We start from the raw sequence: 115,343 nt of genomic DNA, 5'->3' as shown, positions 1-115,343 counted from the left end.
CGCCGGGGGCGTAGTCGGCGAGCCGGTCGGCCAGCTCGATGGCCGCCGGGTGCGCATACGACCAGATCGGGAAGAAGGCCAGCTGCTCGGCCTGCTTCGCGGCGACCTCGGCGAGTCGCCGGCGCCCGTGGCCGGCGGCGACCACGAAGAGCCCTGCCAGCCCGTCGATGTACTGCTTGCCCTGCGAGTCCCAGATGTGGTGGCCCTCGCCCTTGACGATGATCGGCACGCCGGGCCCCTCGGTCATGACGGACTGGCGGGCGAAGTGCATCCACAGGTGGTCTGTGGCCATCTGCTGCAGGTCGGCGTCGCTGCGGGTCGGGCGTCGGGTCACGGATTGGGCGGTGGTGGACATGAGGAGCCTTCCGTCGTGCGTCCTCCCCACGCTACTCGCGTGCCCCATGCGCGCGGAGGGGACGTTCCGTCCGGTTCGGATGCCGCGCCCACCGGACCGTCCGGACGCCCGGGGGCCCGGCATCCGTCGCCCGTCCACTTGACCGGATCCGCGTGCGGCCCGCGGATCAGGTGGAGCCGCGCTCGATGAGCCGGGTGGGCAGGACGATCGGCGACGACGGCAGCTCCGCGCCGGCGGCGGCGTCGGTGAGGGCGGTGACGGCGGCCGCCGCCATCTCGCGGATCGGCTGGTGCAGCGTGGTCATCGGGGGAGTGAGCCAGCGCGCGCCGCGGAGGTCGTCGAAGCCGACGACGAGCACCTCGTCGGGGATGCGTCTGCCGGTCGCCGCCGCGGCGGCGTAGACCCCCGCGGCCATCTCGTCGGAGCACGCGAACACGCCGAGGCGCTCACCGGGCTTCAGGCCGCGCAGCACCGGGGTCGCGGCCTCCCGTGCGGCCGCCGCGCCCCAGTCCGCCTGCACCGCGACGAGGTCGGCACCGGGGCGGACGAGCCGCAGGCCGTCACGGAATCCGGCGTTGCGCGCCCGCCCGTATCGGTACGGGGGCGAGCCCAGCACGAGGGCGAACCGCGTCGCCCCACGCTCGGCCAGGTGGCGAGCCGCCGCCGCGCCGCCCTCACGGTCGGTGGTGCGGACGCTCGTCAGGCCACGGGACGACTCGGCCTGCGGGTCCATCAGGACCACGGGGATCCCGGCATCCGTCAGGGCGCCCAGCTGAGAGGCGGTCGGTGAGATGAGTCCCAGCACGACGCCCGCCGATCCGCGCCGGCGGATGCGCATCGGCCAGTCGTCGTCGGGGATGTCGCGCTCCTCGGTGAGCACGAGGTCGTAGCCGGCCGCTGCGGCGGCGCTGCGGGCGCCGGCGGTCACCTCGTCGGAGTACGCGTTGTGATACCAGCCGAGCACGAGGTCGACCAGGCGGGCGGACCCCGGCGGGCGACCGCCGCCGGCCGGATCTTTGGCGTACCCGAGCGACCGGGCGGCCGCGAGCACGCGACGCCGCGTGGCGGGGGCGAGGTCGCCACGGCCCGAGAGAGCTCGCGAGACGGTGCCGACGCTCACGCCCGCCGCCGCGGCGACGGCGGCGAGGGTCACGCGATCGGGCACGCGACCAGTTTTGCGCAAGATCCTCGACGGGCGCGACCGGCGATGGCATCGTCGGTGGCTGGAAAGGGCACACCCCGATGACGACGACGACATCGCCGCTGCGGATCGCGCTGATCGGCACCGGCTTCATGGGCCGCATGCACACGCAGGCGTGGCGCACGGCTCCCCGCTTCTTCGACCTGCCGCGGACGCCAGAGCCCGTGCTGCTGGTCGGCCGCCGGCCCGACGCCACTGCCGAAGCGGCCGCCCGGTGGGACTGGCCGGAGCACTCCATCGACTGGCGCGACGCCGTCGACCGCGACGACATCGACGTCGTCGACATCTGCACGCCGGGCGACACGCACGCCGAGATCGCGATCGCGGCGCTGGCGGCGGGCAAGCACGTGCTGTGCGAGAAGCCGCTCGCGAACTCGGTGGCCGAGGCGCAGGAGATGACGGATGCCGCGGCCCGCGCCACCGGGATCGCGATGTGCGGATTCAGCTACCGCCGCACGCCGGCGCTCGCCCTCGCCCGCGAGCTCATCGCCGAGGGCCGCATCGGCGAGATCCGCCACGTGCGTGCGCAGTACCTGCAGGACTGGCTGAGCGACCCCGACTCCCCGCACACCTGGCGGCTCGACCGCGACCGCGCGGGCTCCGGCGCCCTCGGCGACATCGGCGCGCACAGCATCGACGCCGCGCAGTGGCTGGCGGGTCAGGACGTCACGGCGGTGTCGGCGACCGTCCGCACGTTCGTCACGTCGCGTCCGCGCCGATCGGCCGTGGAGGGCCTGGGCGGTGTCGCCGCCGACACGTCCGACCGCCTGCCGGTCACCGTCGACGACGCCGCCGCGTTCACGGCCCGCTTCGACGGCGGAGCTCTGGGCGTGTTCGAGGCGACCCGCATGGCGACGGGGCGTCGCAACGCCAACCGCATCGAGATCAACGGCGACCGCGGCTCGATCGCGTTCGACTTCGAGCGCATGAACGAGCTCGAGGTGTACGCCGCCGCCGACGACGCCGCACAGGGCTTCCGGCGCGTGCAGGTCACCGAGGCGCGGCATCCGTATGCCGGAGCGTGGTGGCCCGCCGGCCACGGACTCGGCTACGAGCACCTCTTCACCCACCAGGCCGTCGACTTCGTGCGTGCGGTGGCCGGGGAGGTCGCGGTGTCGCCGAGCTTCGCCGACGCCACCCAGGTGCAGCGCGTGCTCGCCGCCGTCGAGCAGAGCGCCGCCCACGACAGCATCCTCACGCCGGTGGCGCCCGCCGCCGCGCCCATCGAAGGGACCCCCGCATGACCCGCACCGCCCTCGTCGTCCGTGGCGGATGGGACGGCCACCATCCGATCGAGGCGACCGACCTGTTCATCCCCTTCCTCCGCGAGAGCGGCTTCGACGTCGCCGTCGAGGACGACCCCGAGGTCTACGCCGACGCCGACCGGATGGCCGCCACCGACCTGGTGCTGCAGTCGGTCACGATGTCGCAGGCGTCGCACGAGGCCGTGAAGGGGCTGCGCGCGGCGGTGGCCGCGGGTACGGGCCTCGCCGGCTGGCACGGCGGCATCGCCGACTCGTTCCGCGCCAGCTCGGACTACCTCCAGCTGGTGGGCGGGCAGTTCGCGACGCATCCGTCGAAGCATCCCGACGAGGTGCACGGCGACCAGAGCGACAACTACCTCGACTACACGGTCGAGATCACCGAGCTCGGCCGCACGCACGACATCACCGCCGGCATCGAGGACTTCCCTCTGCGGACCGAGCAGTACTGGGTGCTGCACGACGACCTCATCGACGTGCTCGCCACGACGACCCACCCGGTGCAGCCGTACCACCCGTGGCATCGGCCGATCGTCTCACCCGCGGTGTGGACCCGCGACTGGGGTCAGGGTCGCGTGTTCGTCGCGACGCCCGGGCACAGCCTCGACGTGCTGCAGGACGACAACGTCCGCACGATCATCGAACGCGGGCTGCTGTGGGCAGCACGATGACGGGCGGCACGGTGATCGACATCGGGATCGTCGGGCTCGGCGTCATCTCGCGCCAGTACCTCGAGACCCTCGCCGGGGCAGCGAGCGTGCGGGTCGCGGCGGTGGCCGACCTCGACACCGCCCGCGCCGAGGAGACTGCCGCGCAGCTGCCCGGCTGCCGCGCCCTCACCACCGGCGAGCTGGTCGCCGACCCGCAGATCCGCGCGGTGCTCAACCTCACGATTCCGGCGGCGCACGCCGAGGTCGCCCTTTCCGCCATCGCGCACGGCAAGGACGTCTACGGCGAGAAGCCGCTGGCGGCGACCTTCGCCGACGCTGCGCGGGTGACGGATGCCGCGGCCGCGGCGGGCGTCCGCGTCGGCGGCGCGCCCGACACGGTGCTCGGCACCGGCGTGCAGACCGCCCGGGCGGCGATCGACGACGGGCTCATCGGGCGGCCGGTGTCGGCGTCGGCGATGTGGATCTCGGCGGGCCACGAGTCGTGGCATCCGCAACCCGACTTCTACTACCGCGAGGGCGGCGGGCCGCTCCTGGACATGGGGCCGTACTACGTGACGTCCCTCGTGCAGCTGCTCGGACCGGTCGCCGCGGTATCGGGTGCCGCATCGCGCTCGCGCGACGAGCGCGTGATCGGGTCGGGGCCGCGCGCGGGGGAGCGGATCGGCGTCGAGGTCGACACCCACCTCACCGGCATCCTGCACCACGCCTCCGGCGCGCTGTCGACCGTCACGATGAGCTTCGACGGCGTGCGCTCGACCGCCGCGCCGATCGAGGTGCACGGCGTCGAGGGCTCGCTGCTCGTGCCCGACCCCAACAACTTCGCGGGCGATGTGCAGCTGCACCCGCGGGGCGGTCAGTGGCGCACGCTCGAGCCGTCGGCGGGCTACGCCGACTCCGGTCGAGGCATCGGCCTGATCGACTTCGTCGCGGGCGACGCGCGCGCGAGCGGGGCGGTGGCCCTGCACGTGCTGGAGATCATGACCGCCCTGGCGGCCTCGGCGGCGTCCGGCGTGCGCGAGTCGCTGACGACGACGGTCGAGCGGCCCTCGCTGGTACCGCTGACGCCCGCCGAGGTGTGGCGCAGCCTCTGAGGCGACGTGGATCGGAGGCCGGGTGCCCCTCGGCCCCCGGTCGTTGAGCGAGCGAGGAACGAGCGAGACGAAACGCGGGCCCTGAGTCCTCCCCGGTCGTCGAGCGAGCGAGGAACGACTCACGCGAAACGCGCCCGGCGTTGAGCGAGCCCGGGCTCAGGCGGTGGGGCCGCGCAGCAGCTCGGCGAAGGCGGCCTCCGCGGCGCCGATGAGGAGCCGGTCCTCGGCGAGCGAGGCGACGCGGATCTCGAGCTCCTCGGCGTTGGCCGACATGGCCTGCGCGCGGACGAGGTCGTTCAAGCCGGCCACGTCGGCCGCGGCGATGGTCGCGAGGAACCCGCCGAGCACGACGACGGCGGGGTTGAGCGCGTTCACTGCGTTGGCGAGTGCGGTGGCGAGGATCCGGCGCTGGCGGGCCACCTCGTCGGCTGCCTCGGAGTCGGCCCCTGCGGCCGCGAGCGCCGCCGCGAGTGCGGGCTCGTCCGCGGCATGCAGGCCGACCGCGGCCAGCAGCCGGGCGCGGCTGACCTCGTCCTCGAGCACGCCGTCGACGGCGCGACGGTCGGCCTCGGCCGCGATGCCCGGCCGGTTCTGCCCGAACTCGCCCGTGTAGCCGCCCGCGCCGAGGAGCGGCATCCCGTGCACGATCAGCCCGCCGCCGATGCCGCTCGCGCCGCCGTTGAGGTACACGACGTCGTCGAAGCCGGCCGCTGCGCCGAACAGGTGCTCGGCGATCGCGCCGAGGGTCGCGTCGTTGCCGACGACTGTGGGAAGGCCTGTCGCCGCCTCGACGAGGTCGCGCAGGGGCACGTCGGTCCAGCGCAGGTGCGGTGCGTTGCGCACGAGCCCGTCGGCGGCGCGTACGAGCCCCGGGACCGCCAGCCCCACCGCCACCACGCGCGCGTCGGCGAGCTCGCCCGACCGCCACTGATCGAGCCGGTCGACGATGAGCCGTGCGGTCTCGTCGGGCGTCAGCAGGTGATCGAGCTCGATCCGCTCGCGAAGCGGGATGCCGCGGTCCAGGCCCACCGCGGCGAGCGTCAGCGCGTCGACCTCGGGGTTGACGGCGATCGCGACGACGCGGGCGTCGGCGGCGACGACCGGGGACGGCCGCCCGACGCGGCGCGACGGGTCGGGGGCGCGCTCGACGACGAGTCCCTCGCGCGCGAGTTCGCCGACGAGGTCCGCGATGGTCGAGCGGTTGAGCCCGGTGGCGCCCGTGAGCCGCGCCCGCGAGAGGGGCCCCTCGAGGTGGACGAGGCGGAGGAGTCGCGCGAGGTTGCGCTGGCGCACGCCTTCGGCCGCTGGGGAATCGCTCATCGCTCTCACTGTACGGGCCGGGTCGCGGCATCCGCCGAATTTGTTGGCCTTGACCTCAAATACGTTTCCTCGTACTCTTGCCTCGTCCACATCACTTTCGACGTAGGAGTCGAAACTTTCGAGAGGTTCGAAGATGAACACACGCAGCAGCATGCGCGTCTTCGCCGGGCTCGCCGTCGCGGGGCTCGCCGCCGGCGTGCTGGCCGGCTGTGCCGGCGGCGGTGACGAAGGCGACAGCGGCGACGGCGTCACCATCACGTGGTGGCACAACGCCACCTCCGGCCCGCTCCCCGCGGTCTGGGAAGAGGTCGCCGCCGAGTTCGAGGAGGCCCATCCGGGCGTCAACGTCGAGCAGACGGGCTACCAGAACGAAGAGCTCCAGCGCACGCTGATTCCGAACGCGCTGGCCGCGGGCGACCCGCCGGACCTGTTCCAGGTGTGGCCGGGCGGCGAGCTGCGCGACCAGGTCGAGAACGGCTACCTCCAGCCGCTCGACGACGCGATCCCCGACACGATCTCGAGCGTCGGCGCGACGATCAACCCGTGGCAGGTCGACGGCGAGACGTACGGCATCCCGTTCACCTTCGGCATCGAGGGCTTCTGGTACAATACCGACCTGTTCGAGCAGGCAGGCGCCGAAGTCCCGACGACTTTCGACGAGCTGGTCGAGACGGTCGGCACGCTGCGGGACGCCGGCATCACGCCCATCGCCGTCGGCGCCGGAGACAATTGGCCGGCGGCTCACTGGTGGTACCAGTTCGCGCTCAAGTCGTGCTCGCCCGAGACGCTTGCGGCCGCCGAGACCGAGTTCGACTTCAGCGACGAGTGCTTCGTCGACGCCGGCACGCAGCTGCAGGAGTTCCTGGGCATCGAGCCGTTCCAGGACGGCTTCCTCGGCACGCCCGCCCAGCAGGGCGCGGGCAGCTCGGCGGGCATGGTCGCCAACGGTCAGGCCGCGATGGAGCTCATGGGCCACTGGAACGCCGGAACGATCGGCGGACTGACTCCCGACGAGCAGGTGCCGCCGTTCCTCGGCTGGTTCCCGGTGCCCGGAATCGACGGCGCCGACGGCGACCCGACCGCCGCCCTCGGCGGCGGCGACGGCTTCGGCTGCTCGGCGGATGCTCCGCCGGAGTGCGCCGAGCTGCTCGAGTACATCATGAGCGAAGAGGTCCAGAAGAAGTTCGCGGCCAGCGGCTCGGGCATCCCGACCGTCCCCGCAGCTCAGGCCTCGCTCGAGGACGAGAACCTCAAGGCGGTCGCGGAGGGCCTGGCGCAGGCATCCTTCGTCCAGCTCTGGCTCGACACCGCGTTCGGCACCACGGTCGGCAACGCGATGAACGAGGGCATCGTCAACCTCTTCGCCGGCACCGGCACCCCCGAAGAGATCGTCCAGAAGATGCAGGACGCGGCGGCGACTCTGTAGATCATGGCAACACTCACCACTCCCGGGCCCGCGGTCTCCGCGGGCCCGGGCCCCACCCCCGCGCGCCCGAAGCGGCGCGGCTCGCGGCGCAAGCGCCTCGAGATCCTCCTGTTCGTCTCGCCCGCGCTCATCCTCTTCGTGGGCTTCGTGATCCTGCCGGTCATGCTGGCGGCGGTCTACAGCTTCTTCAACCTCCCGCCCGCGTTCCAGTGGGAGAACCTCGCCGATTCCGGTCGCTTCGTGGGCTTCGACAACTACGTCCGCGCGCTCACCAACCCCGAGTTCCAGAGGGCCATCGGCAACACCTTCTTCATCCTCGTGATGTCGCTCCTCGTGCAGGGGCCGATCGCGATCGCCGTCGCGCTGCTGCTGAACCGGCCGCTGCGCGGTCGCGCCGTCTTCCGGCTCCTGATCTTCGTCCCCTACGTGCTCGCCGAGGTCATCGCGGGTCTCGCGTTCAAGCTGATCCTGCAGCCGAACGGCGCGGTCAACGCCACCCTCGAGGCGATCGGCCTCGGTGCGTTCGCCCAGAACTGGCTGGCCGACCCGGCGGTCGCGCTGTGGACGGTCTTCTTCGTCCTGACGTGGAAGTACATCGGCTTCGCGATCCTGCTGTTCCTCGCCGGTCTTCAGGGCATCCCCGACGAGCTCGCCGAGGCGGCGCAGATCGACGGCGCGAGCTGGTGGCAGGTGCAGCGCCACATCACCATCCCGCTGCTGGGCCCGACCATCCGCATCTGGGCGTTCCTGTCGATCATCGGATCGCTCCAGGTGTTCGACATGGTCTGGGTCACCGTCGCGCCCGCGGTCCGTCGCATCGCGACCGAGACGATGGCGACCTACATGGTGCAGCAGGGCCAGTTCGCCGGCCAGCCCGGCTACGGCAGTGCGATCGCCGTCATCCTCTTCGTCATCTCGCTCGTCATCGCCCTGATCTACCAGCGCTTCGCGCTGCGGCGCGACCTCAAGGGCGCCCTCACGAACGGAGCCCGCTGACATGTCGGCCACCACCACCACCACCACCATCGTCACCGGTTCGCCGCGTGACGCCGAGCCCGCCGGGCGCCGGTTCGACTGGGGTCAGCCGTTCGTCTACCTCGTCGCCCTCGTCGTCGCGGCCGTCGCCGTGGGTCCCGTGATCTACGTCTTCCTCGGCGGCTTCCGCACGACCGCCGACCTCAACGCCAACCCCGCGGGCCTGCCCGACCCGTTCACCCTGGAGAACTGGGCGGCCGTCCTCGGCTCGCCGCGCTTCTGGGGCAACGTGTTCGCGAGCACGTTCCTCGCCGTCGCCACGACGGCGGGTGTCGTGATCGCCGGCATCATGGCGGCGTTCGTGCTGGCGCGCTACGACTTCAAGGGACGCGAAGGGCTGTACACGCTGTTCGCAGCCGGCCTGATGTTCCCGCTGACGGTCGCGGCTCTGCCGCTGACCCTCCTGCTGCGCACGCTCGGCCTGCACGGCACGTACCTCGGCGTGATCATCCCGGGCATCGCCTTCGCGCTGCCGACGACGATCATCATCCTGGTGCCGTTCCTCAAGGCGATCCCCGACGAGCTCGAGGAGGCGGCGATGATCGACGGCGCGACGCGCATCGGGTTCTTCTGGCGCATCCTGCTGCCGCTGGCGAAGCCGGGCCTCGTCACCGTCGGCATCCTCGCGTTCGTCGCGAGCTGGAACGGCTACCTGCTGCCGCTCCTCGTGATCTCGACCGGCACGCTCCCGCAGGAGCTGTGGCCGCTGCCCCTCGGGGTCACGCAGTTCTCCACGCAGTACTCGCAGAACACGGGCGCCGTGCTGGCGTACACGTCACTGGCGATGATCCCCGCCCTGGTGTTCTTCCTCCTCGCCGAGAAGCGCATCGTCGGCGGGCTCACCGGGGCGGTGAAGGGATGACCATGGAAGAGCAGACGATGGATGCCGCGGCGCTGCGCCTGTGGAACGACCCGGCGATGCCGGTCGACGAGCGCGTCGAGGCCCTCATCGCCGAGATGACGGTGGCCGAGAAGGTCGCGCAGCTGTACGGGGTCTGGGTCGGGGCGTCCGCCGACGGCGAGGACGTCGCGCCGCACCAGCACGACATGAGCGACGACATCGACCTCGACGAGCTGCTGCCGTCGGGCCTCGGCCAGCTCACCCGGCCGTTCGGCACCGCGCCGGTCGACCCCGCGACCGGGGCGCTCTCGCTGCAGCGCGCACAGCAGCGCATCGCGGCCGCGAACCGCTTCGGCATCCCCGCGCTCGCGCACGAGGAGTGCCTGGCCGGCTTCGCGACGTGGGGCGCGACTGCCTACCCGGTGCCGCTCAGCTGGGGTGCGACCTTCGACCCGGCGCTCGTGCGCGAGATGGGCGAGCGGATCGGCGCCGACATGCGCGCCGTCGGCGTGCACCAGGGTCTGGCGCCCGTGCTCGACGTCGTGCGCGACGCCCGCTGGGGCCGCGTCGAGGAGACGATCGGCGAGGACCCGTACCTCGTCGGCACCGTCGCCACGGCCTACATCCAGGGCGTCGAGAGCACCGGCGTCGTCGCGACGCTCAAGCACTTCGTCGGCTACTCGGCCTCGAAGGGCGGCCGCAACCTCGCCCCGGTGTCGGTCGGTGCGCGCGAGCTCGCCGACGTGCTGCTGCCGCCGTTCGAGATGGCGCTGCGCGAGAGCGGCGTGCGCTCGGTGATGAACTCGTACACCGACCTCGACGGCGTCCCCACGGCCGCCGACGAGAGCCTGCTCACCGGACTGCTGCGCGACGAGTGGGGCTTCGAGGGCACGGTGGTCGCGGACTACTTCTCGATCGCCTTCCTGAAGGACCTGCACGGCGTCGCCGACGGATGGACGGATGCCGCGGCCCGCGCGCTCGCCGCCGGGATCGATGTCGAACTGCCCACGGTGAAGACCTTCGGCGCCGACTTCGCGCGGGCGGTCGAGGACGGCGTCGTGGACGAGGCGCTCGTGGATCGTGCGCTGCGCCGGGTGCTCCGCCAGAAGGCGGAGCTCGGCCTCCTCGACGCGGAGTGGTCGCCGGTGCCCCCCGCGCTCGCCGCGGCGGGCACGGACTCCATCGAGGCCGTGCGCGGCACGGTCGACCTCGACCCGCCCCGCAACCGCGCGCTCGCCCGCCGCATCGCCGAGGAGGCGATCGTGCTGCTGAGCAACGACGGCGTGCTGCCGCTGTCGGGCGGTCGCGCACCGCGCCGGATCGCGGTGATCGGCCCGGTGGCCGACGACCCCTACGCCGTGCTCGGGTGCTATTCGTTCCCGTCGCACGTCGGCGTGCGGCATCCGGAATTCCCCCTCGGGATCGCCCTGCCGACGCTGCGCGAGTCGCTGGCGGCGGAGTTCCCGCGGGCCGAGATCGTGCACGCGGCCGGCACGACGATCGACGGCGGCGAGACCGCCGGCTTCGACGAGGCCCTCGCCGCGGTCGCGGGCGCCGACGTCGTCATGCTGGCAGTCGGCGACCGGGCGGGCCTGTTCGGACGCGGGACCAGTGGTGAAGGCTGCGACGCGGCCGACCTCACGCTCCCCGGCGCGCAGCAGGCGCTGGTCGACGCGGTGCTCGGCACCGGCGTGCCCACGATCGTGACGCTGCTGGCCGGGCGCCCCTACGCGCTCGGTGCGGCGCCCGACAAGGCGGCCGCGATCGTGCAGAGCTTCTTCGCGGGCGAGGAGGGCACCGGCGCGATCGCCGGCGTGCTCAGCGGCCGCGTCAACCCCAGCGGGCGCCTGCCGGTGAGCATTCCGCGCGACCCCGGCGCTCAGCCGTCGACGTATCTCGCGTCCACGCTCGCCCGTCGCAACGACGTCTCCAACATCGATCCCACCCCGGCCTACCCGTTCGGGCACGGTCTCGGCTACGCGCCGGCCGTCTGGTCGGACGCCGAGTCCTCCGCCTCGGAGATGACAGCCGACGGTGCCGTCAGGGTGTCGATCCACGTCGGGAACGCCGGCGACCGCGACGGCGTGGAGATCGTGCAGCTGTACCTGCACGATCCGGCCGCGTCGGTGGTGCGGCCGGTACAGCGGCTCATCGCCTACGCGCGGGTGGCGCTTGCGGCAGGGGAGCGGGCGCGTGTCTCGTTCGACGTGCCCGCCGACCTCGCGTGCTTCACCGGTCGCGACGGACGCCGGGTCGTCGAGCCGGGCGAGATCGTGCTCGGCTTCGGCCGCTCCAGCGGCGAGATCGTCGCGACACGGTCGGTGCAGATCGTCGGCGAGCCCCGTCACGTCGACCACACCCGTCGGCTGCACGCATCGGTGACCGTCGCTCCCGACGACTGAACGGTGCGGCCGGGGGCGCTCCCCCGCCGGTCCCCGGCCGCACACTCACGTGGTCGAGCTCCCATCGACCTCGGCGCCAGGACCGCGACGTCGGAGCCGGTCGAGGTCCCTGCCAAGCGCTGACGGGGAGGCGGGCGCGCACGGCGCGCCCGCCTCTCCCGGGCAGTGCATGCACAGGCGAGCCGGCGCACAGTCGCCCCGCGGGATCAGCGGGGACCCGCTCCGTCAGCGAGCCTCTGCCGCCGGTGGACAGATCGAGTCCACAGCGGCGGCGAAATCCAGGGTCTGCAGCACCTCGACGGCACGGTCGTATCGCGAGCCTGCGAGCACGACGAAGACGGCGCCGACGACGTCGATGAAGCCCACGGTGGCGCCACAGGCGCGCACTTCGTAGCGATCGATGTCCACGAGCTCCCAGCGCACGGCCGCGTCCGCGGGAGCGGGCGGCTCGGGGCGCCGGAGCGGCAGCTCCTTCAGCGCCGGCATGACGCGCGCACGCAGACCGTTGCGCCGTGCGGGCGAGGTCGGACTCTCGAGAACCATCCCTGAGCCTCCCCTCGTCGTGCAACGATCCTGGTCCGACCGCGTTTCCGGTGCACGGGGGTTGACGAGCCGCGCTGCTCGGACTAGGGGCCCACACGGCCCCGCGGTGCGGCGCGTGCGTCGATGACACCCTTTCTACGCGCCCCGCGTGAATCGCCTGCCACGCGTCGCTGAACGTCCGGTGGCGTCGCGTGGTCCCCCTGCGCGCAAGGCGCACCCGCCCCGCGACGAGCGGGCGCGCGGTGTCCAGCGAGCAGCGGACGCGGCATCCGCTCCCGTCATCAGTCGTGCGGGGACGCCGTGCTGCCGCGCACCACGAGATGGGTCGCGAGATCCATCCGGAGGGTGTCGGGCTGCGCTCCGTCGGCGAGGCGCAGCGCGAGCCGCGTCGCCTCCTCGCCCATGCGGCGGAGGGGCTGATGCACCGTCGTGAGCTGGGGGCTCATCCACCGCGACAGGGCGATGTCGTCGTAGCCCACCACGGAGAGGTCCTCCGGGACGCGGAGTCCGGCGGCGGATCCGGCCGCGATGACACCGAGCGCCTGCAGGTCGCTCCCCGCGAAGATGGCGGTGGGTGGGTCCTCCAGCGCCAGCAGCTCGCGGCCGGCGGCCTCGCCGCCGCCCGGGTGGAAGTCGCCGAACCGGATGAGGGCGGGGTCGATCGGCAGGCCGGCGGCGTTCATCGCGGAGCGGTACCCGTCGACGCGCGCCAGAGAGCACATCATGTCCTCGGGGCCGGTGATCGCCGCGATGCGGTGGTGACCCAGTTCGATGAGATGGCGCGTGGCCATGAGCCCGCCCGACCAGTTGGCCGATCCCACCGACGGCACGTCGGGGGAGGGGTCGCCGGCCGGATCCACGATGACGAACGGGATGCCCTGGGCGCGCAGCTTGTCGCGCAGTCGCGGCGCGATGTCGGAGAACACCAGGACGACACCCACCGGCCGGCGACGCAGGACGCCGTCGATCCAGTCCGCACCGGGGGTGTGGCGGTCGCCGCTGACCGTGAGAACGACCGAGAGGCCCGCGGCGTGCGCGACGTCCTCGACGCCCTCGATGACCTCCATCGACCAGCTCGGCTCGAGCTCGTGGAACACGAGCTCGACGAACTCGCTGCGCTGCTTGGCCGATCGGCGGGTGTAGCCGTGGCGCGCCAGCTCGGTCTCCAGACGCGCCCGCGTCGCCGGGGCGACATCGGTGCGGCCGTTGAGCACCTTCGACACGGTCGCGAGCGAGACGCCGGCTTCCGCGGCGATCGCGGCGAGGGTCACGCGGGTGGTGTCGCTCATGGTGTGATCGTATTCCGAAAGTTTTGCGATCCGCGCGAAACAGTCACCAGTCGTGCACCGTCCCGTCTCCGAGGCGGTTGAACGGCAGGTAGGCCTGCACGTAGGGATAGCGGCCCGCTTCATCCACGTCGAGGTCCACGCCGATGCCCGGCACGTCGCCGGGGTGCAGCATCCCGTCCTCCCACGTGAAGGACTGTCGGAACACCGCATCCGTCCGCGTTCCGTGCTTCATGTACTCCTGGATGCCGAAGTTGTGGATCGCGAGACCGAGGTGCAGAGCGGCGGCCATGCCGACGGGCGAGATGTCGGTCGGTCCGTGCATGCCCGACTTGATCTGATACTGCGATGCGTAGTCGAGCACCTTCTTGAGGTGGGTGATTCCGCCGGTGTGGGTGACGGCCGAGCGCACGTAGTCGATCAGCTGCTCGCGGATGATCTGCTGGTAGTCCCACACCGTGTTGAAGATCTCGCCGATGGCGAGCGGCGTGGTGGTGTGCTGCCGGACGAGCCGCAGCGCCTCCTGATTCTCGGCCGGCGTGCAGTCCTCGAGCCAGAACAGGTCGTAGGGCTCCAGCGACTTGCCCAGCTGCGCCGCCTGCACCGGCGTCATGCGGTGATGGCCGTCGTGCAGAAGCGGCAGCTCGGGGCCGAACTCTGCGCGGACCGCCTCGAAGACGGTGGGCACGTGGCGCAGGTACGAGCGGGTGTCCCAGTCCTCCTCGTTCGGCAGGGCACCGCGCTGCGCAGGCTCGTGGTCGTAGCGGACGCCGGTGTTGGCCTCATACGTCGCGTTCGAGGCGATGCCGTAGATCGACTTCAGGCCAGGCACCCCGGTCTGGACGCGGATCGCGCGGTACCCCTGTGCGAGGTGGCTGCGGATCGAGTCGAAGAGTTCGGGCAGATCCTTGCCCGAGGCGTGACCATAGGCCAGGAGCCCCGTGCGCGACGCGCCGCCGAGGAGCTGGTAGAGCGGCATCCCCGCCGCCTTCGCCTTCAGGTCCCACAGCGCCACGTCGACGGCGGCGATGGCGGCCATCGTGACGGGCCCACGTCGCCAATACGCCGAGCGGTACAGGAACTGCCACGTGTCCTCGATGCGGTGCGCGTCGCGGCCCAGCAGCAGCGGCACGACGTGCTCGCGCAGATACGCGACGACGGCGAGCTCGCGCCCGTTGAGGGTCGCGTCGCCGAGGCCGACCAGGCCGTCGTCGGTGGTCAGCTTCAGCGTGACGAAGTTGCGGTCGGGACTGGTGACGATGACTTCGGCCCGGTCGATGATCATGTGCTCTCCTCAGCGAGTGCGGCGGGGTGGAGGGTGGGCTCGGTGGCCGTGACGATGGTGGCGGCGAGTCCCGCATCGAGGCCGGCGATGAGATCGGTGCGCAGCTCTTCCGGCGTACGACCCTTCTCTATCAGTCCGGCGCGCCGGCACGCCGCCCACTCGCTCAGCACGTCCAGCGCCGCGCGCGGATCACGGCCGCCGGCGAGGGAGGCGTGCAGCACCGGCACGATGCGCAGCCGGAGCTTGGTGGCGGTGTCGACAGCGATCTGGGAGAGGTGATGGGCGATGCGGGCGTTCTCGAAGCGCTCCGTCAGCGCGCGGCGGTACTCGTCGGTTTCGATGTCGCCACCCACGGCCACGACGGCCTCGGCCCAGAACCGCTCCAAGGCGTCCCGGCAGGCCGGGTCGCCCATCGCGTCGGCGACGGTGGCGTGTCCGCGGAGCAGACCGCCGAAGGCGAGCACGAGGTGGCCGCCGTTGAGGACGAGCAGCTTGCGGCGCTCGTACGGCTCGATGTCGGCCACGAAGCGGGCGCCGGCGGACTCCCATCGCGGCCGTCCCGCCGGGAACACTCCGCTCATCGTCCAGTCGGCGAACGGCTCGGTCACGACGACGCCCGCATCGCGCCACCCGGTCTCCTGTTCGACCTCACGGGTGTCTGCCGCGGTCGTGCGGGGGGTGATGCGGTCCACGCTCGACGCGACGAACGAGACGGGCCACCGCGTGGCGTCCCACCCGCAGGCGGCGGCGAACCGCGCTACCGCACCCTGGACCGCGCGGTCGTTGCGGGGGAGGTTGTCGCAGGAGACGACGGCGACGGGTCCGGCGCCGCTCTCGTGACGCAGGTGCAGGGCGTGTGTCAGGCGTGCGATCGGCGTGCGCGCGGTCGTGCCTCCGCGACGAATGGCGTCCACGTCGTGCGCGATGTCGGGGTCGGTCATGTCGAGCGCTCCGGCGGCGTCCAGGTGGTAGCCGGCCTCGGTGATCGTGAGCGTGATGACGGCGGTGTCGGGCGCGGTGACGAGCTCGGCGAATCGCGGCGACGAGGCCTCGTGCACCTCGGCGATGCTGCCCACCACCTCGAACTCGTCCCCGGTCGCGCCGCGCTGCACCAGCGTGAACAAGCCGTCCTGCGGAGCCAGTCGCTCCGCGACGTCGGCGCTGCGCCCGGTGAAGGCGGCGATGCCCCACTGCTCGCCGCCGGCAGCGCGGGCGGTGAACCACGCCTGGTGGGCGCGATGGAACCCGCCGACGCCGAGGTGGACGATGCGAACGGGCGGCACGGGCAGGCTGGTGCCCGCACGGAGCATGGCGGCGCGGGTGAGGCGGGGCGCGGCATCCGTCATGACACCACCGTGCTCTTCCGCAGCGCGGTGCTGCCGGTCTCGGCCGACACGTGTGCGCGCAGCCACTCGAGCTGGCGCACGTGGTGGGCGCCCTCGCCGCCTTCGTGCCCGTTCCACGGGTAGGCGACGATCTCGGCGCCCCCGAGCCAGTGATTGGCCGCCGCGTACACGCCCGACGGCGGTGCGATCGTGTCCATGAGGCCCGCCCCGAACAGCGCCGGGGCATCGGCCCGCTGCGCGAAGCTCACGCCGTCGAAGTAGGACAGCGTGCGGAAGACGCGGTCCTGCGCGTCGCGGTGGACCGACAGGTAGCGCGCGATCTCGGCGTGCGGGTCGGCATCGGTGAAGCCGACCACGCGTCGCAGGTGCGACAGGATCGGCGCCGTCGGCAGGGCGCCGATGAGTCCCGACGACAGACCGGCGGCAGCGATGGCGATGGCGCCGCCCTGGCTGTTGCCGGTGACGGCGACGCGGCCGGGGTCGACCTCGTCGAACCCACGCACCGCATCCACCGCGCGCACGGCGTCGGTGAAGACGCGGCGGTAGTAGTAGGTCGCCGGATCCTCGATGCCGCGGGTGAGGAACCCCGTCGCGGCCGGGCCCGACCCGTGCGGATCGGGCGTGCTCCCGCCCGTGCCCCAGGTCGACCCCTGCCCCCGGGTGTCGACGATCAGCTGCGCGAATCCGGCGTTCGGCCAGTGCAGCCTCTCGAGGGGCAGTCCGCGTCCGCGACCGTAGCCGACGAACTCCACCACCGCGGGCAGCGGTCCGCTCGCTTCCCGGGGACGCACGAACCACGCCCGGACGGGATCGCCCGCGAACCCGGGGAACACCACGTCGTCGACGTCTACCAGCTCGAGCGGCCCGTCCAGCCGCACGCGGCTGACCGAGCCGCCGGCAGCGCGCGACTCGGCCAGCGTCGCCTGCCAGAACACGTCGAAATCGGTCGGCGCATCGACCTGCGGACGGTAGCGCGCCAGTTCGGGTTCGGCCATGTCGAAGCGTGCCATCGTCCTGCAGTTCTCCCCTCGACGCCCGTGACGGGCCGATCGGTCCGGTTGTCGTCGATCCAATGAAAACGTTGACATCGGCTCGCGTCAAGGCTAGCGTCACATGTATCGAAGCGGAAGACGAAACTTTCGCGCCATCATCACACACTCGGTGACACGGTCTCCGGACAGCCGCAAGGGAGCGTATGTCGGTCAACAGCAACCTCGTGATCGCGGATGCGATCGAGCTGCGTGCGGAGGAAGACGAGGCTCGGCAAGCGGGCAGATCGTCCGGAGGCGGGCGGCGCGACCGCAAGCCCCCGCGCGCACCCCGCCGGACCTGGCGCAAGGCGCTGAAGAAGGACTGGCGCCTCTACACGCTGCTCATCCTGCCCGTGGTGTTCCTGCTGATCTTCCGGTACATCCCGATGGCCGGAAACGTCATCGCGTTCCGGAGGTTCCGGCCCGGCGGCAGCATGTTCGGCGACGAATGGGTGGGGCTGCGCTACGTCGAGCTCTTCATCAACGACCCGACGTTCTGGCGCGCTTTCGGGAACACGCTGATCCTCGGCGGACTGACCCTCCTCATCGTCTTCCCGCTGCCGATCATCCTGGCGCTGATGTTCAACGAGCTGCGCTCGGGCGCGTTCAAGCGCATCGCCCAGTCGATCTCGTACCTGCCGCATTTCATGTCGGTCGTGATCGTGGCCGGCATGGTGCTGCAGCTCACCGCGCTGCGCGGCTCGATCAATCAGGGGATCGAGTTCTTCGGCGGCGAGGCGATCCCCTTCATGCAGCTTCCGCAGTGGTTCCCGCCGATCTACGTCGGCTCCGAGATCTGGCAGACGGTCGGGTGGGGCACCATCCTCTACCTCGCCGCGCTGACCACCATCGACCCGCAGCTCTACGAGGCCGCGCGCATCGACGGCGCGAACCGGTGGCGGCAGATCTGGCATGTGACGCTTCCGGGTATCCGCCCGACCATGATCGTGCTGCTCATCCTCAACATCGGAACCTTCATGGCGGTGGGCTTCGAGAAGATCCTGCTCCTGTACAACCCGCTGCTGTATCCGACGGCCGACGTCATCTCGACCTACCTGTACCGGGTCGGCATCATCTCGAGCAACTTCTCGTACGCGACCGCCATCGGCCTGTTCGAGGCGCTCATCGGCCTGACCCTGATCCTGACCGCCAACGCGATCTCGCGCCGAGCCGTGGGGACGAGCCTGTGGTGACCGAAAGCCTCCGGACCATGCCGCGCCGCATGTCCAACCGAATCTTCCGTCCGTCCACGCAGGGCGGCATCCGGGACTCGCGCAGCTACACCGCGTTCCGCGTGGTGAACGCGGTGCTGATCCTCGTCATCTGCTTCGTCACGCTCTACCCGTTCCTGAACGTGGTGGCGCAGGCGTTCAGCTCCGAGGCCTACATCAACTCAGGACAGGTCAACCTGATCCCCAAGGGCTTCAACGTGACGACGTTCGGGTACGTCATGGGCGACCCGCTCTTCTGGCGCAACTACGGCAACACCGTGGTGTACACCGTCGTGGCGACGGTGATCGCGATGGCGCTGACGACGACGTTCGCCTACGCGCTGTCGAAGAAGGACCTCAAGGGCCGCGCGATCTTCATCGGTCTCGCCGTCTTCACGATGTTCTTCAACGGCGGCCTCATCCCGAACTACATCCTGATCAACACGCTCGGGTTCAAGAACACGATCTGGGCGATCGTCATCCCCAACGCGATCAGCGTGTTCAACCTGCTCGTCATGAAGTCCTTCTTCGAGAGCTTCCCCGAAGACCTCGAAGAGGCCGCGGCCATCGACGGCCTCACCACCTACGGCATCCTCTGGAAGATCGTGCTGCCGCTGAGCAAGGCCGTCATCGCGACCATGGTGCTCTTCTACGCGGTCTCGTTCTGGAACTCATGGTTCGCCGCCTTCCTCTACATGGACAAGGCCGAGCTGTATCCGGTCACCGTCTACCTCCGGAATCTGCTCGCCGCGGCGACGGGGACGGAGGCCCTCGGTGCCGGCAGCAGCGGCGGCGAAGCGACCCAGGTGGCCTCCAACGTGAAGGCCGTCACCATGCTCCTGACGGTGCTGCCGATCGTCTGCCTCTACCCCTTCATCCAGAAGTACTTCGTCTCCGGCGTCATGCTCGGCTCCGTCAAGCAGTGACGCCGCCCTCACCCCCAGAAAGGAAAACCCCATGACACAGCAAGTGACGCGGAGGGCGCGCCGAAGCGCCCTCATGGCGGTCGCCGTGCTCGCGGCCGGTGGCCTCGTGCTCAGCGGCTGCGGCTCCTCCGGCGACGGCGGCGGCGAGACCGAGACGGGCGAGTTCGACTTCACCGGCAAGGATGTCGGCGCGATGGAGGACTACGGCGTCGGCGACACCTTCACGGCCACCGAAGCGGTCGAGTTCGGCCTGTTCTATCGCGACCACCCCAACTACCCGATCGACGAGAACTGGCTGATCCTCAGCGAGCTGGAGAAGAACCAGAACGTCACGTTCGACATCGTGAGCGCGCCGCTGAGCGAGTGGGACCAGCGCAAGTCGCTCGTCATCGGCGCCGGCGACGCACCCGACATCGTCTCGGTGACGTATCCCGGTCAGGAAGTGGCGTTCGTCGCGGGCGGCGCGATCCTTCCCGCGAGCGATTTCGTGCAGTACATGCCGAACTACATGGACAAAGTCGAGAAGTGGGGCCTCGAGGCCGACCTCGACCAGCTGCGCCAGGAGGACGGCAAGTACTACCTGTTCCCCGGCTTCCGCGAGGAGCCGCGACCCGAGTACACCTTCGCGGTCCGCTCCGACGTCTGGGAGGAGCTGGGCCTGAGCCTCGAGCCCGAGACGTTCGACGAGTTCCGCGACCAGCTCGAGACCGTCAAGGAGGCCTACCCCGACCTCTACCCGATGACCGACCGCTGGTCGGCCAACGGTCCCATCGAGGGCACGCTGCAGTTCGTCTCCCCGAACTTCGGCACAGCCGCCGGCTGGGGCTTCGGCCAGGGCCTCACGTGGGACGGCGGGGAGTTCGTGTACACCGGCGCGACCGACGAGTACAAGGAGCTCGTCGAGTTCTACGCGTCGCTCGTGGAGGACGGACTGCTCGACCCCGAGGCGCTGACGCAGGACGACGACCAGGCCAAGCAGAAGGTCGCTTCGGGTCAGGCGCTCTCCGTCGGCACGAACAACCAGGAGATCATCGGCTACCGGCAGACGCTCCAGGAGCTCGGCACCGCCGGTGACCTCGCGCTCATCCGCGTGCCGGCCGGCCCCGCGGGCGACAACTTCCAGTACGGCCAGCGCCTGGTGAGCGGCTTCATGCTGTCGTCGGAGGTGCAGGAGTCCGAGAACTTCCTCGCGCTGCTGCAGTTCCTGGACTGGCTCTACTACTCCGACGAGGGCCTCGAGTTCGCCAAGTGGGGAGTCGAGGGCGAGACGTACACCAAGGAGGCCGACGGCAAGCGGGTGCTCGACCCGGGCATCACCGCGATGGGCATCAACCCGGGCGCGCCCGAGAACCTCCAGGCCGACTACGGCTTCTCCAACGGCGTGTGGATGCTCGTGCACGGCTCGTCGGTCGACCTCGACCGCTCGATGCTGCCGGAGGAGGCACTCGCCTTCGTCGAGGACATGTCGACGAAGAAGATCCTCGAGCTGCCGCCGCCCGCCCCGCTGAGCGAGGTGGAGCGCGAGCAGGTGTCGCTGTACCAGTCGGCGCTGAAGGACCACGTGTACCAGAACACCGCCGCCTTCATCCTCGGTCAGCGCTCGCTCGACGAGTGGGACGCCTACGTGGCCGAGCTCGACGGCATGAACATGACGCAGTACCTCGACATCGTCAACAGCGCCCAGCAGCGCTACGCCGAGAACAACGGCTGACGACGGATGCCACGGCCCCGCGCCCTCGACGGCGCGGGGCCGCGGCATCCCATCGGGAATCCTCCCCGCCCGACCTCGACCCTGACCTCGACCCCTGACCCCGACCTCGAGACCCCTGGAGATGCGCACGTGACCCTGCCGGACATGGACAAGATCCCGTACGGCGGCGATTACAACCCCGAGCAGTGGGGCGACGCCGTGTGGGACGAGGACTACCGGGCCTTCGACCTCGCGCGCATCGACCTGCTCACCGTCGGCGTGTTCACGTGGTCGCTGACTCAGCCCGACGAGGAAACCTACGACCTGTCGACGCTCGAGCGCATCCTCGACCGCGCGCACGCGGAGGGCCGGAAGGTGTGCCTGGCGACGGGCACAGCCGCCGTTCCGCCGTGGCTCGCGCATCGCTACCCCGAGGTCTGCCGCACGGACTTCGAGGGGCGCCGGCACGTCTTCGGGGTGCGCCACAACGCGTGCGCCTCGTCGCCCGCCTACCGGCGGCTCTCGGTGGCCGTGGCCTCTCGCATCGCCGAACGCTTCGCCGGGCATCCCGCCGTCGTCGCCTGGCACGTCAACAACGAGTACGGCGGCCAGTGCTACTGCGACCTGTGCGCCGCGGAGTTCCGCACCTGGCTGCGCGAGCGGCACGGGTCGCTCGACCGGCTCAACGAGGCGTGGAACACGGACTTCTGGTCGCACCGCTTCACCGACTGGGAGCAGATCGTTCCGCCGAACATGCTGTCGGAGCACTGGCGCGGGCCGAACCACACCGCCTTCCAGGGCATCACCCTGGACTACCTGAGGTTCAACACCGACAACATCCTGCGGTCCTTCCGCGAGGAGAAGGATGCGATCCGCGCGTTTTCCGATCTGCCGGTGACCACCAACATGATGGCGATCTACCGCCACCTCGACTACCACCGGTGGGCGCCGCACCTCGACTTCGCGTCGTGGGACAACTACCCGACCGACGGCTCGCCCGTCTCGCGCATGGCGCTCTCGCACGCGCTGATGCGCGGGCTGAAGGACGGCCAGCCCTTCTGGCTCATGGAGCAGACGCCGACGATGACCGCGACCCGTGACTACAACCCGGTCAAGCGTCCGGGGCAGATGCGGCTGTGGTCGTGGCAGGCCGTCGCGCACGGGTCCGATTCGGTGCTCTTCTTCCAGATGCGGCACAGCAGGGGAGCCTCCGAGAAGTACCACGGCGCCGTGCTCAACCATGCCGGGCGCACCGACACCCGCGCCTTCGGCGAGGTCGCAGCGCTGGGCGCCGAGCTCGAGAAGGTCGGTGATCGCCTCCTCGGCGGGCGGACGCCTGCCCGCGTGGCGGTGCTCTTCGACTGGGACTCGTGGTGGGCGCTGGAGATGTCCGACGGCTACAGCCGGGCGGTCGGCTACGAGCGGCAGCTGGTGTCGTACTACGAGGCGCTGTGGCAGGCCGGAGCGCTCGTGGACGTCGTCGCGGCGACGGCCGACCTGTCGGGCTACGACGTCGTCTTCGCACCGTTCCTGCACATGCTGAAGGGGGATGCCGCGACCCGGCTGTCGGATGTCGCCCGCCGGGGCGGCACCGTCGTGACGACCGTCGTGTCGGGCCGCGTCGACGAGGACGACAACGCCTTCTTGATGGATGTGCCCGGTCCGCTGGGCGAGCTGTGCGGCGTGCGGGTCGACGAGACCGACTCGCTGCCGCCGGATCAGCCGAACGAGGTGGCGCTGCTGCTGCCGGGCGAGCCCGAGCTGCGCGTCCGCGCGCACCACGTCTTCGACCTCGTGATCCCGCAGGGCGCGGAGCCCGTCGGCTACTACACCACCGACTTCTACGACGGCACGCCGGCGGTCACGCGGCACGCGTTCGGCGAGGGCAGCGCCTGGTACGTCGGCACCGTCCTCGACCAGGAGGGCGTCGACTGGGTGGTGCGGCACGCGCTCGCCGAGCGCGATTGCCTCGGCGCATTCGCCGACGTGCGCGATCTCGAGCACACGAGCCGCGTGGTCGACGGCCGCCGGTACGAATTCCTTCTGAACCACCGCGCCGAGGCGGTAGAGGTGCGTGCACCGTGGGACGGCGTGGACCTCTTGACCGGACGCACCGTCGCGGCGGGGCAGTCGCTCCCGGTGCCCGCCACCGGTGTCGTCGTCGTCGAGACCGCCGGCGGCGCGGGGTCGTGAGCGACACTCGGCCCGGCCCGGGCAGGATGGATCACATGACGCGAGAGGCAGGCGCCCCGGATCCGCGCCGGGGAATCCTCGGCCGGGCGACCGGCGTCGTGTATTGGTACCTCCTCGTGGAGGCGTGCTTCCTGCTCGCGGCGGCGCCGGCGTTCATCGGGATGCTGCTGCTCGAGCGCGACGCAAGCAACGTGCCGCTCTACGCGCTGTGCCTCATCCCCGTCGGTCCGGCGTTCTCGGCCGCGATGTCGACGATCGCCGCGCGGTCGGACGAACTGACCGTGTGGCCGCAGTTCTGGAAGGCGTACGCCCGCAACGTCGTGGACGTGCTGTGGGTCTGGGTGCCGGCTCTCGCGCTGGCCGCAGTGCTGGGCATCACCGTCGCCTACGGCGACACCGCAGGCGTCGACGGCTTCTTCGTCGTGGCGGCGGTCGTCTTCCTCGTGATCCTCGCGCTCTGGGCCGCGAACGCCCTCGTCATCGCCTCGTTCTTCTCGTTCCGCGCGCGCGACATCGCGCGTCTCGCGCTCTACTACCTCGCCGCCCGCCCGCTGGTCACCCTGGGCGCGTTCTCGTACCTGCTGATCGCGGCGGTGATCGTCACGTTCACGTCGGACTGGGTTCTGGCGCTCCTCGGCGTGTTCTTCGCCGCGTTCGCGGTGGTCAACTCGAGGTCGATGACCACCGACATCCGCGCGCGCTTCGTGGCGCCTGAGGCCTGACGGCTCCACCCGGCCCTCACCGGTCGCACGGGATCGTGCGGCCGGAGAGGGGCCGGGCGGCCGGAGAGGGCGGGCTAGTAGATCGTGCGGCCGCGCTCGTCGGGCACACCCGACTTGCGCCAGAAGTACGTGTTGATCTGGTCGCGCCACTCCGTCGCCGACCGCAGCTGCTCGGCGAACCGCTCGCGCCCGCGCTCCCACACGTCGCCCGGCATCCGTCCGTTCAGGGCCTCCCACGCGCCTGCCATCTCGGCTACGCGCTCGACGCCGGCGAAGTGGGTGTCGTAGATGTGCTGGATCACCGTCTTCCCGCTGTGGAGGCGGTGCGTGTACGGGACGTGGTGGAAGAACAGGATCAGCTCGTCCGGCACGGTATCCAGCGACTCGTACGTCGATCGCCACGGCTCCGGGTACTGCCCCGAGTAGCCCGTGCCGGTCGCCTCCGTGCGGTCCACGCCGATCCCGTCGCGATCGGCGAAGTGGTACGTGCCCCACTGCGAGTACTCGTAGCCGTCGACGTCGGGCCCGTAGTGCCGGTTGAGGGGGCTCACCATGAAGCACACCCCGAGCGGCGCGGTGTAGGACTCGTAGGTCAGCCACGAGTCGTCGAGGATCGAGCGGATGCCGCGACCCACGGCGGCGTCGGAGCCGAAGGTGAGCGCGATCCACTCCTCGAGGATCTCGCCCGGGTCCAGCGCCGAGTCCCATGCCAGGCGACCGTAGGCGTACAGGTTCGCCTGGGCCAGAGGATGGCCTGTCCAGAACGGGTCGTCGCCGACGTTCGCGACCGCGGCCACGCCGCCTCGCACCACCTCCGAGAGCGACGGGCCCTCGTCGCCGCGAGGACGCCACGACAGGATGTCGCTCCACTGCGCGCCCAGATACACCGCATGCTGCTGCTGGCCGGTGTACTCCTGGGTGACCTGCAGCTCCAGCGCGACGCGCGTGCGCGTCATGCCGGGGATCGTGGGCGAGACCGGCTCGCGCGCCTGGAAGTCGAGGGGACCGTACTTCACCTGGAGGATCACGTTGTCGTCGAACCGGCCGTCCAGCGGCGCGAACGTGTCGTGGGCCGCGCGCGCCCGGTCGGTCTTGCGATCGCGCCAGTCCTGCCGGTGGTTGTAGACGAAAGCGCGCCAGTGCACCAGGCCGCCGAACGGCGCGAGGGCGCGGGCGAGCATGTTCGCCCCGTCGGCGTGGTCCCGGCCGTACGCGTAGGGCCCCGGCTGCCCCTCCGAGTCGGCTTTCACGAGGAAGCCGCCGAAGTCCGGGATCCGGTCGTACACCCGTGCCGCCGCACGCCGCCACCATTCCTGCACATCGGCGTCCAGCGGGTCCGAGGTCTCCAGGTCGCCCAGGGTCAGGGGCGATGCGAAGTTCACGGAGAGGTGCGTTCGGATGCCCCACGGACGGAAGATCGCGGCGAGGACCTCGACCCACGCGAGGTCGTCGGTCAGCAGGCGCGCCTCGCGGCGGCCGACATTGACGTTGTTGATCGTGACGCGGTTGACGCCGATCGAAGCCAGCAGGCGTGCGTACCGCCCGACGCGCTCGAGATCGGCGCGCAGCTCGCCGTCGTCGTAGAAGATCGACCCTCCGGCGTAGCCGCGCTCGATCTGGCCCATCTGCGGATGGACCGCGACGTTGTCCCAGTGGTCGAGCATGCGCAGCGCGTGCTGCGGCTCGTGCCGGTTCACTCCATCCGCTGCGCCGCGCGCGAGCGCGCGTACGAGGGCGAACCAGCCGTACAGCGCTCCGTGGGGTCCGCCGTAGGCCACGACGGCCCTCGTGCCGCGCATGGCGAGGACGAATCCCTCATCGCCGAGGTCGTCCAGCGGAAGAGGGTCGTCCCAGAGAGCGGATGCCTCGCCCGCCGGCACGATCACGACGTCGGCGTCGTCGGCGGTCGCAGCTCCGGCCGCCGCCGCCTCACGGCGCACCGTGTCGAGCAGCACGCCTTCGCCCGCGACCCGGACGGTGCGGCCCCGCAGGCCGGCGGTTGCGGCGGCGGGCAGCCACATGGGGTGTTCATCGGTCATCGTCGGAGACTCCTCACCAGTCGTGGACGGTTCCGTCGACCAGCCGTGCCGTCGGCAGGTACGCGGGCTCGTAGGGGAACCGGGCCGCCGCGTCGTCGTCGTACTCGACGCCGAGGCCCGGGGCATCGCCCGGGTGCATCGCTCCGTCGTGCCAGCTGAAGCCGGTGCGGAACACCTCGTCGGTGAGGCGGTCGTGCGCCATGTGCTCCTGGATGCCGAAGTTGTGGATGGCGAGATCCAGTTGGAGCGCCGCCGCCATCCCGACGGGCGAGATGTCGGTGGGGCCGTGGCTGCCGGAGCGAATCTGGTACTGCCCCGCGAACTCGAAGATGCGCTTGAGGTGGGTGATCCCGCCCGAGTGCGTCACCGATGCGCGGACGTAGTCGATGAGCTGCTCCTGGACGAGCGTGCGGAAGTCCCACACCGAGTTGAGCACCTCGCCGATCGCAAGAGGCGTCGTGCTGTGCTGCCGCACGAGGCGCAGCGACTCCTGGTTCTCGACCGGGGTGATGTCCTCGAGCCAGAACAGGTCGTAGGGTTCGAGGTCCTTGGCCAGCCGCGCAGCCTGGACGGGCGTCAGGCGGTGGTGCGCGTCGTGCAGCAGCATCACCTCGGGACCGAACTCGGCACGAGCCCACTCGAACATCGTGGGCAGATAGCGCAGATAGCGGCTGGAGTCCCAGCCCTCCTCGACGTGCAGGCCCGCCCGTTTGGCGGGCTCGTAGGTGTAGCGGCCGCCACTGGCGCGCCCGGACGAGATCCCGTAGCCCCCGCCCATGCCGGGGATCGCCACCTGCAGGCGGATCGCCTTGTACCCCTCTTCGATGCGGGCGTGCACGGAGTCGGCTAGGTCGTCGAGATCGGCGCCGGAGGCGTGCGCGTAGACGAGCGCGCCGGTGCGCGAGGCGCCGCCGAGCAGCTGGTACACCGGCAGCCCCGTGAGCTTGCCCTTGATGTCCCACAGCGCCATGTCGACCGCGGCGATGGCGCTCATCGTCACCGGACCGCGCCGCCAGTACGCCGATCGGTAGAGGAACTGCCACGTGTCTTCGATGCGGTGGGCGTCGCGGCCGATCAGCAGCGGGGCGACGTGGTCGCGAAGATAAGAGGCGACCGCGAGCTCCCGCCCGTTGAGCGTGGCGTCCCCGAGGCCGACGATGCCGTCCTCGGTCGTGAGCCGCAGCGTCACGAAATTGCGGGAGGGGCTCGCGACGAGCACTTCGGCGGAGCGGATGCGCGCGCCGGTCATGCGTCGCCCCGCGGTGACGGATAGCTCTCGCGGGGGAGCCGGTAGGCGAGGTCTATCGCCGACTCCATGGCCTCGTCGAGGTCCAGCCGGTGCTCGGCGACCAGGCGCGCGAGGTATCCGGCGTCGATGCGTCGCGCCAGGTCGTGCCGGGCAGGGATCGAGCAGAACGCACGCGTGTCGTCGACGAAGCCGCTCGTGTTCCGCAGCCCGGCGGTGTCGACCACCGCCTCGCGGAACCGGCGCATGGCGTCGGGGGAGTCGAGGAACCACCACGGCGCCCCGAGTCGCACGGCGGGGTAGACGCCGGCGAGTGGCGCGAGCTCGCGCGAGTACGTGGTCTCGTCGACCGTGAACACGATGAGGTGGAAGTGCGGGTGATGGCCGAACGCCTCCAGGAGCGGCCGCAGCGCGCGCGTGAACTCCGCGCGGACGGGGATGTCATAGCCGAGATCGTGGCCGTGGCGGGCGGCGACGCCGCGGTCGTGGTCGCGGAGGACGCCCGGATGAAGCTGCATCACCAGACCGTCGTCCGCCGACATCTCACCCATGCGGAACAGCATGTTCGCGGTGAAGGCCGCCGCCTCGGGTGCGCCGAGCTCGCCCGCGCGTGCCCGGTCGAACAGCCGTCGTGCGTCGGCGGGGTCCAGCGGGGTGGTGTCGGCGCTGAGATGCCCGTGATCGGTCGCGCGCGCACCCGCCGCGACGAACGCGCGGCGCCGCTCCCGCAGCGCGTCGAGGAAGCCGTCGTAGTCGTGGGCATCGATGCCCGTCGTCTCGCTCAGGGCGGCCAGCTGCCGGCTCCAATCCGGTCGGCCGGGCTCGAGCAGCGGGTCCGGTCGGAAGGTCGGGATGACCCGGTCGCCCCAGCCGTCGGCTGCCAGCTGCGCGTGGGAAGAGAGCGGCGAGGTCGCGGCATCCGTCGTCGCCATGACCTCGAGACCGAACCGCTCGAACAGCGCACGCGGACGGTAGTCGGGGCGCGCCAGGCGTTCGGCGACGTGGTCGTAGAGCGCGTCGGCCGTCTCGGGGGAGGGCGGGCACGGCGCCTCGAACACGTCGGCGAGGACGTGCTCCAGCCAGTACCTGGTGGGCGTGCCGCGGAACGCCGGCCAGCCCGCGCAGAAGCGCCGCCAGATGACGCGAGGATCCTGCTCGACGTCCCCGTGGCCGGCACCGAGGTCCGCCGCCGATCGCACTCCCGCGTCGCGGACCGCTCCCGGCGAGGTCGCCTGCGACACCAGCATGCGCACCAGATAGTGGTCGGGCGTGATCAGCAGCGCCGACGGATCGGTGAAGGGCGTGTCGTCGGCGAGCATGTCGACGTCGACGTGGCCGTGCATCGAGACGATCGGAAGCCGCTGCGTCGCATCGAGGATCCGACGGGCGAGCGGGCGCATGGCCGGATCGGCCGGAAGGGCGCGATCCGGATGCAGCGACCAGCCGTCGGAGACCCCGGATACGGCGTGTGTCATCGATGCACTCCTTTGTGTGTAAACGTTATTACTCTAGTGTTCATCACGATTTCCCGGCGCCGCTCGGCGAGAATGGGTCCGGTTCCTACATGGGGGGCGCGCTATGGTGACCGTCCACGACGTCGCGGCACGCTCCGGCGTGTCCATCGCGACCGTCTCGCGCACGCTGCGCGAACCGCACAGGGTGTCCGAGGACACCCGAGACCGCGTCCTCGCCGCCGTCGACGCCCTGGGCTACCGGCCCAACCGCGCCGCCAGCAGCCTGCGGCGCGGGCGTACCGGCGTCGTCGCGCTCGTCGTCCCCGACATCGAGAACCCCTACTTCGCCTCGATGACAAAGGGCGCCCAGGTCGTGTGCCGCGAGCGCGGGTACGGGCTGGTCGTGGTCGACACCACCGAACGGGCCGACGTCGAGGACGAGGAGGTCCGGGCGCTGCGGTCGCAGATCGACGGCCTGATCCTCGCATCGTCCCGACTGACGGACGACCGGCTGGCCGAGGTCGCCGAGTCGACCACCTGCGTGCTCATCAACCGCGACCTCGGCGATCGGGCGCCCACGACGCCGACCGTGACGATCGATGAGGACGCCGCTGCGAGCCAGGCGGTCGAGCACCTCTTTGGACTGGGCCATCGGCGCGTGACCTACGTCGGCGGCCCCGCCCGCTCGTGGTCGCAGGCGCGGCGTGCGCACGGCATCGCGGCGGCTGCCGCGCGGTGCGAGGGCCTCGAGCTCATCGAGCTCGCCGACTGCGCTCCCACCTCCGACGGCGGCCGCGCGGTCGCCGCCGAAGTCCTGGCGACGGGGTCGACCGGCGTCATCGCCTACAACGACTTCGTAGCGCTCGGCCTGCTGGCGCAGTGGACCGAGGCCGGCGTCCGGGTTCCCGACGACGTGAGCCTCGTCGGCTTCGACGACACCTATGTCACCGGCCTCGTGACGCCGCCGCTCACGAGCGTCGGCGCAGACCTGCGCGAGCTGGGCGACGCGGCCGTCGGGCTGCTCATCGACCGAATCGACGGGGCTGAGTCGTCGCCGCAGTCCCTCCATCGGTCCGTTCACCCGACGCTCGCGGTGCGGTCCTCGACCGCCGCTCCGCGCGGCTGAGAGCCCGGCGAACCGGCATCCGCGTCGACTTCAGCGTCGCGCGCACTGGTCGGTGTCGCGGCGGCTGCTGCGCCCTCCTCGCGCGCCTTCGCCACGGCTTCGTCGATGCGGGCCTGGAGAGCGGCGCGCGACCGACGCCGGAGCGCGATGACCAGGACGACCGCACCCGTGACGATGAGCAGCAGCAGGAGCTGCGACCAGGGAACGGTCCAGACGGTGAACGAGGAGGCTGATACGCCTGGCGCGTCGACCTCATCCTCACCCACGACCAGCGGGTCGACCGTGACCGCCCCGAAGGTGAGGAAGAGGGGCCAGACCTCGAGGCGTACCGACGAGGGGCTCGACTGCCCCGGCAGTACCTCGCGCGTCTGCTCCGAGGAGTCGGCGGGAGAGAGGCCGAAGGGACCCGTCACGCTCGTGCGCGTCTGAGCGCCGAGTCGCACGTTGCCGGAGTTCTCGAGCCGGTGCTCGATGCGCAGCACTCCCGGAGCGAACGGGTTCCACGAGGGCTCGTAGCTCGCCGACACGGCGACGGGCGCGATGGCGGCGACGACGTCGCCGTCCACGCGCAGATGTGCCCGCACGCCCACGCGGTTCGCCGTCTGCACCGGGCCGTCCCCTTCCGGGACGAACTGCGCCACGATGCCGGCGGGATGGTCGCCGGGTGTGGCGCCGGCGGGCACGGTGATGGTCAGCGGGATCGTGATCGAGGTCTCGGGCTGCACCTCGACGGTGAGCGCGCCCGCCTCGGTCGTCCCACCGGCTACGGCGCCGACGCTGATCCAGGCGCCGCCGTCGACCGGCGCCTCTCCGGGCGGCAGCAGATCGAAGTCGCCACTCGCGGTGACGACGCCGTCGCTCGCGTAGACGTCGAACGTGGCCGGGTGCGGGCTGAAGTTGGTGAGCGTCACGAAGTCGTCGATGCTCTGACCCGCCTCGACGACGTGTCGCAGGGAGATGCGCGAATCGGGCCCGTCAGCTGTGGCGGGCGCGAGCGACCAGGTGGTCTCGGGGGCGGCCTCGTCCGCGCGCGCGGCGGGGGCCGAAACCGCGAGCAGCGCCGCGACGGCGATGGCGACGACGGCGCGGGGAAGCGGATGGTGGACGTTCATCGCGGGTTCCTCTGTCGGTGCGGTGCGGTGCGGTGCGGTGTGCGGCCGGCCGGGTGCTCCGGCCGGCCGCACGGTGTCGGGCGTCCGATCAGTCCTCGGGGAAGAGGGTGATCGCGAGGGTGCCCTTGTAGGTGCCGGGTGCGGTGTCCACCGGCACCTCGAGCGCGAGGTCGGCGCCGAGCTCCGTGGAGCCGAACCGTCCCTCCGCGGTCGCCTCACCGAGGAGGTGCGGCGCGGCCAGGCCCTCGCCGCCCCCGAGCAGAGTCGCGACCGCAGCCCCAGCCATGACGCCGGTGCGCGGCGTGACGAGCTTGGGGTTCCAGCCGAGGTGCCCCGCATCCACCACGGCTGCGCCGGCCGTGAAGTCCGACGACTGGCCGGAGACCGACCACCCGCCGCTGCGGGCCTGCTCGGCGTTGCGCGAGTCGGTGACCGTGACGGCAGGAAGCGTGCCCGTGAACCGCAGGCGGTCGCCGGCGTTCCCGGCCTCCGACAGCACCGCACCGTCGCCGTAGTCCGCTACGGTCAGCGACAGCGAGCCGGGCTCGCTGGGCTCGGGCACGGTCGCCTCGATCGGAATGCCCGTGCCCTCGTCGCCCGCCTCGACGACCAGCGTCACGAGGGAGCGCGCGGGGAGGACGAGGTCGGTCTTCCCCTCTGCGGTGGTCGCGATGCCATCGACCGCGACCAGCTGGTGGGTCTGGTCGTTGAGGTAGGCGGTCGGCTGTGCGTCCAGATCGATGTCGGTGGTGACGGGTGCGGCGCCGCTGTTGAGCAGCTGCACCACCCGCGAGCCGTCGGCGTTGTCGAACGCCGCCACCTTGAGTCCCGGAATGGCGTGCACGGCGTCGAACCGCACGGCGTCCGGCCGCACGAAGCGGCTGAAGGCGGCCATGCCGTACAGGCGTGACGACACCTGGTAGGTGTCGTTGTCGACGTCGACCACCATGAGCGAGACCGAACCGCCCTGGCTCACGCCGAGCCACCAGAGGTAACCGGTGACGTTGGCCTTCGTGAGCGCGTCCATCATGTGGTCGGCCATCTGGAGGCCGTCCGTCTGCAGCGGGCTCGCGCTGTCCCAGTTCGCGTTGAACGTTCCGCTGGACGACGAGGCCCATTCCGACATCCACAGCGACCCGTCCGTCTCGTACGGCGAGTCCGAACGGCTCGCGTACGAGTGCGCGGTGAGGGTGTCGACCCACTTGCTGGCTTCCGAGTCGCCCCGGATCGCCGCGTGGTAGTTCTTGCCCTGGTTCCAGCCGAACGACTCGCAGCAGAGCACGTCGTACCCGGCGGCATCCGCGATGGGACCGAACTTCTTGGTGAACTCGACGGCTTGCGTCGGCGTGAACCGCATCGACTCGTAGCTCGACGTGTAGTCCGGCTCGTTCGTGAAGGCCAGGCCGTCGATCTCGACGCCTTCCTGCTTGTAGAAGTCCGCCCAGGCCACAAGGTAGTCGGCGTACGCCGTGGTCCAGTCGCCGCTGGCGCAGCTGGTGCCCGACAGGCCGCACAGCACGCCACCGGAAGCCGCGTTGCCGTTGGTCTTCATGTACCCGGGCGCCGTCCACGCGTTGCCGTAGATGTACTCCACGCCGGCCGCCTCAGCGGCCTGCGCGAACCACACCTGCCCGTTGTCGTAGCCGTCCCACTGGTAGTTCGGCGCCGCCGTCGGGCCGCCCGGGTCGGTCGGCTGGATGGAGAGCATCCAGTCGTACGGGGGCGTCGACTGCCCGCCAATGCCGAGGCGCAGGATGGACGGGTCCACCCCTGAGTCGCCGAGGAGCAGCTCGACGGCCTCCGCCTTCTTCTCGTCGGAGAGGAGGTTGAGTCGGTGTGTCCGCTGGAAGGCGGCCGAGTAGCCGAAGCCGTCGATCGTCTGCTGGACGCTCTCCGGCTGCAGGTCGATCCCGGTGGTGACGACGGCCGAGGCAGCGGGGGCGGCGGCGAAGCCGGCGCCCACCAGGCCTGCGGCCGCGAGTAACGACAGTGTCTTTCTCACAGTTCTCCCTTGAATCTGTTCGGTCGATGTAAACGTTATCGCGCCGATGTAAACGTTAACGTAGGGCGCCGGGCGAGGGTGGTCAAGGGCTGACCACGGTGAAGAACCGATGCCGGAGCATCGCGTCGCGCGCTGGACGAGGCATCCGTTCTGGTATAGGTTGTCGTCAGCAACATTTCTCGCAAAGGAGCGTCATGCCCACGCAGTCCTCAGGACCGACCCCGACCCGCGCCGACAAGTTCTCGTTCGGTCTGTGGACCATCGGCTACAACGGCACCGACCCGTTCGGCGGCCCGACCCGCAACCACCTCGACGTGGTGCACGCGGTCGAGAAGCTCGCCGAGCTCGGGGCGTACGGCCTGACCTTCCACGACGACGACCTGTTCGCCTTCGGTTCGACCGACGCCGAGCGCCAGACCCAGATCGACCGCCTCAAGGGCGCGCTCGACGACACCGGCCTCATCATCCCGATGGTGACCACCAACCTCTTCTCGGCCCCGGTCTTCAAGGACGGCGGCTTCACGTCGAACGACCGCCAGGTGCGGCGCTTCGCGCTGCGCAAGGTGTTCCGCCAGCTCGACCTCGGCGCCGAGCTCGGCGCCAAGACCTTCGTCATGTGGGGCGGCCGCGAGGGCGCCGAGTACGACTCGGCGAAAGACATCCGCGCCGCCCTCGAGCGCTACCGCGAGGCCGTGAACCTCCTCGGCGACTACGTCACCGACAAGGGCTACGACATCCGCTTCGCCATCGAGCCGAAGCCCAACGAGCCCCGCGGCGACATCCTGCTCCCGACGCTCGGCCACGCGATCGCCTTCATCGACTCGCTCGAGCGTCCCGAGCTCGTCGGCCTCAACCCCGAGGTGGGTCACGAGCAGATGGCGGGCCTGAACTTCGCCGCCGGCATCGCGCAGGCGCTGTACCACGGCAAGCTCTTCCACATCGACCTCAACGGCCAGCGCGGCATCAAGTACGACCAGGACCTCGTCTTCGGCCACGGCGACCTGCACAACGCGTTCGCGCTCGTCGACCTGCTCGAGAACGGCGGCCCGGGAGGCGTGCCCGCATACGACGGACCGCGCCACTTCGACTACAAGCCCTCGCGCACCGAGGACGAGACCGGCGTGTGGGACTCGGCTGCTGCGAACATGCGCACCTACCTGCTGCTCAAGGAGCGCGCCGCGGCGTTCCGCGCCGACCCCGAGGTGCAGGAGGCGCTCGCCGCCGCGAAGGTCGACGAGCTCTCGGTGCCGACGCTCAACGAGGGCGAGTCGTACGACGACTTCCTCGCCGACCGCTCCGCCTACGAGGACTTCGACGCGAACGCGTACCTCGGCGGCAAGGGCTTCGGCTTCGTCCGCCTCCAGCAGCTGGCCACCGAGCACCTGCTCGGCGCCCGCGGCTGACCCGACCCGGCCCACCTCCGCGCTCCGACCACGCTCGACCGTGAGACGACAGCCGGTGGACGAGACCCAGGGTGAACCCCGGTGTCTCGTCCCGCCGCTGTCGTCTCACGGTCTGCGGGGCGGGCGCGACCGAGCCCGACAGACAGCACAGGAGAAGCGATGACGCTCGTGATGGGAGTCGACTCGTCGACGCAGTCGTGCAAGGTCGTGATCACGGATGCCGCGACCGGCGCCGTCGTCCGGCAGGGCCGCGCGTCGCACCCTGACGGCACGTCGGTCGACCCCGAGGCGTGGTGGACCGCGCTGCAGGAGGCGATCGCCGACGCGGGCGGACTGGACGACGTGGAGGCGTGGGCGGTCGGCGGGCAGCAGCACGGCATGGTCGCGCTCGACGCCGACGGCCGCGTGATCCGCGACGCGCTGCTGTGGAACGACACGCGCTCGGCGCAGGCCGCCGCCGACCTCACGGCCGAGTTCGGCGCCGACGAGCTCGCGCGGCGGACCGGCCTCGTGCCCGTGGCATCCTTCACCATCACCAAGCTCCGCTGGCTCCGCGACCACGAGCCCGAGAACGCCGCGCGCGTCGCCGCTGTCGCCCTTCCTCACGACTGGCTCACGTGGCGGCTGCGCGGCTTCGGGCCCGAGGGCGAGTCGTCCCGCGGACCCGTGCTCGACGAGCTCGTCACCGACAGGTCCGACGCGTCGGGCACCGGCTACTGGAACCCCGCCACCGGCGGCTACGATCGCGAGCTCCTGGCCGCCGCGCTCGGTCATGACGCCGTGCTCCCGCGCGTGCTCGGACCGCAGGAATGGGTGACGGATGCCGCGGACCGCCGTGTCGGCGGAGGCGCCGGCGACAACGCGGGCGCTGCTCTGGGGCTCGGCGCCAGCCCCGGCGACGTCGTGGTGTCGATCGGCACCAGCGGTACGGTCTTCGCCGTGAGCGAGGAGCGCACCATCGACCCGACCGGCGCGGTCGCCGGCTTCGCCGACTGCACCGGACGGTTCCTGCCGCTGGTGGCGACGCTCAACGCCGCGCGCGTGCTCGACGCGATCGGGCGCGTGCTCGGCGTCGACCACGCCGAGCTGTCGCGTCTCGCCCTGGCAGCGGGGCCCGGTGCTGCGGGGCTCACCCTGGTGCCGTACTTCGAAGGCGAGCGCACTCCCAACCTTCCCGATGCGACGGCGTCACTCAGCGGCATGACCCTCGCCTCGACGACGCGCGAGAACCTCGCTCGTGCGGCGGTGGAGGGCATGCTCTCGGGGCTCGCCGCCGGGCTCGAGGCGCTGCGAGGTCTCGGCGTGCCGCTCGAGCGGGCTCTGCTCGTCGGCGGCGGCGCCCAGTCCCAGGCGGTGCGCGAGATCGCGCCGCTCGTGCTCGGCCTGCCGGTCGAGGTGCCCGAGCCGGGCGAGTACGTCGCGCTCGGCGCCGCACGGCAGGCGGCATCCGTCCTCGCCGTCTGAGACGGTCGGCGTCGACGATTCAGGGGAACCGTCCGATCCGGGGCCGGGCAGCGGGTGGCGGCCGGCGCGTCTCCTGAGCCTTCGACGCCCACCGGGCGAATGATGCAGATCGGCCCCGGACGGGGATGCATCGAACGGCCGATGTATCGCGGTGAGCGGCATCCGTATCTTCCCTGTATGGATGCTGCGACGCTCGCCGGGACGGTCTCGACCGTGCTGTTCGCCGCGGCCAATCTGCCGATGGTGGTCAAGGCCGTGCGTTCCGGCGACCTGCGTTCGTACAGCCTCAGCGCGCTGGTGATGGGCAACGTCGGCAACGCCGTCTACACGGTGTACGTGCTGAGTCTTCCGTTCGGGCCGATCTGGGTGCTCCACGGCTTCTACCTCACGACCATGGCGATCATGCTCGCGCTGTACGCGCTGTCGGCCCGCTCGAAGAATTCCCGCCCCGGTCGCGGGCAGCGAGGTCACGGGGGATCGCCCGGACAGCGTGCGTCGATGGCGGTACCATTCCCGCATGGCGGACACCACCGCCGCCCTCGAGCGAGCGCGGACGGCATATAGGTCCGGTGACTGGAAGGCCGCCCGGGAGGGATTCGCGACGGCCCGGGGCGGTGCGCCGGCCACGGGTGAGGATCTGCGCGCGCTCGCGTCGTGCGAGTGGTGGCTCGGCCGTCAGGAGGCCGGCCTCCTCCACCTCGAAGCTGCGTTCCGCGTGCTGACCGACGAGGGCGCCGACATGGCGGCCGCCGAGGCCGCGCTGGTCGTCGCGCTGGTGCGCCTGACCCGCGGCGAACTCACCGTGGGGAAGGCGTGGGTGCGCAGGGCGCGGAGGATCCTCGCCGACCTGCCCGACGGGCGCGGCCACGCGTACGAGGTGTATCTCACGGAGAGCATGGACCTCGACGACACCGGCGAGATGTGGCGCCCAGAGAGCGTCGCGCGCATGCGCCAGCTCGCCGAAGAGCTGCGCGTGCCCGCCGTGTCGGCGTTGAGCTCCGTCGTGGCAGGCATGCACGCCATCCGCGCCGGGCGGACCGCCGAGGGGTTCGCCCACCTCGACGAGGCGATGCTGTGCGTCGTATCGGACGAGCTCGAAGCCGAGTGGGCGGGCGACGTGCTGTGCACCACGATCCACGTGTGCCACGAGCTGGCCGACTTCCGTCGCATGGCCGACTGGACTCGGGCGGCCGAGGCCTGGTGCGCAGCGCGCGGCGCGGACGTCGTGTACGCCGGCGTCTGCCGTGTGCACCGGCTGGAGCTGCAGTCGGCGGGCGGGGAATGGGATGCCGCGGAAGCGGCCCTGCAGCGCGTGTGCGACGACCTCGCATCCGACCACCCGTGGGTCGCGGGGGAGGGCTGGCATCAGGTGGGTGAGATCCGCCGACTGCGTGGCGACGCCACCGGCGCGAGGGGCGCCTATGCCCGGGCGCGCGCGCTCGGCGTCGACCCGGCTCCCGGCGAGGCGCTGCTCGTGCTCGCGGAGGGAGACGCGGAACGCGCCGCAGCGATGATCACCGCGTCGCTGTCGCAGCGCGACCGGATGGGCCGGGTGCGGCTGCTGCGCCCCGCGATCGAGATCGCGCTCGCGAACGGACGGCGCGAGGACGCCGAGCGCCTGCTCGACGAGCTCCGAACGGATGCCGATGCCTTCGCCAGCGACGGATTCCAGGCGTGGGCGGCCCACGCGCAGGGCATGGTGCTGGTCCGCTCCGGCGACATGGATGCCGCGATCGCTCGGCTGCAGGTCGCGCTCGAGCTCTTCCGGGCAGTGCGCCAGCCGTGGGAGCAGGCGAACGTGCTGTGCTGGCTCGCGTCGGCCCATGAGGGACGGGGCGAGGTCGTCCTCGCCGCGTCGCTGCGGGATCAGGCTGCGGCCACCTTCGAGCGCCTCGGCGCGCCCCCTGTCGTCGTGACCACAGGGTCGGCCGCGGTGGCGGACGGCGGTCCGCTGACCGCGCGGGAGCGCGAGATCGTCGCGCTGGTGGCGCGCGGCAGGTCGAACCGCCAGATCGCCACTGAGCTGTACATCAGCGAGAAGACGGTGAGCCGGCACCTCGCCAACGTCTACCTGAAGCTCGACGTCGGCTCGCGCACGGCGGCGGCCGCCTGGTGGCATGAGCACGGCGCACGGCGCGGGGGCTGACTCCGGACGCGCTGCCGGCCCCGGCGCGGACTCTGCATCGAATGATGCAGAGCCGCGGCCGAACTTGCGCGGTTCTCCCGACGCGAGGGGACCTGCTCGCTCCGTAGCTTCGTGATCATCACTCCTGCACGCCCGCACGAAGGAGACCACGATGTCCACCACATTGCTCACCGGCACCGACACCGACACCGACCCCGACACCGCCGCCGCCACCGGCGCCGCCACCGGCGCGGGCCCCGAGGTGGAGGCGACCGCCGCGTTCGCCGACCGGCTCACGCACGCCACGCTCGGCTGGTTCGACCTGATGGCCGTCCACCTCGGCTCGCAGCTCGGCTGGTACGCCGAACTGGCGAAGGCTGACGGCCTCACCGCCGACGAGCTCGCCCGCCGCACCGACGCGGACGCGCGCTACGCCCGGGAGTGGCTCGAGCAGCAGGCCGCGAGCGGCATCCTCGACGTCGACGACGCGGAAGCGGCCGCGGGGGCGCGGCGCTTCCGCCTCGCCGCGGGGGTCGCCGAGGTGCTGCTCGACCGCGGCAGTCTTTCCTATCTCGAGCCGCTCGCCCGCATGGCGGCCGCCGCCTCCGGCCAGCTCGACGCCCTGCTCGATGCCTACCGATCCGGCGGCGGCGTGAGCTGGGAGCAGCTCGGCGTACACGCCCGCGAGGCCCAGGCCGACATGAACCGCCCGTGGTTCGATCAGCTGCCGTCGGTCTTCGCCGAGATCGATCGCGTCGAGCAGATCCTGCGGCGCCCCGGTGCCCGCATCGCGGACCTCGGCGCCGGCGGGGGATGGTCGTCGATCGCCCTCGCGCAGGCGCACCCTCAGCTGCGGGTCGTCGGCTTCGATGTCGACGAGGCGTCCGTAGAGATGGCGCGGCGCAACGCCCAGGAGGCAGGCGTCGCCGATCGCGTCCAGTTCCTGCTGTGCGACGCCGCCCTCGTCGCCGAGCACGGGCCGTTCGATGCCGTCTTCGCCTTCGAGTGCCTCCACGACATGCCCCATCCCGTCGCGGTGCTCGCAGCCGCCCGCGCCGCCGTGGCCCCGGACGGCGTCGTCGTGATCATGGACGAGGCGACCGAGGAGCGCTTCGCTCCCGATGCCTCGGAGCTGGAGCGCCTGCTCTACGGGTTCAGCCTGTTCGTCTGCCTCCCCGACGGGCGGTCGCACCGGCCGAGCGCCGCCACCGGCACGGTGATGCGCCCGTCGACGCTGCGCGGCTACGCGAGGGAGGCCGGCTGGAGCGACATCCGCGTCCTCGTCCCCGAGTTCGGCCTCTGGCGCTTCTACGAGATCGTGTGAGCGCGGCCCGCATCCCTTCCCCTGCCCTCCGCCCACGCCGAACCCACACACCCTTGGCGAGCCCACATCTTGCCGCACCCGCGGAGATGTGGGTTCGCGGCGGGGGTGTGGGTTCGGCGGGGTGTGCGGGGATCTATGCCTCTGCGCCTCCCGACGGCAAGAATGGACGGATGCCGCAGGCCGACGCAGACGAGGACCTCGACGCGATCGCGTCCGAGCTGTATGCCCTGCCGCCGGCGGAGTTCACGGCGGCGCGCAACGCACGGGCCGGACTCGCCGCACCCGCGGTGGGCAAGCGGGTCAAGACCCTGCGCAAGCCCGCGGTGTCGGCCTGGGCGGTCAACCTGCTCGCGCGGGACGGACAGCTCGCCGACGCCGTCGAGCTGTCGGCGGCTCTGCGCGAGGCGCAGGACGACCTCGACGCGGCCGAGCTGTCGCGCTTGAGCCGCCAGCGCCGCCAGCTCGTGGCGGCTCTCGCCAAGCAGGCGGTCGGGCTCGCGGAGCAAGCGGGCGGCAGCCTCAGCGCCGCCGCGCGCGACGACGTCGAGAAGACCATCAATGCCGCGGTGATGGATGCCGCTGCCGCCGCGGCCGTCCTCACCGGCCGCCTGGTCACGCCGCTGGAGGCCGGCGACATCGATCCGGCCGCGCTGGCCGATGCGGTGGGCGGATCGCTGCCGGGCATCGTCGCGCCGCCGCCGCGGGACGACTTGGCCGATCGCCGCGCCCGCAAGGCCGCCGAGAAGGCCGCGCGCGAGGCGGAGCGACTCGCGAACGAGGCCGAGCGCGAGCTCGCGCGCGTGGACGCGCGCCGGGCGAAGGCCCAGGAGCGGGTCGACCACGTGCGGGAGCGGATCGACGACCTCCGCCGCGACCTCGCCGCCCTGGAGTCGGACGAGGAGACCGCCGTCGGCAAGCTCGAGGCGGTCGAGCGCGAGCGCGCCGACGCCGCCGCGAAGGCTCGGGATGCGGCGAAGGAGTCGGAGCGCGCGCAGCGCGCGCTCGATGACCTCTGACCCCGGCCGCTGCGTCGAGAGGCCGCGGTCTCGTCGAGCGACCTCGTCGCCGGCGCCGACGGCGTGGTCGCTCGGCGAGCAACCGCGTTGTCGACGGGGCGGGAAACGCCGCGCGCCGGGCTGCGGCATCCGCTTCTCTCAGGAGTCTCGTAGGCCGGGCCCATAGCGTGAAGTGCATGGCGACTCCTGCACCGCTGGTGCCATCGACGGCGACCGACGAAGGGGAGATCACCGTCTCGCCGACCGAGCTGCGGGAGCTTCGCGACGAGCTGCAGCGGTTCATGATGGAGTACCGCTTCGGCCTGCAGGAGGTCGAGACCAAGATCGGCATCCTGCGCGACGAGTTCCTGCTGACCCACGACTACAACCCGATCGAGCACGTGTCGAGCCGTGTGAAGTCGCCTGACAGCCTGGTCGAGAAGGTGCAGCGCAAGGGCATCGAGGGCGACTTCGCCTCGATCCGCCAGAGCATCACCGACATCGCCGGCATCCGCATCACGTGCAGTTTCACCGCCGACGTCTACCGCCTGTTCGACCTGCTGACCGCGCAGGACGACGTGCGCCTGCTTCAGGTCAAGGACTACATCGCCGCGCCCAAGCCCAACGGGTACAAGAGCCTGCACGCGATCCTTGAAGTGCCCGTGTTCCTCTCCACCGGCCGCATCGAGGTGCCCGTGGAGGTGCAGTTCCGCACGATCGCGATGGACTTCTGGGCCAGCCTCGAGCACAAGATCTACTACAAGTACGCCACCCAGGTGCCCGACGAGCTGCTCGAGAGCCTCAAGGACGCCGCCGACACCGCCGCCGAGCTCGACGCGCGCATGGAGCGCCTGCACAGTGAGATCCGTGCCGGCGGGGGCAAGGCCGGCGGGGCAGCGCGGAACGTGGTCCGCAGCGCCGAGCGCCGGACAGCACCCGCACCCGTCCGCGAGATCACGGCGGCGCCGGAGACGGATGTCGCAGCGCACCGACGCGACGATCCCGAGGTGCGCGCGGTCTAGCCTCGGCGACCGCCCCCGCGGACCGTCGGCGCGGCGTCTCTCGCTCGTTCCTCACTCGCTCGCCGACCGTGCGATCCCGGACGACCCTCAGCTCGAGAGCACCGCGCCTGCGCTCGCGAGGTACTCCTCGATGGAGCGGGGACCGAAGACGGCGGTGTTCGCGATGTAGCCCTGGGCCAGGGCCGCGATCGACCGGGCTGTGTCGGTCGCCAGCGCCGCGGCATCCGTCCCATCGGCCGCCCGCGTGCGAGCCCACGGTGTGATCGCATGTGACAGCGCCTCACGCAGCCGGCCCGCGGTGCGGAGCATCTCATCGTGAAGCCCGGGCTCGACCATGGCCTCGCCCCAGAACTGGAGGACGAGCGACGGCGAGAGCCCGGCGTCGCCGAAGGCGGACAGCATGCCGAACAGCGCCTGGCGTGGAGTCAGGACCTCCCCTCGCCGACCGACGGCCTCGAGGGCGTCGATGCGGGGGAAGAGGAACCGCCCCACGATGTAGCGGGCGAGCTCGGCCTTGTTCGAGAAGTGCGAGTAGATCGCGCCGGTGGACAGGCCCGACTCCTCGACGATGTCGGCGATGGAGGTGTCGCGTACGCCGTTTCGCTGGAGGCAGCGCAGGGCGGCGCGGGCGATCTCGTCGCGCCTCGCCTCGCGATACTCCTTCGACACCTTGGGCATGGAAACAGAATACCCATTCTGTTACCCTCGCAAACAGAATCGGCATTCTCTTTAAGGAGGTTGCGATGTCCCTTCATCGCGCTACGCCGGACGCCTCGGTGCGTCCGACCCGCTGGACCGTCGCTGCGGGTTTCGGCCTCATCGGGTCGCTGATCGTCGCCGTCATCGTGATGGCGTTCGTGTGGCCCGCCGCCACCTCACAGCCCCAGAACCTGCCCGTCGGCATCTCAGGACCCGAAGACGCCGTGACCCTCGTCGAAGACAAGCTCGCCGAGCAGGACCCCGCACCGTTCGACCTGCGCGAGATCGACTCCGCCGGCGATGCCGTGTCGCAGATCGAGTCGCGCGAGCTGTACGGCGCGATCCTCCTCGGCGATGAGCCGGAGGTGCTCATCGCCTCGGCCGCGAGCCCCGCTGCCGCCCAGGCGCTGCGCGGCGTCGCGACGCAGCTCCAGACGCAGATCGACACCGCCGCCAAGACGGCGCTCACCGAGCAGCTGACGGCCATCTTCGGCGCGCTGCAGGCCGGCCAGCGTCCGCAGCTCCCGGAAGGAGCGGCCGGCGCGCCTGGCGAGATCCCGACCGTGACCGTCACCGATGTCGTGCCGCTGACCGACGGCGACAGCACGGGCGCGGGGCTCGCGGCATCCGTCTTCCCGATGGTTCTCGGCGGGATGCTCGGGGGCATCCTGCTGACCCTGCTCGTGCAGGGCGTCGTGCGTCGCCTCGTCGGCCTGCTCGTGTTCGGCGTCGCGGCGGGCGCGCTCATCGCCCTGGTGATGCAGACCTGGTTCGGCATCCTCTCGGGCGACTGGCTCCTCAACGCGGCGGTGCTGGGCCTCGGCGTCATGGCGACGTCCGCACTCATCGTCGGACTCGCGGCGCTGATGGGCCCTCCCGGCATCGCGCTCGGCGCCGTCATCACCATGTTCATCGCCAACCCGATCGCCGGCGCGGCCCTGCCGCCGCAGTTCCTTCCCGAGCCGTGGGGCGCGATCGGCCAGTTCTTCGTGCCGGGTGCGTCGGCGAATCTGCTGCGGTCGGTGATGTACTTCCCGGATGCCTCCACCTGGGTGCAGTGGACCATCCTCGGCGCGTGGCTCGTCGGCGGCGTGATCCTGGCGCTGATCGGCCACCACCGCACGCGCGCGGAGCTCACGCCTCCAGCGCGTCAGCTGGAGCCCGACCCCGCCGCCGCATCCGAGCGCGAGCCCGCGCTGGCCTGACCAGGCCCCTTCACCCGTGGGAGGGTGGGTCTGCGCAGGCGTTGCCGGCGGAGACCCGCCCTGTCGCGGTTCCGTGCGCCGCGCGCCGCGCGCCGCGCGCCGCGCGCCGGACCTGTCCGACACGGTACGGTCGCACCGATGGGGTCTTCGACGCGCCGCGCGCGCCGCCACCGCTTCGTCATCGCCTTCGTGGCGGCGACGCTCGCCGTCGTGGGCGGCGTGGTCGCGGCCGAAGAGGCCAGGATCGTCGGCGACGCGCTCGAGCGCCCGGGCATCGACGCGTTCTACGCGCAGCCCGACGACGCGGCGGACGGCGACCACGGCTCACTCGTGAAGGCCGATTCCCTCCTCGGTGCGCCCCTGGCCGCCCGAGCATGGCGGATCATGTACCGCACCACCGACGTGCACGGCGATCCCGCCGTGGCGACGGGTGTGCTCGTGGTGCCGCTGACGCCGGCGCCCTCGCGTGGCCGCACGGTCGTGTCGTGGGGGCATCCCACGACGGGCGCCGCCCGGCACTGCGCCCCCTCCCACGGGTTCGACCCCTTCGTCGGCATCGAGGGCCTCCGGTTCCTGCTCGACCGCGGCTACGCCGTCGTGGCGACGGACTACGTCGGGATGGGGACCGACGGCGTGGATTCGTACCTCGTCGGCGCGACCGGGGGCAACGCCGTGCTCGACGCCGTGCGCGCCGCCCGCGCGGTCCCCGATGCCCGCGCGAGCGAGCGCGTCGTGCTGTGGGGGCACTCCCAGGGCGGGCAGGCGGTGCTCTTCGCCGCCCAGCAGGCCGCCGACTACACCCCCGAGCTCGAACTCCAGGCCGTCGCCGCGGCGGCACCCGCGGCCGACCTCCCGGGCCTCATGAGCGCGCATCTCGACGACATCTCGGGTGTCACAATCGGCGCCTACGCCTTCACGTCGTACGGGGAGGTGTACCCCGAGGCATCCCTCGAGGGCATCCTCACCCCCGCCGCACGCGAGATCGAGCCGCGCATGAACGAGCTGTGCCTGCTGTCGAACCTCTCGACGCTCCACGAGATTGGCCAGCCGCTCGTCGGCGATTTCACGACGAGCGATCCGACGACCACCGAGCCCTGGGCGACGCTGTTCGCCCAGAACTCCGCGGGCGCCACCGCCTTCGACGCGCCCCTCTTCCTCGCCCAGGGGCTCGACGACGAACTCGTCGTGCCGCACGACACCGCCGAGTTCGCACAGCACGAGGCGACGCTCGGCATCGACGTCACGTACCACGAGATCCCGTTCGCCGACCACGGCACCGTGGCCTACCTGGCACTGCCGGCGATGCTGCGCTGGCTCGACGGAGTCTCGGCGGGCTGACGTCGCCTGGCTAGTCTGTTCGCGTGGAAGGTCTCACGCCGGCGACGCTCGTCCTGATCCCGCTGATGGCGGTGCTCGCGCCGCTGCTGGCGCGGGGGCTCGGGCACTGGGTGCGCGTGCCGGTGGTCGTGTTCGAGCTCGTGCTCGGCATTCTGATCGGCCCGGCGGTCCTCGGCTGGGTGACGCCGGACGCGTTCCTCGACACATTGTCGAACTTCGGCCTCGCGATGCTGTTCTTCGTCGCAGGCACCGAGATCGAGTTCGGGTCGTTCCGCGGTCGGCTCGGGCGCCGGGCCTCCTTGGGCTGGATCATCAGCCTCGCCGCCGGCATCCTGGCCGGCTGGCTGCTCGCGCCGGGCGAGGCCGCGATCGTCATCGGGGTCGCGCTGTGCTCCACGGCGCTCGGCACGCTCCTACCGATCCTGCGGGACGCGGGCGAACTGCCGACACCGTTCGGCAAGGCCGTCGCGGCGATCGGCGCCATCGGGGAGTTCGGACCGCTCATCGCCATCTCGATCTTCCTCGGCGGCCGCGAGCCGGGCCTGTCCACCATCGTGCTCGGGCTCTTCGCCGCCTTCGCGGGGGTGGCGCTCTGGCTCGCCTTCCGCATGCCCCGCGGCGCCATGCACTCCTTCGTCAACTCGACGCTGCACACGTCGGGGCAGTTCGCCATCCGCGTCGTGTTCGTCATCCTCGCCGCGCTCGTCGCGCTGAGCGTCCTGCTCGACCTCGACATGCTGCTCGGCGCCTTCACCGCCGGCATCATCTGGCGCCTGCTCATGCGCGATGCGACCGAGCACGACCGTCACGCCGTCGAGAGCAAGATCGAGGGCGTCGCCTTCGGCTTCCTCGTGCCGATCTTCTTCATCTACACCGGGATCACCTTCGACCTGCAGGCGCTGCTGGACGATCCGGTGCTCTTCTGGCTCGTGCCGGTCGTCCTCGTCGCGCTGTTCGTCGTGCGCGGGCTCCCGTCGACGCTCGCCGCGCCCGAGGGGTCCTCGCGCCGCGAGCGTCTGTCGATCGCCCTCCTCGGCGCGACCGGGCTGCCGATCATCGTGGCCGTCACGCAGATCGGCGTGGACGAGAAGATCCTCGACACGACGCAGCAGAGCGTGCTCGTCGCGGGCGGCATGCTGTCGGTGCTGGTCTTCCCGCTCGTAGGCATGGCGCTGCGCGGCGAGCGGCTCCGCGCGAACCCCTCCCTGCAGGACGACATGGCGTGAGCGCCCGCCAGCTCTTCGACGCCGCGCGTTCGCGCCTCGCCGATGCGCCCCGCGAGGCGCTCGGCGAACTCGTCGTCCCCAAGCGCTTCCTCGGTCTGGCGCGGGCTCCTCGGATCGACCGCCGCGGCTCGGCGTGGCACCTCGGGGTGCTGCTGCTCACCGAGGACGCGGTCTTCGCCACCGGCGACATCCTGCGCGCCCGTCAGGAAGTGCGCCGCGGCTACCCGGCCGAGTCGCAGCGACAGCGCGCGGAGCTCGCCGCGGCAGCGCACCGCGGCGGCTTCGCCGAGGGCGAGATCGTGCACATCGGATGGCGGATGCTGCAGCCCGGCGCGGTCGACCGGGGCAAGGCATCCGCCCCGCTCTTCGCCGCCGACGGCGTGCCGAGCGTGCGCTGGAGCGCGGCGGGAGGACTCATCCCGCTCGACGCGTATCTGTCGGAACGGGTCGCGCTGCTGCTGGACCCGCCGGGCGGAGCGTGACGAGGGGCTATCGGCAGGCGGACATCCTGTCAATGCGCTCGCCGCGAGAAGGCGTGGGGCCTAGCGTGTGAGCATGGCCGCCAGAGACCTCGCCCGGCAGATCATCGTCATCAGCGCGTTCTGCTTCATGATCGTCGCCGCGATGGTCGGCACCGGGCTGCTCGGCGGAACACCGGTGCAGGACCTGCAGGACGGCGCACTCGACGAGGACGGCTCGTACCTCGCCCCCGCGAGCCCGGCGTTCTCGATCTGGACGGCGATCTACGTCGGCCTGTTCGCGTACACGGTGTGGCAGGCCCTACCCCGGCAGCGCGGGAGCGAGCGCCAGCGGGCTCTGGGCTGGCTCATCGCGGGAACGATGGCACTCAATGGGCTGTGGCTCGTGACGGCCCAGTTCGGATCGCTCGCGCTCACGGTGCTCGCGATCATCGTGCTCCTGCTGCTGCTCGGGGTCACCTTCCACCGCACCGTGATCGAGCCGGCCGACGGCTGGGCGGATCGGCTCCTCGTCGACGGCGTCACGGGTCTGCACCTCGGGTGGGTGACCCTGGCGACCGTCGCCAACATCACGGCGTGGCTGACCGCGGTCGGGCCCCACGAGTGGGCGGACGCGGCCGACCTGTGGGGAGTGATCGTGCTCGTCCTCGTCGGGATCGTGGGGCTCGGAATCGAGGCAGCGAGCCGGTGGCGGCTCGCTCCGGCGCTCGCGCTGGCGTGGGGGCTCTGCTGGCTCGCGGTCGCGCGTCTCACCGGCGAGCCGCCCAGCGCGGCGATCGCGATCACAGCGCTGGTGGTGGCCGCGATCATCCTCGCCGCGGGAGTGATCGGCACGATCGTGCGGGAGCTCTCCGCGATGCGCAACGCCGAGGTCTGACCCGCCGACGGCGCGCGGCTCCGGCCCGCGCGGCCCCGGCCGACCTGGGTCCCGCGGCTCAGGCCGCGAAGCGGGCGGCGAACGCGCGCAGCAGACGCGCCGGTTCGGTGACGGATGCCGCGAGCACGCGCCCGGCGATCGCGTCGTAGTCCGCCGAATCGAAGTACCCGTCGTCGCGGTACACGGCCATGCGCTCGGTGAACGCAGTCGTCGTCGGCTCGGGATGGAACTGGGTCGCGTAGAGCCGGTCGCCGACGCGGTACGCCTGGACGGGGCATCCGTCGTTCTTCGCCAGCAGGACCGCGCCAGCCGGCAGCTCGCCCGTGCCCTCCTTGTGGGCCGTGAGCGCCGTGAACCGGGTGGCGAGCCCGCCGAAGAGCGGGTCGGCGCGAGCCTCGGGCGTCAGCTCGACGGCCACCGGGCCGGTGTCTTCGGGAAAGGCCCGGCTGACCGTGCCGCCGAGCGTGCGCGTGGCGATGCCGATCCCGTAGCACGTGAACAGGGCGGCCGGTCCGTCGCCTGCTGCGGCGCGCTCTGCGATGCGAGCGAGGTCGGCTTCGAGGCGGCGCTGCGCGTCGGTCTTGGTCGACTCCGGATCGGTGACGTTGAAGGGGCTGCCGCCCACCAGGAACCCGGCGTAGCGCTCGAAAGCGTCGGCCGGCAGCGGCTCGCGCACGAGGTCGAGGTGCGCCACTGCGGCCTCGTCGAGGCGCATGGCGGTGCGGAAAGACTCGTACTCCGCGGCGGCCGCACCCTGCTGCGGGCGCACGCAGACATAGAGCAACGGCGCGGTCGTCATGCACGCAGTCTAGGTCCCCGCCCGGCGAACCCTGCGAGACGGCTGAAATCATCGATGTCGGTCCGAGATCCGTGTATCAAACGGGTACTACCGCGCTCGGGCATGGTGTGGACAGAATGGGCGCTATGACGCACGCGGGCGCCGAGGCATCCGTCGACTCCGTGGAGCCGGCGCGATGGGAGCGCGCCGCCGCACTCTTCATGCGGTGGCGCGAAGGTGACAGTCGTGCGATGGATGAGCTCGTCCGCCTGATGACGCCGCCGCTGTGGCACGTCGTCCGGGCGTACGGCCTCGACCACGCGCTCGCGCAGGACGTCGTGCAGACGACGTGGCTGACGCTGGTGCGCCGTCACGAGAGCATCAACGACCCCCTGGCGGTGTCGGGATGGCTCACGATGTGCGCACGCCGTGAGGCGTGGCGGGTCGGCAAACAGCATCGGCGTGCCGATGCGACGGAGGCCGAGTCGCTCGAACCGCACCTTCCGGTCCACGAATCCGCCGAGCAGACCGCCGCGCACGACGACGAGAACCGTCGCCTGTGGACCGCGGTGGCCACGCTCAACGACCGATGCCAGCGCCTGCTGCGGATCGTCGCGTTCGAGGACCGCCCCGATTATGCCCGCATCGCCGAAGATCTGGCGATGCCGATCGGATCGATCGGACCGACCCGCCAGCGCTGCCTCGCAAAACTGCGCGCCGTTCTCGAGGGAGACGGGTGGAGAGGTGACGACGATGGCAACTGAGGACTTCGCGGCCGACGCCGCGCTTTTCGCACGCATGCGCCGCATGTGGGAGGACGTGGATCCCGTGCCGGCCGATCTGGTCGACCGCATGGTCGCCGCGGTCGCCGTCGAGGACCTGTCGCGCGAGTACGCGCTGCTGACGCTCGTGGAAGGCACGCTCGCCGCAGTGCGCGGCGAGGCCGACACGGCGACCCTGCAGTTCAGCGACGGCACGACCACCGTTCTGCTGCACGTCACCGCCACTGAGGACGGCGGCCGGCGCGTGGACGGATGGGTGGATGGCGAGGCTCTGGCCATCCGATTGCTTCAGGGCGACCGCGAGTGGTCGGCCGAACCGGGCGAGCACGGACGCTTCGCCTTCGAGGAGGTCACGCCAGGGGTGGCGCGCCTCCGCCTGGTGGTGCGCGACGCCGACGGCGCGCTGCGCGACTTCCAGACCCCGCAGTTCGAAGTCTGACGCAGTTTCGAAGCAGTACCGATCGGGATGCCGCGGCCTGGGGGCCGCGGATTCCGCATGTGAAGAGGGAGAAGACATGTCCAATGGAGCGGATCGTCGCTGGCGGGATCGCGCGAAGGCTGGAGCCCCGCGCGGCGTCGGGCTCGACCCCCGATGGCACACCGCCCCCGGCGTCGAGGCGTTCCCATCGGCCTATGCGCCCGGACATCTCCTGATCTTCGGCGATGACCGCAACGACGCCCTCACCGCGCTGAAGGCCGCGGGCAAGGAGCTCGGCTGGGAGATCGAAGTCGATCCGCCCGTCGTCGACAAGGCCTCCGACTTCGGCCAGATCACCACCGCGAACATCATCCAGGTGCCCAGCGAGACCCGCGACGACGAGCCCGTGCCCGTGGTCGACGCGTGGCGGCTGCTGCAGCACGCGCGGCGGCTGATCGTCATCGATGCGGTCGCGGAACGACTCGAGAAGTACGAGGGAGCGAGCACGTCGCGGGGCCTCGGCGAGGAGGAAGAGGACGCGGACCCGGCCCGCTCACGTCGCCGGCGTGCCCGTCGCCTGGTGGCACGAGCCGCCGACCGCTCCGCGGCCGGTGAGCCACTGGAATCCACCCGCCGGCAGGCTCCCGGCCCCCAGGCCCAAGAGCGCGGGGGCGATGCCGGCGTGCCCGAGCCTGTCGTCTCCCGCGAGGACATCGACCGGATGAAGGCCGCGCTGAAGAACGTGAGCCTCGACCATGTGCTGACAGTCGACCCGATCGGACTCAATCCACATGGCATGACGAACCCGCACGGGATGACCAACCCCCATGGGATGACCAACCCCCATGGGATGACCAACCCCCACGGGATGACCAACCCGTCGGGCACCGCCGGGTACGCGTACCCGGGTGGCGGAGGGCTCGAGGTCGTCTCGTACGTCGGCGCTCCTCCCTTCCGCGCGGAGCTCACCGGCGGCCGACGGCCCGTCGTCGCCGTCGTCGACACCGGGTGCGGGGCGCACGAGTGGTTCGACGACCCGCGCGTACAGGGTGACGTGATCGTGCGTCGGAACATCCCGTCTCCCACGAAGGGGCCGGGGAGGGTCATCGGGGTCGACGACCCTCTCACAGACCCGGAGGTGCACGGCGACCAGTCCGGCCCCCTCGACGGCTTCCTGGATGGCGCGGCCGGGCATGGCACCATGGTGTGCGGCGTCGTGCACCAGGCGTGCCCCGATGCCGACATCCTCGCCATCCGCGTCGCGGACAGCAACGGGATGGTGCTCGAGCACGAGCTGATCGAATCACTCGAGGAACTCGCTGTCTGGATCGATCGGCCGCGCGGAAATCACGTGGACGTCGTGAATCTCTCGCTCGGCTATTACCACGAGACGCCCGAGGACGGGCTCTACAGTGGCCGGCTGCACGAAGCGCTCGTGCGCCTGCGGGGCAAGGGCTGTGTCGTGGTCTGCTCCGCCGGCAACGACGCGACTGCCCGGCCGAGCTTTCCGGCGGCCCTGTCGGCCAAAGGCGATCCGGAGCTGGGGCTCGAGGAGCCGGAAGACCTCGAGGACCATATCGCCGTCGGGGCTCTGAACCCGTCGCTGACATCGGTCGCGCTCTACAGCAACATCGGCGACTGGATCACCGTGTACGCACCCGGAACCTCGGTGGTGTCGACGTTCCCGAAGCTCGAAGGAGGCATTCAGCCCGGGACGCGAGCCGACAGCATCGACCGGAAGCGGTGGAGCCTCGACCCCGACGACCATTCCGGAGGCTTCGCGATCTGGAGCGGCACGAGCTTCGCAGCGCCCTATGTCTCCGGGATGATCGCAGGCGAGCTTGCGAAGTCGCTCATGAACCCGTCCGCCTCCGTCGTCTCTTCGAGCAGCTCTGCAGCGGGGGAGGCGCTGAAGAAGATCCGCGCCCGTGACCGGTCGATGAAGAAGCCGGAGTCCGGCGGGGCGGCCGGGCAGCGCGGCGACGGGGAGTAGAGGCTCTCCGCCGCGCCGGACCGCACCGTGAGCGAGTCGCACTCGCCCCCTCGGGGGTCCATCATTGCTGTGTGGCGGTCTCGGGGGAACAGCTCTACCAGCGGGGATGGCATCTTGCCACGCGCGGCAGATATGTCGATGCGCGGCGAGTGCTGGCCGCCGGTGCCGCGCGCGCCGAGGTGGAGGGCGATATCGAGCTCGGTGCACGGATCGCCGGCACGACCGCCTATGTTCTCGCCCGCCTGGGAGATGTCGACGGCGGAGAGAGTCTGTGTCTCGAGGCGCTCGGCCGTGAGGGTCTGTCGGATGCCGCGATCGCGCAGCTGCAGGGACAGCTGGGATCGCTGGCGCTGGAGCGCGGGCTGCTCGACGATGCAGCCGGATGGCTTGACAAGAGCATCAGGGGGCTCAGTGACCAACCCGTCCGCCAGGCGAACATGCGGATCAACCGCAGTCTGGTGGACATGCAGCGAGGTCGCCTGCAAGAGGCCATGGCGGACCTCGTCGCCGCGGAGGAGGCGTATCGCGCAGCCGGCATGACCACGGAGGCCGACCTGGCTGTCCATAACCGCGGTTACACCCTGATGCTGGCGGGCGACCTCGTCGCCGCGCTCCAGACCATGCAGTCCGTGCGTGAGCCGCTCGATGACGAGTCGGCGATGTGGGCAGCGGTGAACGAATTGGACCGTGCTGAGGTACTCCGCGAGGCAGGGCTGGTGACGGAGGCCGAACGCAGCCTTTCCGCGGTCTCGGTCGCGTTCGGTCGACATCGCGCGCCGCGCGATCGGGCGACGGCCGACTACCACCTTGCCAGGTCGTTGCTGAGCCATGATCCGTCGCGCGCGGCGCGCGTCGCCTCCGCGTCGGCGCGTCGCTTCACATCGATCGGGAGCACCGGGTGGGCGGTGAGAGCGCAGGCCATCGGGCTGCGTGCGCGGCTCGCAGTGGGTCGGATCGACCGATCCGGTGCGCCGGTCCGGGTCGGGCGCCTGCCCGCTCCTTCGAGGGTGGCGGAGGTCGTTGCCGCACTTCGTGCGCACGGATTCGACTCGGAGGCTGAGGCGCTCCGGCTCACAGACGCGCTCGCGCGGATCCGCAGGAATCACCGCGCCGAGGTGGTCGCCGCTCGGATCGGGCCGCGGACGCCGCTGGAGGTGGGGCTGCTCGCGCACGAGATGCGCGCGGCACGTGCGGCCGCCGACGGCCGGGAACGAGACACCCGTCGTCACGCGGCGGCGGGCCTCGACCTGCTCGACCAGACGCGTCGATCCTTCGGCAGCCTCGACCTTCAGGTCTCCGCGTCCATGCGTGGTGTCGGGCTCGCGACGACCGGTCTCGCGTCGGCGCTGCGATCAGGCAGCCACGCGGCGGTGTTCGACTGGTCCGAGCGCGCACGGTCGGTCACCGGGTTCGTCGTCCCGCTACGGCCTCCCCCCGATCCGGAGCTCGCGGCCGACCTCGCCGAGCTTCGCATCCTCAGGACGGCGCAGCCCGACGGCGACTGGCTTTCCGGCCCCCGTGCGGCGCTCCTGGGCGACCGGGCTCGGCAACGGCAATGGTCGCAGACGGCCGCCGGTGAGCGGCGGGGCCGGGCCTCTCTTCGCGACGCGGTGGCGACGCTGCGAGATGGCGAGGTGCTGGTCACCTACATCTTCGATGGCTCCCAGCTGGCGGCCCTGGCTGTCTCGAACGAGCGGTCCGAACTGGTGGCGCTGGATTGGCAGGCCGCACGCTCCGCGCTTCGCGGCCTTCGGGCCGATCTCGACATGGCGGCCACCGTCGTCGAAGGTCCGATGGCCGGCGTGATCCGCCGCGGACTGGCGGATCGGCTCGCCGCCCTGTCGAGGGTCCTCGTCGTCCCCGTCGGCGATCTGCTCACTCAGGCCGAACGGATCCTCATCACCGCTCCGGGCGTCCTGTCCGGCGTTCCGTGGGCGATGCTCCCCGCGCTGCGGCAACGCCCTCTGTCTGTCGCGTCGTCGGTGACGGCGTGGATCCATGCCCGCTCCCGCGCCTCGCCAGCGCCGGCATCGGCCGGCTTCGCGGCCGGGCCCCGGGTCGCGCGCGGGGAGGAAGAGGTCGTCATCGGCTCCGCGGCTTGGGGGCGCGCGGAGGTGCTCCACGGTCAGGCCTCGACAGTCGCGGAGGTGACGGCGCTCGCCACTCGCGCCGACGTCCTGCACATCGCCGCCCACGGGCGGCATGCGGCCGACAACCCGATGTTCTCCGGTCTCGAGCTGGCCGATGGCGCGCTCTTCGGCTACGACATCGACCTCATCGAGAAGGTTCCCGATACCGTCGTCCTCTCGGCGTGCGAGGTGGGACGCTCGTCGGTGCGCTGGGGCGAGGAAGCCGTCGGCATGACGAGGATCTGGCTTCACGCCGGCGCGCGCAGCGTCGTCGCCGCGCCCGTCATCGTCGCCGACGACGACGCGTGCGAGCTGCTCGGGGCGATGCACGAGGGCCTCGCCGCGGGTGCGCCGCCGTCGGTCGCACTTGCGGAGGCATCCGCCCGCACCGGCATCGTCGCGCCGTTCCAGGTGCACGGCGCAGGATTCTGAGAAATCTTCGGCGGGTGTGTATCAGGACGGATGCCGGGGACTCCTGATCATCGGAACGGCTCGCGCCGCCCGACGGGGGGTCGGGCAGGAGCGCGGGAGACCGGAATGGGGACGCAGATCGGGCTGCGGGTCTCGCCGATCCTCGAGGGGTGCCGCATGGGAACTGGGGCGGCGCCCCTCACCTTCGTCTCACCGGTGCTCGACGCTCCCCACCGCGTTCCGTCCTGCTTCGCTCGAGGACACGCTCAGCCCCGCGACGAGTTGGCGGTGCGGCCTCGGACGATCCCCACGAACGCGTCGACCGCAGGCGTCGTCCGGTCGGCGACCCATGCGAGCGCCACGGTCGACGTCGGTCCGTCGAGCAGCGGGCGGTACTCCGTGTCTTTGCGGCGGTGAAGGCGCGCGAGCGACATCGGCACGACGACGATCCCGACGCCCGCTGCGACCGTCGCGATGGCGTCGGCGGTGTCGGCCGGTGGCGCGAAGCGGGGGGCCTGTGTGCCGGGGACACGGATGCCGAGCACGTCGTCGTCCGGAACGATGAGCACCTCGCCCGCGAGGTCGGCCGTGTCGAGCTCCTCGGCCGCGGTCAGATGCGAGTCGCGTGCGCACACGACGACCGGGACCTCTTCGTACAGGGGGATGACGTGGAGCCCGTCATTCTCGATCGGCAGCCGCACGAGCGCGGCGTCGACCTCGCCCCCCAGGAGCGCCCGCCGCTGATCGGCGACCGGCACGGCGACGAGTTCGAGCGCCGTGCGCGGCATCCGCTCGTTCCAGGTGTCGATCCACTTGCCGGGCGTGGCTCCGGGTATCGCGCCGAGAGTGAACGTGGCCGGAAGCTCCGGCTCCGTGGGCACGGGCGACGGACCGGGCGACGGCTGCGGGCGACGCGGCTTCGGTGACCTGCCCTTCGCCGCGGAGCCGCCCGCGGCACCGGAGCGCCGTGGCCCGGCATCCCGCCCCCGTCCGTTCGCGCGCGACCCGCCCTTCGCCATACCGATCAGCGTATCCGGGGGCGCTATCGTTCGCTCATGGTGGTGATCCTGGCGACGGTCTTCGCGGCGCTGGCGGCGCTGCTGCACGTGTACATCTTCGTGATGGAGAGCGTGCAGTGGACGCAGCCGAAGATCTGGAAACGGTTCGGCGTGGCCGACCAGGCGGCCGCCGACATCACGAAGCCGATGGCGTACAACCAGGGCTTCTACAACCTGTTCCTCGCGATCGGCGTCGTCATCGGCCTGGTGCTGATCTATGCCGGGGCCGACGCGGCACCGGTGCGGGCGGCCGGCCTCGCGCTCGTGCTGTTCAGCCTCGGGTCGATGGTGGCGGCGGCGCTGGTGCTGATCACGACGGGGCTGCGGTACCTGCGGGCGGCGCTGATCCAGGGGACGCTGCCGCTCATCGGGTTCGTGCTGTTCCTCTTCGCCTGAGTCTCAGCGGCACGCGGTCCACAGACCGATTCCGGATGCCTCGGCCTCGGCCTGCGCCGCCGCAATCACGTCGGCGTACGCGACGTTCGGCTCGATGCGCATCACCTCGGCGTCGCCGGCGGCGATGAGCTCATGACTCACGAAGCGGCCGTCGTAGGTCCAGACGTGGAGGAGGCGGCGGTCGTAGTCGTCCCAGGTGTCGACATCCGGTGCGGCCCAGAACGTCGACCCCTCGGGCAGCAGCTCCGACAGGTGCGTGCGAGCCTCGTCGGCCCAGCACTCGGGCATCGGCGTCCCCTCGGGGGTGTCGATGCCGATGAGACGGATGCGGATCGGGGCGGTCGTCGTCACGATGTCGTTCGGCTGCACCACCTGCGCCTCGATCGTGTCGCCGTCGTACACGTGCGTGACGGTCAGCGCGAACGCGTGCGCGGGGCGCGGCGGGATGCCGGCCTGGTCGCCCCCCGGTGCGGGCTCCACGGCGGTGGGCGACGGAACCACGCGCGGCAGAGGCATCCGGCGGTGCAGCCGGCTGTCGTCCTGCCACGGCGCGTCGGCGCCCGTGCCGGGTTCGCCGGGCCAGGCGATCGCCAGAACGAAGACGACGACGCCGACGACCACTGTTCCTACGATGGCCACATCCCAGCGATGCCGGCGGCGCGATCCTGGGCGGGAGTCGTCTCTCACGGCGACAGGCTAGTCAGGCGGCCGTGCGCCGCGTCCCGTCTGTCCACAGGCGCCGGCGACAGCCGGCGCGCCGGGAGACCGCCTCATCTCGGACGGGGTGGAGAGTCAGGCCGCCAGGCGGAGTCCGCGCTTGTCGGTGGCGACGCGCTCGCCGTCGGCGATCGTCTCGTCGTCGCCGATGAGCGAGCCTCCGGCGACGCGGGCGTCGTGTCCGACCTGCGTGCGGACACCGATCTTCGCGCGCGGCCCGATCGCGGCGCGCGGCCCGATGTGGGCGTGCGGCGCGATCTCGGCGTCGGGGCCGATCACGGCATCCGACTCCACCCACACGCCACGGCCGACATGCGCGCCTGCGGCGATCTGAACCCCCGGTTCGACATACGCCCCCGCTTCGACGATGGCGCTCGGGTGCACCTTCGCTCCATGCGCGATGAGGCCACGACCATTGACATGCTTGCGATAGCGCAGCGTCTCGCCCTGGTCGTTCTCGATGTCGATGTAGTTCTTGCCCACTGTCCCCTCCTGCGGCCCCGGAAAGGTGCCGAGTAAAGGGATAACCTCATCCCTCACCTATTCATTCCCGCGCATCGGATGGCTTGGATGCACGGGGCTTGCCAAATGTCCGGAAGCGGAATAGGGGGGCGGACCGTCGTCAGCGGGCGGCGTACTCGTCGGCCGCCGAGAGCGCGCGATCGATGACGTCGAGGCCGCGCACCAGCTCGTCCTCGGTGATGATCAGCGGGGGAGCGACGTGCACGCGGTTGAAGTGGGTGAACGGCCACACGCCGTCCCGCTTGCACGCCGCGGCGACGGCGGCCAGAGGTGCGGCATCCGTCCCGCTCGCGTTGAACGGCACGAGCTGCTCGCGGGTCTCGCGGTCCTTGACGAGCTCGATGGCCCAGAACAGCCCCATCCCGCGCACGTCGCCGACGGACGGATGCCGCGACGCGAGGTCGCGCAGCCGCGGCTCGACGACGCGCGATCCGAGGTCGCGCACGCGGTCGAGGATGCCGTCGCGTTCGAACACCTCGAAGGTGGCGACGCCGGCGGCGCAGGCGAGCGGGTGGCCGGAGTAGGTGAGCCCGCCGGGGAACGACACGGTGTCGAAGTGGGAGGCGATGCGATCGGCGATCACGACCCCGCCGAGCGGCACGTAGCCCGAGTTCACGCCCTTCGCGAAGGTGATGAGGTCGGGCCGCACGTCGAACGCCTGGAAGGCGAACCACTCGCCGACGCGGCCGAAGCCGACCATGACCTCGTCGGCGATGTAGACGATGCCGTAGCGGTCGCAGAGGTCCCGCACGCCGGCGAGGTATCCGGGCGGCGGCACCAGCACGCCGTTGGTGCCGACGATGGTCTCGATGACGATGGCGGCGATCGTGGTGGCGCCTTCGAGCACGATCGTCTGCTCCAGGTGCTCGAGCGCGCGCTGGGTCTCCTCCTCGGCGCTGGCCGAATGGAACGCCGAGCGGTACGGATAGGGGCCGAAGAACTTCGCCGTCGAGCCGTCGCCGGGCTCGTTCGGCCAGCGGCGCGGGTCGCCGGTCAGCGAGATCGCGGTGGTCGTGTTGCCGTGGTAGCTGCGATACATCGACAGCACCTTGCGGCGCCCGGTCACCAGGCGCGCCATACGCACGGCGTTCTCGTTCGCGTCGGCCCCGCCGTTGGTGAAGAACACCTTCTCGAACCCGTCGCCGGCCACCGCGGCGATGCGGCGCGCGAGCTCGCCGCGTGCATCGTTGGCCATGGAGGGCTGGATGGTCGCGAGACGCCCGGCCTGGCGCTGGATCGCCGCGACGAGATCCGGATGCTGGTGCCCCAGGTTGAGATTCACCAGCTGCGAGCTGAAATCGAGGTACGCGTTGCCGCTGTAGTCCCAGAAGGTCGAGCCCTCGCCGGCCGCGATCGGCAGCGGATCGATGAGCGCCTGCGCGCTCCACGAGTGGAACACGTGACGGCGATCATCCGCCCGGACGCGCGCGTCGGCCTCCGGATCGGGCAGCGGTCCGGTCGTGCCGGCCTGGTCGGTGTAGACGGCCGCGCGCGCGAGGGTGTCGGTCATGTGGAGTCCTTCGGTCGGACGGCGGTTGCCTGTGGGTGCGCCCATTCCGGTCGTTGAGTGAGCGAAGCGAGTCGAAACGCGGGGCCGGTCAGTTGTTCTGGGGGAAGCCGAGGTTGATGCCGCCGTGGCTGGCGGGGTCGAGCCAGCGGCTGGTGATGGCTTTCTCGCGGGTGAAGAAGTCGAACCCGTGGACGCCGTAGGCTTTCGCGTCGCCGAACAGGGACTGCTTCCAGCCGCCGAAGGAGTGGTAGGCGACGGGGACGGGGATGGGCACGTTGATGCCGATCATGCCGACCTGCACCTCGTTCTGGAACCGGCGGGCAGCTCCCCCGTCGTTGGTGAAGATCGCGGTGCCGTTGCCGAACTGGCCACTGTTGATCAGCTCCAGGCCCTCGTCGTACGAGGTCACCCGGACGACGGAGAGGACGGGGCCGAAGATCTCCTCCTGGTAGGCCCGGCTGGTGGTGGGGATCTGGTCGATCAGGGTGGGGCCGAAGAAGAACCCGTCCTGGTGCCCCTCGACCTGGAAGTTCCGGCCGTCCACGACGATGGTCGCGCCATCGGCTTCGGCGATGTCGACGTACTCGGCGACCTTGTTCCGGTGGATGTCGGTGATCAGCGGGCCCATGTCGGGCTCGACCCCGTCGACACCGGCGCCGTTGCCGATGCGCAGCTTCGCGATGCGGTCGGTGATCTTGCCGATGAGGTCGTCGGCGACCGGTTCCACGGCGAGCACCACGCTGATGGCCATGCAGCGTTCCCCGGCGGCCCCGTACCCGGCGTTCACGGCCTGGTCGGCGACCAGGTCCAGGTCGGCGTCGGGCAGCACCAGCATGTGGTTCTTCGCGCCGCCGAGCGCCTGCACCCGCTTGCCGTGCGTGGACGCGGTCTCGTAGATGTACTGCGCGATCGGGGTGGACCCCACGAACGAGATCGACTGCACGTCGGGGGAGGTGAGCAGCCCGTCCACGGCGAGCTTGTCGCCCTGCAGCACCGTGAACACCCCGTCCGGCAGACCCGCCTCCTGCCACAGCCGGGCCAGCCACAGCGCGGCCGACGGGTCCTTCTCCGACGGGCTTGAGCACCACGGCGTTGCCCGCGGCGATCGCGATCGGGAAGAACCACATCGGCACCATCGCCGGGAAGTTGAACGGCGAGATGATCCCCACCACACCCAGCGGCTGCTTCAGCGAGTACACGTCGACACCGGTCGACGCGTTCTCACTGAACGCGCCCTTGATCAGGTGCGGGAACCCGGTCGCGAGCTCCACCACCTCCTGGCCGCGCAGGATCTCACCCATCGCGTCGGAGACGACCTTGCCGTGCTCGGCCGTGATGATCTCCGCCAGCTCCCGCTTACGCGCATTCAACAGCTCCCGGAACGCGAACAGCACGCCCTGCCGCCGAGCGATCGAGTACCCCTTCCACACCTGGTAGCCGCGGACCGCGGAAGCGATCGCCGCATCGATCTCCGCCTGATCCGCCAACGCCACCCGCGCCGACACGGCACCCGTCGCCGGGTTGAACACCGGCGCCGTCCGGCCCGACGTCGAGGCGCGCTCGGCGCCATCGACCCAATGCGAGATGACCCGCACGCCGGCGTCGACGCGGGCGTTGGCGGACGTGGTAGGGCTCTCGGCGATGCTCATGGATCCCTCTCGGGGTGTCGGACAGATCGTTTGGCGATCCTTTAGGCTGGACGGGTCCCAGCCTGTCAGAGAAGAAGAGGCGACCACGGTGCCCGACCGTCGCGAAGATCGGGCGATCCAAACGGATCGTCCGGCCGATAGATCAGCAGACGAGACCCTCCCCACCGTGCGTGAGGTGATCGCCCTCGATGCGGTCGCACACGGTGTGCCCGAGGTGCTCGTCGGAGACGATTCGCTCGAGGCACGCGTGCGGTGGCTGCACGTGTCCGACAGCGCGGGAGTGGCGCGGCTGCTCGACGGCGGCGAGCTGCTGCTGTCGACCGGATCGTCATGGCCGGTCGAACCGGCCGATCTGCGGCGGTTCATCGACGAGCTCGCCGATGCCGGCCTGTCAGGCCTCGTGCTCGAGCTCGGCACCCACTACCGCTACGTTCCTGCGGTCGTGGTCGAGGCGGCCCGCGCGCGAGGCCTCGCGCTGGTGGTGCTGCACCGCGAGGTCAAGTTCGTGACCCTCACCGAGGCCGTCCACAGCCGCATCATCACGGGACAGACGGACGCGCTGCGAGCGCGCGACGAAGTCCGTGAGCGATTCACCGCGCTCGTGCTCCGCGGCTCGCCGGCCGACTTCATCGTGCACCAGCTGGCGCAGACGCTCGGTGCGCCGATCGTGCTGGAGAACCTCGGCTACGAGGTGGTGGCCGCCGAAGTGCCGCTCGCCATGGAGGAGGAGCTCTTCACCGAGTGGGAGCTGCGGTCTCGCTCCGCCCACCGCCGATCGGAGCAGCGACGCGAGCGCGGCGCGACGGCGGGCGCGGACGATTGGCTGATCGTCCCGGTCGAGGCGCGCGGAATCCGCTGGGGCAACCTCATCGCGCTGCCCGGACCCGAGCATGCCGCCGGGCGCACGGCGGTGCTCGAGCAGGGCGCCATCGCGCTGGCGGTCGGACGCCTCGCCGACGGCGACGCTGACGAGTGGGCGCGCATCGGCCGCCGACGCCTCGTCGACGGCCTGCTCGCCGGTCGCTTCGCCGGCGTCGGCGGCGCCGCCGCGCGGCTGGAGGCCGCGGGTCTGCCCCTGCGCGGAGCGAAGCTGCATGGACTGGTCGTGTCGGGCGCACCCGTGGCGGTGGAGCGGGCGGATGCCGCGGCCCGGGCCCTGCGCGGGCGCGCGCTGGCGGGCTCGGCGCCCACGGGGGTCGCCGCCCCCGCGACCACGATGCTCGTGTCGCTGCCGCCGGAGATCGTCTTCGACGACGCGGCGGTGCTGGCGTTCGTGCGCACGCTCGTCGACCACGCAGAGATCGACCGGGTCACGGTGTCGGTCGGGCGGGCGGCGGAGGGGATCGACGCCGCCCTCGCGTCGGTGCACGAGGCCGTGGACCTCGCCGGCGGACGCCGTCGCCGCAACGGGCGCGGCCCTCACCTGCGGCGCGCCGAGAACCGTCCGCTCATGCAACTTGTGACCGCCCTCCGCGACGACCACCGGGTGCTCGAGCACGGCGAGCGGATGCTCGCCCCGCTCATCGCCCACGACCTGTCGCGGTCGGGCGACCTGCTCGACGTGCTCGAGGCGATGCTGGCGCACCCGGGCAACCGCACCGCGGCCGCGGGCGCGTCCCACCTGTCGCGCTCGGTGTTCTACCAGCGCATCGCGCTCATCGAGGAGCTGCTGGGCGCCGACCTCGATGACGGCGAGACCCAGACCGCGCTGCACCTGGCCCTGCTGGTACGGAGATCCGCGGGGCGCTGACCCGACGGTCGCTGACCGTGCGAGCTCTGGGTCCGCCGCAGCAGGGGCGGCCGGTGACGGGCCTCAGCCCGCGACGTAGAGCTTGCGCAGCGTCTCGCGCACGGTCCAGACGGTGCGCATCCCCGCGGTCAGGCGCGCAATCGAGCCCGCGTGCAGCTCGATCGGCGACAGCGAAGGATCGTCGAACGAGACGGTGGCAGAACCCGACAGCACGACGAAGACCTCATCCGCTTCGACATCGGTCGAGATGCCGGGAGTGTGCTCCCAGATCCCGATCGCCGACGTCAGCTCGACGTAGCCGGCTGACGGCGCGCCCTCCACCACCAGCTCGGCGGGCAGCGGCTTCAGGTCGAGCGCGAGGGACGCGGCATCCGTCACGATTCCCGGCGTCAGCCCGCGGAACGGCGTGCTCACGAGTCGAAGCCCAGGCCGAGCGCGTCGAGCGTCTTCAGCAGCAGATTGCGCCTGCCCCGGTTGTGGTCGGCGCGGTCGAGCGACCAGCGGGTCGCGTTGATGCCGATCGACGCGGCGGGCTCGGGCGGGAAGGGCAGCGGGCGCTTGCGCACCATCTCGAGGGCGGTGCGCTCGTTCTCGACGCCGTCGAGCAGGTCGAGCATCACCTCGCCGGCGAAGCGCGTCGAGCCGACCCCGAGTCCGGTGAAGCCTGCGGCGTAGGCGACGCGGCGCTCGCGCGCGGTGCCGAAGAACGCCGTGAACTGCGTGGACGTGTCGATCGCCCCCGCCCACTGGTGCGTGAACCGCAATCCGTCCAGCTGCGGGAACGTCGTGAAGAAGTGGCTCGCGAGCTTGCGCCACGACTCGGGGCGATGCTCGTGAGCGGGGTTCAGGCGACGGCCGTAGCGGTAGATCGCGTCGTAGCCGCCGAAGAGGATCCGGTTGTCCTTGCTGATCCGGTAGTAGTGGAACTGGTTCGCCAGGTCGCCGATGCCCTGCCGGTCCCCCCACCCGATCGAGGCGAGCTGCGCGTCGGTGAGGGGCTCGGTCATGAGAACGTAGTCGTAGACCGGCACGGTCATGAGCCGGTTGCGCTTGATCAGCGACGGGAAGACGTTGGTGCCGAGGGCGGCGCGGGATGCCGCGACCCGGCCCTCCTCCGTGACCACGACCACACCGGGGCCCGACGTGTCGAGCCCCGTCACGTGCGAGCGCTCGAAGATCTCGACCCCGCGCTCCTCGCACACGCGGGCGAGCTCGGCGGCCATGCGTGCCGGGTGCACCATGCCGCACGCGTTCTTCTCCCAGACGGCGGCGAGATAGGTGGGCGAATGGACGGATGCCTGAGCCTCGGCCTCGTCGAGATAGACCACGCCGTCCTCGCCTTCGGCGGCCCACTCCTTCAGCCAGTCCACCTGGTGCGGCTCGACGGCGGGAGCCAGTTGGCCGGTCCGCTCGAACTGGAAGTCCATGCCGTAGTGGGCCTGGGACGCCTCGATCGCGTCGAGGTTCTCGGCGCCGAGCCGTTCGAGCGTCGGCATCTCGTCGGGCCAGCGCGACATGCCGTTCTCGTGCCCGTGCGTGAGGCTCGCCTCGCAGAACCCGCCGTTGCGCCCCGATGCCGCCCAGCCGACGCGCTGCGCCTCGACGATCACGACCTTCGCGTTCGGGTCTCGCTCGGTGGCGAGGAGTGCCGTCCACAGCCCGGTGTAGCCGCCTCCCACGACGACCAGGTCGGCGCGGTGCGAGCCGACCAGAGGCGGCCTGTCGGGAGTGAGGTCCTCGGGGAGGTCGTCGCGCCAGAACACCGCGTGCTTCGTGTCGGCGAGGGAATGCTGGACGACGGATGCTGCCGGCCGCTGTCGTTCGAAGACGGTCGTGCCCACGGTTATCAACTCCGATGCGATGTGTGGTGCTCCCATCCTCGCCGGTCGGCGGGGATCAGGCGGGGCGCCGCTGTCAGGAGTTCTCCGCGCCGCCGGACAGGTTGTCGCGTCAGGCCGCGGCAAGCTCTCCGACGAGCGCGTCCACGTCGGCCACCCGTGCGTACGTGCCGTCGAGGGCCGCCATGAAGGCCAGGTGCACCTGCGCGCCGGGCACCGTGCGGCCGTCGTACGCGAGATCGGGGGCGGCGCAGGCGTCCTGGGCGACCGCGAGACGGAACCCGAGATCCGATGCCGCGCGCACTGTCGCGTCCACGCACATGCTCGACATCATGCCGGCCACCACGATCTCGTCGGGATCCGCGGCGCGCAGCAGCGACTCCAGGCCCGTCCCGAGGAAGGCATTGGGTTCGTGCTTGACGATGACGTGCTCCTCCTCGCCGTCCGGTGCGACGCGCGGGTCGAACTCGACACCGGGCGTTCCGGCCTCGAAGAAGGCGGCATCCGGCCCGTCCCACACGTGCTGCACGTGGACGACGCGCTCGCCGGTCGAGCGGAACGCGGTCAGCAGGCGCGCGGCGGCGTCGGCGGCGGCATCCGTGTCGACCAGCGGATGCCGCCCTCCCGGGAAGTAGTCGCGCTGGATGTCGATGAGGAGCAGGAGTCGGGTCACCGCAACAGCATAGGAGCGCGCGGGCGGCGTTCCGTCTCGCTGCGCTCGCTCAACGGCCGGGTGCCGGCCGGGCGACGGAGTGCCGGCGGCTGGGACGGAAGCGGAGCACCCGCGTTCACGCGTCGGCGGCGGCGTAGACGCGCTCGCCCTCGACGAAGGTCTGCAGCGCGCGCGTCGCACCGATCTCGCCGGCGGGTCCGGCGAACGGGTCGCGGTCGAGCACGACGAGGTCGGCGAGCTTGCCGACCTCGATCGTCCCGGTGACGTCGTCGAGGTGGTTCACCCAGGCCGAGCCCGCGGTGTAGGCCGTGAGCGACGTCGCCAGGTCGATCGCCTGCTCGGGGAGGAAGGCGTCGTACTCGCCCTCCTCGTGCCCGGGCGCCGCCTTGCGGTTCACGGCCGTATGGATCGCCGCCATCGGGTCGGGTGTCGAGACCGACCAGTCGCTCCCCGCCGCGAGCACTGCGCCCGAGCGGGAGAGATCGCCGAACGGGTACTGCCACGCACTGCGCGGATCGCCCAGGAACGGCAGCGTGAGGTCGACCATCTGCGGCTCGTATGTCGCCCACAGCGACTGCATGTTGGCGGCCACGCCGAGCTCGCGGAACCGCGGGACGTCTTCGGGGTGCACCACCTGGATGTGCGCGATGTGGTGGCGGTTGTCGCGCCGGCCGTTGCGCGCGATCGCGTGTTCGACCGCGTCGAGGCACTCGCGCACCGCGCGGTCGCCGATCGCGTGGAAGTGCACCTGGAAGCCTTCGGCGTCCAGGAGCGGCACGGCCTCGTTGAGCACCTCTGGAGCGACGAACGAGATGCCGGAGTTGTCGGTGAAGTGCCCGTGCCCATCGCAGTACGGTTCGAGCATCGAGGCGGTGAAGTTCTCGGCGACGCCGTCCTGCATGATCTTGACCGAGGTCGCAGTGAATCGCCCGCCGCGGTATCTCGTGCGCCGCTCGAGGATCGAGGGGAGCTGCTCGAGCCCTTTGGTGCGATCCCACCAGATGGCGCCGACGACGCGGGCCGTCAACGTGCCGTCGGCCGCAGCCCGGAGGTACGCGGGACCCGGGTCGCCGGCATCCCCGTAGGATCCGACGATGGCGTCCTGCCACGCCGTGATGCCGAATGAGTGCAGGTAGCGCTGGCCCAGCAGAAGCGCCTCGGTCAGCCGCTCGAGCGGCTCCTCGGGCAGGAGGCGGTTGACCAGGCCCATCGCCCCCTCGTGCAGCGTGCCTGACGGGGCGCCGTCGGCGCCGCGCTCGATGCGTCCGTCGTCGGGGTCGGGGGAGTCGCGGTCGATCCCGGCCACGCGCAATGCGGCCGAGTTCACCCAGGCGCCGTGCCCGTCGCGATTGGGGAAGAACGCCGGGCGATCGCCCGTCACCGCGTCGAGGGCAGCCGCCGTCGGCGTGCCGCCGGGGAACGCCGACATCTGCCAGCCCCCGCCGAGGATCCACTCCTCGTCGGGATGCTCCGTCGCGTAACGGCTGATCGTGTCGAGATACTCGGCGGCCGTGGTCAGCTCGGCGAGGTCGCAGCGCAGCATGTCGAGGCCGCCCCACACGGGGTGCACGTGCGCGTCCTGGAAGCCCGGGAGCAGCATCCGGCCGCGGAGGTCGACGACCTCGGTCGACGGTCCGACGAGGTCCTGCACCTCGCCTTCGCCGACCGCGACGATGCGCCCGCCGCGGACGGCGACAGCGCTCGCCCGCGATCGAACGGTGTTCGCGGTGAAGACAGGTCCGCCGGTGAAGACGAGATCTGCGTGCCACATGGGCTGGTTCTCCTTTCGCCGAGAATCCATCCGGAGGACGAGACGATGGGGGTCACCCGTGGTCTCGTCCGCCGGATGGATTCTCGCGGTGCGGGCTGGGGGAAGGACGGCGCGGGACGGATGCCGCGGGTCAGCCTCCGGTCATGGTGCGGGCGATCTGGGTCGCCGAGTCGCCCGCGCGCTTGAGCACGAGTGCGACCAGGGCCAGCGCCACCAGCGTCAGCAGCAGCATGATCGTCGAGACTGCGGCGATCTCGGGCCGCAGCCCCGACCGCACCGCACTCAGGACGTACACCGGCCACGGCGTCGTGCCAGACACCTGCACGAAGGCGGCCACGATCGTGTTGTCGAGGCTGAGGGTGAACGCGAGCAGGAAGCCGGCGAGGACCGCCGGCATGGCGAGGGCGAGCGTGACGCGGCGGAACGTCGTGACGGGCTTCGCGTAGAGATCTGCGGATGCCTCTTCCAGGTTCGCGTCCTGACCGACCAGGCGCGCGCGCACGATGTACGACACGACCGCGGTCGCGAACAGCGACGAGCCGACCGACAGGCGGACGATGCCGTCGTTGAACAGCGTGATGCCCATGTCCTGTCCGAGGAACACCATCCAGGGCAGCAGCGCGACCGCGTCGACGATCTCGGGCGTCACCGACACCAGGAGCAGGAGGCCCAGGAACCACCACACCCACTTGCCGGGGTGCCGGGCCATCGCGATGCCCGCGAGCGTGCCGAGCACGGTCGCGATGATCGCGGCGATGAGCGCCGTGATGAGCGACACGCGCACGGCGTTCTGGATCGCGGGCTTCGCGAGGATCGTCCCGAACGCGTCGAACCCGAACCCGTCCCACGACACGAGCAGCCGCCCGGTGTTGAAGGAGTAGATGACGATCACGATGATCGGCAGGAACAGGAAGAGCATCACGAGGACGCCCCAGACGTTGAAGGCGATGTCCGACCAGGACTTCCGCGTCCGCCGTCGCGGGGCGGCGGCGCCGGGTCGGGCGTCGCGCTGCTGCGACTGCAGGATCGTCTCGGTCGCGGTCATGGCCTCGGGGGGAGTCACGTCGTCACCTCCACGGCCGCGGCGGGCGCGGCATCCGTCTTCGCCGTCTCGGGAGCGGGTCCGAGCACCAGCCGGTTGCGGGAGCGGAAGGGCAGCGCGACCAGCCAGATGACCACCGCCGCCACCCCGATCGTGAGCATGATCACGAGCATGAGGAGCACGGCCATCGCCGAGCCGAGTGCCCAGTTCTGCGCGGTCTGGAACTGGCTCGCGACGAGCTGGCCGACCATGTTGCCCTTCGCGCCGCCCAGCACCGTCGCGGTGATGTAGTCGCCCATGAGCGGGATGAACACCAGGAGCACGCCTGCGATGATGCCGGGCTGCGACAGCGGAAGGGTCACGCGGAAGAAGGTGGTGAGCTTGCCGGCGCCCAGGTCCTTCGATGCCTCGCGCAGCGCCGGTCCGACGCGGTCGAACGCCACGAAGAGCGGGAGGATCATCAGCGGAAGGTAGTTGTAGACCACGCCGATGATCACTGCCGTGCGGGTGTACAGCAGCTCCAGCGGTCCGTCCAGCACGCCGATGCCCTGCAGCAGCGACGAGAGCCAGCCCTCGGGCGCCAGGATCACCTGCCAGCCGATGGTCCGCACGAGGAAATTCGTCCAGAACGGCACGAGGACGAGGGCGATGAGGATGCCGCGGCGCTGCGGCTTGACCTTGAAGGCCATCCAGTATGCGACCGGCGCGCCGATGAGGAAGCACAGCACCGTGCCGATCACGCCGACCCACAGCGTGTTCGCGAATGTCGCGAAGAACGTCGGCGAGACGGCCTCGAGGTAGCGGTCGAACGACAGGATGTCGTTGGCGTGCGTGCCGAAGACGCCGGGCTTGTAGCCGAAGCTGAACCAGACCACCATCGCGACCGGGGCCACGAAGAACAGCAGGAGCCACGCCCACGCCGGAACGGCGAGCGCGGCCCCCGCAGAGCGACTACGCACCGGCCGCGGCCTTCATCTCGTTGTAGATCTCGACGCGAGTGGTCTGCGAGTCGTTGAGCTCCTGCTCGTGCATCGACTCCAGCTGCTCGGGGGTGAAGAAGATCATGTCGGTGAGCTCGAGGCCGTTCGCCTCGGCCTCGGCCTGCATGTCCTTGCCGCCGACGTTGTAGCCGATGTAGTCGAGGTTGAGGTACAGGTTCTCGGGCGTCATCGAGAAGTCGATGAAGGCGTGGGCCGCCTCGGGGTGCGGCGCCCCGGCCGCGATCGCCCAGTTGTCCATCCACAGCTCGGTCTGCGGGCCGGGGAGAACCCACTGCCAGCGGTCGGGCTCGCTCGACTCCAGGATGCCCAGGCGCGCGTCGCCGTTCCAGGCCTGCATCAGCACCTGCGTACCCTGCGGGATCGCGTTCGTGCCGGGGTACGAGTCGAACGCCGAGATGTGCGGCGCGATCTCCTCGACGAGGAACGCGCGGCAGGCCTCGAGCTCGTCGGGGTCCTCGGTGTTCCAGTCCATGTCGTTGGCCCAGAAGTACGCGCCGATGATGCCGGCCGGGTCGTCCGACATCGCCGTCTTACCGCTGGCCTCGTTCTGCGCGGCGTCGAAGAAGTCGCCCCAGGTGGTGAGCTCGCGCGTGATGACGGTCTTGTCGTACACGAAGCCGGTGGTGCCCCAGGCCTTGCAGACCGAGTAGTCGTTGCTCGGGTCCCAGGCGCGGCCGAGGAACGCGGAATCCATGTTGGAGAGGTTCGGCAGCAGCTCCTTGTTGAACTTCGTGAGCAGGCCGTTCTCGATCATCTGGGGAATGAAGACGCCGGTCGGCACCACGATGTCGTAGCCCGAGGTGCCCTTGGCCGCCACGAGCTTGGCGATGAGCTCCTCGTTCGAGGAGTACGAGTCGAGGGTGACCTTCGGGCCCAGCTCGTCGGTGAAGGCCGCCACGACGTCGGGGGAGTCGTAGTCGCCCCACGTGTACACCGAAAGGCTGCCTTCGAGGTCGCCGCCGGTCGCCTGCGGCGCCGGCGCACCGCCCCCGCCGGGCGCGCAGGCTGCGAGCACGGTGGCACCGCCGGCCAGCGCGGCGAGGCTCAGGAAGCGGCGGCGCGACAGCTCGCGCAGGATCACGGGCGCGGCGGCCTCGGAAGCGAGGATGCGCAGCGGGGTGCGAGGCTGGGTCACGAGTACTCCTGGTCGGGGTCGGGTGCTGCGAGGACGGATGCCGCGGCGGTGGGCCGTGCGTCGGGTGCTGCTGGGTCGGATTCGGGTGGTCGTGCGGGTCGTGCGTCGGGTTCGGGTCGGGTCGTGCGGGTCGTGCGTCGGGTTCGGGTCGGTGGTCGATCGCTCAGGCGGTCGGCGGCGCGACGTAGCCGCCCTCCTCGGCCGCGCCGTCGTCGGCGGCCGGGAAGAGGAGCACGTGGTGCGCCGCCCACGTGCAGACGACCTGATCGCCGACCGTCAGGGCGGGGGCGTCGGCCGTCGGCCGGCGGACGATGAGGCTCTGGTCCTCGCCGAGGCGCACCAGGTACTGCATCGTGTCGCCGAGATGCGAGACGCCGATCAGCTCACCGCGGGCGGTGTTCGCGTCGGAGTGGCTCGCTGCCGCACTCGCCGGATCGTGCTCGATCCGGATGAACTCCGGCCGCACCGCCGCCTCACCGAGGTTCGTCGTCGTCAGCACCGGCGAGGTCGCCCTCACCAGGGCGTGCGGCGAGGTGATCGAGGCGCCCGCTTCGGCAGCGGGGCCCCGGAAGAAGTTCTGCTGCCCGACGAAGGCCGCGACGTATGCCGATGCGGGGCGCGCGTAGACGGTGTCGGCGTCGGCGAGCTGCTCGATGCGGCCGGCGCGCATGATCGCGATCCGGTCGCTCATCGAGAGCGCTTCGCCCTGATCGTGGGTGACGAAGACGAAGGTGATGCCCAGGCGCGACTGCAGGAGCTTGAGCTCGAGCTGCATCTCCTCGCGGAGCTGCCGGTCGAGGGCCCCGAGGGGCTCGTCGAGAAGCAGGACGGCCGGACGGTTCACGAGAGCACGCGCGAGAGCGACGCGCTGCTGCTGACCGCCCGACAGCTGGGTGGGTTTGCGGTCTCCGAATCGCCGCATCTGCACGAGGTCCAGCGCCTGCGTGACCCGCTCGCGGATCTCACCCTTCGCGGTGCGACGCTGCTGGAGCCCGTACGCCACGTTCTCGGCGACCGACATGTGCGGAAAGAGGGCATAAGCCTGGAAGACGGTGTTGACGTCGCGGCGGTACGGGGGCACGCCCTGCACCGAGCGTCCCGAGATCTGGATGGTCCCGGCGTCCGGCTGCTCGAAACCGGCGATAATGCGCAGCGTGGTCGTCTTGCCGCACCCCGACGGTCCGAGAAGCGAGATGAACTCGCCCGGTTCGACGGTGAGCGACAGATCGTCGACGGCGACCTGATCGCCGTAGTACTTGGTGACCCCCGACAGGACGACGGCGCCGCGCGCGGCCCCGCCCTCGGTGGGAAGCTGCTCCGTCGCGCTCGCTGCGGTCGCCGTGCCTGTGGACATCGTCACCTCGGGAGGTCCTTCTGGTAGCGGTCGCGCGCCGATGCGCGACCATTCGGGTGGTGTCAGGTATTCAATATCGCGCCGTGTGCACCCGCAATGTTCGCGAGAGCGAACCAGACGATCCGGGGCGCCGAGCCCTTGCCGCGAGACAGATCGTCCGGAGCTGTGTAACGGCCAGGAAACCGCGGCGTTTCAGCGCCGGGACGATGGAGCGGCGACGGATGCCGCACCCGCGGCGACATTCCGTCCGCCACGCATCGTGATCAAAGCGTGCCTTCCTGGCCTGCTCAGCGCTGGCACACCGGGCACCAGAAGACGATCCGCTCGCGTGTCGGGTCGGCGCCGAGGCTTCCGCCGCGGATGAGCGTTCCGCATCGCCGGCACGGGCGTCCCTCCCTGCGGTACACCCAGGTGGATCGACCGGCGCGCGCGTCTCCGGTGAAGGTGCGCCCCGACCGGTCGCGGTTGGCGCGGATCATGCGGGCGCCGAGATCGACGATGGCCGCGGCATCCGTCTCGTTCGCCGGCGTCGTCGGAAGGACACCGCGCACGAAGAGGATCTCGTTCGCGTACTCGTTGCCGAACCCTGCGATGTTGCGCTGGTCCTGGACGGCCACATGCACCGCGCGGGTGTCGGCGCCCAGCCGGCGTGCCGCTTCGGCGGGATCCCACGCGTCGGAGAGCGGGTCAGGACCGAGGTAGCCGACGAGCTCGTCCTCGTCGGCGGTGGGGATGACCTTGATGTCGGCGAGGTCGAAGCCGACCGTCTCCCATTCCGTGCCGTCCGGGGCGGTGGCGCCGATCACCGCCCGGGCGCGGAAGCCCGCTGCCTGCCACCGCTCGCCGCGGCGGTACACGTGCCACTCGCCCTCCATCTTGAGGTGGGTGTGCAGGGTCCACGATCCGATGCGGTGCAGGAGGTGCTTGCCGCGCGACACCACGTCGTGCACGACCTCGCCGCGCAGGTCGACGGTGGCCGCCTGCGGCACGCGCAGCTCGAAGCGCGTGACCGTCGCGCCGGCCAATGCCGCGTTCAGCCGGCGTGCCGCGCGGAAGACGGTGTCGCCCTCAGGCACGGGCGCCCGCCCGGTCCTCCGGTCCTTGCGCCCGCTTCTCAGGCCCTTGAGCCTGCCGCAGCGCGTCGCCCGCGGTGAGGCGGCGCAGCGTCAGTCCGCGCGGGGACTCGACGAAGCCGGCATCACGCAGCGCGCCGCCCACGCTCGTGCCGTAGACGAACGCGCCGTTCACCTGCTCGATCGTCAGCGTGTCGAGGCGTCGCGAGCGGGCGGTCGCCGCGAGGTCGCGGGTGGCTGCGCCGAGCACCGCCTCATCGCCGGTGAAGGCCAGCGCCGACTTGCCGCCTCGTTCGAGGTAAAGCGCCAGCGCCCCGTCGACGAGAACGACGAGCGCGCCGGCCTTTCGACCGGGCCGATGCGAGACGCCTTCGAGGCCCGGCCACGAGAGGGCAGCGCCGTAGGGGTTGGCGGGATCGGTCGCGGCGAGGGTCACCGCGCGCAGCGGGGGAGGATCGGGCAGGCCCGCGAACTCACGGAGTCGGTCGACGGTGGCCGATGCAGCGAACTGCGCGGCACCGAGCTTCTCGATGACGTAGCCCCGGCGGCAGTGCCCCGCCTCTTCGAAGCCGGCGAGCACGCGATAGGTCTGCGCGAACCCGCCCGGCACGCCCTCGGACTGCACCGCGCCGCGCGTGACCACGCCGTAGCGATCCAGGAGCAGGCTCGCCGTGGCGGTCGCGCGCAGCGCCGGGTCGGCTTCCGGTTCGGGCAGGAGTGACCAGCGTCCGCCGATCGCGGGCGGGCGAGCGGGGACGGATGCCGCGACCGTGCGCACCGCGGCACCGCGATACATCCGCGCCCGCGGGGCGCGCCGGCTCACCCGGTGCGCCTGCGAGCCCCCCGACACCAGCGCGCGGACCGGAGCGAAGGTATCGTTCGTGACGCGCCCGGCCCAGGTCAGCCGCCACAGCGCGTCGACGACGGACTGCTCGTTCTCGGCCCCGGTCGTCTGCTTCAGCTGGGCGGCGAAGTACGCACCGCCGCCGCCCAGCGCCGCGAGCAGCTGGGCGTCGAGCGATCCCGGCGCCGGCTCCTCCGCTTCATCGGGGAGCGCCAGCGTGAGCGGCACGGCATCGGCGGGGTGCAGGGCGATCCAGCCGTCGCGCCCGGGGAGGCTCCCATGGCCCGACCAGATCACCTCGCCCGTGGCCGTCAGCTCGTCGAGCATGCCCGGGGTGTAGTCCGCCACGCGCGCCGGAAGCACGAGCGACTCCCACGCGCTCGCCGGGATGGGCACGCCGGCGAGCTGCTCGACGACGGCGGCGACCCCGTCGACCCCCTCGAGCGGCCGGGTCGCGTGCTGCCACACCGGAAGGAAGCGCGCGTACGCGTGCTGGGGCACCGGCTCGACGCTGCCGCGGATCGCCGCGAGCGAGCGCATGCGGAGCCGTCGCAGCACCTCGGCATCGCACCACTCGGCCTCGTCGCCCCGGGTACCGCCACCGCTCCCCGAGCTCGTCGCAGTGTCGGGCAGGAAGAAGCCGCTCGTGATGCGCCCCTGTGACTCGAGCCGCTGCAGCGTGAGGCGGGCGACCGCCACGCCGATGCCGAGGCGGTCGGCCGCGGCATCCGCTGTGAAAGGTCCGTGGGTGCGCGCGTACCGCGCCACGAGGTCGCCGAGCGGATCGGCGACCGGCTCGAGGAACGCCGTCGGGATGCCGACCGGCAGCGCCACGCCGAGGGCGTCGCGCAGGCGCCCGGCGTCTTCGATCGCGGCGATGCGGGTGGTGCCCGCGATCGTCACCGGTATGGCCCGGCGGGCGACGACGAGGGCGTCCAGCAGGGCGGATGCCTCGGCCTCGGTGGTCTCTGCGTCGGCGCCGCCGTCGGCCGAGGGCTCGAGGCGGGCGGCGATCTCGGCTGCGTCGAGCGGACCGAGCAGGCGCAGCAGGTCGGCGACGCCCTCGAGACCGCGGGCGCGCCGCTCGGGGTCGAGGCGCTGCGCCTCGCGCTCGAACTGCGCGATGACGTCGGGGTCGAGGAGCTCCCGCATCTCGACCTTGCCGAGGAGTTCCGACAGCAGCGCGGGGTCGACGGAGAGGGCCGCCGCTCGCCGCTCGGCCAGCGGCGAATCGCCCTCGTACATGAAGGCGCCGACGTAGCCGAACAGCAGGTCCCGTGCGAAGGGCGAGGGCTGTGCGGGCTCGGTCTCGATGAGGCGGATGCGGCGCTCGCCGATCCCGCGCATGAGGCGCAGCAGCGACGGGACGTCGTACACGTCCTGCAGCACCTCGCGCAGCGTCTCGAGGATGATCGGGAACGTCGGGTACCGCCGTGCCACCTCGAGCAGCTGGGCCGATCGCTGCCGCTGCTGCCACAGCGGCGTGCGCTTGCCGGGGTTGCGCCGGGGCATCAGCAGCGCGCGGGCCGCGCACTCGCGGAACCGCGACGCGAACAGCGCCGAGCCGCCGACCTCCTCCGTCACGACCTGGTCGAGCTCGTCGGGATCGAAGACGAAGAGGTCAGCGCCGGGCGGTTCGGCGCTGGCGTCGGGGATCCGCGCGATGATGCCGTCGTCGCTCGCGACGGCGGATCCGTCCACTCCCAGCCGCTCGCGGATGCGCGCGTTGACCGCCAGCGCCCACGGCGCGTGCACCTGCATGCCGTACGGGGAGTGGAGGATGACGCGCCAGTCGCCGACCTCGTCGCGGCCGCGTTCGACGGTGAGCTGGCGGTCGGTCGGCAGGGTGCCGGTGGCCTCGCGCTGCTCGGCCAGGTAGGCGAGGAGGTTGTCCTGTGCGAAGTCGTCGAGCCCTGCCTCGCGCAGCCGTGCTTCGGCCTTGTCGGGCTTCGCCGTGGAGACCTCGCGCGAGAACTTGCCCAGCGCCTCGCCCAGCTCCGCCGGCCGGCCGATGCCGTCGCCGTGCCAGAACGGAACCTTGCCGGGCTGCCCGAAGGCGGGCACCACGTTCACACGGTCGTGGGTGATCTCGACGATTCGCCAGCTGGTCGTGCCGAGCGTGAAGACGTCGTTGACGCGTGACTCGTAGACCATCTCCTCGTCGAGCTCGCCGACGCGGGCGTTCTGCGACTCGCCGGCGATGAAGACGCCGAACAGGCCGCGGTCGGGGATGGTGCCGCCGCTGGTCACCGCGATGTGCTGCGAGCCGGGTCGCCCGGTGATCACCCCGAGGTCGCGATCCCACACCACTCGGGGGCGCAGTTCGGCGAACTCGTCGGACGGGAAGCGCCCCGCGATCAGGTCGAGGGTCGCCTCGTACGCGGAGCGGGGAAGCGAGCGGAACGGCGCGCTGCGCTTGAGCGTCTCGTACCAGCCTTCGACGTCGACCGGGCCGACCGCCGAGGCGGCCACGGTCTGCTGCGCGAGGATGTCGAGCGGGTTCTGCGGGATCGCGATCGCCTCGATCTGCCCGGCGAGCATGCGCTCGGTGACGATGGCCGTGTGGAGCACATCGCCGCGGTGCTTGGGGAAGAGAGCCGCACGGCTGACCTCGCCCACCTGGTGCCCTGCGCGGCCGATGCGCTGCAGCCCGGAGGCCGCGCTCGGCGGGGCCTCGACCTGGATCACGAGATCCACCGCGCCCATGTCGATGCCGAGCTCGAGGCTCGAGGTCGCGACGACGCAGCGGAGCACGCCGGACTTGAGCTCCTCCTCGACCTGTGCGCGCTGCTCTTTGGACACCGAGCCGTGGTGGGCCTTCGCGAGCACGGGATCGGCCCCGGCCGTCGCGCCCGCCTGCGCCATCATGGCCGCGGGCACCGTCTGCTCGGGGAGATCCAGCCCGAGCCGCTCGGAGTAGATCTCGTTCAGGCGCCCGGTCAGCCGCTCCGCCAGACGCCGCGAGTTGCAGAACACGATCGTCGACCGCTGCTGCAGGATGCGGTCGACGATCGCCTCCTCGACGTGCGGCCACACCGACCCCGTGACCTCGGTCTCACCCGCGCCGGAAGCCCGTGGTCCTCCGGAGGAGCCGTCGGCGAACCAGTCCTCGTCGATCGCTTCGACAGGCTCAGCGACCGGTCCCGGAGCCTGTCGAAGGGCGTCGGCCGCGGCATCCGTCCCGCTCCAGGTCTCGGGGTCGGAAGTGAAGGGGCTCGGGGGCGGAGGCGGGTTCAGCATGTCGCCGATCGGCACGACGACCCGCATGTCGAACGCCTTCGTCGCGCGCGGCGCCACGATCTCGACCGGTTCGGCACCGCCGAGGAATCGCGCGACCTCGTCGATCGGCCGCACGGTCGCCGAGAGGCCGATGCGCTGGGCCGGTGCCGCCTCGGGGGCGAACGACCGGCGCAGGGCGTCGAGCCGCTCGAGGCTGACCGCGAGATGCGCGCCGCGCTTGGTCGCGGCCACCGCGTGCACCTCGTCCACGATCACCGTGTGCACGTCGCGCAGCGTCTCGCCCGCGCGGCTGGTCAGCATCAGGTAAAGCGACTCGGGGGTCGTGATGAGGATGTCGGGAGGCGTCTGCACGAGCTTGCGCCGGTCGGCAGCGGGCGTGTCGCCCGATCGCACACCGACCGTCACCTCGGGCACGCTCAGCCCGAGTCGACGCGCGGACTGCCCGATGCCGACCAGGGGAGAGCGGAGGTTGCGCTCCACGTCGACGCCGAGGGCCTTCAGAGGTGAGATGTAGAGGATGCGGGTGGCCGCGGCATCCGTCCGCTTCTTCCGGCCGGGCGATGCCGCCGGGGCGGGGGCAGCCGCCTTGTCGTGGAAGACGCGGTCGATGGCCCAGAGGAAGGCCGACAGCGTCTTGCCGGAGCCGGTCGGGGCCACCACGAGCGCGTGCTTGCCGGCCGAGATCGCCTCCCACGCGCCCTTCTGGGCATCGGTCGGTGCCGGGAACGCGCCGCGGAACCAGTCCTGCGTGGCAGGACCGAACCTCTCCAGGACGTCGCCCATCCCTCCATCTTGGTCGCGATCACCGACATCGGGCCAGGTCTTGCCCAGGACGCTCGCGTAGGCTCCTCCTTGCGTGTCCCCCCTGCACGCACTCATCGCCGAGGATCGAGATGGACCCGACGCCCTCCAGCGCGCCAGAGACCACGGCGCCGCTCACCCGCCGCACCAATCCGGCGCTCACCCGCCGCTTCAGCCGCCGCGCGAGCACGTTCGCGCTGGGCGGTCTGGTCGCGGAGCCCGCCCGGAGTGAGCCGCCGGCAGAGGAGGACGAAGCATCCTCGACCAGCCCCGGCCGCAGCGGCAGCGCCCCCGGCCAGACGAAGGATCCGAAGAAGCCCTGATCCGGGTCAGTGCTCGTCGGGCATGAGGATCCACAGCAGCAGGTACATCAGGATCGAGACGCCGAAGAACACGGTCGCGGCGACCGTGAGCACGCGCACCGGGATCACGCTGCACCCGAAGCGGTCGGCGATGCCCTGGCAGACGCCGGCGAGCATGCGACCGCGCTTGGGACGGACCAGCCGTTGCATGGGTTCATCATGGCGCGGCGGGCATGCGCGCACCAGGGGGCGCGGATCCAGCCCTTCCGCGATCACTGCACCGCGAAATACCGGATCCGCACGCCGCGACGGAAGGCGCGGCGGGGGGTCAGCGCTCGGAGGGGACGAGCAGCCAGAGGAGGACGTAGATCCACAGCGACAGGCCGAAGAAGACGACGGCCGCCACGGTGAGGATGCGGACGAGGGTGACGTTCCACCCGAACCGGTTGGCGACGGCGGCGCAGACGCCCGCGATCCATCGCCCCTGCTGAGGTCTGACGAGTGCGTTCATGGCTCCATCCTCCGCCCCTGGGCTCTGAACCGCACGGGTGCACGCCCCCGGTTCGCGACGGGGGTCGGTCGCGGCATCCGCTCCTCCCATGCCGGGCGGGGGTCCGCCTCTCGCGATTCTGGAACCGCGAAAGGCGGATACCCGCAGGCCGGAGCGGATGCCGCGACCCGGATCGACGTCAGCGCTCGTGCAGGGCGCCGTCGCGATCGAGCTCGAGCACGAGGTCCACGCCGATGCGCTCGAGGAACGCGTCGTCGTGGCTGACGACGAGCACCGCGCCGCGATAGGCGGCGATGGCGTCGACGAGCTGGTCGACCGTGTCGAGATCGAGGTTGTTCGTCGGCTCGTCGAACACGAGCAGCTGCGGCGGCGGATCGGCGAGCATGAGCCGGGCCAGCGCGACCCGGAACCGCTCACCGCCCGACAGCGTCCCGACCGGACGCTCGACCGCGGCGCCCCGGATGAGGAACCGCGCGAGCCGGTTGCGCAGCTCGACCATCGTGACGTTCGGCGCCGACGGGGCGATGTTCTGGAGGACGGATGCCGCGTCATCCAGTCCGTCCACCCGCTGGGGCAGGTACCCGGCCCGGTCCGTGTGCAGCTGCGCGCGCGCAGAACTCCACGGAACCGGCGCCGGTTCGCCCGGTTCCGCGTTCACGTGCGCCGGAGCGCTCGCATCCGTGGAGTTCTGCGGGTCGGCCCCGACCAGCTTCTCCAGCAGCGTCGTCTTGCCGACGCCGTTGGCGCCGATCAGCGCCACGCGCTCGGGTCCCTGGATGATCCACGAGCGCTCGCCGTCGCCGAGGGTGGCGATGCGCCGGCCGGCCGGAACACCCGGGTCGGGCAGGTCGATCTTGACGATGTCGTCGTCGCGCACGCGTCGCTCGGCCAGGTCGAGGGCTTCGCGCGCCGCTGCCTCGCGATCGGCCTTCTCGCCGCGGAGCTTGCCCGCCGAGACCTCGGCGGCCATCTTCCGGCCGTTGGCGATGATCTTCGGCACGCGCTTCTCCTCGAACGCCTTCCGCCCCATCGCTGCGCGGCGCGAGATCGTCGTCTCGGCCTCGATGCGCTGGCGCTTCTCGCGCTTGACGGCCTGCCGTGCGGCGCGTTCGGCGTCGCGGGCAGCCCCCTGCTCGGCATCCAGCCAGGCACGCCATTCGGAGTACGGGCCGCCGAAGACCGACAGCTCGTTCGCGTACAGCTCGGCGGTGTCGTCCATCAGCTCCAGCAGCGAGGTGTCGTGGCTGACCACGATGAGCGCGCCGCGCCACGAGCGCACCATGTCGTGCAGACGTGCGCGCGCTTCGCGGTCGAGGTTGTTCGTCGGCTCGTCCAGCAGTGCGATGGACGCGCCGCGCAGACGGATGCCGGCGATCGCGGTGAGCACCGCTTCGCCGCCCGAGAGCTGCCCGACGCTGCGTTCGAGCATGTCGGGAGACAGTCCGGCCTCGGCCAGCGCGGCGTGCGCGCGGGCCTCGACGTCCCAGTCCGAGCCGACCGCGTCGAAGTGACGAGGATCGGCGTCGCCGGACTCGATGGCGCGCAGCGCCCGGAGCGTCTCGCCGACGCCGAGCAGATCGGCCACGGGCCGGTCGACGTCGAGGGTGAGTCGCTGCGGAAGGTACGCGGCATCCGCTGTCCGCGCGATGTGCCCCGCCGAGGGCGTGAACTCCCCGGCGATGAGCCGCATGAGCGTGGACTTGCCGGAACCGTTGCGGCCGACCAGGCCTGTGCGGCCGGTGCCGAACGAGCCGGAGAGGTCCGAGAGCGCGGTGGTGCCGTCGGGCCAGGTGAATGAGACCCGGTCCAGGACGATGGCCGGGGTGAGGGTGTGTGCGGGCATGAGGGCCTCCTGTGTCAGTCGAGCGCTGACGCCGAGGGACCGCGGAGCCGAGCCCGGGCATGCCGAGGCGGCGGAGAAGCGGGGATCGACGAGCAGCGCGGTTATCAGAAGCGCTGGCGCGTCGAGAGTCGACGGAGCAGCGCGATTACAGCGCGGTCGCGTCGATCAGCTTCAAGGGAGTTCCTCACGGAGGGGACAAGGCCGTCAGCCACCATAGCGGACGACGCTGAGCGTGACCAGAGCGCTCTGCGTCGCGCGTCGGTCTGGGCCTTGCGGGGGAGCCGGCGAAGCCGACTGATGACGAGGCTCAGCCCGCGGGGGCGGCCTCGAGGTCGTCGAGACGCTTGTCGAGGAAGATGCGGACGTCGTCGAGCTCCTGCTCCGAGACGCTGTGCGTGAGGCCGGGGTATACGCGGCCGCTGAGGTCGACCCGCTCCGGAAGCCACTGCGTCGTGTACTCGACGAGGAAGCCGGGGATCACGTCGTCGTTCGTGCCCCGCCCCCAGAAGACGGGCGGCCGCAGCTCGGCGAGCTCGGCGTCGCGCGGCAGGTCGCCCGGCGTGACGTAGCCCGACAGATTCACCGCGAAGGCGAAACGCTCAGGATCGAGCCGCATGGCTTGCAGCGACACCGCGGCACCTTGCGAGAACCCGAGAAGACCGACGGATGCCGCGCCCTGCGCGTGCGCGTCGACCCACGCGATCACCGCCTCGGCCGCCCGCGTCACGTGCGAGGGGTCGCGGCTCTCGAGCCCCTCGATCGGATACCAGGAACGGCCTGGCGCGGGCCACGGCGGCGCGAGCGGTGCCGCCAGACTCGCGACGGCGAACTTCTCGGGCAGGTAGGAGCGGAGCGGATAGAGGTCGTGTTCGTCGGCGCCGTAGCCGTGCAGGAGCAGCAGCAGGTGGCGGTCGTCCAGGGCATCGCGCTCGGTCGACCACAGCACCGCGTCGGCGTCGAGGACGAGTGCTTCCGGCATGCCCTCATCCTGGCACGCAGGCCCGACAGCCGGTGAGGGTCGTGCCGACCTCGTGGTCGGCGGCTCCCGCGGGGTATACAAGAGGCATGTCCGTGCGCACTCCAGACCCCGAACCTGCGGGCGACGAGCCGTTCGGCCCGCCGGCCGGGAACATCTCGAACCCCGCGTGGCTGAGCGACATCGAGCTCGAAGAGGCCCGGCGGCGCCTGCCGATGCTGTACGTCGAGGGCGTGCCGGTGCGCACCGACGGCATGGGGCAGGTCACGCAGGTGGGGATCCTGCTGCGGGCGACGCCGGTCGGCGAGATCTCCCGCACCATCGTGTCGGGCCGCGTGCGGTACGGCGAGACCGTGCGGGATGCGCTGTTCCGGCACCTCGAGAACGACCTCGGTCCGATGGCCTTCCCGCTGCTGCCGCCGCAGCCGACGCCGTTCACGGTGGCGGAGTACTTCCCGCTGCCCGGCGTCAGCGCCTATCACGACGATCGCCAGCACGCGGTGTCGCTCGCCTTCGTCGTGCCTGTCACCGGCACGTGCGAGCCCCGCCAGGACGCACTCGAGGTGACGTGGCTGACGCCGGAGGAGGCGGCATCCGACGCCCTCTCGGCCGAGATGGAAGGCGGACGCGGCACCCTCGTGCGCATGGCGCTCGCGAGCGTCGGAGCCCTTCGCTGACGAGCGGGGCGCGACCCGAGTTGATGCTCGCCAAGCGTCGGCGGCGCCCCCTAGGCTCGCAAGGGTGACCGCCGAACCCCTGCCCTTCCCGTCCGAGGCCGCCGGGTGGGCGGCCTTCGCCGCCGAGCGCCCGGCCGAGCGCCTCGCCCGCGTCGCCGAGATCGATGCGCGCCTGAAGGCCGAGCGCGCGCTGACCACGGCAGAGCGTCTCGAGCTGTGGAACGACGCCGACATCGCGCTGGCCGAGGCGCTGAGCGAGGCGTACGTCCTCAGCGAGGCGCACCCCGACGCAGCGGTGCGCGAGACCGCCGAGGCGCAGGTGCAGGCAGTGGAGTCGGTGTCGGCCGCCCGTCTGCTCGATCGCGAGCTGTGGGCGTCCTTCGCGGACGCCGAGGGCGACGGGCTCGACGACGACCAGGCGCGGCTGCTCGCGCACCTCCTGCGCGACTTCCGTCGCGGGGGCGTCGGGCTCGACGACGAAGGACGCGAGCGGGCCCGGCAGCTCTCAGACCGCGACACCGAGCTGTCGCTGACCTTCTCACGCAACATCCGCGACGGGCGCCGGGAGATCACCGTCGCAGCCGACGCCCTCGCGGGCATGCCGCAGGACTTCATCGACGGGCATCCGGTGGGCGAAGACGGTCGGGTCACTCTGTCGACCGATTACCCCGACCTCATGCCGATCCGCGAGTACGCCACCGACCGGGCGACGCGTGTCGCTCTGCTCAGCGCCTACAACGACCTCGCGTGGCCCGACAACGATTCCGTGCTCGCGGAGCTGCTGGAGGTGCGCGCCGAGCGCGCCCGCCTGCTGGGCTACCCGGACTGGGCCGACTACGAGACCGAGACCCGCATGATCGGCGGGGGCGCCGAGATCCCGGCGTTCCTCGCTCGACTCGACGAGGCCTCGCGCGACGCCGCCGAGGCCCAGTACCCGCTCCTGCTGGAGCGGCTGCGCCGCGACGTCCCCGATGCCGACGCCGTCAGCACGGCCGACTTCTGGTACCTCCTGAGCGCGATCAAGCGGGAGCAGTACGACGTCGATGCCCAGCTCGTCCGGTCGTACTTCCCGTTCGAACGCGTCGTCGGCGGCGTGCTCGACGTCACCGGTCGCCTCCTCGACGTCGAGTACGTCCCGGTCGACGCGCCCGCCTGGCACGACGACGTCCGGACGTTCGACGTCGTGCGTGACGGCGAACGTCTCGGCCGCATCCACCTGGACCTCCACCCGCGCGAAGGCAAGTTCAACCACGCCGCGTGCTTTCCGCTGGCCCCGGGCGTGACCGGACGCGTGCTCCCCGAGGCGACGCTGCTGTGCAACTTCTCGCGCGGCAAGCTCGAGCACGACGAGGTCGTGACCTTCTTCCACGAGTTCGGGCATCTCGTGCACGACATCCTCGGCGGACGTCAGCGGTTCGCCCGCTTCAGCGGTGTGTCGACCGAATGGGACTTCGTCGAGGCGCCGAGCCAGCTCCTGGAGGAGTGGGCGTGGGATGCGGGGGTCCTGGCCTCGTTCAGCGCCGACGACGACGGCGAACCGATCCCGGCCGACCTGGTGGAGCGCATGCGGACGGCCGACGCGTTCGGCCGCGCCCTGGAGGTGCGCCGGCAGCTGGGTCACGCGAACGTCTCGTACCACCTGCACGTCGACCGCCCGGCCGACCTGCAGGCCGAGACCGAGCGCCTGTACGCCACCACGAGCCCCGTACAGCCGCTGAACGGACTCCACTCCTATGCCGGCTTCGGGCACCTCACCGGGTACGGCGCCTGTTACTACACCTACCAGTGGAGCCTCGTGATCGCGCGCGACCTGCTGAGCGGATTCGCGGACGGCCTGATGGACCCGGTGGCCGCGCAGCGCTACCGCACCGAGGTGCTCGAACGGGGCGGATCGCGCGATGCGCGCGACCTCGTGGAGGCGTTCCTCGGGCGGGCTTCGTCGTTCGACGCGTACCGCGCCTGGCTCGCCGGGGACTGACCTCCGGGCCGCGTTTCGCGGACACCGCCGGGGGAGGTATGGTTCAGTCACCCCGATGCGCAGTCACCTGCGACACAACCCCCCGGTGTCGTCGAGGACGGTGCGGCCACCGCTGCTCGCGCGCGCGGCGACACGTTCGCCGCCGCGGCGGGCCCGGCGACGCACGCCTCCGCCGAGCGCTCTCGCCGACACAGCAAGCCAGAAGCGGAGAACACCGATGTCCGACCACGCCGTGAGCGCCGGAAGCCCGGGCCAGGACGACCCGACCCCGTTCGACAACCTCATCGGCGACACGGCGGTGACCGCCTTCGGGTCGGGCTTCACCACGACCTTCCGCGGCTACGACAAGGACGAGGTGGATGCCGCGATCGCGGGCCTCGACGCGCGCGTGCGCGCCGCGACCGACGAGGTCGCGCAGCTGAAGCAGCATCAGCGTCGCGCAGGTGCCGCCGTCGCGCAGAGCCGGGCGAAGGCGGAGCGCCTCGAGGCTGAGCTGCAGGCCGCCGCAGAGCGACGCCAGGCCGAGATCGACGCGGCGATCGCCGCCCGCCAGGCCGAGATCGACGCCGCACTCGAGGCCCGTCAGAACGAGATCGAGCGGCTCGAGGCCGCCCTCGCCGAGGCGGAGTCGGCCCGCCGCGCGGAGATCGAGCGCGTCGCGGCCGAGGCCTCGGCCGCGCGCGAGCAGGACGGCGACACCGCCCAGCGGCTGCAGGGCGAGCTCGAGGTCGCGAACGCGAAGCTCGCCGACGCCGAGCAGCGCATCCAGACGCTGAGCGACGAGCTCGTCGGCGCCACCACCGAGTCGCCGAACCGCCAGAAGTTCGAAGAGGTGCTGCGCGTCGCCGAGGATCAGGCCAGCCTGCTCATCCGTAATGCGACCATCCAGGGCGATCGCCTGCTCGAGGCCGCGCGCGAAGAGATCGCGAACCGCCGGTCGTCGGCGCAGGCCGAGGCCGACGGGATCATCTCGCAGGCGCAGCACGACGCCCAGCAGGTGCGCCTCAAGATCGACACCGAGCTGACGGCGCACGAGGCGCGCATCGAGCGCGAGGCCGCGCACGCGGCCGAAAAGATCTCGCAGGCCGAGCGCGAGGCCGCCGCGATCCGCTCCGAGGCAGAGAAAGGCGCGGCCGTGCTGCGCTCGACCGTCGCCCGCGAGACGGCCCGCGACCGCGCCGAGGCCGAGGAGGCGGTCCGCGAGCTGCGGTTGCGGGCGCTCGAGTTCGAGGCATCCCTCACCCGCCGCCAGGACGATGCGCACCAGGAGTTCCTGGTGCTGCACAACCAGGCGGTCGCGCACGCCGAGCGCATCACGCAGGACGCCAACGAGCAGGTCTCAGCGTCGCTCGAGCACGCGCAGCGCGTGTCGGTGAAGGCCGAGGACTTCGAGCGCCTCATGCGCGCGCAGTCGCAGCAGATCGAGGCCGACGCGCAGCTGCGCGCGCGCGAGCACCTCGAGCAGGCGCACGTGAAGGCCGAGCGCATCATCGACCTCGTCACGACCCACTCGCAGGCGGTGCTGCGCGACGCCGAGGACCGCACCCGCCAGCTGCGCTGGCAGCAGCATCAGCTCATGAGCTTCATGGCCGAGGTGAAGGAGCTCATCCGCCCCGAGACGGCGCTCGCCGCGGCCGCGGCGAAGGTGGTCGGGGAGCACTCCGACGCGGAGACGGATGCCGCACCCGCCCCGGCCGAGACCGCCGAGACGGTCGCACCAGAGGTCGTCGAGTCCGAGGTCGCCGAGCTCGAGGAGGACACGCACGAGGCGGCCGAGCCTGAGGGGGTCGAGTCTGAGGTGGCCGAGCCTGAGAAGGCCGAGCCTCAGGCGGCCGAGCCTGAGGCGGCCGAGCCTGAGTGGGACGCCGTCGAGGTCGCGGAGCCGGAGACCGCCGGCCACGAGGTTGCCGAGCCCCAGGGGCACGGCGCCGACGTCGCGGAGTCCGCGGCCGCGCAGCCCGAGGCCACCGAGGACCGAGTGACGGATGATCCGGAGTCCGAGGCTGACCGGCGCGAGGAGGGCGACTCCGCGCAGCACTGACCCTTCGGAGCGCGACCGGGCGTCGATCGTCCCCCGCACCAGCGTCACTCCTGGACATCGATCCAATTTCCTATAGGATTGCGGAGAGATCACCGAGCCAGGAGGCGCAATGACGCGGCTGTTCAACGACCCCGACGACTTCGTCGACGACTCCATCGCCGGTTTCGTCGCCGCTTCGGGCCGCTGGGTCCGGCCGGTGACGGGCGGCGTCGTCGGCTCGACACGTGCGGCCGTACCCACCGTGGCCGTCGTGATCGGCGGCGGCAGCGGTCACTACCCCGCGTTCGCCGGGCTGGTGGGGCCGGGCCTCGCCCACGGCGCCGTCATGGGCAACGTCTTCGCCTCGCCGTCGGCGCACCAGGTCTACTCGGTCGCCACCGCGGCCCATGAGGGCAGGGGCGTGCTGCTGAGCTACGGAAACTACGCCGGCGACGTGCTGCACTTCACGCAGGCTCAGGATCGGATGCGTGCGGCGGGCGTCGATTGCCGCACGGTCGTGGTCACCGACGACATCTCGAGCGCGCCCGCCGACGAGCGGCACAAGCGCCGCGGAATCGCGGGCGACCTGGTGGTCTTCAAGGTCGCCGGCGGGGCTGCGGCCGAGGGCTACGACCTCGACGACGTCGAGCGGGTCGCTCAGGCCGCAAACGACCGGACGCGCTCGCTCGGCGTCGCGTTCGGAGGATGCACGCTGCCCGGCGCCGACGAGCCGCTCTTCTCCGTGCCCGAAGGGCGCATGGCGGTGGGCCTCGGCATCCACGGCGAGCCCGGAATCGATGAGGTCGACATCCCGACGGCCGACGGCCTGGCGGAGTTGCTGGTGAACTCGCTGCTGGAGGAGCTGCCCGACGGCGTCGAGCTCCACGGCGCGCGCGTCGTGCCGATCCTCAACGGCCTCGGCAGCGTGAAGTACGAGGAGCTCTACGTCCTGTACGGCGAGATCGATCGCCGGCTCGCCGACGCCGGGGCGGTCGTGCTCCAGCCCGAGGTGGGGGAGTTCTGCACGAGTTTCGACATGGCGGGGGTCTCGCTCACGCTCCTGTGGCCCGACGACGAGCTCGAGCGCCTGTGGCTCGCGCCCTGCGACACGTCGGCGTTCCGCCGCGGGGCGGTGTCGGGGCGGGTGGCCGTGACCGCGGAGCAGCTGGCGTCCGCGGAGGAGTCCGACGTCATCCCTCCCGCCGGAGAGGACTCGCGGCGTGCCGCCGAGGACATCGCGCGCGTGCTCGGGGCCGTCGCCGAGATGCTGGACGAGGAGGCCGACGAACTGGGCCGCATCGACCGGATCGCGGGCGACGGCGATCATGGCATCGGCATGCAGCGCGGCAGCCGCGCCGCCGCCACGGCCGCCGCGGAGGCGGCCGCCGCGGGAGCCGGCGCCGGAACGGCGCTGCACCGCGCGGGCGACGCCTGGGCCGACAAGGGCGGCGGCACCTCCGGGGCGATCTGGGGCGAGATGCTCGTCGCGCTCGGCTCCGCGCTCGGCGACGAGTCTGAGGTCACCGCCGCCGCCGTCGGCGGCGGGGTAAATGCGATGAAGGATGCCGTGATGTCCTTCGGCAAGGCGAAGCCCGGCGACAAGACCATGATCGATGCCATCGTCCCGTTCGCGGACGACCTCGACGATCGCCTCACGCAGGGCGACGATCTCGTGGCGGCGTGGCAGCATGCCGCCGACGTCGCGACAGAGGCAGCGCAGAAGACCGCCGAGCTGTCGGCCCGGCTCGGCCGTGCGCGCGCACACGGCGACAAGAGCATCGGCACCCCCGACCCCGGCGCGGTCTCGTTCGCCCTGGTGGCACATCGCGCACTCGACGTCCTGAAGGAGAGATGACATGACCTACCGACTGGTGATCGGCTCGGACGACGCCGGCTTCGAGTACAAGGAGCGCCTGAAGCAGGATCTGCTCGACAACCCGCTGGTCGAGAGCGTCGTCGATGTCGGGGTGGACGCCGACGGGCACACCAACTATCCGACGATCGCCACGACAGCCGCGGAGCTCGTGGCGGCGGGGGACGCCGACCGGGCACTCCTCATCTGCGGAACCGGCCTGGGCGTGGCGATCGCGGCCAACAAGGTGGCCGGCATCCGCGCCGTCACGGCGCACGACTCGTTCAGCGTCGAGCGTTCCGTGCTCTCCAACGACGCGCAGGTGCTGTGCATGGGTCAGCGCGTGGTGGGCATCGAGCTCGCTCGCCGCCTGGCGCGCGAGTGGCTGACCTACACGTTCGACCCTTCCAGCGCCTCGGCCGACAAGGTGCGCGAGATCTGCGCCTACGAAGGCGTGTGAGCGGAGCGGGAGCATGCTGATCGGCGCCAGCCACAAGATGTACCTGTCGCACGCGCAGACGGTGCGATGGATGCAGGAGGTCGCCGAGATCGTCAGCGCGCATCCGGCCGCGGGCGTCTCGACGTTCGCGATCCCGCAATACCCGTCCATCCCCGCGTGCGTGGAGATCGGCGCGCCCGCCGGGGTCGCGGTCGGCGCGCAGGATCTCTCCACCGACGACGTGGGCGCGCTGACGGGCGAGGTCAGCGGTGGCGTGCTCGCCGAGCTCGGGTGCCGCTACGTCGAGGTCGGCCACGCCGAGCGGCGGCGCCTGTTCGGCGAGACCGACGCGATCGTGGCGGAGAAGGTCCACGCCGCGCTGCGCAACGGGCTGACGCCGATCCTCTGCGTCGGCGAGGAGGAACGCGGCGACGCCGCCGGTGCGGCGGAGCATTGTCTGGCGCAGATCGATGTGGCCCTCGCGGCATCGCGAGCGGCGGGAGCCCATGGCGACATCGTCGTCGCCTACGAGCCGCTGTGGGCGATCGGTGCCGCGCGGCCCGCGGATGCCGAGCACATCCGGGGTGTGTGCGGGCGGCTTCGGGAGCACGGCGCGGCCGGGCCGCGGGCAGCGGTGATCTACGGCGGCAGTGCGGGCCCGGGCCTCTTGACCGAGGTGGCGGGAGCGGTCGACGGGCTCTTCCTCGGGCGCTTCGCGCACGACCCCGCCGCCTTCCGTGCGATTCTGGACGAAGCAGCCGCCGTGTCGGCGTGACCGGCCGGCCGGAGGAGGGACCATGACGACGGATGCCGCGGAGACGGGGCTGTTCGGAGCGCCCCAGACGATCGAACGACGCGGCCTGCGGGATCACGTGTACGAGCGGATCCTGCAGCTGCTCCTGAGCGGAGACGTCTCGCCCGGCGCGCGGCTCTCGATCGACACGATCGCGCGCCAGCTGCAGGTGTCGCCCACGCCGGTGCGCGAGGCGATGGTGCAGCTGGAGCGCACGGGCCTCGTCACCCGCGAAGCGCTCAAGGGGTACCGTGTCGCGCCCCCGCTCGACGCCGACCAGCTCGCCGAGCTGTTCGAGGCGCGTCTGATGCTGGAGACGACGGCCACCCGCCTCGCCACTCCTGCAGGCCCCGACATGCTCGCCGAGCTGCGCGCCGCGGAGGATCGTCACCGTCGTGCCGGCTACGACGTCATCGAGCAGATGCGCGGCGGCACCCCTGATGTCGCGCTCACCACCGAGTACTTCGCCCTGGACGCGGCCTTCCACGACGTCGTGCTGTCGCACTGCGGGAATCACTACATCCGGGAGATGTCCGCGTCGCTCGGCGCGCAGCTGCACCGCATGCGCCAGTCCGTCGTGCACGGCGTGACGGACGTGCGGGAGGCCATCGCCGAGCATGAGGCGATCGTGGACGCCTTCGCGGGGGGAGACCCCGCCGCACCCGAGGCGGCGATGCGCCGGCACATCGAGCAGGTGCGTGCGCGATCGCTCGACATCGAGCAGCGCCGCTGACGCCCGTCCCCCAACGCCGCCGTGAAGGCCGCCCAGTCCGGGCGGCCTTCGTCATTGCGCTTGACGGGAAACCTATTTCCTATAGGATCTAGGAAGCGAGACACCGACCTGACACCAATGGAGTCGTCATGACAGCAGCACCGCCGCCCGCCGAGCTCGACCGCGACACGTGGCCCATCGCCGTCTGCATGCACGGCTTCGCGCCGGTGGCCGCCGACGGCACCGCCCTCCACGACGCGGCGCCCGAGAAGTGGGACGCGGTGTTCCGCCAGGTCGCCGCGCTCGGCTTCACCGCCATCGAACTGGCCGACAGCCACATCCGGCCCGCCGACCTCGAGCCGACCCGTCGTGAGGAACTCCTCTCCATCGCGCGGTCGCACGGAGTCACGCCTCTGTCCGTGCATGTGCAGCGGCAGAGCGTGATCCAGCCGGTCCGGGGCGAGGAGAACCTCGCCTACGCGCACCGCACGATCGACGCGGCCGCCGAGCTCGGGCTGCAGGTGTTCTCGACGGGCCTGCACCAGCCGTTCACCGAGGCGCAGCGGCAGGCGCTGTGGTTCTGGACGGCTCCCGGTCCCGTCGACCCCGACGACGCCGAGACGCGCGCCCTGGCGGTCCGTCGGCTGCGGGAGCTCGGTGAGCACGCGGCCTCTGTCGGTCTGCCGATGTCGCTGGAGATGTACGAGGACACCTACCTCGGGACGGCCGACAGCGCGGTGCGGCTGATCGAGGAGATCGGGCTCGACAACGTCGGCCTCAACCCCGACATCGGCAACCTCGTGCGGCTGCATCGCCCGATCGAGAACTGGCGCGAGATGCACGAGAAGACCCTGCCGTACGCGAACTACTGGCACGTGAAGAACTACGCGCGCGACGAGGCCGGCGACCGCAGCTGGTTCAGCTCGACGCCCACGAGCCTGGAGCTCGGGCTCATCGACTACCGCGCGATGGTCGCGCGAGCGGTCGAGCTCGGCTTCCGCGGCCCGTTCCTCATGGAGCAGTACGGCGGCGACAGCCTGGGCGTGTGCGCCACCAATCGCCGCTACCTGCAGTCGCTGCTGCCTGAGCCCGCCGGCGCCTGAGGGCGCGGCATCCGATTTCGACGAAGGAGACGAGAATGACAGGAACACAGGAACGGCCGGTCTACGCCGTGGTCGGCAGCGGCTATATGGGCGGTGGTATCGCCCAGGTGCTCGCGCTGTCAGGCGCCGACGTCCGCATCGCGGATGTCGACCTCGATGTCGCCCGCACCAACCGCGACCGGCTGATCGCCGAGGCTGAGCAGTTCGCAGCCGACGGACTCTTCCCGGCCGACGCTCCGGGGATCATCGCCGAGCGCGTCACGGCGGCGACGATCGAGGACGCGGTCGCAGGCGCCTCGTTCATCGAGGAGGCGGTGCCCGAGAAGATCGAGATCAAGCACGCGACGCTGCGGCGCATCTCGGAGAGCGCGGCACCCGACGCGATCATCGGCAGCAACACCTCGACCATCCTCATCGGCAAGCTCGCCGAGGCGGTCGACAACCCGAGCCGCTTCCTGGGCGTGCACTTCTCCAATCCGGCGCCGTTCATCCCCGGCGTCGAGCTGATCCCGCACGCCGCGACCGACGAACAGGTCCTCCCCATCGTCGAGGAGATCGTGGTGGCGACCGGCAAGGAGACCGCCCGCGTCAAGGACGCCACCGGGTTCGTGCTCAACCGCCTGCAGTACGCCCTGTTCCACGAGGCGACTCAGCTGGTCGAGGAGGGTGTCGCGACGCCCGAAGACATCGACACGATCGTGCGGACCACGTTCGGCTTCCGCCTGCCGTTCTTCGGACCCTTCGCCATCGCCGACATGGCAGGCCTCGACGTCTACGCGTTCTGCTACGCGTCGCTGCAGACCGAGTTCCCGGAGCGGTTCGCCACGCCGGCCATCCTGGAGCAGCTCGTGTCGGCAGGAAAGCTCGGCACCAAGTCGGGCGCGGGCTTCCTCGATGTCCCGGCCGAGCGCACGCCCGAGCTCGTGGCGTACCGCAACCGGGCGTACGTCGCCATGAAGAAGCTCGTGGACGAACTGGGGCCCGCGCCGATCGCCTCCGCCACCGCCGTCGGAACGGGGGCGAGCGCATGAGCGCGGCCTTCCCCGCCGAGCGCGCCGTCATCCTGACCGGCGCCGCGAGCCCGCGCGGCATCGGCCGCGCGACCGCCCACCACCTGGCCGAGCGCGGCTGGAGCATCGGCATCATCGACGTCGACGCCGAAGCGGCGCGCGAGGCGGCCCGTGAGGTCGCCGAGGCGACCGGCGTCGTCGCGGCAGGTGCGGGAGCGAATGTCGCCGACCGCGAGGCGGCGGTGGCGGCCGTCGACGAGCTCGAAGCCTCTCTTCCGCAGCTGGTCGCGGTGGTCAACTTCGCGGGCGTCTCGTCACCGGTCCCGTATCTCGAGGTGACGCCCGAGGAGTGGCAGCGCGTCGAGTCGATCAACCTCGACGGCGTGCACTGGATCACCCAGCGGGTCGCGCGCACCCTCGTCGACAATGGCGTGGGGCGCATCGTGGGCATCTCATCGGTGTCGGCCCAGCGCGGCGGCGGCACCTACTCCAAGACGCCGTACTCCGCCTCGAAGGCCGGCGTCATCGGCCTCATGCGCTCGATCGCGCGCGAACTGGGTCCGTTCGGCGTCACCGCCAACGTCATCTCGCCCGGACCGATCGACACCGACATCATGGGCGGCACCCTGACCGAAGAGCGCAAGACGGCGATGGCCGCCGACGGCGTCCTTCCCCGCATCGGCACCCCGCACGACATCGCGGCGGCCGTGGCCTACCTGATCAGCGAGGACGCCGGATTCGTGACGGGGCAGACCCTGAACGTCGACGGCGGCCTCTACATGCACTGAGGAATCCCGACCATGCCATCCACCTGGTCCAAGTCCCGCTTGGCGTACCTCGCCGTCGGCGTCGTGTGCGTCGTGGTGGGCCTCCTGTTCATCATCCCCGCACTCGCGAACTGACTCCCCACCTCCCCCGACCGCTCGAAGGAGAGCACATGACTTCCACGTCGCAGAGCGCCACCGCGCAGACCCTGCTGAACAGTCCCCACCTGGCCAGCGGCATCCGCAAGGCGACCTTCCGCCTCATGCCGATGCTGATCATCCTGTACTTCGTCGCGTTCCTCGATCGCACCAACGTCGGGTTCGCCGAGGAGGCGCTCGCCGTCGACCGGGGGATCTCGGCCGGTGCCTACGCACTCGGGGCCGGCATCTTCTTCATCGGCTACGCGCTGTTCGAGATCCCGTCCAACCTGCTGCTGTCGAAGTTCGGCGCGCGCTTCTGGCTCGCGCGCATCGCCATCTCGTGGGGCATCGTCGCGTCGCTGTTCGCCTTCGTCAACGGCGAGCCGATGTTCATCATCCTGCGCTTCCTGCTCGGCGTGACCGAGGCGGGCCTCTTCCCCGGCGTGATCATGTTCCTCGCCGAGTGGTTCCCGAACAAGCGGCGCGTGCAGATGTTCGCGCTGTTCTACCTCGCGCAGCCGTTCTCGCAGATGCTCGGCGCCCCGCTCTCGGGCGGTCTGATCAGCTTCGGCGACACCTTCACGCCGTGGGCGGGATGGCAGGTGATGTTCTTCGTCGAAGGACTGATGGCCGTCGTCGCCGGTATCGCCGCATTCTTCTTCCTGGTCGACTCGCCGCAGAAGGCGAAGTTCCTCAACGACGACGAGAAGTCCGCCATGAAGGCGGTGATGGATCACGAGGATGCCGTCAAGCAGGAGGACGGACCACGCGGCATCGGCGCGGCCATGATCAGCTGGAAGGTCTGGTACTTCACCGCGATCTACTTCTGCCTCCAGATCGCCGTGTACGGCACCACGTTCTACCTGCCGCAGCAGGTGGCGACCCTGATCGGCCAGGAGGTCGGCTGGCAGGTGGGCCTCGTCTCGGCCATCCCGTGGGCGGTGGGCCTGTTCGCCTGCTACTACGTCGGGAAGTACGCCAACACGGTGCGGCGTCGCCGCAACTGGGGCACGTCGTTCTTCTTCATCACGGGCGTCGCGATCCTCGTCTCGGCGTGGGCCGGCGCGACCGGCCAGGGACTGGTCGGCATCATCGCGATCACGGTCGCCGTGGCCTCGTTCCTGTCGACCGGCCCCATCACGTGGGCCTTCCCGACCTCGTTCCTCGTCGGCGCGGCTGCGGCCACCGGCATCGGCCTGATCAACTCGCTCGGCAACCTCGGCGGCTTCGTCGCGCCGATCATGCGCACCGCGGTCAACGAGGCCGTGCCCACGGACAGCGGCGCATGGGGCGTCGTGTCGCTCGGCATCTTCGCCTTCGTGGGCGCCGTGCTCATGTTCATGACGCGGTTCTTCCGCGCCAAGGCCGACTCGCTGCTCGACGAGGACGCGCTCGAGCCGCGTCACTGACGACGGCGGGGGATGCGTCCCAGGCGCATCCCCCGCCCATCCGGGAGGACTCCCATGACCCAGCGCACCCATGTCGGCTTCGTCGGTCTCGGCGCCATCGGCCTTCCGATGGCGCGGAGCCTCGTGAGCGCCGGCTTCCCCGTCACAGGCGTCGACCCCGCCGAGCTCGGACGCGAACGCGCGGCCGCTGCCGGCATCAACGCCGTCGCCGGGGTCGAGGGCGTGGCCGAGGCATCCGTCATCGTCGTGATGGTCGCCGACGCGCACCAGCTCTCGCAGGTCGTCGACGCCGCCGTCGCGGCCGACGTCGTGCGGGGGCGCACCTGGGTGATCATGTCGACCGTGGGCACGGATGCCGTAAAGCACGCCGGTGCCGCGCTCGAGGCCGCGGGCGCAGCCGTCGTGGACGCCCCGGTCAGCGGCGGGATCGCGCGGGCGACGCGAGGCGACCTCGTGCTGTTCGTCTCGGGTCCTGACGTCGCGCTCGCGACGGCGGAGCCCGTCCTGCGGGCGATGGGCGAGCCGCGCATCGTCGGTGCGGCCGTCGGCGACGGGCAGTCGATCAAGGTCGTCAACCAGCATCTGTGCGCCGTGCACATCGTCGCGGCCGCCGAGGCGCTCGCGTTGGCCGAGCGGCTCGGTCTCGACCCGGCGTTCGTGCTCGAGACCATCGGAGGGGGCGCCGCCGCGTCGTTCATGCTCGGCGACCGCGGTCCGCGCATGCTCGCCGGCGCCGAGGCGCCGGTGCTCAGCCAGATCGGCATCTTCGTGAAGGACACGGGACTGGTGGCGGATGCCGCAGCCGCCGTGGACCTCGATGCGCCGGTGCTCGCGGCGGCACGCGATCGGTTCCTCGCGGCGGCTGAGAGGGGACTCACCGCCCGCGACGACTCCAGCGTCATCGAGACCTACCTGCGGAAGGACGGGGAGCGATGAAGACGGTCGTCCTCGACGACGATCCGACCGGCACGCAGTCAGCGTCGGGCGTCACCGTGATGCTGCAGTTCGACGCCGACGCGATCGAAGAAGCCCTGCGGGACGCCGACAGCGTCTACGTGCAGACCAACTCCCGGGCCATCGACGAGGACGAAGCCGTCGCACTGGTGCGCCGCGTCCGCGACGCCGCCCGCGAAGCGGCGGCGCGGGTCGATGCAGAGGTGCAGTTCGTCCTGCGGGGCGACTCCACGCTGCGCGGACACGTCTTCGCCGAGGCCGAGCAGTTCCTCGACGATGACGCCGTCATCGTGTTCTCGCCGGCATTCCCCGCGGGCGGGCGTACGACCGTCGGCGGAGTGCACCTCGTGAAGGATGCGCAGGGCACGCGGCCCGCCCACCTCACGGAGTTCGCGCAGGATCCGGTGTTCCCGTTCTCGTCGGGCGTGCTGACGGAGTACGTCGCCGAGAAGGCCGGGCGGCCGGCGATCGGTGTCGGCCTCGAGGATGTGCGGGCGGGTGCCGTCGCGGAGGCGCTGCGTACCGCGCCGGCCGGAGCCGTGGTGCTGCCCGACGCCGAGGACGATGACGACATCGAGGCGATCGCCCAGGGCATCCGCCGTGCGCGAGAGGCCGGCCGTTCGGTCGTGGTGCGCAGCGCTGCGCCGTTGGCGGCGGCCCTCGCGGGCGTCCGCAGCGAGGGGCTGCTCGAGCGGCCGCTCCTGGACGCCGCCGTGCCGACCGTGCTGGCGTGCGGGTCGCACACCGCGGGCGCCGGCGCGCAGCTGGCGGCGGTGGAGGCACAGCACGGGCCGGCCGTCGTCATCCCGACCGACGACGCCTTCGCCGACCCGGAGGCTGCGGGCCGTGCGGCGGCCGACCGCGCACGCGAGCAGCTCGCGGCCTCCGGGCTGGCGATCATCGCGACTGAGCGCCGGCGCCGCGAGGAGCACGACACGCTGCGCCACGGCGAGCTCGTGATGCAGGCGCTCACGACCGCCGTGCGGGAGCTGGTGCCGGACGCCGGTGTGGTCGTGGCGAAGGGCGGCATCACGTCGGCCGAGCTCGCACGCACGGCGATCGGTGCGACCCGGGCGCGGGTCCGCGGTCAGGTGCTGGCCGGAGTCTCGGTGTGGGATCTGGTGTCCACCGGCGGTGACGAGCTCACCTACGTGGTGGTGCCGGGCAACGTGGGCGGCCCCGAGACGCTGACCGACATCCTCGGCGCGCTCGGTCGGTAGCGCGCCCGCGCGGCGGCTGGGCGCGTCAGGCGGCCGACGTCTCCCGCGCGATCGCGGCGAGGAACGCGTCGATGTCGTTCTCCGAGGTGTCGAAGCTGCACATCCACCGCACCTCGTTCTTCGCGGCATCCCAGTCGTAGAAGCGGAACGACGCACGGAGGCGGTCGGCGACGCCCTCGGGCAGCGTGGCGAAGACGCCGTTCGCCTGCGTCGGCTGCGTGAACGCGACGCCGCGGATCGAGCCGTCGGCGAGCCCCGCCTCGATCCCGGTGCGCAGGCGCTGCGCCATCGCGTTCGAGTGCGAGGCGTTGCGCAGCCACAGGTCGCCCTCGAGGAGCGCGAGCAGCTGCGCCGAGACGAAGCGCATCTTCGACGCCAGCTGCATGTCGAGCTTGCGGAGGAACTTCAGCCCGTGAGAGGCCTCGGGGTTCAGCACCACGACCGCCTCGCCGAGCATCGCGCCGTTCTTGGTGCCGCCGAAGCTCAGCACGTCGACGCCGGCGTCGCGTGTGAACCGGCGGAAGGGCACCCCCAGCGAGGCGGCGGCGTTGGAGATGCGCGAGCCGTCCATGTGCACGTGCATCCCGAGCCCGTGCGCGTGGTCGGCGATCGCGGCGACCTCATCCACGCTGTAGAGCGTGCCGAGCTCGGTGGACTGCGTGATCGACACGACGAGCGGCTGCGCGCGGTGCTCGTCGCCCCAGCCCCATGCCTCGCGGTCGATGAGCTCGGGGGTGAGCTTGCCGTCGTCGGTCGGCACGGTGAGGAGCTTGATGCCCGCGACCCGCTCCGGGGCGCCGCCCTCGTCGACGTTGATGTGGGCGGTGCCGGCCGTGACCACGGCGCCCCAGCGGGGGAGCATGGACTGCATGCCGACGACGTTCGCACCGGTCCCGTTGAACACCGGGTAGGCCTCGACGCCCTCGCCGAAGTGCCCGGCCATGACCTCCTGGAGCCGCTCCGTGTACGCGTCTTCGCCGTACGAGACCTGGTGGCCGTCGTTCGCGGCGGCGATCGCCGCCAGCACCTCGGGATGGATGCCGGAGTAGTTGTCGGAGGCGAAGCCGCGCAGGTTCGGGTCGTGGAGCGTGGTCACGGGGGTCCAATCTCGTCTCGCGGCCGGCCGGGTGCCGCCGCGGGTCGTCAGAGGGAAGGGTCGGTGAGTTCGACGATGGTGTCGTTGAGGTCTGCCGCCTCGGTCATCCACAGGTCCGCGAAGCGCTGGGCGAGCGCCTCCTCGAGGCCGTCGAGGCTCTTGGTGCGGAAGATGACGGATGCCGCGGCCAGCGGCCTGCCGGCATCGCGGGCGTCCTTGGCGAAGCCCTGTGCGAGCGCGCGGGCCCACGCCTCGCTCGCGGCCTTGATGGCCGCATAGTTCGCTCCGCCGGCCAGCGGGCGCTCGACGGCGGTGGATGACACGATCGCGGTGCGGGCGGACTCGGAGGCGCGCAGGTCCGCGTCGAACGCGCGGCTGACATGGCGGAGCGCGGTGAGTGAGCGCTCGAGGAAGCGGTAGTCCTCGTCGCTCTGTCCCGCGAGGCCCCCGCCGCCGCGCCACCCGCCGACGAGGTGGAGCACGCCGTCGACGGGTCCGTCGGCGTCGCGCACGCGGTCGGCGAGCGCGGCGACATCGCCTTCGTCGGTCAGGTCGCAGACCTCGGTGCGCACGGCGCCGGAGGAGCCGATGGAAAGAGGCCCGGCATCCGTCTCCAGCGCCTGCGCGAACCGGCGCAGCTTGTCGGGATCATGCCCGACCGCGACCACGCGCGCACCGGCGTCCCGGAGTTCGCGAGCCGCGGCGAGACCGGACGCACTGGTGGCTCCTGCGATGAGGACGAGTCTGCCTGCGACGCTCATTCCTCCACCCTTTCACGTCGACATCGCGGTTTCTCGTCGAACAACCACGTCATCGGTGCCGACGACGTGCGATCTCGCCGAGAAACCGCGATCTCGACAGAGGGTTGGGGCGCCCGGTGCGACGCGCGGGGCGCGAGCGCCGGGGGCGGGAGGGGCCGGGCTCAGGAGTCGCGGCCCGTGATGCCCGCGGTGGACTCGATGACCGGCTTCATCTTGCGGTCGAGCGCCTCGAAGAACATCGACAGCGGGAACTCGTCGTCCATCACCGCATCGGTGTAGCCCTTGGGAGCTCCGGCGAGCACCTCGTCCGGCAGCCCGCGCGCCCACTGCGACGCGGGGTTCGGCGTGAGCGTGCCACGGACGAGGTCGTACGCGGCGAGCCAGTGGGCGGTCTTCGGCCGGTCGATCGAGCGCCAGTAGAGCTCGTCGATCGCGTCGCCGAGCGCGACGACCGCGGCCGGCACCTCATCCCAGTCGAAGGCGAGTGCGGTGTCGGTCCAGTGCAGCACGCCGCGCTGGTGCAGCCACGCGAACAGCAGCTGGCCGCCGAGGCCGTCGTAGTTGCGCACGCGCGAGCCGGTGATCGAGAACCGGAAGATCCGGTCGAAGATCACGGCGTACTGAACGAGCCGCGCGTGCTCGAGCATCTCCGCCTCGGCCGGGGTCAGCGACTCCTGCGCGGTGAGGCGCTTCTCGATCGCGACGCACTCGCGGAACGCCGTGAGATCGCACCGCAGCTCTTCGAGCGAGTACAGGAAGTACGGCATCCGCTGCTTGATCATGAACGGATCGAACGGCAGGTCGCCGCGCATGTGGGTGCGGTCGTGGATGATGTCCCACATCACGAACGTCTTCTCGGTGAGCTGCTGGTCGTCGAGCATGCGCGCGGCGTCGGCGGGCAGCTCGAGCTTCGTGATGTCGGCCGCGGCGCGCACCACCCGGCGGTAGCGCGCGGCCTCGCGGTCCTGGAAGATCGCGCCCCACGTGAACGTCGGGATCTCGCGCATGGCGACGGTCTCCGGGAAGAGCACGGCGCTGTTGGTGTCGTAGCCCGGCGTGAAGTCGAGGAACCGCAGCGACACGAACAGCTTGTTGCCGTAGTCGCCTGCCTCCAGCTGCGCGATGAACTCCGGCCAGATGACCTCGACGAGCACCGCCTCGACGTGCCGATCGCGCGAGCCGTTCTGCGTGTACATCGGAAAGACGACGAGATGACGGATGCCGTCGACCCGGTGCTGCTGCGGCTGGAACGCCACGAGCGACTCGAGGAAGTCCGGGATGCCGAACCCGCTGTCGGCCCACCGCTCGAAGTCGCGTACCGACGCGGCGAGGTACTCGGCGTCGTGGGGGAACGAGGGAGCGAGGGCGCGGATGCCGGCGACGATCTGCGCGACGTGCATGCGTGCCTCGTCGTGTGCGTCCTCGGTCGTCGAGTCCGTCGGAGCGGGGATCGATCCGTCTTGGGCCTGGAGACCCTGAAGGGCCGTGGCGGCCGCCTTGAGGCTCAGCCAGGCGTCGCTGTGCTCGACGCGTGCGGCGTCCTCGACGACCTCGGGCTCGCCGACGATGACCTGCGTGGCGCGGGCGTGAGTGGACATGGTGAACCTCCGATCTTCGGTCGAGGATGATCTCGCGAGACGAGTCTACGGGAGAACTTCCGGCGAAACAGCCGCATGACCGGAAGACTTCCGGTTGCCGCGGAGCGCCACTGTTAGTCTCGGATCCATGAGCGAAGACGGCCCCGGACGCCTCGACGACGACATCGACGCCGGGATCGTGCGCGAGGTCTCGCGCAACGCGCGCGCGACGCTCGCCGAGCTCTCCACTGCGGTGGGGCTCTCGGTGTCGGCGGTGCAGACGCGCCTGCGGCGTCTCGAGGCGCGCGGCGTGATCACCGGCTACCGTGCCGTGGTCGATGCCGAGGCCGTCGGCAAGCCGCTCGCGGCCTTCGTCGAGATCACGCCGCTCGACCCGGCCCAGCCCGACAACGCCCCGGAGCTGCTCGAGCATCTGACCGAGATCGAGGCATGCCACTCGATCGCGGGCGACGCGAGCTACATCCTGCTCGTGCGGGTCGCCACCCCACGCCATCTCGAGTCGCTGATCCGCGACATCCGCGCCGCCGCCTCGGTGAACACCCGCACCACCGTGGTGCTGCAGACCTTCTACGAGAACCGCCCGATCCTGCCCGCGTGACCCGGGCCGCTCAGGCCTCCACGTGCAGCCGCCGAGCCAGGGCGTCTGCGCCGAGACCCTGAGCAGCGCGCGGGCCTCAGCGCAAGACCAGGGTTTGAGTGACGTCGCGTGGGTAGTCTCGCCGTATGGACCTCGCCCCGGCACCGGATCGGCGCGGCCGCGGCGTGCTCATCATCCGCAACGCGGCGTCGGGCACGGCGGTCGTCCGGGCCGACCCCGCCGGCACCTTCGCCGAGCGACTGCCCGACGCGGTCGTGCACGAGCTGGCGGAGGGCGAGGACCTCGCGGACGTCGTCTCCGAGGCGATGAAGACGGATGCCGCACCCGACGTGCTCGGGATCTACGGCGGCGACGGATCCGTCTCGCGCATGGCGCACCTCGCCCGCACGTACGATCGCCCGCTCCTCGCGATGCCCGGCGGGACGTTCAACCACTTCGTGCGCGCGCTCGGCGTCGACAGCGTCGACGCCGCCATCGACGCGTACGAGGCGGGCTCCACCGTCGAGGTCGGTGTCGCGGACGCGACGGCCGACGACGACCAGCCGCTGACCGTGCTGAACGTCGTGTCGGTCGGCGCCTACCCCGAGCTGATCGAGGAGCGGGAGCGCCGCACCAGTCTCGGCAAGTGGATCGGCGGCGTCGTCGCGACCGCGGCGGCGCTTCGTCGTGCCGAGCCGCTCACGATCGTGCGCGACGGACGCCGGGCGCGCGTGTGGTCGGTGTTCGTGAGCGTCGGGCGCAATGACCCGGAGCGCGTCGCCACGATGCAGCGGCAGGAGGCCGAGACGGGCGTCCTCGACATCCGCATCCACCATGCCCGCGGGTCGAAGGTCCGCGCTCTCGCCTCGCTCGCGTTCGGCAAGCGCACGGCCGCCGTGCTGCGGGTCGTGCGCTTGTTCCCGCGCGACGAGGATGTCGAGCGGCTCGTGGTGCGGGAGCTCGAGCTGCAGGTGCGGCCCGAGCCGGGGCATCCGTCCGTCTTCGTCCACGACGGCGAACTCGAGCAGCGCGCTCCGGGTGGCTTCAGCCTCCGCTGCGCCGCCCACCCGGCGGCGGTGACGGTGTTCGCGCCGCAGCCATCGGACTCCTGAGCCGCACGCCTGCTTCGCCGAACCCACCCCTCATCGCCGAACCCACCCTCAAGGTGCGACCACCCTTATCGCCGAACCCACCCCTCATCGCCGAACCCACCCCTCGAGGCGCGACCACCCTTATCGCCGAACCCACCCCTCATCGCCGAACCCACCCCTTGCGGGGGCACGAAACGGGTGGGTTCGCCCGGAAAGGGTGGGTTCGGCGGACGGAGGCGGGGCTTCAGTCGTGCTGCGGGAAGCCCAGGTTGATGCCGCCGTGCGACGGGTCGAGCCAGCGCGAGGTGATCGCCTTCTCGGCGGTGAAGAACTCGAAGCCGTGCGGGCCGTAGGCCTTGGCGTCTCCGAAGAGCGACGCCTTCCAGCCGCCGAACGAGTGGTACGCCACAGGCACGGGGATCGGCACGTTGATGCCGATCATGCCGACCGTCGCCTCGCGCTGGAAGCGCCGGGCGGCGCCGCCGTCGTTGGTGAAGATCGCTGTGCCGTTGCCGTAGCGGCTGGCGTTGATGATGCCGAGGCCCTCCTCGTAGCCCTCGACGCGCACGACCGAGAGCACCGGTCCGAAGATCTCATCGGTGTAGACGGTCGACGACGTGGGCACGTTGTCGATCAGGGTCGGCCCGAGCCAGAAGCCGTTCTCGTCGCCGTCGATCTCGACGTCGCGTCCGTCGACCACGACCGAGGCGCCGTCGGTGCCGGCGACATCGATGTATGACGTGACCTTGTCGCGGTGCTGGCCCGTGATGAGCGGGCCCATGTCGCAGCCCCGGGTGCCGTCGCCGACCTTCAGGCCCCCCATGCGCTCGGCGACCTTGGCGACGAACTCGTCGGCCACGGAGTCGACGGCGAGCACGACCGAGATGGCCATGCAGCGCTCGCCGGCCGAGCCGAAGCCGGCGTTGACGGCTGCGTCGGCGGCGAGGTCGAGGTCGGCGTCGGGCAGCACCAGCATGTGGTTCTTGGCACCGCCCAGGGCTTGCACGCGCTTGCCGTTCGCGGTGGCGGTCTCGTACACGTACTTCGCGATCGGCGTCGAGCCGACGAACGAGATCGCGCGAACATCGGGGTGCTCGAGGAGCGCGTCGACGGCCTCCTTGTCACCGTGCACGACGTTGAACACGCCGTCGGGCAGCCCCGCCTCGGTGAGGAGGCCCGCGAGCCAGTTCGCGGCCGTCGGGTCCTTCTCGGAGGGCTTGAGCACCACGGCGTTGCCGGCGGCGAGCGCGATGGAGAAGAACCACAGCGGGACCATCGCGGGGAAGTTGAACGGGCTGATGATGCCCACCACGCCGAGCGGCTGCCGCAGCGTGTAGACATCGATGTCGGTCGAGACGTTCTCGCTGTACGCGCCCTTGGTGAGGTGCCCCACGCCGCACGCGAACTCGACGACCTCCATGCCGCGGGCGATCTCGCCGCGGGCGTCGGAGAGCACCTTGCCGTGCTCGGCCGTCAGGATCTCAGCCAGCTCCTCCTTGCGGGCGTTGAGCAGCTCTCGGAACGCGAACAGCACGGCCTGACGCTTGGCGATCGACGCGTCGCGCCACTGCAGCCACGCCGCGGACGCGGCATCCACCACCTGTCCGACGTCTTCGCGCGACGCGAACCGCACCTCTTTCTGGACCGTTCCCAGCGCGGGATTGAACACCTGTCCGGTGCGCTCGGACGTCCCCGCCCACGGCGCGCCGCCGACCCAGTGATCCAGAACCGCCGTCTCGGTGCGCGGCAGGGTGTCAGTCATCGTGTTCCTCCTTCGGAAGCCCTCCTCGTGAGAGGGCGTGCACGTGTCACGCGAGGTCGCCTTCGACCTTCGTCAGAGCTTCATCGTAAATCGACATCGCCTCCTGCACCTCCCCGTCGGTGACCACGCAGGGTGGCACGACGTGGATGCGGTTCTCCGCGGCGAACGGCAGCAGGCCACGCGAGGTCAGCTCCTTCTTGAGCCGGCCGATGACGTCGGCGCCGACCGGTTCGCGGGTGTCGCGGTCCGAGACGAGGTCGAGCGCCCAGAACACGCCCTCGCCCCGCACCTCGCCGATGAGCGGATGCTTCTCTGCCAGCTCCGCGAGCCCGGGGCCGATGGCGTCTTCGCCGACCCGGCGCGCGTTCTCGACGATGCCCTCCGACTCCATCGCGTCGATCGAGGCGACGATGGATGCCGCGGCCAGCGGATGCCCGGAATACGTGAGTCCGCCGGGGAACACCCGGTCGTCGAACGTCGACGAGATCTCGGGCGAGATGATGACGCCGCCCACCGGCACGTAGCCGGAGTTCACGCCCTTGGCGAAGGTGATCAGGTCGGGCACGACGTCATAGCCCTGGAACGCGAACCATCGGCCGGTGCGGCCGAAGCCCGCCATGACCTCGTCGAGGATCAGGACGATCCCGTACTTGTCGGCCAGCGCCCGCACTCCTGCGAGGTAGCCGGGAGGCGGCAGCATGATGCCGGCCGTGCCGGGGACGGACTCCAGCAGCAGCGCAGCGATCGTGTCGGACCCCTCGGACTGGATGACCCGCTCCAGGTGGTGAAGGGCGCGCTCCGACTCCTCCTCGGGCGTCGTCGCCCAGAACTCGGTGCGGTACAGGAAGGGCCCGAAGAAGTGGACGTGTCCGCGGGCGTACTGGTTCGGCATCCGTCGCCAGTCGCCCGTCGCGACGATCGCCGCGCCCGTGTTCCCGTGGTACGAGCGGTACGTCGACAGCACCGTGTCGCGGTCGGTGTGGAGTCGTGCCATGCGGATGGCGTTCTCGATCGCGTCGGCGCCGCCGTTGGTGAAGAACACCTTCGCGAAGCGGTCGGGAGCCTTGTCGAGGATGCGCTGGGCGGCCAGCCCGCGGTGGAGGTTGGCCGTGGCGGGGCCGATGGTCGCGAGCCGCTCCGCCTGCTCGCGGATGGCGCTGACGACGGCGGGATGCTGGTGCCCGATGTTCACGTTGACCAGCTGGCTCGAGAAGTCCAGCATGCGGTTGCCGGCGTGATCCCACACGACGGTTCCCGAGCCGCCGGCGATCACGGGGAGGTCCAGGCCCGCCTGCGCGGACCACGAGTGGAACACGTGCGTCCGGTCGAGTTCCTTGGCGCGGGCGTCGAGGTCTTCGCTCATGCGGCCACGTTGCTCGTTCCGGAGCGGCGGGTCAAGGGCGTTTCGTCCGTCGTCGGCTCGCAGACGGCCGGACTGTCCGGCACGGCCGCTCCCACGCAGCCGGACCCAGAGCGCACGTACTGCAGCCAGATCGCCGGATCCGGTGCAGTCCCTGCGCTCTCGACCGGCGGGAGGGGGTCAGGCGGTGATCCCCCCGAGGGCCTGCGGAAGGCGGCGCTCGAAGTCGAGGAGGCCGACCCAGGTGGGGCGGATGCCGATGCGCGCCATCCTCAGCCCGGGCTGATCCGCCTCGCTGAGGAAGCGCTCCGCCTGCGCGCCGCCGACGTGGCGACGCATCGCGGCCGCGTACTCCGGTATCAGGCCCTCCACATCGGTGACGGTCGCCGTCCCCCGGATCTGGAGCACGCGGGGTGGGAACCCCTCCGTGTCGATCGTCACCGCCACGCGCGGGCGAGCCCGCATCGCCTTGATCTTGTACCCGCCGGCGTACGTGCCGAGGACCAGCTCGTCGCCGGTCCACAGGAAGTGCGTCGGGAAGACGCGAGGATCGCCGTCATGGCCGGTGAAAGCGACGCGGGCGGGGATGCGCGAGTCGAGCAGCTCCTGCGCCAGAGCGGTCTGAAGAAGGCGGAGATCACCCTGCGCGAGAGATGACGCGTCGGCGGCGGGCGCGGCGGCGGGCGTGCGTGTCCGATCGGGAGCGGCGGTCACGGTGTCACCTCGGGCCGCACGTCCACGGCGCCTCCCCATTCGAACTCCGGCCAGCCCTGGGTGAGGGCGACCGCACCCTCGATGTCGTCGACGTCGACGACGGTGAAGCCGAAGTCGCCCGGGGGTGTGCTGTCGACCGTGGCGCGACCGATGCGGCGATGATCCCCGAGCGCGATCGTCATGACGTGCTCGGGCCGATCGCGCAACTGGTCCAGCCAGGCCCAGAGTCGCTCGACATTCTCGGCTGCCCGCTCGGCGGGGACGGTGCCCGGCTTGTACTGCAAGGCGACGCGCATGGCCGCTCCTTCCACTTGGGTTTTGAAAGTGGTTTGAGCGTAGATGTACTACTCTGATATCGCAAGTGGTGTGGAGGTGGAGATGATCGAACAGCCGCGATCCCGGTGTCCGGTCAACCTGAGCGTCGAACTGGTCGGCGACCGGTGGACGCTGCTCGTGCTCCGCGACATCCTGTTCGCGGGCCGGGAGACGTTCAACGCGCTGCAGGAGCACTCCGAAGAGGGCATCGCCACGAGCGTTCTGGCCGACCGGCTCCGGCGGCTCGTCGACGGGGGAGTCCTCATCCGCGAGGCGGATCCGGCGCACAAGCAGAAGGTCCTGTACCGGCCGACGCCGAAGGGGTTGGACCTCGTGCCCGTCCTCTCGGCCCTGGCGGCGTTCGCCGCACAGCACCTCGATCCCGACCCCGATCTGGTGCGGCGGATCGACCCCGCCGACATCCACGCCACGCGCGCGGGCGGGTGAGACCGCCCCGCCGCGCGACCTGCGCCCCACGCGCAGGCTCGACGCGGGGCTTCCGTGCACAGCCGCCGCGCACGCGAGCGGCCTCCCCGCCGAGGCGAGGAGGCCGCTTCGTCAGAGGGGTCTACTGACCGCCCTCCTGCAGCTCGACGTCGATGGGGGAGAAGCCCTCGCCCGTGACGTCGACGCCCTCCTCCTCCAGTTCGTCGAGCGCCTGCTGGATGTACTCGTTGCTCCAGGCGGTCGCCGGCGGCTCTTCGGTGATGAGGTGCGCGCCGGTCTCGTTGACCGCCGCCAGCGCGCCGTCGACGGTCTGCTGCCACGCGGCCTCGTCGATGATGCCGATGCCCCCGGCCGAAGGCCAGATCAGCTTGTTCGTCTCGTTCATCATCCACAGTTCGTGGCTCGGACCCCAGCCGGAGCCCTGACCGAGCGTGATGTCGGCGGCGTCCTCCGGGTTGTCGCGCGCGAACGCCCAGCCCTTGACGACGGCCTTGAGGAACTTGACGGCCGTCTCGGCGTACGCGTCGTCGGACTCGAGTCGCTCGGTGTCGGCCCAGATCGCGTCCTGCAGCATCGCACCCGTGGTGTCGTCCTGGTAGCTGATGACGTTGAAGTCCTCGGGCTGGTACAGCTCCTCGGTCTCGGGGTTCACCGTCTCGAGCAGCTGGGCGTACTCGTTGTAGGTCATCGCCTGGGCTGCGTCGATGTCGCCCTGCAGGAAGGCGTTCATGTTGAAGTCCTGCGTGATGATCTGCACCGTGGTGGAGTCCAGGCCCTCCGCGGCCATCGCCGCGAAGATCTCCCACTCGTTGCCGAAGCCCCACGAGCCGATCTTCTTGCCCTCGAAGTCGGCGACCGATTCGATGCCCGAGTCGGCCCACGACACCTGGAGTGTGCCGGAGCGCTGGAAGATCTGCGCGATGTCGGTCAGGTTGGCGCCGGCCTCGATCGAGCCGAGCACCTTCGGCACCCACGCGATGGCGAAGTCGACATCGCCGTTGGCCAGTGCGTCCTGCGGAACGATGTCGCCGCCGGAGGGGATGATCTCGACCTCCAGGCCCTCCTCTTCGAAGAAGCCCTGGTCCACCGCTGCGAAGTAGCCCGCGAACTGCGCCTGCGGCAGCCACTGCAGCTGGAGCTTCACCTCCGTCAGGTCGCCGGAGTCGCCCCCGTCGGCGTCGTCGGGGGAGTCGGTGCCGCCTCCGCCGGCGCAGCCGGCGAGAAGGAGGGCGGCCGACAGTGCGAAGGCGCCGGCCGCGAAGCCGCGACGTGTGCTGTGCTTCATGTCATTCCTTTCGATGTGGTGCTGCGATGGTGCTGGGCCGGCCTCGCGACGCGAGGACGGATGGGCCGGGGCGTCTCATGACGCGCCGCCGGTCGGGATGCGGCGCAGCACGAGCCTCTCGAGCAGCGCCGTGGCCAGATAGAAGACGAGGCCGAGGGCGATCGCCGCGGCGACGTAGGCCCACGCCCGGGCGTACGCGCTCGTGGCCGCCGACGTCGAGATGAAGCTGCCGAGCCCGCCACGGGGACCGCCGAAGTACTCGGCGACGAGGGCCGAGATCACCGCGAGCGAGGAGGCGATCCGGATGCCGGTCATGAGGTACGGCACGGCCGTCGGGAGCGTCACGGTGCGGAACTCCTGGGCGCCGGACGCGGCGTAGCTGCGCATGAGGTCGCGATGGACGGGCCGGGTCTGACGCAGCCCGCGCAGGGTGTTGACGAACACCGGAACGAACGCAGCCAGCGCGGCGATCGCCTGGCGGCCGAACTGGCTGTCGGCGCCGAACATCGAGTTGAGCACCGGCGCGAGCGCGACGATCGGCACGACCGCGATCGCCGCGACGATGGGCGCAGACATCCCGTCGACCGCCCGCCATCGCGCGGCCAGCGCGGCGAGCAGGATCGCGAGAACGGTTCCGACGACGAGACCGACGAGGGCGTTGGTCCCGGTCACCAGGGTGGCCTGCAGGATCGCGGGCCAGAACTCGACGAACTCCTCGGCGATCGCCGCGGGGCTGGGGAGGAGGTAGTCCGAGACGCCGACGACGCTCACGAGAAACTGCCAGAGCGCCAGGCCCAGCAGCCCCACCGCGATCGGTGCGATCACGCGCAGCCGGCGCTCGGTGGCGGGACTCCATCCGCCGCCGTGCCGCCGGGTGGTCGCGGTCGTCATCGCGCCTCCCGTCCCCCGGGCGCGACGGGCGAGCCGTGGAGCGCCTCGCGCACGGCGGTCACCCGGTCGAAGAAGACCGGCGCCTCGCGTAGCGACTCGTCGCGCGCGACATCCGCTCCGAATCCTGTCTCGATCACCGTCGTGATCCGGCCCGGCCGGGGCGACATGACGACGACCCGGTCCGACAGGAACACCGCCTCGGGGATCGAGTGGGTGACGAACACGACGGCAGCCCCCGTCTCGGCGGCGATGCGCGAGAGCTCCGTCTGCATGCGCTCGCGGGTCATCTCGTCGAGCGCGCCGAACGGCTCGTCCATGAGCAGCAGCCGTGGTCGCTCGGCGAGCGCCCGTGCGATCGCCACGCGCTGCTGCATGCCGCCCGACAGCTGGTCGGGATAGCGGTCGGCGAAGTCCGACAGCCCGACCAGCTCCGCGAGCTCAGCGACGCGCACCGTCCGCTCGGCGGCGCCGACGCGGTGCAGCTCGAGGGGCAGGCCGATGTTGGCGGCGACCGTCCGCCAGGGCAGGAGCCCCGCCTGCTGGAACGCGATGCCGTAGTCCTGGTCGCGCCGTGCGCGGTCGGCGGGCTTGCCGAAGACCTCGATCGTGCCCGCGCTGGGGGCGTCGAGGTCGGCGATCAGCCTCATCAGCGTCGACTTGCCACACCCCGACGGGCCGATGAGCGACACGAACTCGCCCTCCGCGACCTCGAGGTCGACTGTGTCGAGCGCGCGCACCTCACCCGCCTTCGACGGGAAGGTCTTGGAGACCCCTCTCGCCGACACCGCCGTGGTCGTCGCCCCGCTCACATCCGCCATCACGCCGCCTCTCCGCGTCGGTAGTCCTTGAGGATCCAGCCCAGGAATGCGATCGACCCCGCCGCGACGAGCCCGAGCGCGATCGCGCCGAAGATGGGCGCCCACGCCTTCGCCGGGTCGCCCGAGGCCTGCCCGGCGAACTGGATGAGCAGCCGGCCGATGCCGCCCTGCAGTCCCGTCGACACCTCGGCCACGACGGCGCCGATCACCGCGTTGGCCGCGCCGAGGCGCAGCGCCGGGAGGAGGTACGGGACGGATGCCGGAGCCCGCAGGCGCAGCAGGGTCGGCCAGTAGCCCGCCGCGTAGGTGTGCATGAGCTCGACGTGCATGCGATCCGGTGACTGCAAGCCGCGGAGCGCCCCCACGGCGATCGGGAAGAACGCCAGGTACGACGCGATGAGGGCGACCGACATCCAGTCCTGCCACTCGAAGCCGCCGATCTCGATCCGCGAGCCCCAGCTCTTGACGATGGGGGCGAAGGCGATGAGCGGCACCGTCTGGCTGAGGATGATCCACGGGAGGAGCCCCCACTCCGCCAGCCGCCACCGCTGCATCACGAGGGCGAGCGCGATGCCCACCACGACGCCGACGATCCAGCCGACCGCGGCGATGCCGAGGGTCGTCAGCCCCGCGAGTGCGACGGCGGCCCACAGCGGCGGGGATCCCTCCTGGCGGGTGACCGGCTCGAGCAGCCGCGCCGCCATGTCCCACACGTGCGGCATCGCGAGGTCGGTGGTGCGAGGGAGGATGCGCAGCCCGCCGACCACGACGCCGCCCTCCGGCGCGAGCAGCTTGTACAGCTCCCACACCGCGATGAGGACGCCGAGGCCGACCGCGCCCCAGATCCAGGCGCGCGCCGACCGGGCCCTGCGTCGCGGCCGCGGGGCGCGCGACGGACGAGCGGGGTCGCCGGGCGCCGGCGGCGGCTGCTCCGCCGGTGGAGCCTCGGCTGCGTGGTCGAGCGTCATGCCTTCGCCGTGACGTGGGTCTGCAGGGCCGGGATGACCGTCTCGCCGTAGACCCGGAGGGTCTCCTCCTTGTTGTCGTGCTGGAGGTAGCCGGCGAACTGGGTGACCCCCAGCTCGCGAAGCTGCTCGAGTTTGGCGATGTGGTCGGATGCCGAGCCCAGGATGCAGAAGCGGTCGACGATGTCGTCGGGAACGAAGTCGACGTGGTCGTTCTCGGCCCTGCCGTGGGTGTTGTAGTCGTAGCCCTGGCGGCGCTCGATGTAGTCGGTGAGCGCCTCGGGCACGCCTTCGCCGTGGTGGCCGTACTTCGCCACGATGTCGGCGACGTGGTTGCCGACCATCCCGCCGAACCAGCGGCACTGGTCGCGCATGTGGTCCCAGTCCTCGCCGATGTACATCGGCGCCGCCACGCAGAAGGCGAGCGACTCGGGGTCCCGCCCGGCGGCGGCCGCGGCATCCTTCACCGTCTTGATCATCCACGCGGCGATGTCGACGTCGGCGAGCTGCAGGATGAATCCGTCGCCCACCTCGCCGGTGAGCTTCAGGGCCATCGGCCCGTACGCGGCGACCCACACGTCCAGCTGCGACCCGCGGCTCCACGGGAACTGCAGGGTCGAGCCCTTGTACTCGACGGGCCGGGAGTTCGCGAGCTCGCGGATCACGTGGATCGACTCGCGCAGCTCCGCCATGGTCGTGGGCTTGCCGTTGGTGACCCGCACCGCCGAGTCGCCGCGGCCGATCCCGCAGATGGTGCGGTTGCCGTACATCTCGTTGAGCGTGGCGAAGACGGATGCCGTGACCGTCCAGTCCCGCGTCGCGGGGTTCGTGACGAACGGGCCGACCGTCACCCGATTCGTCTCGGCGAGGATCGCCGAGTGGATGACGTACGGCTCCTCCCACAAGAGGTGCGAGTCGAACGTCCACACGTGGCTGAACCCGTGGGCCTCCGCCAGCTTGGCCAGCTGCACCGTGCGCGCGGCGGGCGGGTTCGTCTGCAGGACGACACCGAAGTCCATCAGCGCTCTCCCCTCACTTTCATGTCCCGATCTCGGGTCTTCGTGTCCCACTTTCCGCTGCTTGCGAGAGGCCTTGCGGCCGAAAGTGGGACATGGGATGCCTCGACCTGAGCCTCCACCTCAGATGAGGTACTGCGAGAGGCCGCGCTTGAGGAAACGGCCGTCGCCCTTGGCGCCGAGGTACTGGCCGCCGTCCACGACGACCTTCCCCCGCGAGATCACCGTGTCGACGTGCCCGTCGATCTCGAACCCCTCCCACGCGGAGTGATCCATGTTCATGTGGTGGGAGGCCGCCGAGATGGTCGTGTGCCCGTTCGGGTCGTAGACCACCACGTCGCCGTCGGCGCCCGGCTGGATCACGCCCTTGCGGCCGTACAGGCCGAACATCCGCGCCGGCGTCGTCGAGGTGAGCTCGACCCAGCGCTCCAGCGTGATCTTGCCGGTGACGACGCCTTGGTACATGAGGTCCATCCGGTGCTCCACCGAGCCGATGCCGTTCGGGATCGCCCGGAAGTCGTCGAGGCCGAGCTCCTTCTGGCCCTTCATGCAGAAGGGGCAGTGGTCGGTGGAGACCATCTGGATGTCGTTGGTGCGCAGAGCCTGCCACATGTGGTGCTGGTGGCCCTCCTTGCGGCTGCGCAGCGGCGTCGAGCACACCCACTTGGCACCTTCGAACTGGCCCCATTCCTCGCTGAACGCGCCGAGCTGCTCCTCGAGCGACAGGTAGAGGTACTGCGGACAGGTCTCGCCGAAGACGTTCCATCCCTGGTCGCGCGCCCAGGCGATCTGGTCGACGGCCTGCTTGGCGCTCACGTGCACCGTGTACAGCGGCGCGCCGGTGAGGTTCGCGAGCATGATCGCGCGGTGCGTGGCCTCTTCCTCCATCTGCCACGCGCGGGCGATGCCGTGGTAGTACGGCGCCTTCTTGCCGGCCTCTGCCAGCTGGGCGGCGAGCACGTCGATCGCCGGGCCGTTCTCGGCGTGCATCATCGTGAGCAGCCCGGTCTCGGCCGACACCTGCATCGCCTTCAGGACCTGTGCGTCGTCGGAGTAGAACACGCCCGGGTAGGCCATGAACAGCTTGAAGCTCGAGACGCCTTCGTCCAGCAGCCCCCGCATCGCGGCGAGCGAGTCGTCGTCGACCCCGCCCACGATCTGATGGAAGCCGTAGTCGATCGCGCAGTTGCCGGCGGCCTTCTCGTGCCACGCGGCCAGGCCGTCCTGCACGCGCTCGCCGTAGCGCTGCACGGCGAAGTCGATGATCGACGTCGTGCCGCCCCACGCGGCCGCCCGCGTCCCCGTCTCGAACGTGTCCGACGCGTTGGTGCCGCCGAAGGGCAGCTCCATGTGAGTGTGCGCGTCGATGCCGCCGGGGATCACGTACTTGCCGGTGGCGTCGATGACGGTGTCGACGGATGCCGCGACATCCGTCCCGAGAAGCTGCGCGCCGGGCGCCAGCACGGCCGCGATCGTCTCGCCGTCGATGAGCACGTCCGCCTCGCCGCGTCCCGTCGCCGAGACGACCGTGCCGCCCTTGATGAGTGTCGTTGTCATTGCTGCGTCTCTCTCCGGTTCTCGACCGCTGCTGTTTCCTGCGAGCGCTGCGCCGGGCGACGGCGCCGTCGCAGGTAACTGCAGCGCTCGCGCATCGACATGGTCCGCATAGCCGTCACGGCTTCGCGATCTTCGTGTACGAGTCCGGCCGGCGGTCGCGGTAGAACTGCCAGTCGTCGCGCATCTCGAGCACCATGTTCAGGTCGAGGTCGCGCACCAGCAGCTCCTCGCTGTCGCCCGAGCCGCGCTCGCCGACGAAGTTTCCGCGCGGGTCGATCACCTGGCTCGTGCCGTAGAAGTCGACGGCCAGTTCGCCGTACTCGTTGTCCTCGCGGCCGACCCGGTTGGGCTGCAGCACGAAGTAGCCGTTGGCGACCGCTGCGGCCGGCCCCTCGACCTCCCACAGCCGGTTGGACAGGCCGGGCTTCGTCGCGTTCGGGTTGAAGACGATGTGCGCGTCGTTGAGGCCGAGCTCACGCCACCCCTCGGGGAAGTGCCGGTCGTAGCAGATGTACATCCCGACGCGTCCGACCGCGGTCTCGAAGACCGGGTAGCCGAGGTTGCCGGGACGGAAGTAGAACTTCTCCCAGAACCGGTCGAGGTGGGGGAGGTGGTGCTTGCGGTACTTGCCGAGGATCGTGCCGTCGGCGTCGACGAGCACCGCGGTGTTGTAGTAGACGCCGGTCTCGGCCTCTTCGTAGATGGGGAGCACCATCACCACGCCGAGCTCCTTGGCCAGGGCCGCGAACCGCTGCACGATGGGCCCCTCCGCCGACTCGGCGAAGCGGTAGTACTTCTTGTCCTGCGTGATCCCGAAGTAGGGGCCGTAGAACAGCTCCTGGAAGCACACCACCTGCGCACCCTGGGCTGCGGCATCCCGCGCGAACCCCTCGTGCTTGTCGAGCATCGACTCCTTGTCGCCCGTCCAGGTGGTCTGCGAAATCGCCGCGCGTACCGTCGTCATCGTCTCTCCGTTCGTGAACCGGCGTCGCCGTGTTCGTCCGTCCCTCGGGCGGGACCAGCGGGGTCCGATCGATGGGAGCAGCCCCGCTTCCCGATCTTGTCGATCCGACGTTTCCCGTCGGTTTCGGCCTGTGACGCGACAGTAAAGCCTCGTTCGAGGCGGCGCAATGGTCGGCTGGGCCGACCTTATGGATACATCGCGCGGCGGATGCGGCATCCGTCGCGAATACAGCGGGAGACGGATGCCCCGCCACGCCCTCTCCCGTAACGTGAAACGGTGTTCCGCCCCCTGAAGACCCACCAGATCGTGGTCGACGTCTCACTGGGCGTGGCGTTCTTCCTGATCGCGTGGCCGATCGAGCAGATCGTGACCGGCGCCACCGGATACGGCGCACCGCTGCAGGGCTGGCTGGAGGCGGTGCAGGCGCTGCTCATCGCCCTCGTCTTCGGTGCCGCCCTCGCCGTGCGGCGGCTGTCGCCCGGGCTCGCGCTGGGGCTGGCATGGGCGGGCGCGGTGCTGCAGATGGGCTTCGGAAGGCCGCCGAGCTTCGCCGACATAGCGATCTTCGCCGTGCTGTACACCACGGCCGCGTACGGCGGGCAGCGGGTGTACTGGGCGGGGTTCGCCTCGGCGCTGGTGGGCGCGCTCGTGATCACGGTGTACCTGATGGCCGGGCCGGTCTTCGCCGGTGGCGGGCTGACGTGGCAGACCCTGCCGCTGGCGCTCGTGATGCTCGTCGCCGCGGCCTTCGCGCTCGGCCTGTCGTGGACGACCGGCGCCCTGGTGCGCACGGCGGTGCGGGCGCGCGAGAACCGCGACGCGCAGCAGCGCGCCGAGGCGGAGGCCGCCGCCGAGCAGGAGCGCGTGCGCATCGCGCGCGACATGCACGACGTCGTCGCCCATTCGCTCGCGGTCGTCGTCGCGCAGGCCGACGGCGCGCGGTATGCCGCGGCCGCGGATCCTGCGGTGGCGACCGAGGCGCTGGCCACGATCTCGACCACCGCGCGCGCGGCGCTCGCCGATGTGCGTCTGCTCCTCGGCCAGCTGCGGCATCGGCAGGGCGACGGCCCGCAGCCCACCCTCGCCGACCTCGAGGAGCTGTACGCCCAGGTGCGCGCGGCGGGGGTTCAGTTGCGCGTCGACGTCGATCCGGCACCACCCGGAGAGCCGCCCGCCGCGGTGCAGCTCGCGGTCTACCGCATCCTGCAGGAGGCGTTCACGAACGCCCTGCGACACGGTGCTCCCGGCGGTCCGGTCGACGTGCGGCTGGCGTGGCTGCCCGACCGCGTCGAGCTCTCCGTGCGCAACCCCGTGGCGCCGGGCGCCGCCCCGCACGGCCGGCCCGGGCATGGGCTCATCGGCATGCGCGAGCGCGCCCAGCTGGCGGGCGGCCGCTTCGACGCCTCGGAGGAGTCCGGCTCGTTCGCGGTGAGCGCCTCGATCCCGATCGGGAGCACGGCATGAGTCGATCCGTGCGCAGAATCGGATCCGCTCGAGCGGACCGGCAGGACGGCACGCCGGGGTGTTGCCGGGCGATCCCGGCGTGTCGCGTCCGACGCCCGCACCTGCGGATCCGATTCTGTGCGCAGGAGGTCGAACAGTGATCCGCGTCGCCCTGGTGGACGATCAGGCGCTCTTCCGCGCCGGGATCCGCATGCTCGTCGACTCGCAGCCCGACCTCGAGGTGGTGGCCGAGGCCGCCGACGGCCGCGAGGCGATCGACGCCGTGCGCCACGCGCGGCCCGACGTCGTCCTCATGGACATCCGCATGCCGGTGATGGACGGGCTCGCCGCCACCGCCGAGCTGCTCGGCGACCCCGATCCTCCGCGCATCGTGATGCTCACGACGTTCGACCTCGACGAGGCGGCGGCGCGCGCGATCCGGCAGGGCGCGAGCGGGTTCCTCCTCAAGGACGCCGACCCCGAGTTCCTCCTCGCGGCGATCCGGACGGTGCATTCGGGATCCGCCGTGATCGCGGCATCCGCCACCCGCGATCTCTTCGAGAGATTCACGGATGCCGGTCCCCGGCCGGTCCCTCCCGCCTACGCCGAGCTCACCGAGCGCGAGCGGGAGATCTTCGCGCTCGCCGCGCGGGGCCTCTCGAACGCCGAGATCGCAGCGCGCGAGTTCCTCTCGGAGGCCACCGTCAAGACCCACATCAGCCGGATCCTCACGAAGCTCGCGCTGCGCGACCGGGTGCAGCTCGTGGTGTTCGCCTTCGAGCACGGCCTCGCGTAGCGTCAGCGCCCTTCGAGCACGGCCTCGCGTACGTCAGCGGTCAGCGCCCTTCGAGGGCCGCCCGGTGCGCGGCGTACTTCCGCCGGCCGATCCAGCGCCACGCGAGGCGTCCCGGAGCGGGCATGCGCTTGTGCAGCCACTCGTCGCCGCCGTCGGGCTGGGCGGCGAGGATCTCGCCGAGCTGCTGCCAGGTCTGCCCCTTCGGGATGGACTTGCGCCCGTGCTCGGAGAACCAGTGCACCTCCGCCTCGGTGATCGTGTGCTCCATGACGGGCACGATGTTGGTCTCCTCGTCGGGAAGGTGCACCGCCATGGCGTCGTTGACGCCGGCGAGGGCCGACAGCACGGGTGCGGCATCCGTCGACGTCGCGGAGTTCCGCCACGCGGGCAGCGCGCGATCGAGCGCGGTCAGGTGCACGAGCAGCTCGGCGTGCTGGGCCTTCATCCGCTCGACGTGCGCCGCGCACGAGGGCGCCCGCTCGTCGAGCGCGGGCCACAGCCGCTCGTCCTCGCCCTCGTGGTGGGCGTGCAGGCCCAGCGACAGGGTCTCGAGCTGGGTCGCGACCGCCGCGGCGTGGGCGGTGTCGCCCTCGCTCACCCGGCGCACGAGGTCGGGCCCCTCGCCGAATCCGCGCTTGAAGAGGCGATGGATCTCGATCATCCCGCTCCCGTCGCACGTCTTCGGGCCGCTGGGCAGGTCGCCGCTGGGCGGCAGTGGCGTGGCGGGCATCGGGTCTCCTCGTCATCGTGGGCCTGCCGGAACCCTAGACCCCGCGCGCACGCCGTGCCAGAGCCCGCCGCACCCGCTATGCGCTCCCTCCTCGGAGCCCGGAGGAGGAATCCGCGCGGCGGAGATCATCCTCGGGATGTAGGCGGGATGCCTCTGCCGGGCGACGCGCGCGACAGCGCGCGGTTCCTAGCGTCGAAGGCATGGAACTCTCATCGACCGACCTGGGCCTGGCCGCCCGGGTGCAGCAGCTCATCAAGACCTACGGCACCGGCGAGAGCACGGTGCACGCGCTGGACGGCGTGAGCGTCGGCATCCGCCGCGGCGAGTTCACCGCGATCATGGGGCCGTCGGGCTCGGGCAAGTCGACGCTCATGCACATCATGGCGGGGCTCGACGCGCCGAGCTCGGGTCGCGCGTGGATCGGCGACACCGACATCACCGGGCTCTCCGACCTCGAGCTCACGATCCTCCGGCGCCGTCGCGTCGGGTTCGTGTTCCAGGCCTTCAACCTCGTGCCCACGCTCGACGCGCTCGGCAACATCCTGCTGCCGTTCGACCTCGACGGGCGCCGGCCGACGGCCCTCGAGCGCTCCCG

The 115,343-nt window shown here is 71.2% G+C and carries 99 protein-coding genes and 1 pseudogene (2 of these 100 cut by a window edge); 51 read left to right on the top strand and 49 right to left on the bottom strand.

The window, feature by feature from the left end; all coding sequences use genetic code 11:
- Together IM767_RS00685 and IM767_RS00680 are read right to left on the bottom strand one after the other, a co-directional pair.
- A protein-coding gene (locus IM767_RS00685) for an aspartate aminotransferase family protein (RefSeq protein ID WP_109211573.1) crosses the window boundary here: on the bottom strand, positions 1-355 show its 5' end (the start). It extends 1,061 nt beyond the left edge of the window; the window shows 355 of its 1,416 coding nt (coding positions 1-355); the start codon lies at positions 353-355; the stop codon falls past the left edge of the window.
- 166 nt (positions 356-521) lie between these two features.
- Positions 522-1,520, bottom strand: coding sequence for a LacI family DNA-binding transcriptional regulator (locus IM767_RS00680; RefSeq protein WP_239453440.1), 999 nt, complete (start codon positions 1,518-1,520; stop codon positions 522-524).
- 77 nt (positions 1,521-1,597) lie between these two features.
- Here IM767_RS00680 and IM767_RS00675 point away from each other — a divergent pair, with 77 nt between their 5' ends.
- From IM767_RS00675 to IM767_RS00665, 3 genes are read left to right on the top strand one after another with little or no spacing between them, the layout of a single operon-like run.
- Entirely contained in the window at positions 1,598-2,800 is a 1,203-nt protein-coding gene (locus IM767_RS00675; protein ID WP_109211575.1) for a Gfo/Idh/MocA family protein, read from the top strand.
- Positions 2,797-3,489 (top strand): ThuA domain-containing protein, encoded by a 693-nt coding sequence (locus tag IM767_RS00670; protein WP_109211576.1) that lies wholly within the window; start codon positions 2,797-2,799, stop codon positions 3,487-3,489. Before IM767_RS00675 ends, IM767_RS00670 begins: the two co-directional genes overlap by 4 nt.
- Complete coding sequence (locus IM767_RS00665) at positions 3,486-4,580, top strand: Gfo/Idh/MocA family protein (RefSeq protein ID WP_109211618.1); 1,095 nt, start codon at positions 3,486-3,488, stop codon at positions 4,578-4,580. The genes IM767_RS00670 and IM767_RS00665 overlap by 4 nt, the downstream gene beginning before the upstream one ends.
- Before the next feature lie 156 nt (positions 4,581-4,736).
- Here the strand turns inward: IM767_RS00665 and IM767_RS00660 are convergent, their stop codons facing one another.
- Positions 4,737-5,900 (bottom strand): ROK family protein, encoded by a 1,164-nt coding sequence (locus tag IM767_RS00660; protein WP_109211577.1) that lies wholly within the window; start codon positions 5,898-5,900, stop codon positions 4,737-4,739.
- A 133-nt stretch (positions 5,901-6,033) separates the two neighbouring features.
- Here IM767_RS00660 and IM767_RS00655 point away from each other — a divergent pair, with 133 nt between their 5' ends.
- Genes IM767_RS00655 through IM767_RS00640 form a run of 4 tightly spaced genes read left to right on the top strand, consistent with a single transcriptional unit; the run spans position 6,034 to position 11,604 of the window.
- Positions 6,034-7,326 carry an ABC transporter substrate-binding protein gene (locus IM767_RS00655; RefSeq protein WP_198425576.1) on the top strand — a complete coding sequence of 431 codons (1,293 nt, stop codon included), beginning with the start codon at positions 6,034-6,036 and terminating at the stop codon, positions 7,324-7,326.
- 3 nt (positions 7,327-7,329) lie between these two features.
- Positions 7,330-8,322, top strand: coding sequence for a carbohydrate ABC transporter permease (locus IM767_RS00650; RefSeq protein WP_109211578.1), 993 nt, complete (start codon positions 7,330-7,332; stop codon positions 8,320-8,322).
- Position 8,323: 1 nt separating this feature from the next.
- Complete coding sequence (locus tag IM767_RS00645; protein WP_109211579.1) at positions 8,324-9,223, top strand: carbohydrate ABC transporter permease; 900 nt, start codon at positions 8,324-8,326, stop codon at positions 9,221-9,223.
- Between the two features lie 2 nt (positions 9,224-9,225).
- Positions 9,226-11,604 (top strand): beta-xylosidase/alpha-l-arabinosidase, encoded by a 2,379-nt coding sequence (locus tag IM767_RS00640; protein WP_239453441.1) that lies wholly within the window; start codon positions 9,226-9,228, stop codon positions 11,602-11,604.
- A 225-nt stretch (positions 11,605-11,829) separates the two neighbouring features.
- Here the strand turns inward: IM767_RS00640 and IM767_RS00635 are convergent, their stop codons facing one another.
- The 5 genes from IM767_RS00635 to IM767_RS00615 form a co-directional block, all read right to left on the bottom strand.
- A complete protein-coding gene (locus IM767_RS00635; RefSeq protein WP_239453442.1) occupies positions 11,830-12,147 on the bottom strand; it encodes a hypothetical protein in 318 nt (105 codons plus the stop codon).
- 281 nt (positions 12,148-12,428) lie between these two features.
- Positions 12,429-13,436: a LacI family DNA-binding transcriptional regulator gene (locus tag IM767_RS00630; RefSeq protein WP_109211581.1), complete on the bottom strand. Its 1,008-nt coding sequence runs from the start codon at positions 13,434-13,436 to the stop codon at positions 12,429-12,431.
- 43 nt (positions 13,437-13,479) lie between these two features.
- The gene (manD, locus tag IM767_RS00625) at positions 13,480-14,718 is read right to left on the bottom strand and encodes a D-mannonate dehydratase ManD (protein WP_109211582.1); all 1,239 of its coding nucleotides are present in this window, start codon (positions 14,716-14,718) and stop codon (positions 13,480-13,482) included.
- A complete protein-coding gene (locus IM767_RS00620) occupies positions 14,715-16,064 on the bottom strand; it encodes a mannitol dehydrogenase family protein (RefSeq protein WP_109211583.1) in 1,350 nt (449 codons plus the stop codon). Before IM767_RS00620 ends, manD (IM767_RS00625) begins: the two co-directional genes overlap by 4 nt.
- A complete protein-coding gene (locus IM767_RS00615; protein WP_109211584.1) occupies positions 16,061-17,074 on the bottom strand; it encodes an acetylxylan esterase in 1,014 nt (337 codons plus the stop codon). Before IM767_RS00615 ends, IM767_RS00620 begins: the two co-directional genes overlap by 4 nt.
- Positions 17,075-17,259: 185 nt before the next feature.
- On the opposite strand from IM767_RS00615, the gene IM767_RS00610 reads away from it, so the two are divergent.
- The 5 genes from IM767_RS00610 (at position 17,260) to IM767_RS00590 (ending at position 23,837) form a co-directional block, all read left to right on the top strand.
- Positions 17,260-18,288 carry an ABC transporter permease gene (locus IM767_RS00610; RefSeq protein ID WP_109211585.1) on the top strand — a complete coding sequence of 343 codons (1,029 nt, stop codon included), beginning with the start codon at positions 17,260-17,262 and terminating at the stop codon, positions 18,286-18,288.
- Positions 18,289-18,317: 29 nt separating this feature from the next.
- Positions 18,318-19,232 carry a carbohydrate ABC transporter permease gene (locus IM767_RS00605; RefSeq protein ID WP_239453443.1) on the top strand — a complete coding sequence of 305 codons (915 nt, stop codon included), beginning with the start codon at positions 18,318-18,320 and terminating at the stop codon, positions 19,230-19,232.
- 31 nt (positions 19,233-19,263) lie between these two features.
- Entirely contained in the window at positions 19,264-20,943 is a 1,680-nt protein-coding gene (locus IM767_RS00600) for an ABC transporter substrate-binding protein (protein ID WP_109211586.1), read from the top strand.
- A 144-nt stretch (positions 20,944-21,087) separates the two neighbouring features.
- The gene (locus tag IM767_RS00595) at positions 21,088-23,115 is read left to right on the top strand and encodes a beta-galactosidase (RefSeq protein WP_109211622.1); all 2,028 of its coding nucleotides are present in this window, start codon (positions 21,088-21,090) and stop codon (positions 23,113-23,115) included.
- A 35-nt stretch (positions 23,116-23,150) separates the two neighbouring features.
- Positions 23,151-23,837, top strand: a complete 687-nt coding sequence (locus IM767_RS00590) for a DUF624 domain-containing protein (protein ID WP_109211587.1) — start codon at positions 23,151-23,153, stop codon at positions 23,835-23,837.
- A 74-nt stretch (positions 23,838-23,911) separates the two neighbouring features.
- Here IM767_RS00590 and IM767_RS00585 read toward each other — a convergent pair whose 3' ends face one another.
- Genes IM767_RS00585 through uxaC form a run of 3 tightly spaced genes read right to left on the bottom strand, consistent with a single transcriptional unit; the run spans position 23,912 to position 28,597 of the window.
- The gene (locus IM767_RS00585) at positions 23,912-25,876 is read right to left on the bottom strand and encodes an alpha-glucuronidase (protein WP_109211588.1); all 1,965 of its coding nucleotides are present in this window, start codon (positions 25,874-25,876) and stop codon (positions 23,912-23,914) included.
- 13 nt (positions 25,877-25,889) lie between these two features.
- Complete coding sequence (gene manD, locus IM767_RS00580) at positions 25,890-27,125, bottom strand: D-mannonate dehydratase ManD (RefSeq protein ID WP_109211589.1); 1,236 nt, start codon at positions 27,123-27,125, stop codon at positions 25,890-25,892.
- Positions 27,122-28,597 (bottom strand): glucuronate isomerase, encoded by a 1,476-nt coding sequence (uxaC, locus tag IM767_RS00575; protein ID WP_109211590.1) that lies wholly within the window; start codon positions 28,595-28,597, stop codon positions 27,122-27,124. The genes manD (IM767_RS00580) and uxaC overlap by 4 nt, the downstream gene beginning before the upstream one ends.
- Before the next feature lie 103 nt (positions 28,598-28,700).
- Between uxaC and IM767_RS00570 the strand changes: the two genes are divergently transcribed.
- A complete protein-coding gene (locus IM767_RS00570; RefSeq protein ID WP_109211591.1) occupies positions 28,701-29,702 on the top strand; it encodes a LacI family DNA-binding transcriptional regulator in 1,002 nt (333 codons plus the stop codon).
- Here IM767_RS00570 and IM767_RS00565 read toward each other — a convergent pair.
- Entirely contained in the window at positions 29,654-30,814 is a 1,161-nt protein-coding gene (locus tag IM767_RS00565) for a COG1470 family protein (RefSeq protein ID WP_109211592.1), read from the bottom strand. The two genes, IM767_RS00570 and IM767_RS00565, sit on opposite strands and share 49 nt — an antisense overlap.
- An 88-nt stretch (positions 30,815-30,902) precedes the next feature.
- Positions 30,903-32,816, bottom strand: coding sequence for a glycoside hydrolase (locus tag IM767_RS00560; protein WP_162564369.1), 1,914 nt, complete (start codon positions 32,814-32,816; stop codon positions 30,903-30,905).
- A gap of 194 nt (positions 32,817-33,010) precedes the next feature.
- Here IM767_RS00560 and xylA point away from each other — a divergent pair, with 194 nt between their 5' ends.
- The 7 genes from xylA (at position 33,011) to IM767_RS00525 (ending at position 41,149) form a co-directional block, all read left to right on the top strand.
- Positions 33,011-34,219: a xylose isomerase gene (gene xylA / locus IM767_RS00555; protein ID WP_109211594.1), complete on the top strand. Its 1,209-nt coding sequence runs from the start codon at positions 33,011-33,013 to the stop codon at positions 34,217-34,219.
- Between the two features lie 159 nt (positions 34,220-34,378).
- On the top strand, positions 34,379-35,683 hold the full coding sequence (xylB, locus tag IM767_RS00550) for a xylulokinase (RefSeq protein WP_109211595.1): 1,305 nt from the start codon (positions 34,379-34,381) through the stop codon (positions 35,681-35,683).
- Positions 35,684-35,860: 177 nt separating this feature from the next.
- Positions 35,861-36,247, top strand: coding sequence for a hypothetical protein (locus tag IM767_RS00545; protein ID WP_194398777.1), 387 nt, complete (start codon positions 35,861-35,863; stop codon positions 36,245-36,247).
- Entirely contained in the window at positions 36,201-37,829 is a 1,629-nt protein-coding gene (locus IM767_RS00540; RefSeq protein ID WP_109211596.1) for a response regulator transcription factor, read from the top strand. The genes IM767_RS00545 and IM767_RS00540 overlap by 47 nt, the downstream gene beginning before the upstream one ends.
- 151 nt (positions 37,830-37,980) lie before the next feature.
- Positions 37,981-39,132, top strand: a complete 1,152-nt coding sequence (locus IM767_RS00535) for an SAM-dependent methyltransferase (RefSeq protein WP_109211597.1) — start codon at positions 37,981-37,983, stop codon at positions 39,130-39,132.
- Between the two features lie 170 nt (positions 39,133-39,302).
- The gene (locus IM767_RS00530) at positions 39,303-40,148 is read left to right on the top strand and encodes a transposase (protein ID WP_109211598.1); all 846 of its coding nucleotides are present in this window, start codon (positions 39,303-39,305) and stop codon (positions 40,146-40,148) included.
- 176 nt (positions 40,149-40,324) lie between these two features.
- A complete protein-coding gene (locus IM767_RS00525; protein WP_109211599.1) occupies positions 40,325-41,149 on the top strand; it encodes a GTP pyrophosphokinase in 825 nt (274 codons plus the stop codon).
- Between the two features lie 87 nt (positions 41,150-41,236).
- Here IM767_RS00525 and IM767_RS00520 read toward each other — a convergent pair whose 3' ends face one another.
- Positions 41,237-41,827, bottom strand: a complete 591-nt coding sequence (locus IM767_RS00520; RefSeq protein ID WP_109211600.1) for a TetR/AcrR family transcriptional regulator — start codon at positions 41,825-41,827, stop codon at positions 41,237-41,239.
- A gap of 65 nt (positions 41,828-41,892) precedes the next feature.
- Here IM767_RS00520 and IM767_RS00515 point away from each other — a divergent pair, with 65 nt between their 5' ends.
- From IM767_RS00515 to IM767_RS00495, 5 genes are all read left to right on the top strand, one after another.
- A complete protein-coding gene (locus tag IM767_RS00515) occupies positions 41,893-43,053 on the top strand; it encodes an ABC transporter permease (RefSeq protein WP_109211601.1) in 1,161 nt (386 codons plus the stop codon).
- A 138-nt stretch (positions 43,054-43,191) separates the two neighbouring features.
- A complete protein-coding gene (locus IM767_RS00510; protein ID WP_109211602.1) occupies positions 43,192-44,391 on the top strand; it encodes a lipase family protein in 1,200 nt (399 codons plus the stop codon).
- Positions 44,392-44,414: 23 nt separating this feature from the next.
- Complete coding sequence (locus IM767_RS00505) at positions 44,415-45,617, top strand: cation:proton antiporter (protein WP_109211603.1); 1,203 nt, start codon at positions 44,415-44,417, stop codon at positions 45,615-45,617.
- Positions 45,614-46,099 carry a glutaminase gene (locus tag IM767_RS00500; RefSeq protein ID WP_109211604.1) on the top strand — a complete coding sequence of 162 codons (486 nt, stop codon included), beginning with the start codon at positions 45,614-45,616 and terminating at the stop codon, positions 46,097-46,099. The genes IM767_RS00505 and IM767_RS00500 overlap by 4 nt, the downstream gene beginning before the upstream one ends.
- A gap of 73 nt (positions 46,100-46,172) precedes the next feature.
- Positions 46,173-46,973, top strand: coding sequence for a tryptophan-rich sensory protein (locus IM767_RS00495; protein WP_109211605.1), 801 nt, complete (start codon positions 46,173-46,175; stop codon positions 46,971-46,973).
- Positions 46,974-47,031: 58 nt separating this feature from the next.
- Here IM767_RS00495 and IM767_RS00490 read toward each other — a convergent pair whose 3' ends face one another.
- Entirely contained in the window at positions 47,032-47,772 is a 741-nt protein-coding gene (locus IM767_RS00490) for a glutamine amidotransferase-related protein (protein WP_109211606.1), read from the bottom strand.
- A gap of 125 nt (positions 47,773-47,897) precedes the next feature.
- On the opposite strand from IM767_RS00490, the gene IM767_RS00485 reads away from it, so the two are divergent.
- From IM767_RS00485 to IM767_RS21090, 4 genes are all read left to right on the top strand, one after another.
- Positions 47,898-48,515, top strand: a complete 618-nt coding sequence (locus tag IM767_RS00485) for an RNA polymerase sigma factor (protein ID WP_109211607.1) — start codon at positions 47,898-47,900, stop codon at positions 48,513-48,515.
- Entirely contained in the window at positions 48,505-48,972 is a 468-nt protein-coding gene (locus IM767_RS00480) for a hypothetical protein (protein WP_194398776.1), read from the top strand. Before IM767_RS00485 ends, IM767_RS00480 begins: the two co-directional genes overlap by 11 nt.
- 76 nt (positions 48,973-49,048) lie before the next feature.
- Positions 49,049-50,944, top strand: a complete 1,896-nt coding sequence (locus IM767_RS00475) for a S8 family peptidase (protein WP_109211609.1) — start codon at positions 49,049-49,051, stop codon at positions 50,942-50,944.
- A gap of 71 nt (positions 50,945-51,015) precedes the next feature.
- On the top strand, positions 51,016-53,505 hold the full coding sequence (locus IM767_RS21090; RefSeq protein ID WP_162564370.1) for a CHAT domain-containing protein: 2,490 nt from the start codon (positions 51,016-51,018) through the stop codon (positions 53,503-53,505).
- 245 nt (positions 53,506-53,750) lie between these two features.
- Here IM767_RS21090 and IM767_RS00465 read toward each other — a convergent pair whose 3' ends face one another.
- A complete protein-coding gene (locus IM767_RS00465) occupies positions 53,751-54,503 on the bottom strand; it encodes a LysR substrate-binding domain-containing protein (RefSeq protein WP_109211611.1) in 753 nt (250 codons plus the stop codon).
- Between the two features lie 36 nt (positions 54,504-54,539).
- Here IM767_RS00465 and IM767_RS00460 point away from each other — a divergent pair, with 36 nt between their 5' ends.
- The gene (locus IM767_RS00460) at positions 54,540-54,938 is read left to right on the top strand and encodes a DUF1304 domain-containing protein (RefSeq protein ID WP_194398775.1); all 399 of its coding nucleotides are present in this window, start codon (positions 54,540-54,542) and stop codon (positions 54,936-54,938) included.
- Positions 54,939-54,941: 3 nt separating this feature from the next.
- On the opposite strand, the gene IM767_RS00455 is transcribed toward IM767_RS00460, so the two are convergent.
- From IM767_RS00455 to IM767_RS00440, 4 genes and pseudogenes are all read right to left on the bottom strand, one after another.
- Complete coding sequence (locus tag IM767_RS00455; RefSeq protein ID WP_162564371.1) at positions 54,942-55,625, bottom strand: thermonuclease family protein; 684 nt, start codon at positions 55,623-55,625, stop codon at positions 54,942-54,944.
- A 105-nt stretch (positions 55,626-55,730) separates the two neighbouring features.
- Positions 55,731-56,138, bottom strand: a complete 408-nt coding sequence (locus IM767_RS00450) for a transferase (protein WP_109211613.1) — start codon at positions 56,136-56,138, stop codon at positions 55,731-55,733.
- 139 nt (positions 56,139-56,277) lie between these two features.
- Positions 56,278-57,687 carry an aspartate aminotransferase family protein gene (locus IM767_RS00445; RefSeq protein WP_109211614.1) on the bottom strand — a complete coding sequence of 470 codons (1,410 nt, stop codon included), beginning with the start codon at positions 57,685-57,687 and terminating at the stop codon, positions 56,278-56,280.
- Between the two features lie 88 nt (positions 57,688-57,775).
- Positions 57,776-59,336 (bottom strand): annotated as a pseudogene (locus tag IM767_RS00440) (CoA-acylating methylmalonate-semialdehyde dehydrogenase).
- Between the two features lie 166 nt (positions 59,337-59,502).
- Here IM767_RS00440 and IM767_RS00435 point away from each other — a divergent pair.
- Complete coding sequence (locus IM767_RS00435) at positions 59,503-61,086, top strand: PucR family transcriptional regulator (RefSeq protein ID WP_109210566.1); 1,584 nt, start codon at positions 59,503-59,505, stop codon at positions 61,084-61,086.
- Between the two features lie 63 nt (positions 61,087-61,149).
- Here the strand turns inward: IM767_RS00435 and IM767_RS00430 are convergent, their stop codons facing one another.
- The 10 genes from IM767_RS00430 to IM767_RS00385 form a co-directional block, all read right to left on the bottom strand.
- A complete protein-coding gene (locus IM767_RS00430) occupies positions 61,150-61,500 on the bottom strand; it encodes a cupin domain-containing protein (protein ID WP_239453297.1) in 351 nt (116 codons plus the stop codon).
- A complete protein-coding gene (locus IM767_RS00425) occupies positions 61,497-62,927 on the bottom strand; it encodes an NAD(P)/FAD-dependent oxidoreductase (protein WP_109210565.1) in 1,431 nt (476 codons plus the stop codon). Before IM767_RS00425 ends, IM767_RS00430 begins: the two co-directional genes overlap by 4 nt.
- Before the next feature lie 109 nt (positions 62,928-63,036).
- Entirely contained in the window at positions 63,037-63,597 is a 561-nt protein-coding gene (locus IM767_RS00420; RefSeq protein WP_109210564.1) for a cysteine hydrolase family protein, read from the bottom strand.
- 115 nt (positions 63,598-63,712) lie between these two features.
- Positions 63,713-65,368 (bottom strand): amidohydrolase, encoded by a 1,656-nt coding sequence (locus tag IM767_RS00415; RefSeq protein WP_109210563.1) that lies wholly within the window; start codon positions 65,366-65,368, stop codon positions 63,713-63,715.
- A 130-nt stretch (positions 65,369-65,498) separates the two neighbouring features.
- Positions 65,499-66,431, bottom strand: coding sequence for an ABC transporter permease (locus tag IM767_RS00410; RefSeq protein ID WP_194398774.1), 933 nt, complete (start codon positions 66,429-66,431; stop codon positions 65,499-65,501).
- Complete coding sequence (locus IM767_RS00405) at positions 66,428-67,369, bottom strand: ABC transporter permease (protein WP_109210562.1); 942 nt, start codon at positions 67,367-67,369, stop codon at positions 66,428-66,430. The genes IM767_RS00410 and IM767_RS00405 overlap by 4 nt, the downstream gene beginning before the upstream one ends.
- Positions 67,362-68,546 carry a polyamine ABC transporter substrate-binding protein gene (locus tag IM767_RS00400; RefSeq protein WP_109210561.1) on the bottom strand — a complete coding sequence of 395 codons (1,185 nt, stop codon included), beginning with the start codon at positions 68,544-68,546 and terminating at the stop codon, positions 67,362-67,364. Before IM767_RS00400 ends, IM767_RS00405 begins: the two co-directional genes overlap by 8 nt.
- Before the next feature lie 163 nt (positions 68,547-68,709).
- The gene (locus tag IM767_RS00395) at positions 68,710-69,900 is read right to left on the bottom strand and encodes an ABC transporter ATP-binding protein (RefSeq protein ID WP_109210588.1); all 1,191 of its coding nucleotides are present in this window, start codon (positions 69,898-69,900) and stop codon (positions 68,710-68,712) included.
- 287 nt (positions 69,901-70,187) lie between these two features.
- Positions 70,188-70,976 (bottom strand): DNA-formamidopyrimidine glycosylase family protein, encoded by a 789-nt coding sequence (locus IM767_RS00390; protein ID WP_109210560.1) that lies wholly within the window; start codon positions 70,974-70,976, stop codon positions 70,188-70,190.
- The gene (locus IM767_RS00385; RefSeq protein ID WP_109210559.1) at positions 70,969-75,840 is read right to left on the bottom strand and encodes a DNA glycosylase AlkZ-like family protein; all 4,872 of its coding nucleotides are present in this window, start codon (positions 75,838-75,840) and stop codon (positions 70,969-70,971) included. The genes IM767_RS00390 and IM767_RS00385 overlap by 8 nt, the downstream gene beginning before the upstream one ends.
- 110 nt (positions 75,841-75,950) lie before the next feature.
- On the opposite strand from IM767_RS00385, the gene IM767_RS00380 reads away from it, so the two are divergent.
- Positions 75,951-76,181 carry a hypothetical protein gene (locus IM767_RS00380; RefSeq protein ID WP_109210558.1) on the top strand — a complete coding sequence of 77 codons (231 nt, stop codon included), beginning with the start codon at positions 75,951-75,953 and terminating at the stop codon, positions 76,179-76,181.
- Between the two features lie 6 nt (positions 76,182-76,187).
- Here the strand turns inward: IM767_RS00380 and IM767_RS00375 are convergent, their stop codons facing one another.
- The 4 genes from IM767_RS00375 to IM767_RS00360 all read right to left on the bottom strand — a co-directional run bounded on the left by IM767_RS00375 (position 76,188) and on the right by IM767_RS00360 (position 79,493).
- Positions 76,188-76,370 (bottom strand): PspC domain-containing protein, encoded by a 183-nt coding sequence (locus tag IM767_RS00375; RefSeq protein WP_109210557.1) that lies wholly within the window; start codon positions 76,368-76,370, stop codon positions 76,188-76,190.
- A 118-nt stretch (positions 76,371-76,488) separates the two neighbouring features.
- On the bottom strand, positions 76,489-76,671 hold the full coding sequence (locus tag IM767_RS00370; RefSeq protein WP_109210556.1) for a PspC domain-containing protein: 183 nt from the start codon (positions 76,669-76,671) through the stop codon (positions 76,489-76,491).
- Positions 76,672-76,849: 178 nt separating this feature from the next.
- Positions 76,850-78,514, bottom strand: coding sequence for an ABC-F family ATP-binding cassette domain-containing protein (locus IM767_RS00365; protein ID WP_109210555.1), 1,665 nt, complete (start codon positions 78,512-78,514; stop codon positions 76,850-76,852).
- Between the two features lie 307 nt (positions 78,515-78,821).
- Positions 78,822-79,493, bottom strand: coding sequence for an alpha/beta hydrolase (locus IM767_RS00360; protein WP_109210554.1), 672 nt, complete (start codon positions 79,491-79,493; stop codon positions 78,822-78,824).
- Positions 79,494-79,579: 86 nt separating this feature from the next.
- Between IM767_RS00360 and IM767_RS00355 the strand changes: the two genes are divergently transcribed.
- The 13 genes from IM767_RS00355 to IM767_RS00295 all read left to right on the top strand — a co-directional run bounded on the left by IM767_RS00355 (position 79,580) and on the right by IM767_RS00295 (position 94,562).
- Entirely contained in the window at positions 79,580-80,167 is a 588-nt protein-coding gene (locus IM767_RS00355; protein ID WP_109210553.1) for an NUDIX hydrolase family protein, read from the top strand.
- A gap of 64 nt (positions 80,168-80,231) precedes the next feature.
- Entirely contained in the window at positions 80,232-82,145 is a 1,914-nt protein-coding gene (locus IM767_RS00350) for a M3 family metallopeptidase (RefSeq protein WP_109210552.1), read from the top strand.
- Positions 82,146-82,362: 217 nt separating this feature from the next.
- Entirely contained in the window at positions 82,363-84,186 is a 1,824-nt protein-coding gene (locus tag IM767_RS00345; protein ID WP_239453296.1) for a coiled-coil domain-containing protein, read from the top strand.
- Between the two features lie 109 nt (positions 84,187-84,295).
- Entirely contained in the window at positions 84,296-86,020 is a 1,725-nt protein-coding gene (locus tag IM767_RS00340; protein WP_109210551.1) for a dihydroxyacetone kinase family protein, read from the top strand.
- Position 86,021: 1 nt separating this feature from the next.
- A complete protein-coding gene (locus IM767_RS00335; protein ID WP_109210550.1) occupies positions 86,022-86,477 on the top strand; it encodes a ribose-5-phosphate isomerase in 456 nt (151 codons plus the stop codon).
- Between the two features lie 13 nt (positions 86,478-86,490).
- A complete protein-coding gene (locus IM767_RS00330; RefSeq protein WP_109210549.1) occupies positions 86,491-87,231 on the top strand; it encodes a triose-phosphate isomerase family protein in 741 nt (246 codons plus the stop codon).
- Positions 87,232-87,253: 22 nt separating this feature from the next.
- Positions 87,254-87,982: a GntR family transcriptional regulator gene (locus tag IM767_RS00325; protein ID WP_109210548.1), complete on the top strand. Its 729-nt coding sequence runs from the start codon at positions 87,254-87,256 to the stop codon at positions 87,980-87,982.
- Between the two features lie 128 nt (positions 87,983-88,110).
- Positions 88,111-89,064, top strand: a complete 954-nt coding sequence (locus IM767_RS00320; protein WP_109210547.1) for a sugar phosphate isomerase/epimerase family protein — start codon at positions 88,111-88,113, stop codon at positions 89,062-89,064.
- A 35-nt stretch (positions 89,065-89,099) separates the two neighbouring features.
- The gene (locus IM767_RS00315; RefSeq protein ID WP_109210546.1) at positions 89,100-90,095 is read left to right on the top strand and encodes a 3-hydroxyacyl-CoA dehydrogenase family protein; all 996 of its coding nucleotides are present in this window, start codon (positions 89,100-89,102) and stop codon (positions 90,093-90,095) included.
- Positions 90,092-90,862, top strand: a complete 771-nt coding sequence (locus IM767_RS00310; protein ID WP_109210545.1) for an SDR family NAD(P)-dependent oxidoreductase — start codon at positions 90,092-90,094, stop codon at positions 90,860-90,862. The genes IM767_RS00315 and IM767_RS00310 overlap by 4 nt, the downstream gene beginning before the upstream one ends.
- Positions 90,863-91,011: 149 nt before the next feature.
- Positions 91,012-92,388: an MFS transporter gene (locus IM767_RS00305; RefSeq protein WP_109210544.1), complete on the top strand. Its 1,377-nt coding sequence runs from the start codon at positions 91,012-91,014 to the stop codon at positions 92,386-92,388.
- Positions 92,389-92,442: 54 nt separating this feature from the next.
- The gene (locus IM767_RS00300; RefSeq protein ID WP_109210543.1) at positions 92,443-93,324 is read left to right on the top strand and encodes an NAD(P)-dependent oxidoreductase; all 882 of its coding nucleotides are present in this window, start codon (positions 92,443-92,445) and stop codon (positions 93,322-93,324) included.
- Complete coding sequence (locus IM767_RS00295) at positions 93,321-94,562, top strand: four-carbon acid sugar kinase family protein (protein ID WP_109210542.1); 1,242 nt, start codon at positions 93,321-93,323, stop codon at positions 94,560-94,562. The genes IM767_RS00300 and IM767_RS00295 overlap by 4 nt, the downstream gene beginning before the upstream one ends.
- Before the next feature lie 25 nt (positions 94,563-94,587).
- Here IM767_RS00295 and IM767_RS00290 read toward each other — a convergent pair whose 3' ends face one another.
- The 3 genes from IM767_RS00290 to IM767_RS00280 form a co-directional block, all read right to left on the bottom strand.
- Positions 94,588-95,658: a threonine aldolase family protein gene (locus IM767_RS00290; RefSeq protein WP_109210541.1), complete on the bottom strand. Its 1,071-nt coding sequence runs from the start codon at positions 95,656-95,658 to the stop codon at positions 94,588-94,590.
- A gap of 47 nt (positions 95,659-95,705) precedes the next feature.
- The gene (locus IM767_RS00285) at positions 95,706-96,419 is read right to left on the bottom strand and encodes an SDR family NAD(P)-dependent oxidoreductase (RefSeq protein ID WP_109210540.1); all 714 of its coding nucleotides are present in this window, start codon (positions 96,417-96,419) and stop codon (positions 95,706-95,708) included.
- 161 nt (positions 96,420-96,580) lie between these two features.
- On the bottom strand, positions 96,581-98,017 hold the full coding sequence (locus tag IM767_RS00280; protein ID WP_109210539.1) for a DUF6421 family protein: 1,437 nt from the start codon (positions 98,015-98,017) through the stop codon (positions 96,581-96,583).
- 127 nt (positions 98,018-98,144) lie between these two features.
- Between IM767_RS00280 and IM767_RS00275 the strand changes: the two genes are divergently transcribed.
- Positions 98,145-98,615, top strand: a complete 471-nt coding sequence (locus tag IM767_RS00275) for an Lrp/AsnC family transcriptional regulator (protein ID WP_109210538.1) — start codon at positions 98,145-98,147, stop codon at positions 98,613-98,615.
- A 125-nt stretch (positions 98,616-98,740) separates the two neighbouring features.
- Positions 98,741-99,706 (top strand): diacylglycerol/lipid kinase family protein, encoded by a 966-nt coding sequence (locus IM767_RS00270; protein WP_198425574.1) that lies wholly within the window; start codon positions 98,741-98,743, stop codon positions 99,704-99,706.
- A 223-nt stretch (positions 99,707-99,929) separates the two neighbouring features.
- On the opposite strand, the gene IM767_RS00265 is transcribed toward IM767_RS00270, so the two are convergent.
- From IM767_RS00265 to IM767_RS00250, 4 genes are all read right to left on the bottom strand, one after another.
- On the bottom strand, positions 99,930-101,447 hold the full coding sequence (locus IM767_RS00265) for a CoA-acylating methylmalonate-semialdehyde dehydrogenase (protein WP_109210537.1): 1,518 nt from the start codon (positions 101,445-101,447) through the stop codon (positions 99,930-99,932).
- Positions 101,448-101,493: 46 nt separating this feature from the next.
- Positions 101,494-102,810, bottom strand: a complete 1,317-nt coding sequence (locus IM767_RS00260; RefSeq protein ID WP_109210536.1) for an aspartate aminotransferase family protein — start codon at positions 102,808-102,810, stop codon at positions 101,494-101,496.
- Positions 102,811-102,987: 177 nt separating this feature from the next.
- Complete coding sequence (locus IM767_RS00255) at positions 102,988-103,521, bottom strand: pyridoxamine 5'-phosphate oxidase family protein (RefSeq protein WP_198425573.1); 534 nt, start codon at positions 103,519-103,521, stop codon at positions 102,988-102,990.
- Entirely contained in the window at positions 103,518-103,817 is a 300-nt protein-coding gene (locus IM767_RS00250; protein ID WP_109210534.1) for a YciI family protein, read from the bottom strand. The genes IM767_RS00255 and IM767_RS00250 overlap by 4 nt, the downstream gene beginning before the upstream one ends.
- An 82-nt stretch (positions 103,818-103,899) precedes the next feature.
- Here IM767_RS00250 and IM767_RS00245 point away from each other — a divergent pair, with 82 nt between their 5' ends.
- Positions 103,900-104,283: a winged helix-turn-helix transcriptional regulator gene (locus IM767_RS00245; RefSeq protein ID WP_162564290.1), complete on the top strand. Its 384-nt coding sequence runs from the start codon at positions 103,900-103,902 to the stop codon at positions 104,281-104,283.
- A gap of 121 nt (positions 104,284-104,404) precedes the next feature.
- On the opposite strand, the gene IM767_RS00240 is transcribed toward IM767_RS00245, so the two are convergent.
- From IM767_RS00240 to IM767_RS00210, 7 genes are all read right to left on the bottom strand, one after another.
- A complete protein-coding gene (locus IM767_RS00240) occupies positions 104,405-105,568 on the bottom strand; it encodes an ABC transporter substrate-binding protein (RefSeq protein WP_109210532.1) in 1,164 nt (387 codons plus the stop codon).
- 75 nt (positions 105,569-105,643) lie between these two features.
- Positions 105,644-106,459, bottom strand: a complete 816-nt coding sequence (locus tag IM767_RS00235; protein WP_198425572.1) for an ABC transporter permease — start codon at positions 106,457-106,459, stop codon at positions 105,644-105,646.
- Positions 106,456-107,277 (bottom strand): ABC transporter ATP-binding protein, encoded by an 822-nt coding sequence (locus IM767_RS00230; protein WP_109210531.1) that lies wholly within the window; start codon positions 107,275-107,277, stop codon positions 106,456-106,458. The genes IM767_RS00235 and IM767_RS00230 overlap by 4 nt, the downstream gene beginning before the upstream one ends.
- On the bottom strand, positions 107,277-108,245 hold the full coding sequence (locus IM767_RS00225) for an ABC transporter permease (protein WP_109210530.1): 969 nt from the start codon (positions 108,243-108,245) through the stop codon (positions 107,277-107,279). The genes IM767_RS00230 and IM767_RS00225 overlap by 1 nt, the downstream gene beginning before the upstream one ends.
- A complete protein-coding gene (locus IM767_RS00220; RefSeq protein ID WP_109210529.1) occupies positions 108,242-109,261 on the bottom strand; it encodes a TIGR03842 family LLM class F420-dependent oxidoreductase in 1,020 nt (339 codons plus the stop codon). The genes IM767_RS00225 and IM767_RS00220 overlap by 4 nt, the downstream gene beginning before the upstream one ends.
- 120 nt (positions 109,262-109,381) lie before the next feature.
- The gene (hydA, locus tag IM767_RS00215) at positions 109,382-110,815 is read right to left on the bottom strand and encodes a dihydropyrimidinase (protein ID WP_109210528.1); all 1,434 of its coding nucleotides are present in this window, start codon (positions 110,813-110,815) and stop codon (positions 109,382-109,384) included.
- Between the two features lie 115 nt (positions 110,816-110,930).
- Positions 110,931-111,779, bottom strand: a complete 849-nt coding sequence (locus IM767_RS00210) for a nitrilase-related carbon-nitrogen hydrolase (RefSeq protein WP_109210527.1) — start codon at positions 111,777-111,779, stop codon at positions 110,931-110,933.
- Between the two features lie 276 nt (positions 111,780-112,055).
- Between IM767_RS00210 and IM767_RS00205 the strand changes: the two genes are divergently transcribed.
- Positions 112,056-113,243, top strand: coding sequence for a sensor histidine kinase (locus tag IM767_RS00205; RefSeq protein WP_109210526.1), 1,188 nt, complete (start codon positions 112,056-112,058; stop codon positions 113,241-113,243).
- Between the two features lie 136 nt (positions 113,244-113,379).
- Positions 113,380-114,018 carry a response regulator gene (locus tag IM767_RS00200; RefSeq protein WP_109210525.1) on the top strand — a complete coding sequence of 213 codons (639 nt, stop codon included), beginning with the start codon at positions 113,380-113,382 and terminating at the stop codon, positions 114,016-114,018.
- Between the two features lie 40 nt (positions 114,019-114,058).
- Here the strand turns inward: IM767_RS00200 and IM767_RS00195 are convergent, their stop codons facing one another.
- Entirely contained in the window at positions 114,059-114,748 is a 690-nt protein-coding gene (locus IM767_RS00195) for a hemerythrin domain-containing protein (protein WP_109210524.1), read from the bottom strand.
- Between the two features lie 200 nt (positions 114,749-114,948).
- Between IM767_RS00195 and IM767_RS00190 the strand changes: the two genes are divergently transcribed.
- Positions 114,949-115,343, top strand: the 5' portion of a protein-coding gene (locus IM767_RS00190) for an ABC transporter ATP-binding protein (RefSeq protein ID WP_239453295.1). 439 nt of this gene lie beyond the right edge of the window; only the first 395 of its 834 coding nucleotides appear in the window; the start codon lies at positions 114,949-114,951; its stop codon lies beyond the right edge, outside the window.

Source organism: Microbacterium ureisolvens (assembly GCF_015278315.1).
In the GTDB taxonomy this organism is placed as follows: Bacteria; Actinomycetota; Actinomycetes; order Actinomycetales; family Microbacteriaceae; genus Microbacterium; species Microbacterium ureisolvens.
Note: the sequence above shows the minus strand (reverse complement) of the source record. Positions and strands in the feature narration are given on the sequence as shown.

Excerpts from the sequence above, each read along its gene's own strand:
- IM767_RS00285 (WP_109210540.1), bottom strand. The coding sequence starts at position 96,419 with ATGAGCGTCGCAGGCAGACTCGTCCTCATCGCAGGAGCCACCAGTGCG.
- IM767_RS00320 (WP_109210547.1), top strand. The coding sequence starts at position 88,111 with ATGACAGCAGCACCGCCGCCCGCCGAGCTCGACCGCGACACGTGGCCC.
- manD (WP_109211582.1), bottom strand. The coding sequence starts at position 14,718 with ATGATCATCGACCGGGCCGAAGTCATCGTCACCAGTCCCGACCGCAAC.
- IM767_RS00250 (WP_109210534.1), bottom strand. The coding sequence starts at position 103,817 with ATGCGCGTCGCCTTGCAGTACAAGCCGGGCACCGTCCCCGCCGAGCGG.
- IM767_RS00520 (WP_109211600.1), bottom strand. The coding sequence starts at position 41,827 with ATGCCCAAGGTGTCGAAGGAGTATCGCGAGGCGAGGCGCGACGAGATC.
- IM767_RS00395 (WP_109210588.1), bottom strand. The coding sequence starts at position 69,900 with ATGTCCACAGGCACGGCGACCGCAGCGAGCGCGACGGAGCAGCTTCCC.
- IM767_RS00670 (WP_109211576.1), top strand. The coding sequence starts at position 2,797 with ATGACCCGCACCGCCCTCGTCGTCCGTGGCGGATGGGACGGCCACCAT.
- IM767_RS00630 (WP_109211581.1), bottom strand. The coding sequence starts at position 13,436 with ATGAGCGACACCACCCGCGTGACCCTCGCCGCGATCGCCGCGGAAGCC.
- IM767_RS00385 (WP_109210559.1), bottom strand. The coding sequence starts at position 75,840 with ATGGGCGACGTCCTGGAGAGGTTCGGTCCTGCCACGCAGGACTGGTTC.
- IM767_RS00280 (WP_109210539.1), bottom strand. The coding sequence starts at position 98,017 with ATGTCCACTCACGCCCGCGCCACGCAGGTCATCGTCGGCGAGCCCGAG.
- xylB (WP_109211595.1), top strand. The coding sequence starts at position 34,379 with ATGACGCTCGTGATGGGAGTCGACTCGTCGACGCAGTCGTGCAAGGTC.
- IM767_RS00490 (WP_109211606.1), bottom strand. The coding sequence starts at position 47,772 with ATGACGACCGCGCCGTTGCTCTATGTCTGCGTGCGCCCGCAGCAGGGT.
- IM767_RS00515 (WP_109211601.1), top strand. The coding sequence starts at position 41,893 with ATGTCCCTTCATCGCGCTACGCCGGACGCCTCGGTGCGTCCGACCCGC.
- IM767_RS00275 (WP_109210538.1), top strand. The coding sequence starts at position 98,145 with ATGAGCGAAGACGGCCCCGGACGCCTCGACGACGACATCGACGCCGGG.
- IM767_RS00535 (WP_109211597.1), top strand. The coding sequence starts at position 37,981 with ATGTCCACCACATTGCTCACCGGCACCGACACCGACACCGACCCCGAC.
- IM767_RS00230 (WP_109210531.1), bottom strand. The coding sequence starts at position 107,277 with ATGGCGGATGTGAGCGGGGCGACGACCACGGCGGTGTCGGCGAGAGGG.
- IM767_RS00360 (WP_109210554.1), bottom strand. The coding sequence starts at position 79,493 with ATGCCGGAAGCACTCGTCCTCGACGCCGACGCGGTGCTGTGGTCGACC.
- IM767_RS00465 (WP_109211611.1), bottom strand. The coding sequence starts at position 54,503 with ATGGCGAAGGGCGGGTCGCGCGCGAACGGACGGGGGCGGGATGCCGGG.
- IM767_RS00660 (WP_109211577.1), bottom strand. The coding sequence starts at position 5,900 with ATGAGCGATTCCCCAGCGGCCGAAGGCGTGCGCCAGCGCAACCTCGCG.
- IM767_RS00540 (WP_109211596.1), top strand. The coding sequence starts at position 36,201 with ATGGCGGACACCACCGCCGCCCTCGAGCGAGCGCGGACGGCATATAGG.
- hydA (WP_109210528.1), bottom strand. The coding sequence starts at position 110,815 with ATGACAACGACACTCATCAAGGGCGGCACGGTCGTCTCGGCGACGGGA.
- IM767_RS00210 (WP_109210527.1), bottom strand. The coding sequence starts at position 111,779 with ATGACGACGGTACGCGCGGCGATTTCGCAGACCACCTGGACGGGCGAC.
- IM767_RS00260 (WP_109210536.1), bottom strand. The coding sequence starts at position 102,810 with ATGAGCGAAGACCTCGACGCCCGCGCCAAGGAACTCGACCGGACGCAC.
- IM767_RS00195 (WP_109210524.1), bottom strand. The coding sequence starts at position 114,748 with ATGCCCGCCACGCCACTGCCGCCCAGCGGCGACCTGCCCAGCGGCCCG.
- IM767_RS00370 (WP_109210556.1), bottom strand. The coding sequence starts at position 76,671 with ATGAACGCACTCGTCAGACCTCAGCAGGGGCGATGGATCGCGGGCGTC.
- IM767_RS00245 (WP_162564290.1), top strand. The coding sequence starts at position 103,900 with ATGATCGAACAGCCGCGATCCCGGTGTCCGGTCAACCTGAGCGTCGAA.
- IM767_RS00380 (WP_109210558.1), top strand. The coding sequence starts at position 75,951 with ATGGACCCGACGCCCTCCAGCGCGCCAGAGACCACGGCGCCGCTCACC.
- IM767_RS00225 (WP_109210530.1), bottom strand. The coding sequence starts at position 108,245 with ATGACGCTCGACCACGCAGCCGAGGCTCCACCGGCGGAGCAGCCGCCG.
- IM767_RS00335 (WP_109210550.1), top strand. The coding sequence starts at position 86,022 with ATGACCTACCGACTGGTGATCGGCTCGGACGACGCCGGCTTCGAGTAC.
- IM767_RS00645 (WP_109211579.1), top strand. The coding sequence starts at position 8,324 with ATGTCGGCCACCACCACCACCACCACCATCGTCACCGGTTCGCCGCGT.
- IM767_RS00675 (WP_109211575.1), top strand. The coding sequence starts at position 1,598 with ATGACGACGACGACATCGCCGCTGCGGATCGCGCTGATCGGCACCGGC.
- IM767_RS00610 (WP_109211585.1), top strand. The coding sequence starts at position 17,260 with ATGTCGGTCAACAGCAACCTCGTGATCGCGGATGCGATCGAGCTGCGT.
- IM767_RS00235 (WP_198425572.1), bottom strand. The coding sequence starts at position 106,459 with ATGACGACCGCGACCACCCGGCGGCACGGCGGCGGATGGAGTCCCGCC.
- manD (WP_109211589.1), bottom strand. The coding sequence starts at position 27,125 with ATGACCGGCGCGCGCATCCGCTCCGCCGAAGTGCTCGTCGCGAGCCCC.
- IM767_RS00220 (WP_109210529.1), bottom strand. The coding sequence starts at position 109,261 with ATGGACTTCGGTGTCGTCCTGCAGACGAACCCGCCCGCCGCGCGCACG.
- IM767_RS00340 (WP_109210551.1), top strand. The coding sequence starts at position 84,296 with ATGACGCGGCTGTTCAACGACCCCGACGACTTCGTCGACGACTCCATC.
- IM767_RS00605 (WP_239453443.1), top strand. The coding sequence starts at position 18,318 with ATGTCCAACCGAATCTTCCGTCCGTCCACGCAGGGCGGCATCCGGGAC.
- IM767_RS00545 (WP_194398777.1), top strand. The coding sequence starts at position 35,861 with ATGGATGCTGCGACGCTCGCCGGGACGGTCTCGACCGTGCTGTTCGCC.
- IM767_RS00315 (WP_109210546.1), top strand. The coding sequence starts at position 89,100 with ATGACAGGAACACAGGAACGGCCGGTCTACGCCGTGGTCGGCAGCGGC.
- IM767_RS00495 (WP_109211605.1), top strand. The coding sequence starts at position 46,173 with ATGGCCGCCAGAGACCTCGCCCGGCAGATCATCGTCATCAGCGCGTTC.
- IM767_RS00620 (WP_109211583.1), bottom strand. The coding sequence starts at position 16,064 with ATGACGGATGCCGCGCCCCGCCTCACCCGCGCCGCCATGCTCCGTGCG.
- xylA (WP_109211594.1), top strand. The coding sequence starts at position 33,011 with ATGCCCACGCAGTCCTCAGGACCGACCCCGACCCGCGCCGACAAGTTC.
- IM767_RS00365 (WP_109210555.1), bottom strand. The coding sequence starts at position 78,514 with ATGCCCGCACACACCCTCACCCCGGCCATCGTCCTGGACCGGGTCTCA.
- IM767_RS00650 (WP_109211578.1), top strand. The coding sequence starts at position 7,330 with ATGGCAACACTCACCACTCCCGGGCCCGCGGTCTCCGCGGGCCCGGGC.
- IM767_RS00460 (WP_194398775.1), top strand. The coding sequence starts at position 54,540 with ATGGTGGTGATCCTGGCGACGGTCTTCGCGGCGCTGGCGGCGCTGCTG.
- IM767_RS00375 (WP_109210557.1), bottom strand. The coding sequence starts at position 76,370 with ATGCAACGGCTGGTCCGTCCCAAGCGCGGTCGCATGCTCGCCGGCGTC.
- IM767_RS00345 (WP_239453296.1), top strand. The coding sequence starts at position 82,363 with ATGTCCGACCACGCCGTGAGCGCCGGAAGCCCGGGCCAGGACGACCCG.
- IM767_RS00635 (WP_239453442.1), bottom strand. The coding sequence starts at position 12,147 with ATGGTTCTCGAGAGTCCGACCTCGCCCGCACGGCGCAACGGTCTGCGT.
- IM767_RS00600 (WP_109211586.1), top strand. The coding sequence starts at position 19,264 with ATGACACAGCAAGTGACGCGGAGGGCGCGCCGAAGCGCCCTCATGGCG.
- IM767_RS00510 (WP_109211602.1), top strand. The coding sequence starts at position 43,192 with ATGGGGTCTTCGACGCGCCGCGCGCGCCGCCACCGCTTCGTCATCGCC.
- IM767_RS00295 (WP_109210542.1), top strand. The coding sequence starts at position 93,321 with ATGAAGACGGTCGTCCTCGACGACGATCCGACCGGCACGCAGTCAGCG.
- uxaC (WP_109211590.1), bottom strand. The coding sequence starts at position 28,597 with ATGACACACGCCGTATCCGGGGTCTCCGACGGCTGGTCGCTGCATCCG.
- IM767_RS00325 (WP_109210548.1), top strand. The coding sequence starts at position 87,254 with ATGACGACGGATGCCGCGGAGACGGGGCTGTTCGGAGCGCCCCAGACG.
- IM767_RS00585 (WP_109211588.1), bottom strand. The coding sequence starts at position 25,876 with ATGACCGATGAACACCCCATGTGGCTGCCCGCCGCCGCAACCGCCGGC.
- IM767_RS00330 (WP_109210549.1), top strand. The coding sequence starts at position 86,491 with ATGCTGATCGGCGCCAGCCACAAGATGTACCTGTCGCACGCGCAGACG.
- IM767_RS00640 (WP_239453441.1), top strand. The coding sequence starts at position 9,226 with ATGGAAGAGCAGACGATGGATGCCGCGGCGCTGCGCCTGTGGAACGAC.
- IM767_RS00355 (WP_109210553.1), top strand. The coding sequence starts at position 79,580 with ATGTCCGTGCGCACTCCAGACCCCGAACCTGCGGGCGACGAGCCGTTC.
- IM767_RS00310 (WP_109210545.1), top strand. The coding sequence starts at position 90,092 with ATGAGCGCGGCCTTCCCCGCCGAGCGCGCCGTCATCCTGACCGGCGCC.
- IM767_RS00615 (WP_109211584.1), bottom strand. The coding sequence starts at position 17,074 with ATGGCACGCTTCGACATGGCCGAACCCGAACTGGCGCGCTACCGTCCG.
- IM767_RS00475 (WP_109211609.1), top strand. The coding sequence starts at position 49,049 with ATGTCCAATGGAGCGGATCGTCGCTGGCGGGATCGCGCGAAGGCTGGA.
- IM767_RS00665 (WP_109211618.1), top strand. The coding sequence starts at position 3,486 with ATGACGGGCGGCACGGTGATCGACATCGGGATCGTCGGGCTCGGCGTC.
- IM767_RS00570 (WP_109211591.1), top strand. The coding sequence starts at position 28,701 with ATGGTGACCGTCCACGACGTCGCGGCACGCTCCGGCGTGTCCATCGCG.
- IM767_RS00565 (WP_109211592.1), bottom strand. The coding sequence starts at position 30,814 with ATGAACGTCCACCATCCGCTTCCCCGCGCCGTCGTCGCCATCGCCGTC.
- IM767_RS00305 (WP_109210544.1), top strand. The coding sequence starts at position 91,012 with ATGACTTCCACGTCGCAGAGCGCCACCGCGCAGACCCTGCTGAACAGT.
- IM767_RS00240 (WP_109210532.1), bottom strand. The coding sequence starts at position 105,568 with ATGAAGCACAGCACACGTCGCGGCTTCGCGGCCGGCGCCTTCGCACTG.
- IM767_RS00590 (WP_109211587.1), top strand. The coding sequence starts at position 23,151 with ATGACGCGAGAGGCAGGCGCCCCGGATCCGCGCCGGGGAATCCTCGGC.
- IM767_RS00300 (WP_109210543.1), top strand. The coding sequence starts at position 92,443 with ATGACCCAGCGCACCCATGTCGGCTTCGTCGGTCTCGGCGCCATCGGC.
- IM767_RS00655 (WP_198425576.1), top strand. The coding sequence starts at position 6,034 with ATGAACACACGCAGCAGCATGCGCGTCTTCGCCGGGCTCGCCGTCGCG.
- IM767_RS00415 (WP_109210563.1), bottom strand. The coding sequence starts at position 65,368 with ATGTGGCACGCAGATCTCGTCTTCACCGGCGGACCTGTCTTCACCGCG.
- IM767_RS00485 (WP_109211607.1), top strand. The coding sequence starts at position 47,898 with ATGACGCACGCGGGCGCCGAGGCATCCGTCGACTCCGTGGAGCCGGCG.
- IM767_RS00525 (WP_109211599.1), top strand. The coding sequence starts at position 40,325 with ATGGCGACTCCTGCACCGCTGGTGCCATCGACGGCGACCGACGAAGGG.
- IM767_RS00445 (WP_109211614.1), bottom strand. The coding sequence starts at position 57,687 with ATGACCGACACCCTCGCGCGCGCGGCCGTCTACACCGACCAGGCCGGC.
- IM767_RS00530 (WP_109211598.1), top strand. The coding sequence starts at position 39,303 with ATGCCGCAGGCCGACGCAGACGAGGACCTCGACGCGATCGCGTCCGAG.
- IM767_RS00265 (WP_109210537.1), bottom strand. The coding sequence starts at position 101,447 with ATGACTGACACCCTGCCGCGCACCGAGACGGCGGTTCTGGATCACTGG.
- IM767_RS00480 (WP_194398776.1), top strand. The coding sequence starts at position 48,505 with ATGGCAACTGAGGACTTCGCGGCCGACGCCGCGCTTTTCGCACGCATG.
- IM767_RS00595 (WP_109211622.1), top strand. The coding sequence starts at position 21,088 with ATGGACAAGATCCCGTACGGCGGCGATTACAACCCCGAGCAGTGGGGC.
- IM767_RS00270 (WP_198425574.1), top strand. The coding sequence starts at position 98,741 with ATGGACCTCGCCCCGGCACCGGATCGGCGCGGCCGCGGCGTGCTCATC.